The organism is Anaerococcus lactolyticus S7-1-13 (assembly GCF_000758765.1).
GTDB lineage: Bacteria > Bacillota > Clostridia > Tissierellales > Peptoniphilaceae > Anaerococcus > Anaerococcus lactolyticus.
Map to the genome: position 1 here is coordinate 57,672 of NZ_JRMW01000038.1, position 88,281 is coordinate 145,952.

Sequence of the window (88,281 nt, forward strand, 5' to 3'; positions counted from 1 at the left end):
CCAGTTCCAACTGCACCTGTTAATATAAGACCTATATTTTCTTTTTCCATATTCTCAAAATGCTTCACATAATTTAACCCTGCCTGTTTATGTTCCAAACTCCCATCTTCCCTCTCAAAAGTTTGTTTATACAAGAGATTATCATCAAATGCCATACTTTTAAGTCTGCCTATACGCATACTACGTTCAAATTCTGCCATTTCTTTTCTTTCTTGTTCTATCTCTTTACTTCTACAATCACAATTTTTAGGGATTTTTCTTGAAACACCACCAATATTTACCATCTGTTGCTTGGCTGTATGGCATTTTCCACAATAGACAAGTCCATCTTCACTATTTACATAATCTCCATTTTCCTCATTTAGCATATTCTTTTCCATATTTTCAAACACCTTATCAAATACTTCACTTGTCGTTTCCATCTGTGAACCTCTCTTTCAATCAATTTTATTTTTTAAAACTCTTTACTCATTGACCTTTTAAAAATTCTTTCCACAATTTTTCATCATCAGCATAATTCTCAAAATTTCTTACATCCTTTGATTGCTTATTGTAATAAATAATGTTTATAGGAGCATTGTAGATTATAGATAACAGATATGCTCTAAAATGGGTAATTTTAGATGTATTTTCTCTTAAAACGGATAAGATATATTCTATGTGTTCTTTTTTGATACTTAAGAATTTTTCCTTAATCTTTTCATAGCTTATCCATGTCTGATTGATTTTTAAATCTCTTTTACTTTCAACTGCATCCACCATAATTTCTACTATAAAATCTATATTTTCTTTTGTAGGACTATCCCTATCCATAAAATCGAAATATGAAATATTTTGCTTTATTATTTTTTCTACTTGACCTCCTTCTCCTTTTTTTGATTTTCTCTTACATCCTGTTTTATCTATGGAGGTGGTCTTACTAATATCAGTATCACTCTTTTTAGTTTTATTTATATTAGTCTTATTACAGTTTGTTTTTGAAACTTCTTGAGGTTTGTTTTTTAAATTTCTTGAAGTTTGTTTTTCAAACTTCTGTAAGTTTGCTTTTGAAACTTCTTGAAATTTGTCATTTAAACTTCTATCTCCATTTTTTTCTTCTTCCATTTTTCCGTTTTCTTCTATGGTTTCTACAAGAAAACTTTTTACATAGATTATGTTCGGTTTTCCAAGCCCTCTTCTCTTCTTTTCTATCAGTCCAAAGTCTTGTATTTCTTTCATAATGTTGATTGCCTTATTTCTGCCTATATTCATAGTTTCTTCTATTTCATCTATGGTAAATATGATGAATACTTTGTTTTCTTCATCTAACCACCCATTTTTCATAGATAAGCTCATTCTATCGAGCAAAATAGAATACAGAACTTTTGCATCGCTACTTAATGTTTTAAAAATGCTGTCTGTATATAAAATCTTCGGTATTTTAAAGAAGGAGTATTGATCTGCTTCTTTTCCGTAGTAATAGCTAAATTTAATATTCATAACTTTCTCCTTCCTGTATTTTTATTTGTTTTAGCAACAAAAAAAGAGATAACTCTTTTGCTATCTCTTTGAAAATATCTTAATTTTAGTTGTTATCTTTACTCTTTTTATCTTCAGAACTTGTATTTTCTATTATAGTCTCTTTGACCACATCTTCTATAAGTTTTGACATATCTACTGCATTTTTAGGACTGATTACAGGTTTACCGGTTCTTTCTTCTATTTCTTTTCTGGCATTACCTGCTATACCGCCTCCCTCTTTAGCAACTTTCCTATTTTCTTCTAATCCTTTAGGATTGGTTGTTTTAGTAAGTTCCGTTGTTGTGGCTTCTGCAAGCATATTAAGGACTATTTCAAGGGTAGTCATATTGTCCCTTAAATTCTCCTTTTTCAGTCCTTTTAGATTTTTGTATCCTCTTGTTGTCATTCCGGACCATGCTTTAGTGATTTCATCGGTAAGGATTGCGTATTCTTTGCCTTTTTCTATGCCATGATCCTCCCAAGCATCCGTAAGTTCCTTTCTTACTTGAATAGCTTGTAATCTTTGATTTATCCACTCTCTTGAATAGCCCTTCTTCAAATATGTTTCTAAGGCTCTGTCAATAGTAAGTTCCGGATCAATGATTTCATCAATTCGCTCTTTTCCTACTTCCGCAAGCCATAATTTGAAAGGCTCTGCCTTTGGGGATGGAATGGACTGAATAATACGGAAAATATCTTTCATATTTCCCGCCAATATTTTTCTTTTTTTGCCACTTGATGATTTCATTTCTACCTGGGGACAATTTGTCCCTATGTAGAAAGCTAACTGTTCATCACGTTTTCTCATCTTCTTGAGATAATCTGTTGGATTTTTACTTTCTGACAAGACTCCAACTACATCGACTACTGAAAAATACCATTCTTCTTTTTCTTCGTCCCAAACAGAACGTATTTCTTTGTTCTCATACAATTTTATTTCGTCCATTGTGCCACCTTCTTTTTTACATATTATTCTATCAAACAGTTATCTGAATTTATTTTGTACCTATATTATACTTCAAACTTCCTATTTCGTAATTTACTTGCTTATATATTCTTAAAATAATTTTCCAATGCCTTTTCTATAATATTTTCTACATTTTCCTTTGTTTCACCTTGAAAAAATTTTTGAAAAATATTTTGCGATAACCTTATATTCTGATATGCTTTCATCTTTGGTTGTTGTAGGTTCAATAAATATGCTCTAACCATCTCTTGATTTAAATGTTCTTCATTATTCATCATATGAAGTACTTTAGCATCGCTTGGCTTTAAGGTTAGTTTCAGTTCTTTACTCTGCTGATATAGATATTCTTGTATCTCTTTTGAAAGATAAGATAAATCCACTGCCATTGTTAGTCCTATTTTTTCATTATCAACATCTTGTTTCCAAAAATCAGATAATTTATTTAATCTAAGATACCTTGCAATGGATGCTCCTGAAAGATTGTATTCTTTTCCAAGTGTTTTTCTACTGTCTGCTTTACCAATCTTATCTTCCTTCTCTATAATACCCTTATCTAACAGTTCTATTTCATTTTTTAAATCATTTCTCTTGCCCTGACTTGCTATTTTTTCATATCTTATTTTAAGAACAAGGGCTTTTTCTGTCGGTAATAAATCTGAGAATGAACGTTGCATTAGATTTGTTTCTATCACATAGGTATAGGCTTGTTTATCTGTTAGATTTTCTTTTACAATACAAGGAATGCTCTTTATATCGGCAAGCCTTGCTGCATTTACTCTATTATGCCCGGAGAGTATTTCATATCTATTATCGCCTTTTTTTAAGACAATTATTGGATTTAATATGCCATTTTCTTTAACACTTTCCACCATATCATTAAGTCTTTTCCCTTTATAAAGAGTAAATGGATGGTCATGATAATTTTCAAGTATATCAAGTTCTAGCTGCTTAATATCACCTTGCTCCACAGATTCTATATCATCAAGCAAAAAATCTACTACATCTGTTATTTCTCTTTTCTGTAGTTTTTTACTCATGGCAGATCTCCTTTGCAAGATTATCATATGCAACATCTACACTACTTCCTTTTGCATATTTTTTAATGCTTTGACCACTGTATATGGCTTCTCCAACTTTTACTGTTTTGGGGATTTTTGTTTGAAATACCGCTAGCTTTCCATGATACATTTCTTCCACCTGTTCAGTAAGTAGTTTTGAAAGATTGGTTCTATACTCACACATCGTTAGCAAAATCCCCTTCACTTCCAGTTTAGGATTAACTCTCTTTTTGATTTTTTGAATGGTTTTTAAAAGTTCACTAATTCCTACAATAGCAAAAATTTGAGTATCTGCTACAATAAGTACACTATCTGCTGTACAAAGGGCGTTTATAGTTAAGATATTAAGTGATGGCGAAGTGTCTACAAGAATATAGTCATATTGCTCTTGTAAAAGTTCAGTGATGTCCGATAATATCCTTTCACTTCCAGTTTCCATTCTCATTTGTGCCTCAGCAACTGACAAATAAATGCTAGAGGGGATAATATTTATATCATCATACACTGTAATATATTCTTTTAGTAAATATCTCTCTTCTTCCAATTCCGCCATTAATAAATGTCCAATTGTTTTTATATTATCATCAGCATTTTCTAATCCAAAGCATCTTGTAAGATTGGCTTGCGGATCAAGGTCAATCACCAATACTTTTTTTCCCAGTTCTTTTAGTGAATAGGCAAGGTTTAGAGTTGTAGTTGTTTTTCCAACACCGCCTTTTCGATTGGCTATGGTTATAATTTCTGCCATAAAGTCCCTCCTTCTTCTCTATACAGAGATTTCATTTTATGCTATACTTTTAGATAATTTTGAGTATAAAAAAAGATGATAGTCTCAATCCATCATCAAGTTTAAAAGTTTTGTGGAAGCCTTTAACCATTGATTTTACTTGGATTTATTGTACTATCATCATTATAGCATTATCCCCAATTCCATTTTCTCCAACAATCCCAATAATATTTCCATAGCAAAATGTAAGATCCTTGATGGACAAAATTGTTCTGGTATTTCTTTTAAATATCAGATTTTTCAATTCTAATAAAGCCCCTTTATTTGAAGTTTCAAAATCTTCAAATCCTTCAATAGCTTTATAATCAGAATGCCTAAGTCCAGTTCTCATTCGTTCATCCTCACTTAGATTTTCAATTTCATCCATATTATATTCTCTGATGATTTTCCCATCCTCTAAATGTATTGCTCTATCAACAATGTCTTTTAAATACCACAGCCTATGTTCTGCAATAATAATAGTTTTTCCTAAAGATTTAAGCTTTTTCATTGTAAGTGATAGCTCTTTCATTGACTTTATGTCTAAGCTTGAAGACGGTTCATCAAGAATAAATATCTCAGGGTTTAATGCGTAAATACTTGCTATAGCAATCTTCTGCTTTTCTCCTCCGGAAAGATTGAATATATTTTTATTCATCAAGTTTTCAAGATGAAGCTCTTTTTCGACCTCTTTAATTCTTTTGTTAATTACTTCTCTTTCTATTCCGTAATTTTCTAAACCAAAAGCAATTTCATCTGTAGTGTTTGTTGTATAAAATTGTGTTTTAGGATTTTGAAAAACTGATCCTACATCCTTAGATAATTTATAAATTGGTGTAGTAAATGTATTCATACCATTGACCATAACCCTTCCGGAAATGTCCCCATCATAAAACTCAGGTATTATACCGTTCATAAGCTTTAATAGGGTCGACTTTCCGCAACCGCTCCTGCCACATAGAAGAATACATTCCCCTTTTTTGATTTTCAAGTTTATATCTTTTAATGAGTAATCAGATCCTCCCTTGTACTTAAAACTTAATTCTCTAATTTCAATCATAAGTCCCACCCTAACACTTTCATAAATATTACTATTGATAAAATTAAAATCATAAGAATTAGAACACCAATATCATTTTTTCTAAACTTAATTAGGTGTCTACTTGTTTTGTTAACAGGAGCATCAAGACCCCTTATAATGGCTGATTGGGATAGCTCATCCCCGATTTCTATTACGCTTACGAATAATGGTACAAAAAAGTATTCCATTGTCGCAGCAGGTCTATGAAATAAATTATAAAGGCTAACGCTAATCCCTCTTGTTTTCATTGCCATATTTATATGACTCCACTCATCTTTAATCGTAGGTAAACATCTAAATATTACAGAAATCATTATGAGTGTGTCTTTTGAAAGTTTTAATTTTTGTAAAGTTGCTACTGCACTGGAAACAGATGTGGAATTTAAAATCCATTTACCCACAATAATACATGGCAAAAATTTTCTCCCAATTGCAAAGAGGAATAAAATTAAATTCAAAAGAAAATTTATATTGAAATAGGCTAAAGTTTTTTCTAATACAACACTTATTACAAAGAATAAAATATACCTTATAGCGGATTTCTTATAGCCATCACTAATAATGATGGCAAGAAAAAATAAGCTAATAAGGCTTTGATATATCAAACCAAACCCTAAAAAAATTAAAATATTCGCACCTATAAGCAAGATAAGTTTTGTTCGGAGGTCATATTTTGACCCCAGAACAAACTTTGAATTTTCCATTATAAAACTCCTGCGGATTCCAACTTTTTATTTAATATTTTTTTTGTAAAATAAGAACCAATCAAAGAGAATATAAATGTTCCTATAATCATAACTGGTAACATCCATATCGGTGTCCATGCCCTTACTGTGTTACAAAAGCTTTGATCTAAGCCACCTTTTATTACACTTTCAAAATATGATTCTCTCATAACCCAAATTGGTAAAAATCCTCCAAATAAGTTTAGAGAAAAAAACATATGACTAATTGTATTTTTCTTAAAGTCTGTATAATTCCCACCTTTTGCTATGAACATAGCAATTATTCCGGCAGGCACTGCCACTAATGGTGCAATTGGAATATGTCCAGTTGCAACTAATAAAATACTTGGTAAGATAGCTGCGATTACAATAGCAGTAGCTGACTTTGTCTTTGCAAGCAGCATATGATAGGTTGGTGCAGCAAGTAGTGCTACAAGCATAGGCATTAGTAAAAATAAAACAGGGACAGGCATTGATATTGCCCCAATTACTAAATATGTTACAAAGTAAAGTGCAATTAAAACACCGGCTGTAACTGCATTTTTTGATGATTTCTTTTGTGTTTTCATAAATTTCCTCCTTTAAAATTGATTGTTACTGTACAATCTTCCATTCTTTAGACTTTTCTTGATAATTCCATAAGTCTTTATATAGTCCTTCATTTTTAATAAGCTCTTCATGCTTCCCAACTTCCTCTACCTTTCCTTTGTCTAAAACAACAATTTTATCAACTCCCATTACGCTTCTTAATTTATGTGCTACAACCACAACTGTTTTATTTTTAATTAAATTTGATATGGCTTCCTGTATAATAAGTTCATTTTCAGGATCAAGCGAAGATGTTGCTTCATCAAGTAGTATTATTGGGGCATTTTTTAATATTGCTCTCGCTATTGATATTCTTTGTTTCTCACCTCCAGACAGAGTCGCTCCTCCTTGTCCAATCATAGTGTCAAATCCATCATCTTTTTTGACTATAAAGTCATAAGCTCCTGCCATTTTTGCAGCATTCATGATTTCATATTTACTTGCATATTCATTTCCAAATTTTATGTTGTTATAAATTGTGTCTTTGAAAAGATACACATCTTGAAAAACAACAGAAAATTTATCCATTAATTTATCAGGGTCGGCTGTTAGCAAATCTACTCCACCAATTTTAATTGTCCCTTCATTAGGATCATAAAATCTGGAAATTAATTTAATTAGTGTAGATTTTCCAGAGCCAGAGTAACCAACAAAAGCAGTTAATTCATTTTCATTAATGTCTAATGAAACATTATTGATAACCTTAGATTCCTTGTAAGAAAATGAAACATCGTGGATTTCAATTTTGTTGCTTTCGTTTACATCGGAATTTCCTGACATAGGTTTAGCGTTAAGTAAGTTAATGATTCTCTCTCCTGAAACTGATGCCATTTGTAGACCTGTATAATTTACAAGTGCAAGCTCCAAGGGATCAAAAATCCTTGTGCCTACAAATAAGAACATTAAAAATGTATCAATTTCCAAAGATCCATTTATAAATAAATAGGAACCAACTAAACTCATCAAAGGAAGTCCTATTCTTAAAATCATACTAGCTATAGTAGTTAATGAACCAACCCCTTTCTCACTCTTAATATTTGCATTTCTTGAGTTATCTATATCTTCTTCAAGCTTTATTAATGTATCATCTAAGCTGTTATAAGCTTTTAGAGTCTTAATAGCATCCAAATATTCGTTTATATCTTCTTCCTCTTTTATCTTAATTTTCTTTGTTTTCAAATAAATTTTTTTCTGAAAGTTTTGCATTAGTGTAAGAAGTAGAACAGAAATAGGTAGTCCAATAAGAGTTGCTATTCCCATTTTTACATTAATTATCAAAAATAATATTGAGCAAAGAACCGCTACGCATATGCCACTGAAAAATTGAGGTAATTGATGCGTTACTGCCGTTTCAACTTTGAAAAAATCATTCATTAATGTATCTAAGATCTCTGCTGAACTTTTCCCAGAAATGTAACCTATCGGCAGTTTTCTTATGTGGTCTGCAAGCTCTATTCTTCCATCTGCACTTGCCTTGTATCCAAGTTCATAGGTATATTTTGTGGCCAAATTTTCCAATAAGAATGTTACAAAGAAAAATATTGCCATTATCCCAAAATACTTCCATAAAAGGCTCGTATCTATACTATCTGCTCCTCTATTCAAAAATAGTGTTTCTACAATTTTCGCCAAAGCAATAAATGGTATAAGGTTGGAAATAGATGCCAAAACATTTAAGATAATGGATTTTCTTATATTATTCATCTTTCCTAAAGTAATATTTCTTATCATTCATTCTCACTCCCTTCTATATCCATTTGCCAAAAATTTGTCTTCTTATAAATATCAAAAAGTCGCTTATATATTCCATCTGCGACGATTAAATCTTCATGCTTACCTTTTTCTGCAATTTTTCCATCAGATATTACTAAGATTTGATTTGCATGCTCTATGGTGTTTAACCTATGCGCAATCATGATGACTGTCTTATCTTTAACCAATTCAGATAAAGCTTCCTGCATAAGATATTCATTTTCAGAGTCTGCAAAACTTGTTGCCTCGTCTAATACTAATATTGGTGCATTCTTTAAAATCGCTCTTGCTACAGCAATACGTTGTTTCTCTCCTCCAGATAAATAAGTCCCTTTACCCAAAACAGTATTGTATCCATTAGGGAGTTTTTCAATAAAATCATGACATCTTGCTTTTTCACATGCTTTTATGACATCTTCTTTTGTAGAGCCTGTCTTTGCCATAGCAACATTATTGAAGACTGTATCTGTGATAAGATCACTGTCTTGAAAAACGAATGCTATCTTGTCCATTAGGGCACTCATCGGAATGTTTTTTATGTTAACTCCACCAATTTTAATAGAGCCTTCTGAAGGATCGTAAAATCTGGGTATTAGCGTTCCAATGGTAGATTTGCCTGCTCCCGAATAACCAACTAATGCTGTAACTTCTCCTTGTTTAGCACAGAAGCTTATATTCTTTAAAACCTCTTCATCTCCATAAGAAAAGCTTACATTCTCAAATTCAAGATCATGACCTTTTATCTCTTCCTCGCTATTTTCAATTGCCAATTCTTTTTGATCTATAATTTCGTAGATTCTCAAAACAACTTCATTTAGTAAATTCATTCCTTCTGCAAAATCTCTAAGTTTTAATGCAGGTACGCTAATGGCAGGTGCAAGAATTACATAGAAAATAAAAACTGTAGCAAAATCCAAGTTATTATTTCGTGACATTAAAAGTATTCCTACTGGAACTATGAATGTAGCAACAGATAAAATAAACATTCTAAATGAAACAAATCCCGGTCTTATCATTGATGTCATCGAACTTGTAAAATCTCTATATTCTCCTACTGACTTTGAAAAAGTTTTAAATGATTTTGCTCCTGTTCCAAATATTTTCACTTCCGGCGTACCTTTAACGTATTCAGTAGTTGCTGAATTAATTTGATCCAAAATCGCAAAGTTCTTCTCAAGTCCACCCGACTTTATAATCTTTGCCATGATTGCAATCTGAATTCCTAAACCAACAAATATAATTAACAAAGTCGTAAGACCTAATATTAAATTTATCTTCAACATAACAATTATCATTGCTAAAATTAGTGCTAAAGTTGAAATTAAATTTGGTAATTGATGAGAAAAATATCCCTCAATTTGATTCATGTCCGATCCTAATACTTGCCTTATTTTTGACTTGTTGTCTCCAGTATAAAAACCTAAAGGAAGATTCCCAATATGAAATAATATCTTCTTTTTTAAGTTAGCTATTAAAACATATGAAAACTTATGGCATAAAATACCGCCAAAGTAAGTTAAACAATATGATAATACCACTGCTGCAAGTCCATAGGTGCAGAACTGTATTGTACTTTGTTCTAATTTTCCATATAAAAATAGAGATTTTATGACTTTGTATATCACCAAAATTGGACAAATACTTAATAGCATCCCAAGACTAACAAATAATATTCCTCCTACAAGTTGTCCTTTTTTTATTTTCACTGTAGGAAATAATATCTTTGATTGATTTCTTCTTTTTCATCTAAAACATACCTCCTTACCGAACGAGTTCGTTCATTTACCTTAAAACTAATACAAGGAAAACACCATTGATGTTTCCCTTGTAAAATACTTATATTTTATTTTTCTCTAATGAGGTCTTTGAAATAGTTCGCTTATTATTCCAAAGGCTTCACTTGAATTTGTTTTGTTTTCTCCCTTAATAATATAGTCATTATATATTGTTCCAACAGCTCCGTATAAAATAAAAGCTGCAAAACTTCTCACATTTTCCCTGTTTATTCCCATATTATTTTCTATTTTTTTATTTTCAATTCCTTCAATTATAAACTCTGAATAGACATCTATAAATTTTCCAATGTAATGAATCAATTCCCATATCCTGTACGAGTTATCTGTAATTGAATTCTCTTTTGAAAAATTATATCTTGTTGTGAATTGACTGATATCTTTTACTATGAGTTCTCTTAGAATTTTTATTCTTTCTTCGTAATCTATTTCCTTATTTTGAAGTATATCTAACTTATTTTTTAGTTTTTCTTCAAAATATGTTTCCATGCACGCCAAGAAAATATCTTCTTTTGATTTGAAATAATAATAAAACATTCCCGGCGCTCCATTAACTTCTGCGAGAATATCTCTAACAGAAACTTTCTCATACCCATATTTCTCAAAAAGTCTGGATGCTATGTTTATAAGCTCCTGTTTTCTTTCTTCTGGATCTTTTACATTTCTCTTTACCAAAACCTCACCACCTATTGACCGACACTCGTTCTATTAATATAGATTATCATTTTCTTTCACTTTTGTCAATAGTGCCCTGAATTTACATTCTAAGTATGGTATAATCTTATTTACTATAAATAACACGCTTAGCGCTTATAACTTTAATAGCAAGCACAGTAAGTGAGTACCCACTTACGAAAAATTGATGAAGCAGAACCTTTATGGACTGCTTCTTTTTTTATCAATTTTACCTTGTAGGGAGAACCCTAAAACCCCAATATTTTATGATAAGGAGATATACTATGGATAATAGAAAAAGAAATAATCAACTAAAAATATATTTAACTGATGAAGAAAAAGAAATTTTTGAAAAGAAAATGAAACTTGCAAACTACAAAACCATGTCCCACTTTCTTAGAAAATGTGTATTAGAAAAAGAGATTTATGTTGTAGATTTAGAACCATTTAGAAACCTACAATGGTTACTTTCAAATACAACAAACAATATAAATCAGATTGCAAAGGCAACTAATACAACTGGTGTTATTTACAAAAATGAAATCGAATCAATGAATAAACAGATAGAAAAGTTATCAAAAGAAATATGGCAGATCCATTCCCTACTTCTTAACAAATCAAAATAAATCATGCAATATAAAATCAAGATTCAAGTGTTATGGATCTCCAAATCATACAAAATCTAATTCCTATATAAGTCATTAAATATCAGATGAGCAATACTAAAAACTAGGTACATCAAATATAGCATTTTTAATGAGTATAATTATATTTTTATTTTTCAAATCAATCTATCAGATTAAAAAATAACCTTCCAAACTTACATATAATATTCTAAGTAAATACAATAAAAAAAGAATACTCTAATGCTAGAATATCCTTTAAATAAATAACTTAGATAATACTTTTATATAAATAAATGCTTAAAATTTTTGTTGAATTAAACAAAAAAGTCATCTATATAACTTTATATCTTTCAGAAAAATTTCTATAGCTCTGTCTATCTTGCTGGTATACAAATACTTCCGCTATGTTACCTCTATCTGCTAACTTTAGCGACTGCTCAACAATTTCATAATTGTGTTGTGCGTGTGTTGTAGCAAAAATATTAATTAATACTCCTTTAGGTAACGCCCTAATTTCTTTTACTACAAACTCTACAAATTTCGGATTATACTTTCTAACTCCTTCACTTTTTGTCTTGGAATTTATAACTTTAATTGTTGGTAATTGTTTCTTTTCTGGCGGGATTTGAAAATCATTTATTGAATAAGTATCTTCTAAAATTAAATTATATTCTAAAGAATCCTTATTATCGCAATTGATATATATAATTTTAGAAGATGTTTTTTCTTCGGAGATATTGTTTGTTACTATAAACTCACTGAATACATCATTAATAACTAGTTTAAATTGCATATAAATAGGAACTAATACTAAGTTACACTTTTCATATCCTAAAATTTTAGAGCATAACAAAAACCATAAATAACTATGATCATGATATATATTTCCATTGTTTAAAGTTTTATTCTTATTCATTTTTCTTATAGTCAAAATAACTATTCCTGCAAAGAAAATACCTATTCCTAGATTTCCCAATTTTGACAAAAAATAATATATTATATCAATTATATTAAATGAAATATTCTTTGGTTCTGTATTTATAACACTCTTAATATTCGATATTATAGGTAAAAATAATGCTAAAACTATAAAGAGAAGCTGACATAATTGAGTTTTACAGTCTTTAAATTTTCTAATTATTTCTTTCATATCTATCTCCCCAATAAATAGTTTCTAACAGCTCAATCATACCCGTTTTTTCATATTTCCAAATTCTATATGCTTCATATCCTACTATAATATGGAAATATAAACTTATTTCATCAGAACCTTTTGCTATTTTTTTCCAGTTTTTTAAGTCTATATCTGAATATTGGGGAATAGCCTCAGGATGAGTGTGCCACTCCCCTACATACCTATAAATTTTACCACTTCTTAAATATATTGAGTTACAGGTCTCTACATGTTTAGTATCTAACCTCTTAAATCTATTCCTTTTTCTCTTGTCATTTTTATATGGTTCTGTTGCATAACCTATAGTATAATAATTATTTTGTAAGTTTTCTTTACCTATAATTATTCCACCAGATTCTAAACCATTTTGTTTATATTGTATATATTTCTTAAATAAATCAATAACTGAATCCTTAATTTTAACCCTTTGAATATTTTCGCTTATTGTCATAATTCACCACAAATACTACAAGTTTTATTATAAATATTATCAAATTTTATAATTTCAGAATCAGATTTTTGTGATCTAAAACGTTTTGAAAAATTTAATCCTGCTAATTTGAAATAATACTCGTCGCCTTTTGAAGAAAATATAAGATTACTTTGTATACTGTTAAGTGCATGCTTCTTTAATAAATCCATAAACATTAGACTTGTTTTTATAGATATTAACGAACCATAAGAAATAAAAGAACCCTGACATCCAGAGTTGGATTTAGCAATAACTTGTCCTTTTTGCGTATAAGCAAATGAATTATATAAAATCCCACCATTGTCTCTTTTAAATATACATTCATAACACCCTTTATAATTTATATCAAAAAACGCAACATGTGACCCAATATCTAATGGCTCATTCCATAAATAAAAAACAGGTGTCTGTATTTTATTAGTAACAATATATTTATTTAACCAACGGTTAAGAATTTCATTTCCAGTTGCTGATATTATATAATCATAATCTTCAAATTCTATAGAACAATCTTCAATTGCATCCTCAATTTTGTCATCAACAGTTTTTATATTTAAATTTTGTAAATTTTTCTCTCCATATATTCTCAAGGCTTCTGCCTTATAGTTGTTTAGATATTCAATGCCAAGTAAATGTCTATATATATTTTCAGCATTTAGATGGTCTGAATCAACAAGAGTAATGTCTTCTACTCCCGATTTAATCAGATTACTAAATGTATATCCCCCTATAGAACCACATCCTATTAAAAGATATTTTTTATTAGCAAGTATGTTTTTATCGAATGATGTTCTATTCATTAGATAACTCTTATCTAATCTATCTACACAGATAGGAATGATTCTTTTAGCATTGCTAATTTTAAGCTTATCAAGCTCAATATCATACTTTCCATTTTCAATTAAAAATCCTATTACATTATTAATTTTTTCAGGTTGTTTAATTTCAAATATAAAAAGCATATCTTTTGTTTTTAAATATCTCTTATCTTTATTGTTAAAAGAGCAATAGCTCAAAATATTATTTAAATATGATAAATCTACAGATTTTCTGAAATCAGGAGGATATATTGCTTTATTTGGAGCTAAAAAGAAATATAAACCATTGAATTGTGTTCTATTCCTATATCCCCATAAATCAAAATCTGATGATAAGGTACTTGCAAAATAAGATGTTATAGTAGTTCTCTTTAGATATTCAGCATCCGTCTCATTTTTCTTTCTTACTTTAGATATCTTATTTTTTGTACAATAACTAATCTTTTGGTTTTTCTTTTCTTTGGGAATAGCAACATCAATATTTTTATAATCATCTCTGTTGTATATATACGAATTAAATTCTTCCAACAAACCTCTCTTGTTTTTACCATTTATGCCATCATCTAAAATTTTAATAGCTTTGTCTATGCATTGATTAAAAACTCCCTCAAAATTCCAATCTATCAAAGCTCCTTCTAAATCAAATAAACATAGTTTCCCATTCTTTTCAACATGTGGGATAAAAGGGAGCTTATCTATCTCACAGTATATATCTATTAAACTTAGTTCCCAATTTAATGGTAATCCAATTTTAACTGGAATTAACTTACTATTTGTTGATAAAGAACAACTGATTAAAAATTTATATTCTGTCTTTTTAAAGCTTGCATTCTCTTCAATCATAACGTCTGAGATATATTTATTATCTAATAAGATATCTCTTAATTGATTTGAGTCCAATTAATATATCTCCCATCCAGATGAACTTGATGAGGGAATATAGTTAACTTGATTTTTGGCTGTGTTTTTCTCTTCAGGAATTTCGAAATCATCTCCAAAAATCTTATTCAATTTTTTATATTGGGCATACTCATCAATTTCATTTCTAGCTTCTTTCAAATCGTTAGAAAACTTTGTAATCTTATCTTTAAAATCTGTCATTTGATTATCTGTCATTTTTTCAAAGACATCATTTGGAAAATCAAATGAAAGTTCATATGGTAAAGATAACTCTATTCTATAAAGATCTCTACCATTTTCTGTTTTTCTATAATGAAATTTATTCTTTATATAATTAACGACATCTATTAATACTGTCAAATCATCATCAGAATAATAAGAAAAGTTGTCAATAGCCATTAATGTTAATCCTATACTTGCTGGAGAAATATGCCCAAAGTTACTAAATCGCCTGTTCCTCCATTTTTTTATATAACGTATGATTCTTCTAAATTGATCTCTTTGTTCTCCTTTAACAATTGTATTATTAATATAATCTACGAGGCCTTTTGGATCAGCTTTTTCCCATTTAATAGAATCCTGATTGCTTGAAATTCCTTTAGCAATATACAATTGACTTTCTTTATTCTCATTATCCTCATAAGCATAAACTACTAAATCAACATGAAACGCAGCTTTATTATTTTTTTTATAAGTTACTGTTACACAAGGCTTTTTTATCTTAGCACCATAGTCTGTATGATTCTCTAGTATAGAACAAATTTTTTCCTTTAAATCCAACGGTTTGTAATCATCTTTATTTACATTAAATATTAATCCAACGTCTATATCATATTCTTGATCATCTTCAGGTTTTATTCCTGTTTTTAGAATGTAGCTGCCTTGATTTATAACCTCAAACGATGGCAAGTCATCAGAATTTCTTAAAATGTTGACTAATACTTCACGTTTCTCTTTTAATTCATGATTCGTATCAAAGTCTACTCTTATATTATCATTGAATTTTTCAAATTGTTTTTGAACAGTCATTAGTTGTGCTCTCCTTTTCTATTAAATTGAATTACTTTTATACATAGATATAACATCATTAAAGTCTACATCTAACTCTTTACAAATTCTATATAAAACTTGCATACTAACAAATTCTCCCTTTGTCATTTTTGCCACTGTTGCAGTTGATATACCTACTCTATCCATCAAGTCTTTTTTGTTCATATTTTTATCAATTAATACTTTCCAGAGTCCATTGTAATTAATCTTCATAATTATCATCCTTATTCTGTTTTTTATTATGCAAATAAAACTTGTGTATTTGCAAACTTTTACTTTACTATATTATACTTTATATTCGTTGTAATTTCAAAACTTTGCATTAATAGAATTATTAGTAGAAAATTATAGGCATTTGAGATATCATCGATATTTATATATTAGTACATTTGTTATATCATATCTCATTGTTATAAATATTTGTTTTACAAGTCCAAAGATTTTGATAGAATTTCCTATCTTTAAGTTCTCTAAATCTTTTGCCTTATATATTAGGATAAGCAATTGGCATAAAATTTTTCAATTTTAATCCTTTAAACTTTAAGTAAAAAAGAAGTAGATTAATTCCACTTCTCTTTTACTTAATATTTTCTTGTCTATGATTGCAAGACAGTGTCTGTTAAATTACATCTCATTAATTCTATTTGAAATAATTGTCACTACATCAATAACCTTATCAAAGGTCAAATCTCCAATATACTTATTTTCACTGAGATATACTTCCCACAAGGATCTTAGGTATGAATCTTCTTTTATGTCCTCGATTATTTCCTCATAGTCTTGCATTATCTCCCAGCTTTCTCTTTTGTTTAAGGTTCTCTCTACTGCTTCTTTTAAAATTTCATAGTTTATCTCATCTTTTTTCAATTTGTAGAGAGTGTATATGTCGTAAAAGTCTCTCATTCGTGTTGTTGTTATATTTCTTCTGATTATGGTTTCATATTTTTCAGCTAAAATTGTTTCTAATGGATATGCCATTATTTTTATATCTTCTTTGGTAAATATACATGGATAGGTATATTCTATTTCCCTTGGTGTTATTGCATCTCCTGTTGTTAGGTCTAGTTTCATCGGGTTTTTGGTCTTTCCAACATTTGCTATTAGTGATATTCTAAAGTTCTCGTACTCGTCCTCTTCCCTAATATAACTAATGTCTTTTATTTCAAATTTTATTCCATCTTCTACATTGATATTTATAATTTCATCTACGACTTCTTTTATTTTCTCTTCTTTTAGGGCTATGCCTTTTATGGTTGTATCCATGTCCATAGTTGTTCTATTTTCAATACCAATTAGAGATGATATCAGGAATCCTCCTTTTATTACAAAATTATTTTTGTAATTTGATTTGGATAGCCTTTCTAAAAATCTTTCGAAGAAATATATTTGTAGAACTTCTTGTGACTTTAGATTTTTCTTCTCTGCCATGCTTCTTATCTTTCCCTTTATACTCTCGATATTAATCACGATAACACCTCCATATATTTCCTAATTTCATTTTCTATTTTAAATAGTCTACTGTATTTTATGAGTCGTCTTAGATTTTTATTTTGTGATTTAAAGTATCTTTTTATGGCTTCTGTAAAAATCTGCTTATCTATTTTTTCTCTGTCGATTATGATGTCGCAAATTGTTCGATCTATATCGTAAACTGGGATAAGTTTACCTTGTGGTGATTTTATTTCTGTCTCTCCTAGTTCGTATAAGTCTTTTTTTACATAGTGAACTTGTAGATCCTCATATCTTTTTTTGATATGGCTTGCATTATATCCTTGGGGTACAGATATATGAAATACATTTGGAGTCCTGTCGGATAGGTCGTGGAGGTATAGGGCTGTTTGATGGGAAAATATAATTCGATTACTATTTGATGATATTAAAACAAAATCGTCTATTACTTTTCCTTTTAGTTGATATAGTCCTGGTCTTAATCTTTCTAATTGTCCGATTTTTGTTAATTCTGATAAATTATGCCTAGTATATCCAAGTTCTTCTGCTTCTTTGTTGGTGATTACTAAATTTTCTTGTATATATTCTTTAAGTATATTCATAGTCCGCCTCCTCTCGTTTACGCTTTTATTATATGTTATAAAAGCGAATATGTAAAGTTGCTTATGAGTTTTCCATTTTTTGAAAAAGGATGTAACGAAATATTACTCCCTTTAATAAAAAAGAGCAGCCTTTTAAGCTACTCTTGTAGAAAGTACAAAATGGGTTAATTATATTTTTTGTGTTTCCTCATACTAGTCTCAAAACTACTCTTACATCCATATAGTTTTTTTGAGTCTTTTTGACGTATCCTTCTTCATCTTTATCAAAGACAAAATGCTTATAAAACTGCTTAAAATGCAGGATTTCTAAATTTACATCTTTTGCATCAACGCTACACTCTCCACATGCATGGTTTGTGGGAACATGTCTACGGCTTTGATTTTTTCTAGTTTGTAGCCTTCTTCTTCAAATCTATTTATATCTCTTGCTAGGGTTTGGGGGTTGCAGGAGATGTAGATTATTTCTTTTAGGCCGGATTTACCTATGGATTTTATTAGGTCTTTGTCGAGGCCTGCTCTTGGTGGGTCTACAATTAGGCTATCGATTTTTTCTTTTTTTATAAATTTTTCGTCGATGTATTTGGCGTTTTTAGCTATGAATTTAAAGTCTTTTAGGTCGTTTATTTCTGCATTTATTTTAGCATCTTGGATGGCATTTTTGTTTATTTCTACACCTACTAGCCTATCACCATTTATAGCTATAGAAGAGGTGGCTGAGCCGCAGTAGAGGTCTAGGACTTTTTTGCCAGATCCTAAAAGTTTTTTTGCTTGGCCGTAAAGATTTTCTATTTGAAAGTCATTTACTTGATAGAAATCATTGCCACTTATCCTGAAGGTTTTGTCACATATCTTGTATTCTAAAAAATCTTTACCAGAAATATTTATATTTTCCTTGCCTATTATATTTATAAAAAATTTGCTACTTGAGTATTTTTCTTTGATATAGGCGATGGGTTCATTATTGTTATCAAGATCAAGATTTAACATGATGTCTGTGCCGTTGGTTCTTACGGTGATTTCTTTTATTGCACCCTTAAATTTTTCAGATATATCCTTGGTTATTTCTTCTATTTTTCCTACATTTTCGCCAATATTTTCCCTAACAAGCAGGCAATCTTTTATGTAAACTAAGTCGTTTGAATAGGATTTGTTATAGGCAAGTCTGCCGTCTTTTTCTACTTGGAGCCTTATTTTATTCCTATATCTCAACTCCTTTGATGGGATAATTTCAATATCTTCTAGCTTATAGGATGTTGATTTAGCTAGGGCAGATAGAATTAGATTCTTTTTTATTTGTATTTGATTTTCATATTTTATATCCATAATAGTACAAGCTCCACATTCATAAAAATATGGACATGGAGCTTGTGTTTGTACTGGGCTTTCTTTGATTGTTTTTATCTTTTTTGCATTGTAGAAATTTTTCTTTTCTTCTATTATTTCTATTTCGCAGACTTCACCATAGACTGCGTCTTCGATAAAAGCAACCTTGTCAGGAGTTTCGCCAACTCCTCTCCCATCTATTAGGATATCTCTTATATAGATATCATTGTATTTCATTAGATTACTTTTGTTTCTCCGTTGTAGATTACTCCGCCTATTGGGTCTACTGTAATGATTTGACCATCTTCTACAAGGCTTTGAGCGCTTACTGCACCAACTACTGCAGGAATGCCGAAGTGAACAGCTGCTACTGCTGTATGGCTTGTTAATCCACCGGTTTCTGTGACTATAGCTGATGCTTTTTCTATAAATTCTGTAATATCTGAGTCAGTAAATTTGGCTACTATGATGTCGCCTTCTTCAAATTTACTTTCAAGTTCTTTCTTTGTTGATCCAATTACAACCTTACCAGATACAGATTTAGCACCTATACCTGTACCAGATGTGATGATATCACCAATCACATGAACTTTAATTAGGTTTGAAGATCCGCTTACACCAAGTGGAACACCAGCAGTTACTATAGTTAGGTCGCCTTCTTCTAGGTAGCCTTCTGATAATCCCCCAACTATAGCTCTTTCGATAAGTTCGTCTGTTTCGTGAGCTTCTTTAATTACAAGTGGATAAACACCCCAAACAATTGATAATTGACGAGCAACGCTATCTGTAGTTGTTGCAGCTACGATTGTTGTTCTTGGTCTAAATTTAGAAATTACCCTTGAAGTATTACCTGATGATGTACAAGAAATAATAGCTTTTGCGTCTAGTTCTCTTGCGATTTGGCAAGTAGATCTTGCTATTGAGTTTGTAGTATTTCTTCTAGATACTACTTTTGTATTGTAAACTTTTTCTATGAAGTCATCTGATAATTCTGTTGTAATACAGATATCTCTCATGGTCTTAACAGCTTGAACTGGATATTTACCACCAGCTGTTTCACCTGAAAGCATAACGCAGTCAGTACCATCTATAATAGCATTGGCAACGTCTGTTGTCTCAGCTCTTGTTGGTCTTGGGTTTCTAATCATAGAATCAAGCATTTGAGTAGCTGTAATAACTGGTTTTGCAGCAGCATTACATCTTCTTATGATATCTTTTTGTACTCCTGGTATTAATTCTGTTTTTATTTCTATACCAAGGTCTCCTCTGGCAACCATGATTCCGTCAGATGCTTCGATGATTTCTTCGATATTATCAACACCTTCTTGAGATTCAATCTTAGAAATGATTTTTATATTCTCTCCACCGTGGTCTTCAAGAACTTTTCTTATATCATAAACGTCTTCTTTTTTACGAACGAAAGAGGCTGCGATAAGGTCGATTCCATTTTCTATACCAAATTTTATGTCATCTACATCCTTTGGAGTGATTGCTGGTAGGTTTGTTTTAGAACCTGGAAGGTTAACTCCCTTGTGGTTTGAAAGTACACCGTTGTTTTGTACCCTACAAACTACATCTGTTCCATCTTTAATTTCTATTACTTCAAGTTGAACTAGGCCATCATCTATGTAGATTTCGCTGCCAACCTTAACATCTTGAGGTAAGCCCTTATGACTTACAGATACTATGTCTTGGGTTCCCATTACATCTCTAGTTGTAAGAGTAAAAATGTCATCTGGTTTAAGGTAGATTTCCTTTACATTGTAATTACCAGTTCTGATTTCTGGACCCTTAGTATCTAGCATGATAGCTATTGGTTTATTTAGTTTCCTTCTTAGTCTTTTAATTGTTTTAATTTTTTCTAAATGTTCTTCATGAGTTCCGTGTGAAAAGTTAAGTCTTGCTACGTTCATTCCATTGTGAATGAGTTGTTCAAGCACTTCTGGTTTTTCACTAGCTGGTCCTATAGTACAAACAATTTTGGTTTTCTTTAAAATTTCTGGTTGCATTTTTACTCCTATCTTGATAAGCTATTTGCTAAATCATAAAGATTTTCATCGAAAACTGACTTAACAGATGTAGCTTCTTCTATACTTACTTCTATAATTTTTCCGTTTACATAACCTATAGCAAGGCCTGTTTTTTCTTCTGCCAATAAGTCAACAGCCCTAGAGCCCATTGCAGATCCTAGAAGTCTATCAACAGCTGATGGTGAACCGCCCCTTTGAACGTGACCTAAAACTGTTACCTTTGTCTCGATACCAGTTTTTTCTTCAAGTTCATTTGCTAGAGCATATGGGTCACCAACACCTTCTGCTAGAGTTATCAAATGATGAAGTTTTCCTCTTTTTCTACCATGTTCCATCTTGGCAATTATTTCATTAATCGAAAAATTATGCTCAGGAACGATAATGGATTCGGCTCCTCCTGCAAGACCTGAATACAAAGCTAAGTCCCCACAGTTACGGCCCATTACCTCTATAACAACAGCCCTACCGTGAGAGCTAGATGTATCTCTTAATTTACCAATGGCATCAGATACTGTTTCTATGGCAGTAAAAAATCCTATAGTATAATCAGTATAGCCCATATCATTGTCTATAGTTCCAGGAATACCGATTGTTTTAATTCCTAAATCAGATAGGGCCTTGGCACCCTTAAATGATCCGTCACCACCAATTACGATCAAGCCTTCGATACCATAGTCAGCAAGGATTTGAGCTCCTCTTTTTTGACCTTCTGGGGTTTGAAATTCAAGGCTTCTTGCAGTACCTAAGATAGTACCACCCTTGTGGATGATGTCTGCTACAGATGAGATATTCATTTCATAGATATCTCCCTTCATTAAGCCATCGTAACCGTTTCTGACACCCTTAATCCTCATGGATTTATTTAACGCAGTTCTAACAGCTCCCCTGATAGCAGAGTTCATACCTGGAGCGTCGCCACCGCTAGTAAGTATACCTATTGTCTTCATTATTTCTCCTTATTTTACCTTAACATTTTCTTTTCCGAGCCTATCTTCAAGTAGCTTTATAGCTTGGTCATTAATATTAAACCACAATCTTGAATCAAGACCCACTAACTTTTTCTTATCCTCAAAATATATTTTTACTGGGTTCTTGCCTAAATTTTCCATAAGCAAGCCTTTGATATTATTATACTCTCTATATTTTATTTTTAGATACAAAGTTTTAAGATTTGCATTGTCTAGGTCAATAAATTCTGACGCTAATAATTTTACGTCAGTTTCATCAGTTTGCAATCTTCCTTTGACAATCACAACGTTATCATCATCAATTAATTTTCTATACTCGCTATAAGTCTTGGGAAATATCACCATTTCAATGTTTCCATACATATCTTCAAGCGATGCAAAGGCCATTAAATCTCGTTTTTTTGTAGTAAGTTCTTTTTTGTTATTGATAATACCAGCCATAGTAACAAATTTGCCGTCAAGACTAGCCAGCCTATTTTCACCAAGTTCTTCCCTATAATTTGTTGTAAAATTAACAATATTTGAAAGAGCTAGGCTTCTTTCTGACAAGGGATGTTCAGAAATATAAAAACCAAGAACCTCTTTTTCTAATTTTAACTTAACCTTTTTTGGATACTCATCAATATTTGGCATATCTATGTCCGTATCTTCTTTAGCACTAGCCATATCCAAAAGATTAATCTGACCTGTCACATTAATTTTATTATTATCGTGGACAGTATTTATGGCCTTTTCAAAAATCGCCATGAGTGACGACCTGGTATAGCCCAGACTATCAAAGGCTCCCGCCTTAATTAGAGATTCTATTCCCTTTTTATTAAGGGCCCTTGGGTCGTAATCTTCAACTCTCTCAAGGAAATTTTTAAAATTAGTAAAGGCTCCGCCTTCATCTCTTGCTTTAACGATAGAGTCTATAAGATTTAGTCCAACATTTTTTATCCCCGATAGGCCAAAGATAATTTTTTTGTCTGCCACCTTAAAAGACCCGTAAGACTTATTTATATCTGGTGCAAGAACTTCTATTCCAAGCCTTTTTGTCTCAGATACATAAGAATAAAGCTTGCCCGACTGATCCATGACAGATGAAATCAAATTTGCCATATATTCTTCTGGGTAATAGTGCTTGAGATATGCCGTTTGAACTGCCACAAGCGAATAGGCTGCAGAGTGAGATTTATTGAAGGCGTATTTAGCAAAGGAAATCATTTCATCATAAATTGTATTTGCCACCTGTCTATCAACACCATTTCTCACCGCTCCTGGTATTATGACTTTCCCATCCTCGCTGACCTTACCATTTATAAAAATATCCCTATTTTCTTCCATAACTGCCATTTTTTTCTTAGACATGGCACGCCTTAGGTTGTCAGCTTCACCTAGTGAATAGCCTGCAAGCTGCTGAACTATCTGCATTACCTGTTCCTGGTAGACAATTATCCCATAAGTCACACCTAGGATAGGTTTTAATTTTTCATCAAGGAAAGTGACGTCAGCCGGGTTATTTTTGTTGTGGATATATTTGGGAATCTCATCCATTGGCCCAGGTCTAAATAAAGAATTCGCCGCAATAAGGTCATCGAAAACTGTCGGCTTTAAATTTTTAAGAAAGGCCCTCATGCCAGCTGACTCAAACTGAAAAAGTCCTATGGTCTTAGCCTGGTTAAATTGCTTGATCACATTTACATCATTTACATCGATTTTTCTTATATCAAGGTCTACACCGTAATTTTTCTTAACATCCTTTATGGTGTCTTTGATAACTGTGAGGTTTCTAAGGCCCAAAAAATCCATTTTTAAAAGTCCCAGCTCTTCTATCTCTGTCATATCAAATTGGCTTACAACTTGGTCGTTTGACAAAGCGAGTGGAATAATATCTGTAAGTGGGTCTTTAGAAATAACTACACCTGCAGCGTGGATAGATGTATGGCGAGGAAGAGCCTCGAGCTTTTTGGCTGTGTCAATTAGTCTTTTTCCCTCAGCATCTTTTTCGTAGGAGGCCCTAAAGGCATCAGATTCTGCTAGGGCCTTATCAATGGTCATACCAATTGTTGCTGGAATTTGCTTGGCAATGGTATCGACCTTGCCATAGGCTATATCCAAAGCCCTGCCAACATCCCTTATGGCATTTCTAGCCTGCATCCTACCAAAAGTTACAATCTGCGAAACGTGATCCCTGCCATAAAGGTCATTTACATATTCAACTACCTTATCCCTTAATACATAGTCAAAATCTATATCTATATCAGGCATTGATACCCTCTCAGGATTTAAGAACCTCTCAAAAATCAAATTGTATTTCAAGGGGTCAATCTGAGTTATATCAAGGGCGTATGAAACAAGAGAACCTGCTGCAGAACCCCTACCAGGTCCAACTGCTATGTCATTTTTTCTTGCATAATTTACAAAGTCCCACACAATTAGGAAATAATCAACATAACCCATTGAGTTTATAACGTCGATTTCCATCTTTGCCCTCTTTACAATCTCGTCTGTAACTTGATCATATTTTTGAGCTAGGCCTTCATTTACTAATAATTTCAAATAATCTAGATTTGTAAGGTCTTCTGGAACTTTGGTGTAGTATGGCAAATGTGGTTGGTGAAATTTAATTTCAACTTGGCAACGGTCTGCAATTTTTCTTGTATTTTCGATTGCTCTTTCATAATCTTTGAAGATTGTCGCCATAGTATCAGCGTCTTTTAGGTAAAATTCCCTAGTTGGCATCCTCATCCTATTTTCATCCTTGATTAGGGCGCCTGTTTGGATGCACAATAGCACATCTTGATAGTAAGAATCTTCCTTGTTGATATAGTGAACATCGTTAGTAGCAACCATTTCTATACCGAGTTTTTTGTGGAGGTATTTTATGCCTTGGTTTACTTTTTTTTGCTCAGCCATACCATGGTCTTGGACTTCTAAGAAGAAAGATCCCTTGCCAAAAGCTTTTTCATACTTTAAGGCAGTTTCTTCTGCGGCCTTCATATCTCCTTCCAAGATTCTTTGGTTAACCTCTCCATTTAAGCAGGCAGAAAGGGCAATAAGACCTTCTGTATGATTTTTTATAAAGTCAAATGACACCCTTGGTTTGTAATAAAAACCATTGACATAAGCTTCTGAAACAATTTTCACAAGGTTCTTATAGCCAGTATTATTTTCTGCAAGCAAAATTAGGTGGTAGTACCTCCTATTGGTTGGATCCTTTATCTTATGATCTCTTTCAGATACATAAACCTCGCAACCAATAATTGGCTTTATACCACGTTTTTGTGCTTGTTTATAAAATTCTATGACCCCATACATCTGACCATGGTCTGTGATCGCAACAGAATCCATGCCAAGTTCTTTACACCTATCTAGAAGTTCATCTATTCTTGTAAAACCATCAAGCAGAGAATATTCCGTATGGAGGTGGAGGTGGGTAAATTTTGTAGTCATAGGTGCTCCTTTAAAAAAAGACTTGCTCTCACAAATCTTTTGCTAGCTTGATAAACTTTTGCAGTCTATAGTTTACCTTGGCTTTTGTAAGCGGTGGATTTAGTTTTTCTCCAAGTTCATCAAGGGATAAGTAGGGATTATCTAGCCTTAGCTTAGCAATTTTTTGACTAAGCTCGTCAAATTCATCAAATGCATTCTTTTCTATAACCTTATTTATAGCGTCAACTTGGACAATAGAAGCCTTAACAGTCCTGTCAATGTTGGCATTATCAAAATTATTTATCCTATTTATATCATTTCTAATTGATTTCATTGCCCTTACATTCTCTAGTTCAAAAAGAGATTGCATGGCGCCTATAACAGCCAAGAAATCAGAAATCTTATCAGAATCCTTTAGGTAAATAATATTATTATCAAGCCTTTGACTTAGCTTGGCATTCAAATTAAAGGTATCCATTGAATCTTTAATAAGCCCAGCTTCATTTTTGTTCTTTCCTACAATCTCTAAATTGTAGCCCCTTTGAGGATCATTTACCGAGCCCCTAAAGATAAAGGCAATCTTCAAAAATCCCTTTATAGTTTCAAGCTTCACATCTTCAATATTTTTGTAATTTTCTATGAAACCTTCGTTCATAAGAGCGATTAACTTATCAGATACATCTGCATCTTCAATTATTACAACATAATCTCTCTTTGTTTTCTTATCCGGGTTATCCTGAATCTCAAAGGTCGGAGAATAACCATATAAGTCAGCAATTAGTTTGTAGATATATCTAGCTTCTTGGTTGGCATCTGTTTTAAAAATCACATTAAAACCAGATGCAGAAATCCTTATTGACCCAATAAAATGAGCTAGGGAAATTAATTCGCCTTCTAAATCTAAGGGTTCTTTTCGCAATAGCTCCTTCTTGCATCTTTGGGAAAAACTCATACTAGTCCCTTATCCTGCTCCTTAACATATCTATATCTTTTTGCTCACACTTGGCATAGAGTAGATATGCTTCAAAGCTACCGTATTTCCTTATAACATAGTCATAAGCTTCCTTCATATAATATGGGTCTGTGATTCTGAAAACTGAGAAAGGTTCGTCCTCATCGTACCTTTCTATATAGCCAAGATGGGCAGAAGATATTTCATAATCAGCAATAATATCGCCTCTCGCCACATCAGCAAGGCCCATTATTATCATAGAAACTATACCAGTCCTATCTTTACCTTCCTGGCAATGATAAAGAACTGAGCCCTCTGCCCTTGCGAGCACTTCTACAATTTCCTTAACAGCCACATAATGGTCTATTAAATTTCTATAAGATTGGCCAACAGAGATTTTCCCCGAAATAATCTTTTCAATTTCTTCCTTCCTAAATTCTCTGTCTGGAGCAAGGGAAATGTGGTGGTAGTCAAAATTTTCCTTAATTTTTTTATGACTTTCAGATTCAAAATCTATTTCATTTATCCTTCTTAAATCAATTATTGTTGAGATATTTAATTTTTTTAATTGCTCCATATCAGCCTCATTTATATCATCAAGGCTTGCTGTCCTAAAAAATTCATGCCATTTTGTCGACCTATGATCGAGAGTTGGTACCCCTCCTAAATCCCTAGCATTTTTTATATTATCAATGTCTAATCTTTTTAAATATCTCATCTTACCACTTATCCTTTTCTCTATGTCTCTTAATTAGTATATAATCATCATTTTTCATCTTTTCATACATCTTCTCTACCATATAGACCGACCTATGTTGGCCACCAGTGCATCCAAAGGCAATGGTAATAATATTCTTCCCCTCTTTTTCATAGGAAGGAAGGAGGGAATTTATGAGGCCATAAACCCTATCTTCAAAGTCCTTAATAATATCAAATTGGTCTAGATAATTAGCAAGTTTTTTGTTAGTGCCATTTAACTTTTTAAGTTCTTCTACATAAAATGGATTTGGTATAAATCTCACATCAAAAACAAAGTCAAAATCAGCACTCACCCCATACTTATAACCAAAGGATATAAGATTTATAATCATATTATTTTTCTTATCCCCACTGGATTCTATCACTTGCCTTAGCTCTGCAATTTTATAGTTAGTTGTATCTATTAGCTTGTCAGATATATCCTTAAGAGGCTTTAACAAGTTCTTTTCTTTCTCAAGCCCGTCCGATACATTTCCATACTCTCCAAGAGGATGAGGTCTTCTCAATTCATTGTATCTTTTTTTAATGATTTCATCGTTACAGTAAATAAAGATAATTTCTGTATCCTTATTGGCTTCTTTGAGGCTTTTTATAGATTTAAAAATATCATTATCTAAGGAAAATGACCTAAAATCTATAACAACAGCCATCTTTTCTATTGGTTTTTCTTGGTATTTATTAAGCTCTATGAATTTTTCCACCAAATATGCTGGCGCGTTATCCATTGCATAATAGCCTAAATCTTCATAGGCCCTTAGGGCTGTTGTTTTACCTGAGCCAGAAAGGCCTGTAATTATCTTTAATTTCATCTATAAGTCTCCGACTAATTTTACCTCTCGTTCTAAGACGAACCCAGTTTTTTCCTTAACGATACTTGATACATGGTTAATAAAATCAAGCATCTGTTTGCAAGTCGCCTTATCCCTATTGATAATGAACCCACAATGCTTTTCGCTAACCTGGCAATCACCTTCTCTAAATCCTCTCAAACCACACTCATCAATTAATTTTGATGCATAGGAGCCTTCTGGCCTTTTGAAAGTAGAACCAGCAGATTTTTTATCAAGAGGTTGCTTGGTTTGGCGTCTATTTGTATAGTCCAAATATTTTTCGGTAATTATATGCTTATCGCCTTTTTCCAATTTAAACTTAGCACTAACAACAATTAAATTATCATCAAAAATCCTTGAATGCCTGTAAGAAAAATTCATCTCTTCATTTTTAAAAGTGTGAAGCTTTCCTTCAAAATCAAAAGCCTTAATTTCTACAGCAATATCCTTGATTTCTCCACCATAAGCACCAGCATTCATCGCTACAGCACCCCCAACTGAACCTGGTATGCCAGATATTTCTTCCATGCCAGCAAGTCCCTCATCTATAGCAGCAAGGCTTGCCTTATTTAAAGCAGTGCCAGAAAGCGCAGTCAGATAATCGCCTTCGATTTTTACATCGTCAAAATTATCAGCAAGAACAATTACGCAACCCCTGATGCCCTTATCAGATACCAAAAGATTTGAACCCTTGCCCATAACAAAAGTTTTTATATTATTTTCGTGATTAAATTTTAAAAGCTCTTCTAATTCTTCTACGCTGGTAGGTTTAGCCAAGACATCTGCAGGGCCCCCTATGCCAAAAGTAGTATAAGTATTAAGGTCTTTATCAAAGTCTATATTAGTAAAATTTTTATTATTATAAAGAGATTTGTAATCCATAATTTCCCCTTTTATCTTTTTTCTTATATACTATACCATTATGACACAGAATCTCTCTTAAAAATATCAGCTAAAAATTTGTAATTTTCATAAAACTTTGGTAGAATAATAAAGATGAATAAGAAGGAGGTGTAATTATGTCAAGAGCATGCGATATATGTGGCAAAGGTACAGCTAGTGGAAAGACTGTAACATTCTCACATAGACAAATCAACAGAACTTTTAAAGCAAACGTGCACAAGATTAAAGCTATTGTTGATGGCACTCCAAAAACTATTAACGCTTGTACAAAATGTATTAAAAGTGGAAAAGTAGAAAAAGCATAAGCTTTTTTAGTTTAGTACTAAATTAAAAATTTTTAAACTGGCCAAAAGGTCAGTTTTTTAATTTGCTCACAAAAATAGCTGGTAAATGATAATATCATAAACCAGCTTTTTATTTTATTCGTATTCTTTAAAAATCTCGTGGTAGGTTAAAATTTGAGATTTTATATCCTTGGCAAAAATATCTGAGCCTGATACAATCTCATCAACTCCGAGGTCCAAAACTTCTCTGACATTTGTAGTTTTGATGCCCCCATCGACTTGCATTTTTACCTTCAAATTATTTTCGTCAATATATTTTCTGTAGAAATCCATGGTCGCCTTGGTTTCTTCCATAAACTTTTGTCCGCCAAAACCAGGTCTTACACTCATTACCAAAATCAAATCGATTTGGTCAAAATATTCTAAAAGTAATTTGGGATCTGTTTCTGGTTTAGCTGTAAGACCCACTTCTATACCAGCATCTCTTATAGCTTTTAGGGTTGCTTTTAAATCTTTACAAGCCTCGTAATGAACTGTTATTCTATCAGATCCTGCCTTTTTAAATTCGTCTATATACCTAATAGGCTCTTCAATCATTAGGTGGGTATCAAAGAAATAATCATTCTTATCCCTAATATCAGAAATGACCTTAAAGGCAAAGGAAATATTTGGCACAAATATCCCATCCATGACATCGATGTGAATCATTTTAAGACCACATCCCTTGGTTTGGTCTAAATCTCCTTGAAGATTTGCAAAATTTGCTGATAGTATCGATGGTGATAGTCTTACCATTTGTTAAGTCTCCTTTGTTTTAATTCTTCAAATAACTGGATATAATTTTTATAGCGTGAAGCAGAAATTTTTCCTTTTTCTAAATCTTCCTTAACCCTGCAAGATGGTTCATTGATGTGGTTGCAATCCTTAAACTTGCAATCCCTATCCCTTAATTCGACAAAGTTGTTTTTAAGATCATTTTCATCTTCTAAAAAGTCTAGGTCAAAGGAATCGAAGCCTGGGGTATCAAAAATAAAAGTATCCTTAGCAAGTTTAAAAATTTCTGTGTGTCGAGTGGTATTCTTGCCTCTTTTTGATTTCTGGCTAATGTCGCCAATTTCAATTTCTGCATCAATTAAGTTTGACAAGAAAGTAGATTTGCCCACACCCGATGCACCTGATACTGCAGAAGTCTTCCCCTTTAGGATTTCCCTAATTTTTTCTTGAGGAAAATCCTTGTAATTATCAATTAATATCACTTCATAACCGATATTTTTATAGATTCCAGAAATTTCTTCAACCTTCTCGCAAGGTGCAAGGTCTATTTTTGTAAGCATTATAGTTACAGAAATGTTTAAATACTCACACATAGCCAAGTACTTGTCAAGGTTGTAGAGGTTAAGGGGTGGATCATTTATCGTTATAAAAACCAAAAGCTGGTCAATATTTGCTATATTAGGTCTTTTGATTTCATTTTTACGGGCAAGTAGCTTTGTGATGTAGGCCTTGTCATCTTCCAATATTTCTATTTCTACATTGTCTCCTACCAGGGGTTTTTTATCTTTAACCCTAAAGTTTCCCCTTGCCTTGGCCTTATAAACCATATCATTGGTGTCTACATAATATAATTCTTTTTGACTTTTAATTATTTTTCCAATCATTAGTTAACTTGATATACTCCGTAGGATTCATCATCAACTAGGACTTCCACACTTGTCTGTGACATTGCCATAAACTTAAGGACTAGGACTCCATTAGAATTCAAATCACTTGATGTGTGGTAATCATTATATAAAAGATCGCCCCTATCGCCATTGCTGTCTACCTTATAAATTTTGACATTGAAATTGTCCTTGTTGCTAGCGACATTAAGTCTAATTTCAACTTCCCTATTTGGACTCTTGGCTTTTTCTTCTTCGCCAAGGCTAATTACAAAATCAATTGCAGAATTTTCTGCTACTTCTGTCTCAGCACCTATGGACTGGCTCATTACCAATCCCTTTTGAACATTTGATGAATGTTGGTAATCGACATTTCTAACTCTAAGATGATTTTTTCTTGCAGCTGCAATTGCATCTTGCTCCGCCATGCCAATGTAGTTGCCTACCTTGATATTTTCTGTTGTATCTTCCTTGCCAACAGATATTACAAGGTTTACTTCAGTTCCAGATTGTACAGCTGAGCCAGCTACTGGTTCTTGCCTAATAACTAAATCTTTATCAACTGTATTTGAATAGTCAGTAGATGTTGTTCCGACTTTAAGTCCTAGGTCTTTTAAGGTTTCCTCGGCCTGGCTTAGGTTCATATTTTTAAGCTCAGGTACTTTTATTTCCCTACCTGATGAGATTACAAGGTTGACTATAGTGCCCTTCTTAGCCCTTATAGATGCCTCTGGGTCTTGGCTCATGACCTTGCCCTTTTCGTATTCATCACTTTCTGCATACCTTGAAATATTTGCCCTAAAACCACGTTTTTCGAGTTGGTTAACTGCCTGTTCTTCTGTAAGATTTACTACTGTTGGTACTTCTAGATCTTCCTTATTCATTCTTGAACTAAAGAAATATACAGCTACCACTAGAATAAAGGCAAGAAGAGCTAGAGGCCAAATCTTAATAGGATTTCTCTTTTTCTTTTTCTTGCTCTTTTCTTCTCCAGTTGACACATAAACAGCTTCTCTTTCTTCCTCAATCGGATCAGGATAAGTTTCCTTTTTTGGAACCACAATAGGAATCCTTGCTGTATCTTCATAACTATCCTCGCCCTTAACAAGAGATTCATCATCAAGAGCTTCTATTAACTCACTTGCATTTTGAAATCTCTCTGTTGGGTCCTTCTTTAGGAGTTTCATAATTATGTAATTTAAGTGTCTGGAAAGATTTGGATTTATTTCCCTAGGTGGGATTGGATCATCCTGGATATGCATAACTGCAATTCCCACAGAATTATCCGCATCAAAAGGCACCCTACCAGTAGCCATTTCATACATGACAGCTCCCAAAGAATAAAGGTCAGATTTCAAATCTACAATCTTGCCCTTGGCTTGCTCAGGAGAAATATAATGAACTGTCCCTAAAATCGAACTGGTATAGGTAATAGTAGCATTTGAAGAAACTCTCGCTATACCAAAGTCTGTCACCTTACACAAACCATACTTGTCGATTAAAATATTTTGTGGCTTGATATCCCTATGGACAATACCTGAATCATGGGCGCTCTTTAGGGCTTGGGCAATTTGAGTTGAATAATCAATAATATCATGATTTTCAAGAACCTTTTCTCGATTAATTAAATCTTTGAGAGTCTCACCCTCCACATATTCCATTACAATATATTGAATAAGCTTGCCATTTAGCATATCCTTACCTATATCATAGACATTTACAATATTGATATGGGAAAGTCTTGCGGCCGATTGGGCCTCGTTATTAAATTTCTTTGAAAATTCTTCGTCTTCTGCGTATTGCTCTTTTAAAATTTTTATGGCAACAAACCTACCAAGAAGTTTATCTTTGGCCTTGTAAACCTTGGCCATGCCTCCTACGCCTATTTCTTTTATAATTTCATATCTACCATCTAATATTATTTTATCCATAATAGCCTCTTATAGTAAGATTGTTGTAACAGTAATATTATCCCTACCACCATGGTCTATAGCTTCTTCTATAAGCTTAGATGAGATCTGGTATGGATCCTTATTAGCTTTTACTATCTGTCTTATCTTTTCATCTGTCAGTTCATTTGTAAGCCCATCAGTCACCATTAGTATAATGTCACCATCTTCCATTGGAAGGGATTTACTATCAGCAACAACTTTTTCTTCAGTGCCTACAGCTCTAGTTATGGCAGACTTATTAATAAAATTTGCTGCCTCATCTTCTGTAAGAGACCCACTATCCAACAAATCATTCACTAAGGAGTGGTCCCTAGTAAGTTGACTTAAGGTCTCGTTTCTATAAATATAAGCTCTAGAGTCTCCAAGGTGGCTTAGGTAGTAGGTTTTATTTTTGTAGTCTATGCAAAGGCAGACTACAGTTGTACCCATCCTAATATTTCCATCCTCTAGCGATAATTTATATATTTCTTCGTTGGCATAGAATATTGCTTCTTCCAAAAGTTTTATATAAGAATTGTAGCTAGCAATGTCAGCTTCTTTTATATATTTTATAAAAAGCTTGGCAGCAAGCTTACTAGCAAGTTCGCCCTTGCTGTGCCCGCCCATGCCATCAGCTACAATGAAAAAATCCAAGTCTCCTAGGCTGATATTAGAAAATGAATCTTCATTTTCATTCCTAATCTTGCCTATATTTGTAATCGTACTAAATTTCATGCTTACCTCGCATAATTATTTCTTAATTGGCCACATGAGGCATCTATATCTATTCCCATGGACCTTCTGATGGTTGCATTTAGTCCTCTTTTTATAAGTCTTTGCTTAAAGTCTTCAAGAACTCTCGCTCCTGGTTTTTTATGATCAAATTCCTCTATTGGATTAAGAGGAATCAGATTTATGTGGACATTTTTACCAAAAAGCAGGTCGTGGAGGTTTTCCACATCTTCAGTAAGGTTATTAACCCCATCTATCACAACATATTCAAAAGAAACCCTACGCCCAGTCTTGTCAAAATAATAGTCTGTAGCATCGATCAAATCCTTAATCGAATATTTTTTGGCAACCGGCATATAGACAGCTCTTTTTTTATCGTCTGCATAGTGAAGACTCAAGGCCAAATTAACGTCAAGACCTGTATCTGCCAAGTCTTTAATCCTTGGCGATAGACCCGATGTTGAAAGGGTTATAGACCTGTGGGATAAATTTCTACCACTGGGGTCTGTTATTATTTCGATAAATTTTTTTATATGAGCAAAATTATCTAGTGGCTCACCGATACCCATAATAACGATATTTGAAATCGGGCCATTAAGTCTTTCTAAGAGATATACTTCCTCAATCAATTCTGAAGTAGTCATATTTCTTACGAGTCCATTTTTGGTTGATGCACAAAAACTACAGCCCATCCTGCACCCAACCTGGCTTGAAATGCAAATTGTGGACCTATCCTTATAATCCATATATACAGCTTCAACTATATTTTTATCTGGAAGCTCCAAAAGATATTTCTTGGTTGAATCTATTTTTGATTCAAAAGTCTTAAGAACGTTTATCCTCTCAAACTTAAAATCAGCCTTTAGGTCTTCTCGCATCTTAAGTGGCAGGTCTGTCATTTCATCAAAATCATTTAGCCTATTGACATGGATAGCCCTAAAAACTTGTTTGGCCCTAAATTTTTGGTAGGACCTTTCCTTAAATAAGTTTTCAATTTCATAAATTGTCTTATCGTTTATATTAATCATTTATTTTCCTAAATTTACTGATGAAAAACCCATCAGTGTTGGCTTCAAAACTCTTGTATTCTATAAAATCTTGGCCATCAATTTGAATTAATTCCAAATCCTTGTTATCCATTAAAAATTTAAAATTATTTCTATTTTCCAAAGGACCAAGGGTGCAAGTAGAATACACAAGATATCCACCTTTTTTTACGTACTTTATAGCATTTACTAGAATATCTTTTTGAAGGTCTGCAAGCCTTACAATCGTTTCCTTATTTCTATTATATCGTATTTCTGGTTTTCTTCCCACTACTCCGAGCCCAGAACAAGGTGCATCGACCAAACAAAAGTCAAATTCATTTTCGAAAGCACTGACAAATGTTGATGCATCATAGTTTGTAAGACTTATATTTTCAAGAGCAAGTCTTTGGATGTTTTCTAAAATCAGCTTATTTTTTGCTTTAGAAATATCATTGGCAATTATTTTGCCTGTATTTTTGGTAAATTCTGCCAGGTAAGTTGTCTTTGTCCCTGGTGCAGCACAAAGATCTAGGATTTTAGAATTTTCCTTAGGAGCTAAGACCTCAACAGCCTTCATGGAAGCTTCTTGTTGGATGGTAAAAAGTCCATCCTTAAAAGCCTCATAGCTTGCAAGGCCAGCTGGATTTTTTACTAGCAAACTATTTGGGGAAATCTTTCCGTCTTCTATTTCAAATCCGGCATTAAGTAGTACTTTTCTTAGATCTTCTCTACTTATCTTTAGTGTATTTACCCTAATAGCTAAATCCCTTATCCTACCTGCATCCCTCAGATATGCCTTGGTATAATCCATTCCATAGAAATCATGGATATATCTGGTAATTTCTTCTGGGAAGGAATACCTAATTGAGAGGCTCTTTATGTCATCAGTTTCGTAAATTTTTGCTATTTCCTTCTCATCTCTGATAAAACTCCTAAGGATTGCATTTACAAAACCTGTTGTCCTCTTATTTTTTTCCTTAGTAAGGTCGACTAATTTGTCAACTGTGGCATAGTCCTTGGTTTCCAAAAAATGGATATTATAGATTCCGATTTCAAGAATCAAAAGAACGTGTTTGTGAATTTTTTTAAGCCTAACATCAGATAACTTCCTAATCATGTAGTCAATATAAATTTTATTTTCCAAAACTCCATAGACTGTTCTGGTTATCAAAGATAGGTTGTTTGCCTTTGCTGCATAAGAATTTATCATGTCAGAAGACTTTTCATCTTCATAGATAACTCTTCTTAGGATATTAAAAATTATAGCAAGATCATTCATTTTCTAAAACAAATCCTACTTCTACATCATTTCCCAAAAGGAAGGATGTGGTGTCCATAGCTTTTTTGCCTGGAAATTGGATCTTTTCAATCCTTATTGATCCATCAGATGTCCCAATAATAAGTTTATCCTTTTTGTTGGCTGCTAATATTTCTCCGGCTTTACCCTTTTTATCAGCCAGACTTGCCTTGTGAACCTTAACATTTTCGCCTTTATAATCAAAATATGCTACAGGAAAACCTACTAGGGCTCTTATCTGATCTAGAATTTCCCTGCTTGATTTATTCCAATCAATTTTTCCCATTTCTTTGTCGATTTTTGTACAGTAAGTTGCCTTTTCGTCATCCTGATCTAGCCTATTTTCATAAACTTCGTCAAAATTTAAAATGGCATCTCTAATGGCTTCAGCTCCGATTTTTCCAAGTTTGTCTTCTAGGTCAAAATAATCATCGCTTGGGTCAACATCCATTTCTCTTTGAATTAAGATGTCGCCAGAGTCCATACCTTTTTCTATTAACATAACAGTTGCAGCTGTTTTTTCATCCCCATTTAGGAGGGTAAATTGCATAGGACTTGCTCCCCTGTAGAGTGGAAGTAGGGATGGATGTAAGTTTATTATCCTATCCTTAAACCCATCTAGGAGGATCTTCTTGATGAGTTGACCAAAGGCTACTACAACTATATAGTCGATTTCTAAGTCTTTAAGAAGGTCTAGAAATTCCTCAGTGTTTACGGAATCTGGAGTTTCTACCCTAATCCCATTTTCTTCTGCATATTTTTTTACAGGGGTTGGGCTAAATTTATTTCTTGACCTTTTCTTGTCTTTGCCTGATACAACTAACTTTAAATTTATATTTTCATCTCTATAAAGAATATCCAAAGTCTGCAAAGCAAACTTTGGATTACCCATAAAACATATATTAATCATTGTTTTCTACCATTTCTTCTGGTTTGTACTCTTCGATATACTTATCCTTAAATAAAATACCGTTGAGGTGGTCTATTTCATGGCACAAAATGACTGCTGGAAAACCATGGGCATCCCAGATTTTTTCTTCCCCATTTTCATCCAAATATTTGACCTTAACATGCTCAGGCCTTTTGACTGTCGCATTAAAGTCAGGTATAGATAAACAACCTTCGACACCTATTTGCTCTCCGTCCATTTCTAAAATTTCTGGATTTACAAGCTTAACTAGGCTATCTTCCCCATCTCTAGGGTCCACAACTATAACCCTTCTAAGGTTTCCTACTTGTGGGGCAGCAAGACCAACACCATCAGCGGCATACATAGTCTCTGCCATATCATCTAAAAGGATTCTAATCCTGTCTGTAACTTCTTCTACTGGTCTGGAAATCTTTCTTAAAATCGGATCTCCATCTATTCTTATATTTCTAATTGCCATACTTCCTCCTTTGGGCAAGATGCCGAGAATTTTTCTGCAATTTAATTTATCTTTTGTAAATATTTTACTAGTTTTAGGCTTTTATTCAATTCTCAACAAAGCCAATGGAATATAGTTTCGACATACCTTCGTCGTCTATAGTTACACCATGAATTTTTTCTGCTAGTTGCATAGTAGTTTGCCTGTGAGTAATCATGATAAATTGAGTATTATCAGATAGCCCCTTTAGGTATTCTATATATCTTTTGATGTTTGCTTCATCAAGGGCAGCATCTATCTCATCTAAGATTGAAAATGGTGCAGGGTTTTGCTCAAAAATCGCAAAGAGAAGAGCCACAGCTGTAAGGGCCTTTTCCCCACCGGATAAAAGTGAGATTGACTTTAAGGACTTGCTTGGTGGCTTTGCTTCGATTTCAACACCTGCAGTGAGGAAGTCTTCGCTATCAAGGATTAGCCTTGCGTCCCCACCCATAAAGAGAATTTTGAAAATTTTGGTGAAATTCTTATTAATTACAGCAAAATTTTTAGAAAACTCGTCCTTCATTTCTTTTTCAAGCCTTACTATCATCTTTTCTATATCTGCTTTTGAATTTTTAAGATCAGAAACTTGTTCTTTTATAAAATTGACTTCCTTATCTACTGTATCAAAGTCTTCAACAGCTGTTTCTGTGAAAAATCCAACTTCATTTATCTTTTTCTGGATATTAATCAAGTCAGATTTTGTAGGACTTATTTTTTCTTCTTCCTTGAATTTTTCTTTTAAATCGTCAAGGCTCATAGTTATATATGGCCCTACTTCATCTTCGAGATTTTTATAAGTTTCGTTGGCGTTATCAAGTTTATAAGATAGTTTTACCCTCTCAATGTCAAGATTTTTAAGCTCATCTTCAAACTTCTGATTTTCCTCAATGAGTTTTATATTTTCTCCTTCTCTTTTTTTAAGACTTTCCTTAAGTTCATCAATAACCAACCTTAAATTTTGAGTTTCTTCTTGGTACAAGGCTATTGATTTATTTAGCTCTTCTGCCTTTTGCTTGGATAGGTCAAGGTCGTTTTCAAGATTTGCCAAAAGTTTTTCTTGGATTTTTTTATTAGACCTTATATCTTCCAAAGAATTTTTGATATTAGCCAAGCTATTTTCCTCGAGGCTCTTATCTCTCAAGGATATTTCCATTTTATTTGTAAGGGTTATTAGCTCTTCTTTCAAAAAATTAAAGGCTTCGGTTTTTTCATCTAAGTCTTTATTTTTTTTGCCTAGAATTTTTATAAGTTCCTCTTCTTCTGCCTTTAGCTTATTAATATCAACACTACTTTCCCTATCTTCATAGTCGACATCCCCACCATTTAAATCAATTCTCTGCTGGCTTAGGGATTCAATTTTTAACTTAAGTCTTTCCAGACTATTAACAAGGTCTTTCTTGACTTCTGATTTTTTTTCGTAAGTATCTCTCAAAGCTATGAGTGAAGCTTTCTTTTTTTCTAAGTCAAGATTTACTTCTGAAATTTTTACTTCAAAAGAACCTTGTTTTTGATTTAGGTTTTTAATTGAATTTTCAAGGTCAATTAATTTTTTCTTCCTATTAAGGAGGTTGGTTGTAGAGCGTTTATTTTTATTGGTTCCTGCAACCATAGACCCCCAAGTATTAATAATATCAAGGTTTAAGCTTATAATCCTATAACCCTTTATTTTTTTTGATAGGGAAATGGCTGCATCTATATCCTTAACAACTACAGTTGATCCTAGGAAGTGACCAACAATACCCTTAAGCTTCTCATCATAAGATACAAGTTCATAGGCCATGGCTATAACTTCCGGCTCACTTGGTTTTTCCTTCACAGCCGAATTTATAGAATCAATCGGTAGGAATGTTAACCTGCCAAGTTTTTCCCTATTGACAAAATTTATTAATTCCCTAGTGTCTTCCTTGCTCCTTGTGACTATGTTTTGTAGACCAGCTCCGATTAGGTTATCAATTATTTCCTCATAGCCAATCCTTACCGAAATCAAGTTGGCTAGGGTGTCTAAATAAAACCCAGCAAGCCCATTTATCTTGGTTTTTTTTAGGAAATCCTGGACTGGATAAAAATAGCCCTGGTTATTTTCCAAGAGATTTTTTTCAATTTTATAATCTGAAAGCAAGGACTTAAGGTCAAGTTTTAAATTATTAAGACTCGCTGCCAACTTGTTGATTTCTTCAGTATCTAAATTTATAGCACCAGCAAGCTTTCTTATATTGTCCTCTTCTTCTAAAATCTCAGTAGATAAGGCCTCTTCGCTTGCCTTTGACTTTTCAAACTCAGTATTTAATTCTTTTATTTCTGCATCAAGCCTTGCTATTTTTAATCTTTTCTCTTCTAGATCTTTTTTCCTTTTTTCATCAATAATAGCCTTGGACTTTTCAAAGACTTGGTAGTCTAAAATTTGAGTTTTTATTGCCTCGTAAGCATTTTCTTGCTGAGATATTTCTTCATTTAAAATCTTGATCTCTTCTTCAAGCCTTATCCTCGCCTCTTTTTTAACTGCTAATTCTTTTTCAATTTCAGAAATTGTTTGTCCTAAGCTAAGGAGGTTATTTTGCTTTTCTTCTAAATCATTTCCAGCTTTTATAAAATTACTTTCAAGATTTTCAAGGATTTCACTAATCCTTTCCCTATCTTTTTGGTCATAGTCTAGCTTTTGATCATTTAATTTTAAACTTGAAATAGCTTTTTCTATATTTTTTTCGTAGGAAGAAAGGCTAGCAAGTAATTTTTCTAGTCTTTCCTTATCTAAGTCGTAGTCTTTTCTAAAAGGACTGAGCTTTTCTTTTATTACTGTGTTTTGGGACTCCAAGCTAGTAATTTTTTCGTCTAGGTCCCCAAGCTCAATCTTTAGATTATCTCTTTTTTTAATTAAATCATAGGACTTATTTTTAAGGTAGAAAAAAGCCTTCCTATTTATTTCATTAGTTAAGTCCTTATGCTTTAGATAATTTTCTTTGTAGGTTTTTAAGAGCTTGTAGTCTTTTTCCTTATATTCTAATTCCTTTTCAATTAGGTCAAGGTCATTGTTTACAGATTCTAGCTTTTTTCCTGCCTCATCACGCCTATACTTGTGCTTGGATATACCAGAAGCTTCTTCAAAAATCGCCCTCCTATCCTTAGGAGAAGATAGGATTATCTCATCAATCCTACCCTGGCCAATTATTGAATAGCCTTCCTTGCCAACTCCTGTATCTAAAAATAATTCCCTAACATCCTTAAGCCTAACTCTTTTATCATTAATCTTGTATTCATTTTCGCCAGACCTATAAATCCTACGGGTAATAGCTACCTTATCGTAAGGAATATCAAGTTTCTTATCTTCGTTAGAAAAATTAAGGCTAACTTCAGCTATATTCATCGCGCTCTTGGCACCAGTAAAGATAACATCCTTCATATTGGCACCACGCAAGCTCTTTATTGATTGCTCGCCGAGAACCCATCTTACGGCATCAGAAATATTAGACTTACCTGATCCATTAGGCCCAACAACGGCAGTTATCTGGCTGTCAAATTTTATTTTTGTCTTTTCTGCAAAGGATTTGAAACCCTTTAACTCTATACTTTCTAGTCTAATTTAAATCACCACCGTACTTTTTTTCAACATAGGCCTTTATAAACCCCTTTAAGTCTAAAGTTATTTTTCTATTATCGCTTTCAAGATAAAAATCTTCATCGCCTACAAAGGCAATTTTTATCCTAGCCTTATCATAAAAATATTTTTTGTTAGATTTTTTATTACCTGCTATAAGAGAAATATCCTTGGCTTTAGCATGAATAAGAACATCCCCACTTACGTTTTCTTTTTTGATTACTTCCTCAAGATAAAGCCTATAAATATAAGACTCCACGAGCTGTCTCATGGCAGCATGGAAGGGACCTGCAACCACATCCCTACCTTCATTGATATTTTCTGTAGGCTGAAGGCCTATTCTTATGACATTTATGTCTTTATAAGCAAAAATCATTAGGATTTCTGCAGATATCTCAACAGCTTCTTCAAGACTTAAGGGTTGATAGAGTCCGTCCTTATAGAGTTTTTCTAGCTTAGTATCCTTAATAACAAGGGTTGGATAAATCCTTGCGATGTCAGGTTTGATTTTGGCAGACTCGAGGGCAGTTTTTATAATTTTCTCCATCTTATCCTTATACAAGCCCGGCATAATTTGATGGCCCAATTTAAAGCCATAGTATTTGATAAGTTTACTTGCTCTTTTTGAATCAAGAGCAGAGTGGCCCCTCTCATTTGCTGCTAAGACCTCATCATCAAAGGACTGGATGCCAAGTTCAATTGTATCCACTTCATAAGCCTTTAAAGTATCCAGAATGAAATTATTTATATAATCAGGCCTTGTTGAAAGTCTGATTCTATCAATAATCCCCTTCTTTTTATAAATACCCGCTATCTTTAGATAAGAAACCATTGTTTCATAAGGTAGGCCTGTGAAAGATCCACCATAAAATGCGATTTCTTTGGCTGTTTTTTTATCCTTAAAATATGTCAAATAGTCTTCAATTTGTTTTATTATTGAATTTTCATCTGCCATATCTTTGTAATTTGTAATTTTTACTTGGTTACAAAAGGCACAGTCATGAGGGCAACCCAAAAATGGAATAAAAATTGGTATGATTTGCCTAGTCATTTTTGATTATCTCATAGGCAGCCTTAGCAGCCATCTGTTCTGCAGTTTTTTTGTTTTTTCCTTCGCCTTGGGCAAGGGCTCTATTGCCAAGCCTTACTTCCATGGTAAAAGTTTTGTCATGTTCTGGACCAACTTCCTTGATTAATTCATAAGAAAGGTTCTTCTTGCTATGGGCATTGTAATATTCCTGAAGCCTTGTTTTGTAATCTAAAAATAAAGAATCGTCATTAATGATTTGCAAAACTTCTTCGCTATAGTTTGACTTTAAAAATTCAAAAAGTCTTTGGTAAGATGAATCCAAATATATTGCAGCACAAAATGCCTCGAAAGTGTCAGCCTTTACGTGTTTTTTGAGCTTGCCACCTTGTTTTTTTTCGCCCATACCAAATCTTAAATACTTTGTTAGGTCAAACTTCTCGCAAGCCTTGGCAAAGGAATCCGTACAAACAATCCTAGACCTGGTTCTTGTTAGCCAGCCTTCTGGTTTTTCCTTGTAATTTTTGAAAAGATATTCGCTTACTACCATATCAAGAATGGTATCTCCCAAAAATTCAAGTCTTTCATTTGATTTTGTCTTAATTCTTGCTTCGTTGGTAAAGGAAGAATGAGTAAAGGCTACATCTATCAATGTCTTGTCATTGAAGGTGTAGCCTATGCTTTTTTCAAATTCTTCGATTTTTTCAAGTCTATCTTTTGACAAAGACATTAATTTTTACTTTCTATTAAACTTACTATATCTGAAAGAGTTTCGATTTCGTCTAGCTCTTCATCAGTAAATTCTATATCAAATTCTTCTTCGATAACCATGATAAAATCAACTAGGTCAATAGAATCAATATCCATATCGCTGATTTTACTTTCAAAATCTAGATTTGAAGTATCAATATCAAGATTTTCTTCTGCAAGTTTTAATAATTGTTCTCTAATCATTCAATTCTCCTTGTATTTTGTTTATAACATCCATATTAATATATTCAATAAGTCCTAGGATGGCGTTTGAAATTGCTATGGCGTTTGAATTTCCATGTGCCTTATATACATAGGACTTTACCCCTAGTAGTGGGACTCCACCAATGTTTTGAGAGCTAAATTTACCCATTTGTTTGGCCAGGTCATCCTTTATAGCTAGGGCAGCAAGCTTATTCTTAAGAGACTTATAAAAAACTTCCTTCATTTGTGCCTTAAATAGACTTATAACTCCCTCTGCAGACTTGATAGCAATATTGCCTGCAAAACCATCGGCAACTATGACATTAACCTTGCCTGTAAAGAGATCTCTCGCTTCAACATTACCTACAAAATTAAGTTTTGAGTTACTTAAAAGCTCATAAGCCTCTTTAGTGAGTTTATTTCCCTTATGACTTTCTACCCCAACATTTAGAAGACCTATGCTAGGATTTTTTATATGGATAACATTTTCCAAAAATACCTTACCCATGATAGCAAATTCTGCAAGGTAGGCTGGTTTACAATCCATATTTGCTCCTGTATCCATTAGCATTGTGTAAGCACCAATACTTGGAAGGGGAGCTGCTAGGGATGGTCTATCTATGCCGTCAATTCTTTTGGAAATAAATATCCCCCCAGCAAGAAGGCCACCAGTTGATCCTGCTGATAGGAGTCCATCATAACCTTCTTCATTTAGCTTGTTATAGGCCAAGACTAGGGATGAATTTTTCTTGCGTCTAATTGCCCTTACTGGGTCCTCGTCGTTTGAAATATATTCATCAGTGTGGATTATTTCATAGTCTTTGATTTTTCCATCTATTAGTTTTTCTAATTCGCTTTCATTTCCTACAAACACTGGGATGAAGTCTTTTTGTTTTAAGGCAAGAATTGCGCCATCAACAAGAACTTTGCTTCCCTCATCTGCACCAAATGTATCTATTAATATTTTCATAAATCCCTCTTCTAATTTAATATATTATACTGCAAGAAGTTAAATTTCCATAAAAAAAGAGCCTGTTGCTAGGCAACAAACTCCCTTTTAATAACTATTGTTCATCAATTACTGCTACGCCTTTGTATTCCCCACAGGATGGGCAAACTCTGTGTGGTAATTTCATTTCGTGGCAATTTGGACACTCAACATAGTTTGATCTGTTCAAAGTATAAGCTGAGGCTCTTCTTTTATTTTTTCTTGTTTTTGATGTTCTTCTTTTTGGTACTGCCATCTATGACACCTCCTCTTATCAGTTTTAGCAATCTTTAATATTATATAAGCTATCTAGATTATTGTCAAGCTTCTACAAGAGATTTTGTATCTCTAGCTATCATTAATTCTTCGTTTGTAGCTATAACCATTACTTTTACTTTTGAATCATCGGTAGAAACAACATGGCAACCACCACGAACATTGTTCTTTTCTGGGTCAATTTTAATACCAAATTGCTCAAAACCAGCCATGATGTCTTCTCTAATTTTTATTGAGTTTTCACCGATACCGCCTGTAAATACTATAGCATCACATGAACCAATTTCTGCCATATAGCCTGCTATATATCTCTTTACTCTGGTTACAAACATATCTAGGGCTGCTTGGGCTCTGTCGTTTCCTTCCTTAGCTGCACTTTCTAGGTCTCTAAAGTCGCTAGAAACGCCAGATACACCGAACACACCAGATTTTTTATTTAGAACATTTTCCATTTCTTCTGGAGATAAGTTATCTTTTCTCATTATATAAGTTACAGCTGAAGGGTCTATATCACCGCTTCTTGTACCCATTACAAGGCCTTCAAGTGGAGTAAGTCCCATTGATGTGTCGTATGATTTGCCATTCTTAACTGCACAAATAGATGAGCCATTGCCAAGGTGTGCAGATATAATATTTAAATCCTTAACATCCTTGCCAAGCGCTTCTGCTGTTTTATTAGTAATAAAGTTGTGGCTTGTACCGTGGAAACCGTATTTTCTAATAGCGTCTTCTTCGTAATATTTATAGTCTATACCATATAGGAAAGTTCTTTTTGGCATAGTTTGGTGGAAGGCTGTATCAAATACTGCCACGTTTTTAACATTTGGAAGTAATTTTTCACAAGCTTCTAGACCCATAAGGTTGGCTGGATTGTGAAGTGGGGCAAATTTTTGATATTCTACTATAGCAGCCCTAACTTCTTTATCGATAAGAGCTGATTTTGTAATTTTTTCTCCACCATGGACAACCCTATGACCTACTGCATCTATTTCACTAAGGTCAGCTATAACTCCATGATCCTTATCTACTAAGGCATCAAAAACATGAGAAACTGCTTCTGTATGGTCTTTCATGTTTTCTTCGATTATATATTTATCATCGCCTTTTTCTTGGATAAGTTTGGAACCTTCTATTCCGATTCTTTCTACAAGACCCTTTACCATTACTTCTTCATTATCCATATCAAATAATTGATATTTAAGTGATGATGAACCACAGTTAATTACTAATACTTTCATTTTTCCTCCAATTTTATATCTCTTTTTCTATACTCATTATACCTTAATTGATTTTTTGGCAATATTAATAGATCTTCTTATAGATGATTTTTATCTTATTTGCTTCATCAAGCTTATAGGCTATAGTTGCCTTGGCAGTGACGTTTTTATATAATGATGTTACGATTAATACTTTTGCCCCCTTGGCTTCCTTAACTAAATTTTTAGCCTCTTCTATCCTCACCCTGATTTCAGATTTTGGTTTTAGACTTTCTAGTAAATCATCAATATTTAGTTTATCATCCAAGGTTTTTTCTTCTATAATTATATTTAGGAAGGACTCTGCCTCATACATAGCCTCTTTTTTGGCGTACATACTTTTTGCCACATCATAATTAGTTTCATTTTCCTTATAGATAAAGCCAATTGTTAAACCACATACTAAAAGAATTAATAGCACATATATACTTATGAATGCTTTTTTCATTGCTTATCCCCCACATAGATTGCAGTTTCAAATTTATAAGTACCTTTTCTACTTGTAAGCTTAACTTTTATTATCTTACTTGTTGGGTCATAGTCTAAATCTATTATTCCACATTCGCAGATACGGATAGGCTTACCAGGTGAACTGACTAGGGCATTAGCCCTATTGATATATAAAAATCCATCACTGGTATAAAAATAATAACTAGAAACAGGATTACCATAGCCAATAATATAACCTGTAAAATTACTATTAAAATGTCGTTTGGCTTCTATCTTGTGGCTCATCCTTATTGTTTTGTCTATATAGGCCATGGCAGTGTAGGCTTCTTTATATTCATTTTCGTCTTTATAAGACTTATTTAAAATATTTATATTAAAGGAAAAAAAGTTTGACAATACCAAGACCAAAAAAGAAATGATGGCAAGGCTAATTATAAGCTCAATTAAGCTAAATCCCTTCTTCATTTATCAGCCTCTATCAATTCGAAAAACTTTCCCCCATAGCTTGCCCTAATCTTTTTGTAAGTGGATTTAAGTGAAGGGTCTTGGAAATTTTTTACACTTATTTCTACGTTTTTTCCGTTAATTTCTTCAGTATAGGTGCCAATAGACTTATCCCTACTAAGTTCTATTGCTTCTTGAAGGATAAAAGTAGTATCCGCTAAGTCCTTTATTTGATGAGACTGGCTAAGGTTTGTCATAGTCGCCGGACCTAAAAATAAGGCTATCATACTCAAAAGTACGATAGCAAAGATGACTTCTATTAAGCTAAAGGCTGGTCTAGTCTTTTTCACTTAGGTAACCTCCTACTGCTTCAATGGTGAAATGCCACTTGATATTAGGATCTTTTTTTGAAATAAAAACCAGGTTATGGTCTTCTTTGGTTTTCTCAAGATTAACATAGCCATTTGAACGAAACTCTATCTTACTTACATTTAAAGATTCTATATATTTAAGATCCCTATCTTTCTTTTTATTAAAATCAATCTCGTAGCCATCACTTGTAAATCTGATACAATGCCTGCTACCTGTAGATAGGGCCAGAGCCCTCAAATAAGAATAGTCATCAACAAAAGTCCTAATCTCATTTCTTGCTCCTATCTTATCTACTATAGAAAATTTTAAGATAGAAACTCCAAAGCCTATTGATATTATAGCTAGGACGATAATTAATTCTATTAGAGTAAAACCATTTCTTTTCATAAATAATCCCTAAATACTAAAATTAAAAAAAATGCCAAGGAAATAGCTGGGCATAAGGCAATAGTACCTTTAAGAGACCTGAGTCTTATTGCCTTTGCTATGGCAAAAGCTGCACCAATCCATATAGAAAATAGGACTAGGAGGGGAATTTGAGAATTTTCCAAAAAGAAGATCAAGCCCAAGTAAAAAAATAAGTCGCCATCACCCAGGCCTCCTTTGGAAATAACCATAAGTAGCTTAAATCCTATAACAAAAATTAGGCAGGATAAAATGAACTTAAGGTCTATACCATAAACCAAAAACCTATAAATAAATCCCAAGCCTATAAGGACCTTTAAGTCGGTATCATAAATTTCCAAAAATTTATAATCAGTAACAGATATTAAAAGACAAAGCAAAAGGACAGCTGACAAGTAGGTCCCTTCAATAAGCCCGTAGGTTTTGAATGTAAAAACAAAGACAAGGCCCCCTATGATTTCCACAAGGACCTTGTCTATTGAAATTATTTGCCCACAGCACCTGGTTTTGCCTCTTAAAAACAGGAAAGAAAATACAGGTACTAGGTCTCTTTTGAGGATTTTTTTGCCACAATAATCGCAAAAACTTGGTGGGCTTATGATTGATATTCCTTTTTCTCGCCTATAAACCAAGGCTGATATGAACGATCCAAAGCAAGAGCCTAACATAAATATTAAAAAATATATTATATAAATGTCCAAACTAATTATCCTTATTAATTACAAAATCTTAATTACCCTTGACTTTTTCATCTGGAGTAATTGTAAGCTTATTACCCTCTTTTACATAAACTACTTTATATTCCTTGTATTCTTTACCATCCTTGTCTTTTAGCACTAAACCATTTGGAATGTCAGGCCATTTTTCAATATAAGTCTCTCCATCATGACTATCCTTAGTCCAGGTAAAACCATCATCCTTTTCCAAAATCTTCATCCTAGCAGCTGACTTTAACATCTCCACATTTGCCTTGTGAGCTGTTTCTGCAGCTTGTAATCTCGATTTATTATATTTAGGAATAGCTATAGCTGCCAAAATCCCCAATATGGCTATTACTATTATTAACTCAATTAGGGTAAAGCCCTTCCTTTTCTTTTTCATGTCAACCTCCTCTCAATCCATTTATAGAATCAAACATCGGTATAGATACCGAAAACACAACAAAAGCTACTAATAAACCCATAATTATAATCAATACAGGTTCGGCTAGTCCTGCAAGCTTTTTTATTTTAAAAATATACTCATTGGCAAAATATTCATTCGCCTTTTTCATACTTTCATCAAGACTTGATGTTTCAGTGCCAATATCTACCATCGAAATTAATAGAGGCGAAAATATTTCTGCTTTTCTGAAGGCTGAACTTAAACTTTCTCCCTTATTCACCATGTACTTGATACCTTTAAGAGTTTCCTTGACATAGGTATTTTTGAAAGATTCTGCTAAAATATCAAATGAATTAATTGTATCTATGTCGCCTCTTCTTAAGATATAGTAAATTGATGTAAGCTGGTATTCAACCCTCAACCTGTTTAGGTCTCTTAGGGGCCATAATCTAAAAATGTACCTATCTATCTCAACTCTTTTCTTATAGTCTGTCCTAAGAAATAAATATATTAAGGCTAGTAAAAAAATAAAAAGCAAAATCAATATGTAATTTTCAGAAAAAAATGATGACACAAATAACAAAATCCTTGTCGGAAGTGGCAGGATCATCTCTGACTCATCAAAAATTTCAATAAAACTTGGCATGACAAATTTGATAAGAGCAATTATCACGAGGATACTTACAACTAAAACTAAGATTGGATAGGTCATAGCCTGTTTTACTGTTGATTTGTTCTTACTTTCTTCAAATATAAAATCGGATAGGTCTCTTAAAATTTTGCCCAGGTAGCCTGTCTTTGTTCCTGTTTTGATAAATGCTAGGACTAGGGGCGAAAAATACTCGTTTGCCAAACAAAAAGATTCATAAGGATCAAGTCCCTTTTTTAGGCCTGCGATTACTAGGCTTATCGCTTTTATAACTTTCTTATCAGTTCCTTGTTGATTTATTATATTTAAACTATCGTATAAACTTATGCCTGAATTTAAAAGCAAGGATAGTTGCTTTAGAAATAAGGACATAGTCCTAGAATCTATCTTCTTAGGTCCTATGTCCTTTTTCAAAATACTAACTATCCTATTGTAATAATCCCTATTCAATTATACATTCATTAATTCTTTGTTCTTTTTCTCTGTCATTTCTTCTATAGTCTTTATAAACTTATCGGTAACCTTTTGGATTTCATCTTCAAGTTTATACCTATCGTCTTCAGTTATATCTCCAGATTTTTCTGATTTTTTAACCTCATCCATAGAATCACGTCTGACATTTCTTACAACTATCTTAGCATCTTCGGCATAAGTATTTACTTCTTTTGTGTATTCTTTTCTTCTATCTTCTGTAAGAGCAGGAAATGGAAGTCTTATGATTTCACCATCGTTTCCTGGTGTAATACCTATATTTGATTTAAGGATGGCTTTTTCTATAGGTCCAATATTGTTCTTATCCCATGGTTTTATTACAAGGAGTCTGGCTTCAGGAATTGAAACTGTTGCAGCTTGGTTGATTGGTGTTTCTGTACCATAGTATGAGAAGGTAATACCATCAAGTATAGCCTCTGTAGCCCTGCCTGCTTTGATTGTAGCTATTCTTTTTTCAAAAGAATCTACAGTTTTTTGCATCCCAACTTCTGTTTCTTTTTTTATTTGTTCATATAACATATTAAAAACTCTCCTTTACTCTTGTTCCAAGATTTTCTTTTTCAAATACTCTGACCATATTTGCTGGATCGTCTATTCCAAAAACAATCAATGGCATATCATTGTCCATACAAAGGGATGTGGCTGTTGTATCCATTATCTTTAATTCCTTTTGAAGGATTTCTTTGTAGGTTAGTTTGTCAAATTTTTTGGCATCGTCAAATAAATTTGGGTCCTTATCGTAAATTCCGTCTGTACCTGTCTTGCCAAGTAAGATTACGTCAGCACCAATTTCTAATGCCCTAAGGCTTGCTGTTGTATCAGTTGAGAAATATGGAAGGCCAGTTCCTGCTGAAAAGATAACAACCCTGCCCTTTTCAAGATGCCTTATAGCCCTTCTTCTGATATATGGCTCAGCAACTTCCTTCATAGAAATTGCAGTCATAAGCCTTGTGTCAAGTCCAATTTCTTCAAGAGTTCCTTGGACCCTAAGACCATTCATGACAGTGCCAAGCATGCCAATATTATCTGAACTTGCCCTATCTATATTTGTGCCTGACCTTCCTCTCCAGAAATTGCCCCCACCAACTACTATGGCGACTTCAATGCCTTTTTCTGTAAGAATTTTGATATTCTGACAAATTTTATCTATCATTTCATCATCAAATCCAAATCCTGTCTTGCCAGAAAGGGCTTCACCACTAAGTTTTAATATAATTCTTTTAATATCCTGCAAAACATTCCTCCTATTAATACTAATTATAACCTAAAAATGATAACATTTGCAAGTCTTTATCTTTTTATATATTTTTATAAATAAATTTAAAATGATCCACGTATCCAATTTCCTCTTAGGTAAATAATGTGGGCTATTATGCTTATCATTACATTGGAAACTGCCATAGCAATCCAAATACCAGTTGCCCCTAGGTTGGTGAAATACTTAAAGAAGAATAATAAAGGAATCCTTATTACCCAAAGCCTTAAGACATCTATAAACATCGAATATTTTGAATTGCCAGAGCCTTGAAATAATCCCTGGTAAATAAAGAACATATCTAACATTAGTAGAGTGATTAAGGTGTAGTACATATAAGAATTAGCTTCTACCATAAGCTTTGAATCTAGGGGTGCATCTATGAAAAATTGAAGAATCTCGTACCTATAGATAAAGCTTACTATGGCAATTAAAATTGACATTACTATTACTACAAAAGAGGCTTTTTTGAAAGTCTCCTTGGCTCTTTCCACATTTCCACTCCCAATGTTTTGACCGATGATACTGGTTATAGCAGAGCCTACTCCAGCTGGTGGGATATTTAACAGACCTGTAATCCTGTTAACCATACCATAAGCGGCAACTGTATCTGTGCCGTAGGACTGGATGAAAGAATTTAAGATAATAAAACCTGTTGCTGTTCCCATTTGTCCAATTACTGCTGGTGTTGCTATGGTATATATTTTCTTTACTATGTGCTTATCCCATCTTATGTAAAAAAGTGATTCATAATTTAATTTTATTAGATCCTTGTTAACCCTTAGGTGGGTAAAGCCTAAGAAGCACATCAAAGCCTGAGTCAAAACCGTTGCAATAGCAGCTCCCTTGACACCAAGACCTAGGCCAGTAAAGCCAAAAATCGGCACTGTGTCAAAAATAAAAAATGGATTTAAAACCATGTTTAAGATTACACAAGTAGTGCTTATTATGGTTGGGATTGTGTTTTTGCCCTGGGCTTGAAAAACTGCAGCATAAATAAAATACAAAAATATAAAAGGGATTCCAAAGTAGGAATATTTTAAGTAGTCAACAGAATATATGTACAAGTCGCCACTTGCTCCCATCATGCCTACAATAAGCTCAGCTGTGAAATATCCCACAATCATAAAAACTAGGGAAAATAAGAGCGACATGTTTATGATTGTGTCATTGTATTTTTGTGCAAGGTCAATATTATCCATACCAATCAGCTGTGAAATCAAAGAAATTCCCGCGATTGATAGCCCTATACCTATAGAATTAAACAAAAAAATAACTGGCCAAGTAAAGGAAGTTGCCGCAAATTCTGCAGTACCTAACTTACCTAACCAAAAAGCATCGGCTAAGGAATATAGTTGTTGGATAAAGGTATTTAATATTATAGGAATGGAAATTATTGCTATAGCCCTATAGATATTTCCATTTAAAATCAATTCTCTTCGGTCGGTTTTCATAATAGCTCCTTCGCTAAATCTTATAGATATTCTACCATAATTGCAAAAAAAATAATAGTTAGGACTAACTTATTAAAGATTGAATATAAATATTTTTAGCGATAGAAAAAGCCGGAAAATCTCCTTAATCGAGGATGCTTTTCCGACTTAAGTAAATTATTTAAGAATTTTATAATTGTGCATGAGTGGACCAGAGCCCTTTCCCAAGTCTAGACCCGCACTTAAAGCTCCTGTGAGGTAGTCTTTGGCATTTGCTATTGCCTCATCAAGGTCATTTCCCTTAGCAAGATTTGCTGCAATGGCACTTGAAAGAGTGCAACCTGTACCATGGGTATTAGGATTGTTTATTCTTTCAGTCCTATACCACTTAAATTTCCCATCCTTATATAAAAGGTCGTTGGCATCGTTAATTGAATGGCCTCCCTTAAGAAGGACTGCACATGCATATTTTTCACCAATCACCTCTGCTGCCTTAAGCATTTCATCTTCATTTTTAATTTCCATCCCCGAAAGAATTTCACCTTCTGGGATATTTGGTGTGATCACATCTGCAAGAGGAATTAGCCTGTTAATTAAGCTATCCATAGCTTCTTCTTTTAAAAGCTTGGCACCAGAGGTGGCAACCATTACTGGATCAAGAACAATATTTTTTGCATCATATTTTTCTAATGAACGTGCAATAGCTTCAACAATTTCTGGCGAAGAAACCATGCCTATTTTTATGGCGTCTGGGTAAATATCTGTGAAAACGGCATCCATTTGATCTCTTATAAATTCTGGAGTCACATCGACAATACCAGTCACCCCTTGAGTATTTTGTGCAGTTAGGGCAGTAATAACACTCATAGCATAAACCCCATTTACTGTCATAGTCTTAAGGTCAGCCTGGATTCCTGCTCCACCAGATGAATCTGATCCTGCGATTGTTAAACAAGTTTTCATATCATTCATAATTCTCCTCCGTAATAAATTATCCAGAAAAGCAAATAAAAAATGCTAACCCAAGGTTAGCAAAAATAAAAAGACTCCTTACGCCGGCATTATCCGTATCAAGTAAAGGGTCGAAGTCAAACTTCCTCTCAGCCTATTAGCTCCCCTGTTATTTCTATTCTATGGTAAATAGAAGATAGTGTCAACTCTTAATAAATCTTATTGGTAAACTAGGTCTTATTCCTAACATAAAATAGGTTTTCTATTAGATTTATATATAAAAATAGTTGTCGATAAGGCACTTACAAAAGTATTAATAAACAATCAACTTATATTTACCTTATCATAAGATTCATTTCTCTTCTAACTAGCATATATAAAAAAAACAAAACCTAAAAACCCAGCCTTAAAAATAAAAAAATAAAGAATAAATGTTTCCCAAGTAAAGATGCAAGTATAATACAATTGATAATAAATATCAATTACCAAGCCGCAATGCTTAGTATAAAATTTATAGGAGGATACAATGAAAAAAGTACTAATAGTACTCTTGACTGCAGAAATTTTAACTGCGTGTGGTGGAAAGTCAACAACAACAGATAATAAAGTAAAAACTCCTGCTATCGAAGAAAAGGCAGAAAAAACAGAAGAAAAAGCTGTTAAACCTGAAAAAAAAGATAAAGATAAGCTAAAGGAAGAAGCTAAATCTAAGATTGAATTAACAGACCTAGTCGTAAATGATTCTGACATCACACCATATATAACAGGTCTTATAAAAAACAAGACTGATAAAGAAATTGAATTTGTAGAATTAGAATTTGCAGTAAAAGATAAGGCTGGCAACAAAATTGACTCAGCTATAAACACAACCGCCTACCTAAAACCAGGCGAAACAAGAGAATTTGAAGCAATAAGCCTCAGCTTTGAGAAAGAGCAATTCATTGATCTAGAAGATTATGAAGTAGATATTAAATAATTTTTTTCACACTAGGCTTATACCTAGGGTGAAAAATTAGCACAAAAAAGAGCGTTGGTTTCCAACACTCTTTTTTACTTATTGGTGCGGGATAAAGGAGTCGAACCTTCACGAGAAATTCCCACTAGATCCTAAGTCTAGCGCGTCTGCCAATTCCGCCAATCCCGCATGGGGTGAGTAGTGAGATTCGAACTCACGCTCTCCTGGGCCACAACCAGGTGTCGTAACCAACTGGACTATACCCACCACGTGTTGTATCTTCACTATTCATACTGACTATAATAGTATACAACCTATATTTATTTTTGTCAAATCATTTAATGTATAAACCAAGAATTTCTTAAAGAATTCATCTTTAATCTTTCTACTGACAAATAATATAATACCATGATTTTAAAATTAATGCAAATATTCATAGAATTTTCTTTTTTCTCCTTTTATAGTAAAATAAGAAAAGAGGTGAATTATGAAAACAACAAGAAAATTAATATTAAAAATATTTGCTATAGTTATTTCAATAGCCATGGTCGCTCCACTTATATATAATGCAATCTTGTCCATGAAATGATAATCGAAAATATAGAATACTCTGACAAGTACAATTTGATTAGGCTAACCATATCCAAGGAAAGATTTTATGTAGACTATGATCTTTATTACGAAAATGGTTTTGAGCTTGAAAAAGAGATAGATTTTCCGATCTATAAGAAAATCCTTGCCAATGATGAGTTTAATAGGGCTAAAAATTTCGCCCTCAATAAAATTTCTTTTTCACAAAAATCAACCTATGAAATTAGGCAAAAACTTAAGGACCAAAAATTTTCTGCAGATGTTATAGAAAAGATCATTTCCTACCTTGATTCCTATGGATTTTTAGATGATGAAGCCTATGTCAAAGCCTACATAAGGGATAAGGATGAGATTTCTTCTTGGTCTAGGGGTAAGATTAAGTATATGCTTAAACAAAAACATATCGATGAGAACCTCATAGAGGACAACCTCTGCCTTATAAGTAACGAAAGAGAGGCTGAAAAGGCCGGATTTTTTGCAGATAAGAAAATTAAAAATGACTATTCTTATGAAAATAGGGCCAAGGTCTTTAGGCACCTTGCTGGCAAGGGTTTTGATATAGACATCATAAACCTAGTCCTAAACGAAAGATTTTCCTAATGCACTTTGTTTATATTGTAAGGTGTGAAGACGGCAGTCTTTATACTGGCTATACAACCGATGTGAAAGAAAGACTTATAACCCATAATTCAGGTAAGGGCGCTAAATACACAAGGTCAAGGCTACCTGTAAGTCTTGTTTATTATAAAAGAGTTGACAGCAAGTCTATGGGCCTTAGGCTTGAAGCAAGGATAAAAAAACTAACAAAAAAAGAAAAAGAGGATTTAGTAAAAGCATTTAACTTAGAAAAGTAAATTTCTTTTCTCAAGTTTTGCTTTTAAACTATCGCCTCTTCTTTTTATAGAAATTTCAAAAAGACCCATCTGACTAAAGCCAAAGACCTCAGCTTCTAACTTATACCTACTCGCCGCATCATTAAAGGCTTCCCTTAGCTCTTCCTTTCCATCTGATCTTAGAAAATCTATAACGACCATCCCGCCAATATTTCTTAGTTTCAAATTATAAACAATAAAATCAATTAGCTCTAAATTTACATTTAGGAGAAAATCTTTTTTATTTAATTTTGACTTCCTCTTGGCTGTATTGACATCAATCACAGTTAGAGTTTTTAGTTCATCAATTATAATAGAAAGATCCTTATAGCCTAGCTCCGATTTTTTTAATTCTTCCTTAAGATTTGAAAACTCTCTAGAATTTCTAACATCAAAATCCCTTATTTCATAATCCCTATAGGAAGCTAGATAAAAATCTCTGCTTGAATTTTCCACTAGGAGTTTTGGGCTTGGAAAAAATTTCTCTTCATTAATGAGTCTTTCTTTTTCTGCTAAGATTTCCTTATATAGGGTCTCATCTTTTGCCTTGCCTTTTTTAAGTCTAGGTCTTTTTTTAAGCGGATACCTTGTTAGGGTGTAAGCTTCGTTTTCTAGGCTAAAATTCTCACTAGCAAGCCCCAGTTTGCCATTAGCAGGCTCTCTCACATATTGAATAATGACGTTATCGCCAATATTATAAGCTAGAGTTGATTTTAAGAACAATGATTCATTTTCAGAAATTTTAACAAAATAAGCCTTAAGACTATCAATCTTATTTTCAATCTTGCCCCTATAGATATTATGAAGAAGAGAGTCATAGAAAATAACTTCCATGACTCTCTCGTTTTCTACTCTCATAAGGATTTTTTCTTTTTTATCATCAAAAATTATTTTCACTTTTTGAAAACCCTCATTATTTTTTCAACAAGACCTAAATCCCCTATCGGCTCAGCTTGACCTTTTAATAGGTTATCTATGACTTTTTTAAAATATTCATTCTCCTTTACAAATCCAAGATAAGTTGCTCCCTTGCCAAGAAGTTTTTCTTTGAAAAATCTTGGATCAAAGTCAGCATCGCATCGGTTTATAAAATAATAATCTGCATGAATATCCTTGTCTATATCAGCCTTATCAATTATCTCAATTTTTATAGCATCCTTAATAGTTAAATCAAGGTTGTCTATGATTAAAACATCTGCATCTGCTTCATCAATTAGGCTATAAACGTCATCAATCATGAAATCATACTTGCCTTCAAGGAGAGGCGCTATGATAAAGCCAAGGTTAGCATTCTCATTAACCACAACCCTCTCCAGGTCACAAAGACCTAGGAAGTGATCAGATATATCGTAGCTAACCATACCATCTTTTTTGTAATAATCTTCTATATTTAATTTTTCGCTTCTGAAAAACGATGTAAGCAAAACTTTCTTATCTTCAGAAAGTCTTTCTGCTAAATTTACAGCAAAATCAGTTTTGCCTATATTGTTTTTCCCATTTATTAGATATATTTGCATAATTTCCTCTTACTAACGTCCATGGTTCTGAGTATTACCATTTGTAGATTCGCCTAAATTTTGAATGTCTTTGGCAGTTGCCTCTGCATTAATCATCTCAACATTCAAATCAAAATACCTAGCAATGATATCTCTCATAATCGGAGATGCATTGTAAGATGTATCACCCTGCGTTAATACAATAGAAATAGCTATTTCTGGATTATCATAAGGTGCAAAACCTACCATCCAAGCGTAGGTATCATAGTCTGTTCCATCAGAGTTTTTACCTTCTACTTCCGCAGTACCGGTTTTAATACCAATATCTATAGGTAATTGCTTTAGCATAGCATTATTCTTAGCTACAAGTAATGTACCATACTTAATATCTTCTAGGTATTTTTTATCCTTAATATCTATTCTCTTTTTTTCTGGCACATTTTCAAATAAAACTTCACCAGAGTCGTGGTTTTTGATCTTATTTATTAGGGTGAACTTATTTAAGTAACCACCATTGGTTATGGTTGCTATGGCCCTATTCATCTGGATTGGTGTATAGGAGTTTTGTCCCTGACCAATTACGATATTAAGCATATCGGTTATATCCCAAACTGCCTGGTTAAGATAGGTGTACTTAATTGTATCAGCAAGTCCTGCCCTTTGGCCTTCAGGAATCATAAGCGAATCGTAGCCTCTTTCATCAAAGAAATCAACTATAGCCTTCCTTGACCACTCATTTGGATTGTCTGTAAATTTAACTATATCTGCTATATCTTGCTCGTATTCTGTCCTAGTTTTCTTAACGCCTTCTTTTATAAAGAGGGTAAGATTTTTTTCTAGGTATTCTTTAAGCATGAGTTTTGTAACTTCAACTTTTTTGCCAATTGATGGAACATTTCCCCTGGCTTCTTTTGGAATATTTATCTCTATTCCTGTTTCTTCATCTAGACCCAACATCTCACAAGCAAGTCTAATATCATTTAGCTCAAGCTTTGTTGAAAGAGTATCGCCATCTTCTGGGTTTTCTCCGAGAGCTAGGGTGTAGAAATAATAGTTACATGAATCTCTTATAGCTCCATAGAGGTTTTCTTCTCCATGGGTCATACCACTTTCTGTGTAAACCAAGCAAGAAAATCTCCTGTTTCCTATTTCCATGAAACCATGACAGTAGTTAACTGCTAGAGGGTCTAGGCCTTTTTCAAGAGCTGCTAGGGCTGTGACTAATTTGAAGGTAGAACCAGGCATTACTGCTGTTTGAGTAGCTATATTTAGCATTGGCCTTGGAGCAAGTGGTCCTTCACTTTCTTCAACCTGGAGTGCTTCCCAATCGGAAGTAGAGATTCCTGTAGAAAATAAGTTTGGATCATAGTTAGGATAAGATGCGAGGGCTAATACTTCGCCTGTCTTAACATCAGATACTACTACCGCCCCACTTTCAGCGTGAGGTGCCATTTTAAATGGTCTAAATGTGCCGTACTCTGACTCATAGTAGCCTGTTTCCCTAAGAGCTTCCAGAACACCCTTAAGCGAATCTTCTGCTTGTTTTTGTAGTTTGGCATCAATTGATAGGTAGACATCATCACCTGGCTCTGACTTGGTTTGGGAGATGGTCTCTCTCCTATTTCCAGCTGAGTCAACAGTAACTAAAGACCTACCATTTTTGCCTTTGAGGTTGTCTTGGTAGGATTCTTCTATACCAGTCTTACCAATTATTTCATCCCTCAAATAAGCTCTTTCCTTAACGTATTTATCAACTTCTTCTGGTGTTGCGATTGGTCCCATGTAACCAAGAACATGGCTTGCCAGATTCCTATTCGGATAAGACCTAATAGGTATAGTTTCAACAACAACTCCTGAAGTAGTGTCAATTTTTTCTTCAATTTTTAAAACTGTAGATTCATCTAGGTTGTAGACAATATTTATTGGCCTATAACCAAAAGAACCCTGCCTATTTAGAGTATTGTCAATAGTAAGGATGCCTACAGCTTCAACATCATTATAGGAATCAAGATTGCTTACTTTTTTAAGATATTCTAAAATTTTCTTCCCATCTTTTTCATTCATCAGGATTTCGACAGTTGCCTTAGTAGAATTTGCCCTATCCTTATTCGCATAGTGGGTATAAAAATCTTTTTTATCAATAGTGAAGGTGTATTTCCAATCCTCAGGATCATCTTGAGTAATGTCTATATTAGGATAAATATTATTTCTAGTGTTGGCATTTTGTGCCATATATTTTACATATTCTGATAAGATTAAAGGCTTTATTAATCCATGTTCTTCAGCTAGTCGTGCTAGTTCATCTACAGCCGAACCTGCTTGAGGATTTTTAAACCTTACATCAACCGAATACTGGTTTTTATCATCCTTGCTTTCTGTAATAACTTCAGTTTCAAAGTTAGCATATATGCCCTTGTTTTCAAGTTCTTCTATTAACATATTGGCAGGAATAATGTAGGCTCCCTTATCATCAACCATGGCAGATGTTAAGACATCTTTGATTGTCGCATTTTTTACTATCTCATAAAAATCATCGCTTGCCTTTGAATCAAGAGTAATTTTTTTAAAGACCTTGTGGAGTTTGGCCTTTTTTTCTATTAGGTCCTGGTCACTTTTTATAGAATAAGCATCCATGGCAAGGTCACCCAATAGTTTATTGGCGTCCAAAATCTTATAGGCGAGAATCCTTGCATGTGAATTTTGCAAAATTGATAAGAGTACAGACCTGTCTTCACCGACTGATTCTAGGATTACGTCTATTGGATCGTCGTCCTTTTTGTGACCAATAGAGGCAAGTTTTTTCTCATAATTTTTTTTATATTCTACCTTGAGTTTACCATCCTGTTGGCTTATATGAACTGGCACAACTATCCCCCTTTTCTTTAGAGCAAGGATGGCTGTGTTTAGTGTTTCATATTTGATTCCATCTTCTGAATAGCAAGATAGCAAAAACTCTTCAATCAAATCATTGTCAATTAGCTTATCAACAACTTCTTCGATTGGCATTTGTTTTTTCTTAAAATAATCTTCTTTATTCTTATATTTAAATGTATTTAATTTTATATTGAAATCTTCAGTATAGTTAACCCCATCTTCTTCAAGGATATCTACAAGATCTGCAATTAAATCAATTCTTTTTTCATCCTTCAAGGCCATCAATTCGTCTTTATAGAGTTTGATAGCAAATGATGGGATTGATGTGGCTAGGATTTTGCCATTTCTATCATAGATATTGCCCCTACTGGCAAGCTCGTCAACTTCCTTAACCTTTCTATTATCAGATAGGTCCCTATAATAATCTCCCTTGGAAATCATTACATTAAAAAGTCTAAAGGCTATGACAAGGATGGCGGCTACCACAATTACCTGGATGAAAATTAGTCTATTCTCTTTACTATTTTTCATAAACCCCTCTAAATCCTATAGGTTGGTACATACATTGTTTTTTTGATTAGTTCATAATAGCCTAAGTAGACTACCGAATTAAAGATAGCTTCAACTATAATTTCTAAACCCAAGTAGCCTGTTATAGAATTGAGGCTCTTGCCAAAAACATAATAAATACCATTGACCAATACAAAGTTAAAAAAAGTTGCAAGGATGCACACAATAATACCTGCCTGCTTATCCTTAGAAACTTTTATAAATTCCCCTGAGGATACCACCCCTATTAGGTAGTAAGATAAGGCTCTTACACCGATTAAGCTTGTAAATAGGAGGTCCTCAAATAGACCTACAATAAGGCCCCCAACTCTTCCTGTCTTATTTGGCAGTATTTGTGAAAAGGCAATGGTCACTGGGATTATTATATTTATATTCGCTCCCAGGATATCAATTTTAGAAAAGATTGAGGTTTGTAAAATAAAACTTATAAATAAAATCAAAAAACTCTTAAATTTATTCATAGATTTCTCCCTCCTTTTGCTTTTTCTCCTTTGTTACTGGTCTATCATCTATGGTATAGGTTGAGTCGTGTTTTAATACCAAGACCCTATATAGGTGTGAAAAATCAACTGGTGATTTTATAGTTATATTTTTCCTTAATGAATCCTCGCTCATTGTTACTGTGGATACCCTGCCTATGTAGATACCGTAAGGATAAATTCCTCCCAAGCCACTTGTAAGAAGGATGTCTTTTTCATTAATCTTACTTTCTAGGTCAATCATGTAACCTTGGATGGTGTTTTTATTAAAAATATCTATTACTCCGTAATCGCCTGAGTTTGCATTTACAAAGGATACGTCATTTTTATTTGAATTTATTGTTTCAACCCTGGCTGTTGTTTGGTAAACTTCTGTGACCTTGCCTACAAGGCCTGTATAAAATTTGCTATCTCCAACAGCTTGAAGGATAATATCGTTCTTTTCAATCCCATCAACTGCACCCTTGTCTATATTAAAATGAGTGGTCATGGAATTAACATCTGTATTTATAAGTTTAGCCTTTATATACTTATTGTCGGTTCCCTTAGTTGCCTGGGCTTCTTCTTTTAGAAATTCTTCCCTATTTATAGTAGCAAGAAGTCTTGCATTTTCCATTACAAGAGACCTGTTGTCAGCCTCTAATTTTAGTACTTGTTCTCGGGTTTCCTTAGAACCAATTGTTCTTTCTATCTGCTCAATTATTGCTGATGAGATAGAATATGTCACCCCTTCTATTGGTTTAAAAATAGAATTTGCGAGGTTTGACCCGGTTTTTGATAGGCCTTCTGTTTGACTAGAAATAATTATAAGTAAACTTAGACCTACAACTGTCAAAATGAAAGGCTTTTTATCTTTTTTAACTCTCTTATATGCCATAGTCACCTACTTACGATATTGTAAAAACTTATCCGGATCCTCTAAAATTTGTCCAGCTCCTAAAATAGCATCTTTTGAAGGATCTTCAGAACGATAAGATTTAAGACCGATTTTCTTTTCTATATATTCTGCCAGGCCTGAAAGCTGTGATAGGGATCCGGATAGAGCAAACCCATTTTTCTTTATATCTGAAGAAATTTCTGGTGGGGTCTTTTCTAAGGTTGCCAATACCATTTCGCAAACCTCATCAGCAAAAGGTAGGATACATGAAACTAATTCACTAGATAAGACCTTTACAGTATTAGGCCTTGAATCATTCAAATCCTTGCCATTTACTTCCATCTCGTTATTGCCGTCTTTTACCTTAAGGCTAGCCAGCTTAATCTTTACTTCTTCAGCTGTGTTTTTACCAATTTCTAGGCTCTTCTCTTCCCTAAAATAATCAACAATCTTTTCATCAAGGTAATCTCCACCCTTATTGATTGTAGATGATACTACAATTCCATTTAGGGAAATAACAGCTACCTGACTTGTGCCAGCTCCCATATTTATTAGTAAAATTCCCTTAGGTTCGTTAGGTGCCAAGTTCATACCATAAGCGCAAGCTAAAGACTCATCAACTAAGATTATATCCCTGCTTCCTGCATGGAGGGCTGCATCTTCTACAGCTCTTTTTTGTATGTCTGTGATGCCTGATGGTATAACTATGACAACTCTTGGTTGGATTAGGCTAAAGCCGACATTTACCTTATCAAAAAAGTAATTTAACATGGCCTCTGTAAGGTTAAAGTCAGTTATAACGCCATTTTTAATTGGTTTTACAACTTGAATATCCTCGTGAGTTTTGCCTAGCATGTCCTTGGCTTGTTGACCCACAGCGATAACCTTGGTGTGATTTTCGTCGAGAACCAGGCTTGATGGTTCATTTATTATAAGGCCCTCGCCTTTTTTATATACTAAAATATTGCTAGTGCCAAGGTCTATGGCAAAATCTGTAGCAATCATCTTAAATTTCATCCTAAACTCCTATATATAATTATCTTTTTTCAAACTTACGTATGTTCCATGACCAATTATTAAATGGTCAAGAACAGTGATATCAAGGATTTTACCCGCATCTATCAACCTATGGGTAATGAGCAAATCTGCCTTTGATGGGCTAGGATTACCCGAAGGGTGGTTGTGGGCAAGTATCATAGACTTGGCTGATTTTTTTATAGCTGGCTTAAAGACTTCCCTAGGATTAACTATAGATGATGATAGGTCGCCAATTGAAATCAGCTCTTTTGAAATAACTTCATTCTTGTTATTGAGTAAAATCGTATAAAAATATTCCCTATCCTTTAGACTAATAGTATCCTTAATAAATTCATAGGCTTCTTCATTTGAATTTATTTGATATTTTTTCTTATTCAGAATTTTTTCCTTAATCCTCTTGCCAAATTGAAGGCTGGCTACAATCTTTGAGGCCTTGGCTTCTTTGATTCCATTAATTTTAGTCAACTCCTCCACTTCTATTTCAAGAAGAGCCTCTTCACTAAAGGTGGCTAGGATTTCTTCTGCAAGTTCAATCGCATTTTTCTTATCTGTGCCAGTTGATATTATAATCGCTAGAAGCTCCTTTTCACTTAGGCTGGCGTGGCCAAACTTGATAAGTTTTTCCCTTGGCCTATCTGTAAGCTTCATATCCTTGATAGTTTGTTTCATTAAACATTTTCTCCGATGTTTATTTTTTTCATATGCTTTATAATAAAGTTTGAGGAGAGCCCAACAAAAAAACCACTAAAGGTCCCAACTATAACTAGGGCTGGAAAATAAGTAAACATCTTAATATTTTCCATTATAATAGCAGAGACTATTATTTGTCCCAAATTGTGAGCAAAGGCTCCTATCTCACTAACTCCAATGAATGAAAATAACCTGTCGTGATATTTTAATCCAATCGCCATAGCGATTGATGAAAGAATAGCACCTGCTGCTGAGTAGAAAAACGAAGTCACCGCTCCGGTTATCAACACCAGCATAAAACTTTTTAATAGGGCTATGGTAAGACTTGCCTTAAATCCATAAAAATAAAGACTTACTAGTATTATTATATTGGAAAGTCCGAGTTTTGCACCTGGTATAGGCACAGGAACTGGAATTTGTAATTCTATAAGTGAAATTATAAGGGCAAGGGCTACCAAAAGGGCCATATTAGTTAAATCTTTAATGTTTTTTCCCATCATTGAACCACCTTATCTATTCCATCTTCCTTATCCTTCTTATCTTTCTTATCCCCATGGCTTTCGACTTCCAAAAACAACCTATGAGGTAGGCAAATAATAGATTGCCCCTCCTTGTCTATAGGATGCATATGGGTACAAATTTGATCTTGACAATCAGCTTTTTTCATATAGGCTTTCTTATCTTTGATCACAATTGTATTATAGTGACCACCATATTCCACTTTAAATTCAGTATCCTTATCCATAGGAAGTTTCTTTATGACTTTTCCATTTTGCTCTACAACAAGCATATCTCCTTCATAGCCGGACATAGCCTTATTAATTGCAAAATTGATGCCAAAACTTAAGAGTATAAGACCTACAATTACAATTATATCTCCTTTTTTTATTTTCATATATACCTCATATCTCTATCTAAATATTTTATAATTTAATCATGGATATATTATATAGTTTTTGCCCATAAAAAAAAGACCCCGGAGGGTCTTCTTCACGTTTTATTCAAATATATTTATACATTTGTTTGGACATTTATCTGCTGCTGTCTTTAGTAATTCTAAATCAATACCATCAACATTTACAGCCTTAGATAGGAAGTTGTCCATTTCAAATGCTTCTGGATAAGTTCTAGCACAGATTGAACATCCTATACAAGAATTAGAGCACTTAGCCCTAGCGTCCTTGCCCTTATCATGTGATGAGCAAAGTACTGCTTGTTTTTGATTAAATGGTACAAGTTGGATGATATTTTTTGGACAAACGTCTACGCACTTCTTACAAGCAACACACTTATCCCTATTTACTTTGGCAACACCATTTATGATATGAATTGCATCAAATGGACAAGTTTTTTCACAAGTACCACAACCGATACAACCATAATCACAAGCCTTCTTGCCACCAAATAAGGCAATTTGTACCCTACAATCATCAAGACCTTGGTATTTATATTGGTCTTTAGCTGCTTCGCAGTTACCGTTACAATTTACGAGGGCAACCTTTCTTTCATCAGCACCAGTTGCTTCAACTCCCATAGCCTTGGCTACTGCTGCAGTAACACTTGCACCACCAATAGCACAAGCATTTACAGGAGCTTCGCCCTTGGCGATTGCTGCTGCAAGTCCGTCACAACCAGGGAAACCACAAGCACCACAGTTAGCACCTGGAAGGCATTCCCTAACTGCTGCTTCTTTAACTGATTTTTCAACGTGAAATTTTTCTGATATAAAGCCTAGGGCTATCGCAAAGATAAAACCCATTATAGCAAGGATTGCTACCGGCAATAATAAATTCTGCATTCTTTCCTCCTATGCTAAACCTGCAAAGCCCATGAAGGCTATAGCCATTAGACCTAGGGTTATAAGAGACATTGGAGCTCCCTTAAATGACTCAGGCACATTGTTGTATTCGATTTTTTCTCTTAGATAAGCAAGTAGTACGATTGCAAGCATAAAACCAATTGATGCTGCAAAGGCATAAACTGTTGACTCTACAAGGTTGTATGATAAGTCTATTGCCTTAATAGCCACACCTAATACCACGCAGTTTGTTGTGATAAGTGGTAGGTAAACACCAAGAGCACCATAAAGGGCTGGCATTGATTTTTTCATTACTGTTTCTACTGATTGTACCAAGGTCGCAATTACCAAGATAAAGACAACTGTCTGTAGGTATTGCACATTAAATGCTTCTAGTATGTAGTGTTGGATAAACCAAGTAATTATTGTCGCAAGTACTATTACAAAGATTACTGCAAAGCCCATACCTCTTGCTGTTTCTACCTTGCTGGTTACACCGAGGGTTGGACAGATACCTAAGAATTGTCCTAATACATAGTTTGATACAAATATAGTTGCTATTATAATTTTAAATAATTCTGCCATAATAACTCCTAATTATTCTTTCTGTTCATTATAGCATGGAAGGCACCAAATATAAGACCTAGGACTATAAATGATGATGCTGGTTGAACCATGAAGCCTATGGTGTATTTTTCTGGTAAGATTGCCATGCCAAAAAGTGTTCCTGATCCTAATAACTCCCTAAAGAAAGCTAGGATTGAAATAGCTATTGTATAACCAAGTCCTTGGCTGATACCATCTACGATTGATGGGATTGGGCCGTTTTGTGATGCAAAACCTTCAGCACGAGCTAGGATTATACAGTTTACAACTATAAGTGGGATAAAGATACCCAAGCTCTTATCAAGAGCAGGAGCATAAGCCTTTATTAGCATTTGAACTATAGTTACGAAACCTGCTATTACAACGATAAATGATGGGATTCTGATCTCATCTGAGATGAAATTACGAAGTAATGATATAACTAAGTTACTCATTACAAGTACGAAGGTTACAGATACTCCCATACCAACAGCATTGGTTAATGATGAAGATATAGCTAGTACTGAACACATACCAACCATCTGTACTAGGACAGGGTTGTTTTTAATAATACCATCGGTAAATATTTTGCCATAATTTACCCTTGGTTTTTTATCTGTTTGTTTTTCCATGATATCTCCTATTCTAGCTTAGTAAGTACTTCTCTAGCGGCGTTAATACCTCTAAGAATAGTTGTAGTTGAAATTGTGGCACCTGTTATGCCAACTATTTCATTTTCTCCACCTGTTTTACTTGCCTTAACTTCTTTGTCCATATTTACTCCAACCATTCCTTGTTTGAAGAAATCTTCTTCCATTTGCTTACCGAAACCGGCAGACTCTGAATGGTTTAGTGGAGCAAATCCAGTTATGTTATGGTCTTTGTCAACACCGATTAAAAATTCTATAGCGCCACCATAACCACCTGGTGATAGGATTTGGAAAACATATCCGTCCCCGTCAGCACCCTTAGCCTTGTAAACGGCTTCTATTGTATCAGGCTTTTCAACATCTAGCTGTTCGTAGCTATCTGCCTTATAAACAACTGACAAAGATTCTTCTAGTTCTTCTTGTTGACGAGCCTCTATGATTGGCTTAGTCATGTTATTTGTAAAGGCTAGAGCTAGGGCTGTAACTGAGGTAATAAGAAGTAATTTAAAACCTAATTTTAAACTATTGTTCATTTTTTCCTCCTTTTTTTGCCTTGGCCTTACCAAAAATCCTATCCCTAGTGTGTTTTTCTATAACTGGTACTAGGAGGTTCATAAGTAAGATTGAATAAGAAACACCTTCTGGGTATCCACCCCAAAGTCTAATAACTGCAGTTATTAATCCACAACCAAAGCCAAATACGATTTGTCCTTTTGGAGTTATTGGAGCTGTGGTGTAGTCTGTTGCCATGTAGAAGGCACCAAGGATTAGACCACCAGATAAAATATTTTTGAGTATATATTCTAGATTTACCTTATCGCCAAAGATTGCAAGGATTACGGTAGTTGTTAGTATGTATACTAGTGGAATTCTTATGTGAATTACTTTTCTAACTAATAAGTATAAAGCACCGATTAATAAGGCAAGCGCACTTATTTCACCCAAACAACCTGGTATGTGACCTATAAATAAGTCCATAATTGTGTAAGATTTTGGATCAGAAAGTGGTGTTGCTGCTGTTAGCATTGATACATCGCTAACTGTTTTAAGTGTTGCTACTCTTTCAGTTGGTACAAAGTTTGTCATTGTAGATGACCAAGATGCCATCAAAAATGCTCTCGCACCTAAGGCTGGGTTTACGATATTTTGACCAATACCACCATAGAGCATCTTACAAATTACAATTGCGAATACAGAACCAATTACAAGTTGCCATACTGGAAGTGTAAATGGCACGTTATAAGCTAGTAAGATACCAGTTACAACTGCTGATAGGTCTTTTACCGAATTAGGCCTTTTGGTGCATTTATTAAATATTGTCTCAGCCAATACACAAGTGATCACAGATGCTAAGATAAGAACTAGAGCCCTATAACCAAAGTAGTAAACAGAAACGGCGCCTGCTGGAATTAGTGCAATAATAACATCAAGCATGTCATTTGCAACTGTTCTTTTACTCCTAATATGTGGAGAAGCTGTTACTAATAATTGTTTATTATTTTCCATATTTCCCCCTATTTTCCTGCCTGTCTTATTTGTCTCTTAGCAAACTTTATTGCCTCAACTAATGGTCTTCTGGCTGGACAAACGAATGAGCAAGAACCACACTCAATACAATCAAGTGCTCCTTCTTCGTCTGCCTTTTCAAACCTACCATCAAGGGCATGTTTGTGGATGTAGTTTGGTAATAAGAATACCGGACATACGCTTACACACCTACCACATCTGATGCATGGTGTAGGATCTTCTATGAAGGCATCCTTGCTATCAAAAACTAAGATACAGTTTGTTGCTTTTTCTACTGGTTTATTAAGGTCAGGTTGGGCTATACCACACATTGGTCCACCGTTAATAACCTTGGCAATTTCTTCAGCACCGCCTGCTTCTTCGATGAGGTCATTAAAACTTGTACCAATTCTTACGCGCATATTTTGAGGATTTTTAACTGTCCTACCTGTCACTGTAAGGATTCTTTCATAAAGTGGTTTACCCATAAATAGGGCTTCATAAATCGCATTTACAGTTGAAATATTAGATACAACTGCTCCTACATCCATTGGAAGTCCACCTGATGGTACTTCTCTTTTTAGGATTGCATTTATAAGTCTTTTTTCATCACCCTGTGGGTATTTAGTTTCAAGGCTAACAACTTTGATTGTTCCATCAAATTTATTTGTCTTGGCAAACTCTGCTAAGGCTTCTGTCATAGATTTGTAAGCCTGTGGCTTGTTATTTTCTATAGCAATCACGCCATCTTTGGCATTTACAGCCTTAAGTACTTGGATGAGTCCTTTTATTATATGTAAAGGATAATTTTTCATTATGTAGTCATCACAAGTTATGTAAGGTTCACACTCTGCCCCGTTTACTATTACAGTATCTATTGGTTTATTTGGTGAATATTTGATGTGCGCTGGGAAAGCTGCGCCACCCATACCAACAATTCCTGCCTCTTTGACCTTAGCTACAATTTCTTCCGGGCTTAGGGTTACGTTTTCAACCTCGGTATATTCTACTTCTTGGTCGAAACCTTCTGTATCGATTACAACTGCCTTGCAATTTTTGCCTGAGGCACTTTGAATATCGATAACATCTTTTACAACTCCTGCTACTGAGGAGTGGATATTTGCTGAAAAGTTACCTACTGCAGATCCTAAAAGATCTCCTACAGCAACTTCGTCATTTTTCTTAACATTACATTTGCTTGGTGCACCTATATGTTGGGTGAGTGGAATAGTTACAAGCTTTGGTATATTTGCAGTATGAAGACTGCTATTTTCTGAAAGCTCTTTGTATTCTTCCATCTTAACACCGTGGGCAAATGTCACAGTATTAGCTGCCATAAATTTCTCCTTCTTAAAAAATTTCATTTCCCGATACCTATATTATAGATTATATCGGGAAATTTCTCAATGGTTTATCTAATATTTGCTATAATATCTTCGATAAAAACCATAAAATTATCAAAGGCCAACTGCTTTAGATTAGCCATTCTCTTTTCGCTAGGCAGACCCTTCTTGTAAAATTTTTTATACACATCATAATTTGCATCAATTTTAGTTACATACTGCCTAGTTTCTTCAAATGGAATTTTTAAAACATCAGGATTTGCTGGGTCAAGCAAACCTTCCTTTATCCATTTGTCAACATTACCTACCCCACCATTGTAAGCTGCAAGGGCAAGGTCCCTATTATTGTAATACCTATAAAGGTAATCATAATAAGCTATACCCAAGTCTAAGTTGTATTCAACATCAGATAGCTTGTCTGGAAAATATTCTTTGCCAGTCAACTCTGCTGCATGGGATGCAGTTTCATTTAGTAGTTGCATCAAACCTTGGGCTCCCTGATGGCTCTTAGCATCCTTATCAAAATCTGATTCTACTTTTATAATTGATGCTGTTAAAAGTGGGTCCACATTATACTTTTCAGAACACTTATAAATCTCATCTTGGTAGCTAATCCTTGTCCTTGAAGTTTGATAGGCTATGGTAGCATAACAAACTACAAATAAAATTAAGATTGCAAGAAAGATAAAACCTATAAGCTTGCCAAACCATTTAATTACTTTCATAAATTTTCTCCATTCTTAGGATTTTTTTTACATTTTCCCTTAGGTCTTCAAGGCTTGTGTTGTTTTTAATTACAATTTCATTTGCATACCTTGGACCCATTAGGGCTTCTTGGTTTCTTATCTTTGACTCTGCATAAAATCCACCAATATCGTCTCTTTTCGCCAGTCTTTGGGCTTGGATATTTTTATCTGCCTCAACAAATAAAACCAAGTCAGCAGGGAATCTCACTGTCATTTGATAAAATAATGGTATCTCGATAAAAATATTTTTCTCACCAATCCTATCAATTTCGTTTTCAATTTCCCTTGCAATTATGGGATGAGTCAAAGAGTTTAGCCTTTTCATAAGGTCAGGCGCCGAGAAAATCATCTTTGCCAGATGTTTCTTATCTAGGATATTGCCGTCAAAGGCCTTTCTAAAGAAGGGATCTGCCTTGATGGCTTCGTAATTTTGCCCACCTTCTTCCAAAAGTTTTTTATTAACTTCATCGGCACTTATGACTTTAAAGCCTAAATCTTTAACAATTTCACTTACAGCTGATTTGCCCGAACCGATTGTGCCTGTAATTACTATTTTATTTGGATTCATACATGCTTTCTCCAAAACCAATATCTACTAGCAAGTCTACCTTGAGATTTGCTGCACCTTCCATGCATTTCTTAAGGATATCACGTGCCTTTTCCTTATCCTTTTCGCTGGATTCTATGATTATTTCATCGTGAATCTGAAGGATAATTTTGGCATCAAGGCCTTCTTCCTTAAGCTTATTATAGGTATCTATCATTGCTATTTTAATTATGTCAGCAGCTGTGCCTTGGATTGGTGTATTTAGGGCAATCCTTTCACCAAAACTTCTGACATTAAAATTTCTCGAAGATATTTCTGGTATATACCTGCGTCTTTTAAATAAAGTTTCTATATAGCCTTGGCTTCTAGCGAGTTGTACGACGTCATCCATGTATTCCTTGATTTGTGGGTAGGATTTTTTGTACTTGTCAATATACTCCTTGGCCCTAGGTCTTGGAATATTCAAATTTTGCGATAGGCCATAGTCACTTATACCATAAATTATACCGAAATTTACTGCCTTGGCTTCAGATCTTTGAAGTTTTGTGACTTCATCTAGGGGAGTATGGAAAACTTCTGAAGCTGTTTGAGTATGGATATCAATGCCATGGTTAAAGGCATCTTGCATATTCTTATCATCTGCAAGACTTGCTAAAATTCTTAATTCAATTTGTGAATAGTCAGCATCAATTAAAATCTTGCCCTCGCCTGCCTTAAAGGCCTTCCTAATGGCCCTTCCTTCGTCGGTTTTGATTGGAAGATTTTGTAGGTTTGGCTCTTGACTTGAAAGTCTGCCTGTCGAAGCAATATTTTGCCTAAAGGTTGATCTAATCCTGCCGTCTTCATCAATAGCATTCTCAAGCCCTTCTATATAGGTTGAACGCAATTTATAAATTTCCCTGTATCTTTCGATTTTTTCAATAATTGGGTGCTTATCTCTAAGCTTTTCAAGCACCTTTGCATCTGTAGAAAATCCGGTTTTTGTTTTCTTTACAACCGGAAGGTCCAAGTCCTTAAATAAAACTTCGCCCAATTGCTTAGTTGAATTTATATTAAACTCACTACCAGCTAGGTCGTAAATTTCTGATGTTATTGCTTCGATTTGCTTATCTAAATCTGCCTTAAGACCTTCAAGGATTTTCCTGTCAGTGCCAAATCCAATTATTTCCATCGAAGCAAGCACCCTTGCCAACCTTTTTTCTATATTTTCATAAAGGTCAACCATTTCATATTCAGCCAAGTTTTTAAAGACCTTATCTCTAGAATCTTCTATGGCATTTACTTGACTAGCTAAAAGCTTCGCAAGGTCATCTTGGTCAACTTCAGCGTATTTTTTAGTCTTAGCTCCCTTGCCAATTAGACTTTCATCGCTATCAAGTTCATAGGTCAAATATGACTGACTTAAAAGTTTCAAATCGTAGGAAGACCTGGATGGGTCAATTAAATAGTGCATGAGCATCAAATCATCATAAGGACCAATTAGGTCAATGCCTAGCTTATCCAAAAGCACCATCTCTTCTTTAATATCAAAGGAAATCTTATTTATAGTTTTATCTTCAAAAATATTTTTTAGTTCAGAAATTTTCTCTGGCTCGATTATATAAGTGTCAGTATCCTTAGTCTTAATAGCTAGCCTATAGATTTCAGAATGGATATAATTTTCACCATCATAAACTGATTTAAAGAAAATTTCCTTGGTTTTCTTGCTAGAATCAATTAGGTCTTTTAAATTTCCGCCAATTTTATAGGTAAATTCCTTGCTTTCACTTTCAGATCCGTCCCCATCAAGTTCTTCTAAAAACTTATTGAAATTAAGTTTTGAAAATTTCTCCCTAAGTCCTTCTTTGTCAACTTCACCAAGTGCAAGATCGTCATATTCAAATTCTACTGGAGCGTGAGTTACAATGGTGCCGATTTTTTTAGACATATAGGCAACAGCCTCATTGTTTTCTAGACTTTCCTTGGTCTTCTTTCCAGAAATCTCATCAAGGTTGTCGTAAAGATTCTCAATTGACCCATACTTTCTAATAAATTCTAAAGCACGCTTTTCGCCAATGCCATCAACACCAGGAATATTATCCGACTTATCTCCCATCAAACCCTTCACATCAATAAGTTGCTTAGGAGTAATCCCATATTCCTCTTTGATTTTATCAACTGTGTACTCTACAGTATCCGAAACGCCTTTTTTGGTCAGATATACAAGGACATTATCGTCAACAAGCTGCAAATAATCCCTATCACCAGTGATAAGAACAGCCTCATCTCCAGCTTCCTTGGCCATCCTTGCGTAGGTGCCAACTATATCATCAGCCTCGAAACCATCAAGGTCAGTGTACTTAACCCCCATAGAATCAAGAACATCCTTCAAAATCCCAAACTGGTAGGAAAGCTCATTTGGAGTCTTATCCCTATTAGCCTTGTAATCCTTGTACTCATCATTCCTAAAGGTCTTAGAAGACCTATCGAAGGCCACAAGAACATAATCAGGCTTGTATTTATCAAAGGCGTTCCTATACATGGTCAAGAAACCATAAACGCCATTAGTCATAACCCCGTCATTGTTGGAAAGGTTTGGTAGAGCGAAAAAAGCCCTAAAGATCAAACTCGACCCATCAATCAACATAACAGTTTTCTTCATTATATCTCCTTAACTATCAAAATAGCATAAAACACTATCCTACCTTATAGTATAACTTATATTGGAAATTTTTTAAAGAAAAATGAAAGATATTCTGGATTTGTTTGGTAATTAATTTATTTAAAAAATGCAATAAGATAATATTGGAAATAATATAATGCTAGTAGTATAATAAGATTGAGTAAAAGGAAATCAGATTCATACGAATCACAAAAAAGACGAGAGGCAACTCGTCTTTTTTTGTTTTGGGTTAGTTATCACTATTAATGTATCCGTCTAACCACTTGATGACATAATGAGTAGTTACGCCAACCGCAACAGACACTAAAAAGGAAATCAGTTCTTTCATACAAATCACCTCCTAACTGCTATCAGTATAGGAGTGATAACATATTTATTATAACAGATTATAATTTTTTACAAAATTAAATTACCAAATATTAAAGCATACTTTAATGTCTGCCAAAATCTTCTTTAGTGATAATAATATAAATATGAATAATATAAAGTGAATAAGGGACCACACACAAATTATTTATAATGTTTTAGCAAAAAAGATTGAGTTTTTTTCTCAATCTTTTAATTCCTTTAGTTTTCCATTTTTTAAAATTAGAACTTGGTCAGATAAGATGTCGATATCTTCCTTGTTGTGGGATGTGATAAGCATTGTAGCTCCACTGCTTCTAATGTAAGACTTAATTATTTCCCTGAGTTCTACTACTCCTTCGTAATCCATACTATTAAAGGGTTCATCAAGGAGCAGGAGTTTTGGTTTTTCCATAAGGGCTTGGGCTATTCCTAGTCTTTGGAGCATTCCTAAAGAATATTTTTTTACCTTTACATCCTTATCTTGGTACAAGGCTACCTCTTTTAAGATCTCTTCAATATCTGCCTTGGTGATTTTATTTTTTATAGCAGCTAATTGGTCTAAGTTTTCAAATCCTGTTAGGTTTGGTAAAAATCCTGGATGTTCAATTAGTAAACCCAAGTCAGCTGGCATAGCCCCATTTTTTCCAACAACTGTTTTATTAACTATAATTTTACCAGAAGATGCTTTCATTAAGCCTGAATTCAACTTAAATAAAACACTCTTTCCACACCCGTTTGTTCCGACAATCCCATATATTTTACCTGCTTCAAAATTATAGGAAATATTATCTATTACTTTCTTATTTCCAAAAGCTTTTGATACATTTTCTAATCTTATAAGATCCATATTCTACCTCCTTACTCGTTCTGATACTCTTTACTTCCCTTTGGAAGGTTAATGTCTTTATTTTCAAATATTTTAAAATTCAATATAAGCAAAATCAAATCTATACCTGCTAGGACTAACAACCTATAAATAAACTTTATCCCACATCCATTAATTGAACTTGCTAATGAAAAAAGGGAAAAATCCTTAATCACATCCCCAAAAAATCCCAAACTCATTCCTGCCGCAATTATTAGGATGCCTGTATATATGACAAATACAAGGGATTGTGAAATCCTAAATTGTATTAAAAGAGCATGGACTAGGGAAAAGAAATATAGGAGCAAAACCTGCAAAATGACTAGCTTAAATATTTCCAAAATTATGTTATTCGTTTCAAAATTCCCTAGCAAATAAAGATTTGCAAATTCTTTTGTTGCTTGAGAAATATTAAGTCCAAAGTTTGAAGATCCTATCCCTACTATTAGGCAAAATAAACAAATACAACCTACATAGGCTAAAAGGCTTTTAATAACTTTTGTATGTTTGTTTTTATAAAATTCTTTCCTATTTGTGTACCTTGTTAGAGTGAAGAATATATTTTGTTCAACTGGACTTTGAATCATCAAAACAAAGCCTAATAAAAAAGGAAAAGTAAAATATCCAGTATAGGAGTCGTTAAACATTAGAAGAATCATTTCCCCAAAGTTAAAATTCCCATACTTATATTTAAAGCTAATAAGCTGGCTAAAACTTGCAAGTATTGAAACTGCCACTAATAGATATATAAAGATAATATAGAACGTTTTTAAATTTTTATATTTCTTCATCGTTTTCTATATCCTTTTTAAATTTCAATAAAGATAAAACATAGGATAGTAAGAGGCTTATTATCAGGTAGGAAATAACAAATACAGGCGTCATTCCTTGGACTCTTGACACATCAAATATTGCCATTGGCTCAAGCTTAGTAAGTCCAACAAACATCGCAAACAAAGATCCTATTGTGGCTATAATAAAAGGTCCTATCCATGCGACAAACTTATTTTTAATAAAATAAGATAAAGAAAGCCCCACACTGCTATAACAAGCACCTACAAATGCACAATGTAGAATTATTGCCAATATATAAAGTAGGGCAGATTTATCTATAAGCTTCTTATAGGTGGATACTCCTGTCATTCCCATATAGGCATCCATATTGAGATTCTTGGAAAAAAACACAAAGCACCCTATAAAAAATATGACCATACCAAAAGCGAAAGTTATAAAAGATGTGAGAAAATTTATTATGAAGTTAGAATTGAAATATTTTTTATAACCCATTCTTGCTACAAGATATTTCATTGTCCCACTCTTACTGTTTTCAACATGTTGGGCGGAAAAAGGAAGGGTTGCGATTAGAGGCCCTAAAATTGTAAGCAAAGACCTATCCCCGTTATATCCTTGTAAAAATGTCATAGCATAGTCGTGTTTGAAAAAGTATTCCATGCCCTCTTCAACAAAGGCGGTTAAAGAAAAAATCATAGATAATAAAATAATAAGTATAGATAAGAAAAATCTTTTGCTTCTCATCACTCTTGATACTACATTTAGCCTATAAGACATATATCCCTCCATTAATCAAACTGCGAACGTTTAAAATCTTTAAAATCAACCATTATTAATCATTAAAACTTTATTTTTCAATCTTTTTAAAGAGTACCTCTACTATAATAACGAATTAGAAATAAAAATGTTACAAAACTTCATTTAATATTTTTATAAAGATTATGATAAATTATAGGTATTGCAAAAGCTGAAATTAGTCTGGATATGATTTTTTAAAATTTAGACAGCAAAAAAGCGTTGGGAATCCAACGCTTATTGAGTGTTTGGTGCCGGTGGTGGGACTCGAACCCACACGCCCCGGAGGACAACAGATTTTGAGTCTATCTCGTCTGCCAGTTCCGACACACCGGCATAAATGCTTACCAATTCATTATATCACACTTTATTCCCGATGTAAATTATATTTTTCTTTTATTTGCCTATATTTTTGTGACTTATATATTTTTATCGACAAGATTCCTATCAATAGCCCAAATCCAATCCCTGCTAGGACATCTGTTGGGAAGTGGACGTAAAGGTAGAGCCTTGAGAAGGCGATCAATACTGCAAGAAGGTCTGTAAAAATAATTAAAGGTTTATTCTTATTTAAGATGGTGAGAATTGTGGCAAAGGTGAAGGCGTAAGATGTGTGGCCTGATGGGAAAGAATTGTCAGATAGTTTGTGGACCAAAAGGCCTGTAAACTTTGCCACTTCATAAGGTCTTGGCCTTGCTACTAGGTTTTTTACCAGTAGGTTTACTAGCAAAATATTTAAGATAAAGGCTATTATCATTATCTTGCCTTGATTCTTTAATTCTTTGGCTGCTAAAAATATTAGGATATAGGCTATCCATATTAGAGATAGGTTGCCTACAGATGAGATTGTTACCATAAACTTATCTAAGGGCGTAGATCTCAGGTTTTGTATGGCGTTTAGGATATTAAGCTCAAAATTTACCATCATTGGACTCCTGTATTTGCAATTTTTAAGGTCATGTCGTTGGCTTTTTTTATCCTCGCTCTTTGGCTTTCGTTTACTAGATCAAAATATTTTCCGCCTTCGAGAAAGTCTTCTGTTAAATGGTTTTTAACATCTATTCCATATTCATTATAATAAGAACCAACCCATATTGGGTGGAAGGTCACGTCGGCGATTTTTTTCTTGCCACTATTTAGGTCCTTTTCTAAATCAATTTCAAGGGCGAGGGACTGTTCCACCCTAATATCCTTATTGTTTTCATAATTTTGATAAGAAATGAAATTACCAAGTGCATAGGCTATTAGTCCTTCCCTGCCGTCACTTGCTTGGTAAAGTTCGACTGGTTCTACCACATGTGGATGGTTGCCTATTACGAGGTCTGCTCCCCAATCTATCATCTTCCTGCCTAGACTTGTCTGAGCCTCGTTTGGCATAGATTGGTATTCAATTCCCCAGTGAGGGTAAACTACAACAAAGTCTGCCCCCTGAGCCTTTGCCATGCTTATGTCCTTTTTTATTTCTTCTTCATTTGATAAATAGCAAAGATTTTCAACTTCTTCCCTTGGTACAATTAGATTTTCCCTGCCATTACAACCATAAGTATAAGCGAGAAAGGCAATTTTTATACCGTTTACTTCTTTTAATAAAATTCTTTCAGACTTATTTTTAAAGGATCCAACATAATCAAGACCAGCTTTTTTTACTGCATCCATTGTTGTCATGACTCCTTCAAGCTCTGTATCCATAGAATGGTTGTTGGCTGTAGTAACTATGTCAAATCCAATATCTTTGAGGTTTTTTAAATAGGATTCTGGTACATTAAATCTTGGAAAACCAGCATATGGCAAATTCGGATTCGATGTTGTTTCGAAATTTCCAATAGATATATCAGCATTTTTCACGAAATCTTTTATATAAGTGAATTGATCTGAAAAATCATATTCTCCCCCACCCTTATTGTGGGCATACTGAATCTGAGCTATATGAGCCATAATATCGCCAAAAGCCTTTAACTTAGCCTTCTTGATTACAGGTTTTTTCTTTGCTCTTTCTTCCAATTCTTTTTTGGCTTTTGCTTCTATTTCTTCTTTTTCTATTTCTTGAATAGATTTTTTTGAAGTCTTTTGTTTTTTTTCTTCTTCTGCAAGGCGTTTTTCCTCTTCCTTGACTTTCTGATAATTATCAAGCCTTGTTATAAGGTCTGTCACAGTTTTTATTGTAATTTCTTTGCTATCTTTATTATTTGAACAAGCCCCTAAGCCTAGGGCCATGATTAAACTTAGGAAAATTAATAGGTATTTCTTCTTCATAAACGCTCCTTACTCATATATTTTATACTATTTAACAAAATTATTCATCTTTTCTTGTAAAAGAATGAAAGATTTTTCAAAAATCATATAATTATACTTATCAAGGAGTTAATATGAGTTTTAATGATCAGTTTGATATAGAAATCAGAGAAATAGACGAAAATAATTTGATTTTAAGGTGTAAGATGGAAGAAAATTTTCTAAATGAAATAAATGCTGTGCATGGTGGAGTCCTCATGACCATGGCTGATAACGCTTCAGGTTTCATTGCCTCTGCCAAAAAGTACACAGCCCCTACCCTTTCTATGACAACCAACTTCTTAAGACCCCTCATGGCAACAGAATATATCTACGCCAAGGCCAAGGTGATCAAAAGAGGGTCTAGGATAATCACTGTAGATTGCGAAGTTTACGGCGATGATGAAAAAATTTGTGCTGTAACCAGGGCTGAGTTTGCCATTTTAGGCAAAAAAATAAATCCCTCTGCTTCTGCTGAATTAGCCTACACAAAGGGAAAGTATAGAAAATTCTAGTCCACAAGACATACTTGGACTATAAGTAAAGGATAAATGGGATTAACTATGAGAAAAATTTTATTTATTATTAACTCAAAGGCTGGTAAGACAGAATTTGACATAAGAAAAGAAGATATAGAAGAGACTTTTAGAAAGGCAGGAAGGCTTGATGAGATTGAAGTGGTAGACACCAGGTATAAAAATCACACCAAGTTTTTGATAGATGCCTTTGACTCCCTAGCTTATGACGAAAAAATAGTTATAATCTGTGGTGGTGATGGGTCTTTAAACGAGCTTGTTAATGTCGCCTATGGGAAAAATATGACCCTCGGTCTCATTCCAACAGGCACAGGCAATGATTTTGCAAAAAACTTTTCCTACGAGTCTTTTTCCTTAGATTCACTTTTGAATTTTAAGACAAAAAAAATTGACCTGATAAAGATTAACGACTTTTACTCTATAAACGTGACAAGCATCGGTTTTGACACCCAAGTCTTAAAAAGAGCCTATGACTATTTGGAAAAAAATCCAAAGCTCGGCAAGTCCGCCTACACCAAGGCCACAATTAGGAGTCTCACAAATTTAACCTATGAAAATTTAAATTTCGACCTCAAATTAATTGATGGATCAAGTTTTCAAATCAAGGGAGAATACTTAATATCAGCACTTTGTAACGGAGCCTTTTATGGATCGGGCTTCAATCCTGCCCCAGAAGCAAAGATTGATGATGGTGTACTAAACCTAATCTTGGCTGACAAAATCCCCCTAATCAAACTACCATCCATGATTATAAAATACAAAAAAGGTCTCCACCAATCAAGCAAATACCTTAGGGAAATAAAGGTAACATCAGGGACTATCAAGTCTAATACTGAATTTCTTGCCAATGCTGATGGTGAAATCTTTAAAACAAATGAAATAAAATTCGAAGTCTTGCCAAAGGCCCTTAATTGGGTCATCTTTAGCAAATAAGTTTCGTGGCACTTATTAAGTTATAACAAAAAACTGACCTCTTTTCATAAGAAAATTGAGGTCAGTTCCTTTTTTATTTAATTTTTAAAAAACTTACAGCATAGACACTTGGTCCTGAATGAGTTCCTAAAACAGCTGTAACTGGACCTTCCAAATAAAGATTAGCACCCTCTATGAGGTCTGATAATTTCTCCTTAATGCCAGCTATATCCTCTTTATCCTTGCCATAGGCAATAGCCAAATAATATTTCTCAGCCTTTTGTAAGGCTTTTTTTGTCTCGTCAACTATGAAATTCAAGGCCCTTTTCTTACCCATTACCGACTTACAGTTTTTAATAGTTCCTTTTTCATCAAGACCAAGGACTGGATTTATCCTAAGAGTTCCTCCAATCAATCCCTCAACAGTACTCAACCTCCCGCCCCTAATTAGGTATTTTAAATCACTAACAGTCGCAATAAGACGGGTATCTTTGATTTTCTCCCCAATCTTTTTTGCTAATTGATCAAGGTCATCCACCTTGTCTATAAGACTTTTTGCATACATTACCAAAAGTCCCTCAGACATTGTAATATTCAAACTATCAATGAGGACATATTCCATATCCTGACTCTCAAGAGCAAGCCTCATAGCATTATAGGAGCCTGACAAGGCGTGGGAAACGGCAATAGCAAGGATTTTACTATAGCCAGCCTCCCAAATCATCTTAATCTTTTCCCTAAAATCCTCTATAGAAGGAGCGGATGTATATGGCTTTTCTTCATCAATCCTCGCAAAAAGTTCACTTGGACTTATTTCAAGCAAATCCTTTTTTGATTCATTTTCAAAATTCACATACAAGGGCACCACAAAAATCCCCTCGCTAATATTTTCTTTAACATTACTAGCAGAATCTGTCAAAATCGCAATCTTTTCCATTTATATTTCCTTTATATTCTTTTCACTTAGTCTTATATACCTAAATATTGTATCTAGTTTTAATAACTAGATGTCATTATTCTATCTTTAAAGATTTCTTTGTCAAGGAAATAATCTAAAACTAAATTTTCAACGAATTTTCTAAAGGATCCTAGACCCAGTAGTATTTTAGTGACTTATATAAAATATCTAATTTAGATTTCTCTGGTCATATCTTTTTTGTTTGGTTTTACTTTTTCTTTTACTTTTTTTAACTTTTTCTTTTGTCTTATCCTTGTTATTGGATAAGTCTTTGTATTTCTTTATTTTTTAGGATACTTTCTTTTTCTTTTTTATTTTCCTTGGCTATGACTTGTTTAAAGGCATATTCCATTACTTTTATGTCTTTGGCTTGGAAAAATACTTCATAGTTTTGGGTTTCTTTGTTTTTCATTACTGAGAAACTTACTCCAAGCTTGTTTAGTTCTTTTTTTAAGTCTTTGAGGTCGCTTTGATCTATGGAACTGTCAAGATAAGTAGAGTCTTCAAACTCACTAAATTGTTTATGGTTCCTATGCTGCCAGAAGTTGAACCTCCAGCAACTGCATATACATAACCGGCGGAAGTCCATCCGGGTTTGATGTATATATCCGTTTTTGATTGTAATATATAAATACATACCTGAAGATCATTGTTTTTACTTCTTCTCTTTTCATGCGATAGGTTGGAATCCTGTAAAGAAGTTCCTTCTTGAGCGTCGCGAAGAAGCTCTCCATCCTAGAGTTATCAAAGCAATGATTGACTCCGCTTAAACTTTGACTAACTCCTGCATTAGCAAGAACCTGTTTAAAGGCTTCGCTAGTGTACTGACTTCCTCTGTCAGAATGCACAATAGCACCGTTCAGATTGTATTTTTGAGTTACAGCTTTAAAAGTATCAATGCACAATGCTTTCTTCATGTTATCTTTCATTAGAATGGATAGTATCTCTCCATTACAACAATCCATAATAGGTGAAATATAAAGCTTTCCATCTTGACATTGTATCTGAGATATATCAGTTAGAAGCTTTTTATATGGCAAAGTTGATGAAAAATCCTGCTTTATTAGATTTTCCTGTTCCTGTATTTCAGTTGTTGCATGTGTTAATCCTTTCGGCTTTCGATGAGGAATATGAAGCCATACATGCTCTCTCATAATACGTGTTATTCTGCGAATGCCTGCTTTGATTCCTTTATGTTTTAAAGCAATTTGCATTCTTGGTGTTCCATAATTATCGTTGTATGGAGATTCATTCAGTATCAATTGAATTGCTGCCGAAAGAATATTATCTTTACCGGGTTTATTAAGATTGTTTTTATACTTGTAATAACCTGAAATGCTTACATGAAGAGTTTCGCACATAATCTTTAAAGTCCAAAGTTCATTGTGCTTGTCATAAATGAACTGATAACGGTAATGAGCCTTTATTTCTTCCGGCTTACGGCGAAAAAACCGAGAGCCTCTTTACGAATGTCATTAGACCGTTGAAGTTCTAAAACCTCTTTTTCAAGCTCGCATATCTTTTGATCCTTGGCATCATTAGATAAACGTTTGTTACCGCTTCCAACATATGCGGTTTCCTGATATTTTTTACGTTTATTACGCCAGCCCGAAAGGGTGTAATAAGGAATACCGAGTTGATTAGCAGCGGCATTAAGACCAATTTCATCGGATAGCTTAACAGCCTCTTCTTTAAAGGTTTTGTCGTATTGCATTTTGACCACCTCTGTGTTTTTAATAATACCATAGATTTGGTGAGTTTACCAACTCTAATTAAATGCTACCACTCCAAAGCATAGTTACTGGGTTTACAGTAGGTCTTCTTCCAAGTGATGAGTAGACTTTTTTTAATTCTGATAGATTCATCCTTTCTATTATATTTTTTACAAGCCTTAGTTTTATGTCATCTTGGATATATATTTCTGTATTAAAGTTTAATCTTAGTTGAATTGTATCATTAACTAGTGTATAGTTAGTTAATGATGATGTATTTTAACGGTTTTCATAAATACATTGTATCAAAAAAGACGAGGATTTTTATATTACCTCGTCTTTTTCTATGATGGGACTTTTGCAACAGCCCCTTTTTCTTTTATAGAACTTTTGCGTCATATACTTCTTCGGGCTTGGCGGCTAATAGTCTTGCTGCCATATCTTTTTTCATCTGAACCAAAGTAGCCTCTTCTTCTTCACTTCTATCTTCTTTTCTTGCTAATTCAACAAATTCTTTTAGTACAAAACCTGGCTTTATAGTTATAACAACTGTTTTATCTCTATACTTGAATTTAAAATAATATCTTCCATGGGGACTTTCTAAGACGTCTTCAGCTTCTTTTAAGTTAATATCAACGGAAATCCTACCATCTGTTACGCATCTTGTTACCATTTCAAAAGCATCTAGCCCTCCTGGCCCCGGAAATGCTGTAGTAAGATATATCTCTCTTCTTTCTAATAATTTCCCATCATCTAAAAGTGGAAAGGCTCTACTCATGACTTGAAATGCATGAGCTACTCCCCCGGGATAACCTACACCATGATAATTTAGTAAATTATCAAAGCTATATTCTAATTCTTGTCCTTTTTCTAATACTTTTATTTTATCCATGTTTCTTCCTTTTTTCTTAAAACTACTTCCTCAATATTGTAGCAACTTCATCATCTGATAATTTGTAATTATATACATATTCAAAGAAATTCTTTAACTCTACTTCCATGTCCATATCTGAAAATAATTGTGGATGCTGTATTTTTGCAGCCCATTTAACTGTAAGTGGAGTTTCAACCCCAGGAGGATCCCATCTATAAACACCTATAGGAATTTTGTATACTTGTTTGTTAGCTACAGCTTTAATTGTTGACCAGTCTCTTCCTTCCTGCTTATTTTCAATAAAGTCTTCCGGCATTAAGTCTGAATGATTTCCTAAATAAATGATATCAGGGTTCCATACAATCATCTGCTCCATGTCCACATCAGCTAATTTACCCTTAAGCTCGTGGGCCGGATTATTGGCTCCACTTGGGTTCATCCAATGGTCGTATGCTTTTACAGCTACTTTCATGTCACTATAAAACTCTATAACTTTTGGTTTATCTTCATCTTTTATTTCAGCTAACTTTGATGTTACTTCATTAATTTCTTTGTCCATATATTCAACTAATAAGTCGCCACGTTCTTTCTTTTGAAGTACTTCAGATATTATTTTTATATTTTCTTTTATACTGTCAAATTCTGCCCTCTTTAAAGCTACTACCTTAAGTCCTGCAGCTTCCATTTTTTTAATTTCTTTTTCACCATTCGAATAAATAAACACTACATCCGGTTTTAGCTTCAATAACTCTTCCACGTTAACAACTGAGTCTTTTGAACACCATTTAGTATTCGCATTAGCTAGTTGTGGATACATATTTTTTAAAACACTTTCTTCAAAAGCTTTAATAGAAGATGGGTTGCATCCTACAATTTTATCTGTCTTTCCATCAATTGCATATATTATAGACGGAAAAGGCTTGTCCACCGTTGCAATTCTTTCCGGTGTTTTTTCAAATTTAATCGTTTTTCCTCTAACATCAGTAACCGAGTATTCGCTTTCTTTTACCTCTTTAACTTCTTGCACTTGACTAGCTTCTTTTTCCTTGTTTTCACTGATTTCATTTTTATTACTTTGAGAGCTGCCAGCACAAGCATTTAAAATTAAGGCTAGTACTAAAAATAATAATAAACTAATCCTTCTTTTCATTTTTCCTCCTTTGAAAATTATACACTTAGTGGATAAACTCCAAACAAATCTGCAACTTCTTCTCTTAATATATGAGGTCTTTGTCTAAGAGCTTTACCAACTTCTATCTTTCTTTCTAAATCAACTTGATTAATTCTTTCTTTTAATTTTCCTTCTTGTTCACTCCTTTCTTTAGCTGAGTAAGGTTCTTGATATAGGGTTTTAATAGCTTCATTAATTTCATTTTTTGAATTAAAGGTTCCCAGTACAGAATCTATAAAAGGAAATGACAGAATATACGCATATGCCGCCTGAACCAAAGTTTGGTCTTCTTTTATACGAATAGCGTTAAATATATCTTCATAAAGCAACAAGTCTCCTGTTGCCAGTGGATTCATAGCTATTGTCCCTATATCTTTTTCATGAGTCTTCATTATTCCTTTTAATCTGTATTTGGAATTAATTATATTAAAGCCCTGTAAACTATAATCAAATTTATACTCCCCAATCATCTCAATTAGTTCTTTATTTTGTAAGTGTGAAGAAAAAGTAATATGCTTAATAAGTCCTTCTTCTCTTGCTTTTTCCATCTCTCTTATAGCTCCATAGTTTTTAGCTCCTCTCCATTCTTCAAAAGATTTTATACCCCAAAGACAAGTAAAGGAGTCAATACAACTTATTCCTAAATTCTTCAAAGTATTTTCAAGATTTTTTCGAAATGTTTTAGAATCTCCGGCATGTGTCTTTGACATAATATAAAATGGTTTTTTTTGCTTCTTCATTTCTTTTATGGCTGCACCTAATATAAGTTCTGAACAATTGTTCCCATAAGTATCGCTGGTTTCAAAGAAATTTATTCCTTGTTTATATGCATAAAAGAAATTTTCTGCATGTTTATCTATATCTTGGGGATTCTTTAAGTGATGACTTCCCATAGATATTCTTGAAATTTGTATGCCTGTAGAGCCTAATTTTCTATATTCCATTCATCAACCTCCTTTTAACAATTCTATATGGTTTTATATGGTGCTATTGTTTTGTATTCAACTTCTTCTGCTTGAAAGTTTAAAATTTTAGCTTTGATCTGAAAATACTTTTGTAAGTTATCTTCAGTAATGGCTTTCGAACTTTCATCAAAGGTTGTTTTGTAGTCATTACCGATAAACAATGTTTTGTCAGATATTTGCAATGCATGACTAGGAAAATGAGTGTTTATTATGCAAGCAGATTTTTTATTTACATTTATATGTTTAATTGCCTCTATGATTCTAATTTGATTCTTCATATCCAAGTTTGACTCCGGTTCATCTAAAATAAGAAGTTTTGGATTAGAAACAAGAGCTCTTGCAATCATAACCATTTGAAGCTCTCCTCCGGATAGCTCATCACAGTACCTATTTGATAGCTTTTCAACTCCTAATTCTTTTAAAGTTTCATAAGCTTTATCATAATCTTCCTTCGTAGGGATATGGAAAAAACTGTTTTCCTTGTCTAAACCCATCACAACCATTTCTAAAACCCCATAACTAAACACACTTTTCTTAACTTGAGGGACGTAACTTAAGTTTTCCCATAATTCTTTTTCTGCATATTCATTTATATCTTTGCCGAACAATAAGGCTTTTCCCGTGTCCCATTTTAAAAACCCCATAAGACACCTTAACAAAGTAGTTTTACCCACCCCATTGGGTCCAAGAATGGACATTACTTCTTCTTCTTTTAAATCAAATGAAATATCTTTTAAAATTTTTCTCTTACCATATGAAAAAGTACCTTTTTTAACTTGGAGTATCATCTTCTTTCTCCTGAATTTTTTCTAAGCATAGTTATGAATAATGGCGCACCTATAATAGCTGTTAATATCGAAATAGGAATTTCATTGCTTGTAGCTGCTCTTGCAAGGGTATCTATCAGTAATAAATAAATTGATCCCATAACACAACAAGTTGGAATAAGGTACCTATTATCATTTCCGATAACCATTCTCGCCAAATGGGGAATTATTAAACCTATCCATCCTATAATTCCACATACAGAAACTGTAGTTGCAGTTATCAATGTTGATAATAAGATAACCCCAATACGTAATTTTTTTACATTAATTCCTAAAGACCTAGCCTCATCAGAATCTAAAGATAAAAGATTCAATTTCCACCTTAATAGAAAGAAGCCGATAATACAAGGTATTATTATTATTGAACAAATAACAAGGTCTCTATAGGATACACTTGCTAAACTTCCCATCAACCACATAGTGATAGTTGGAAGCTTATCTTCCGGATCTGCTACATATTTAATAAATGATATTAAAGCATCAAATAGTGACTTTACAATTACTCCAGATAAAACTAATACATACAAATCTGTTCGTTTTTTTACTCTAGATAGGTTTAAAACTATATAGACTGCTAAAAGCCCCAAAAACAAAGAAACCTGCTGGGTTACTATCATGTCTTGAGATAATAATATAGATAAAGCTGCCCCAAAACCTGCTCCTGAAGACACCCCTAGTAAGTCCGGGCTAACTAAAGGGTTTGAAAAAACATTTTGATATGCTACTCCTGCCAGTGATAGCCCTGCACCAACTAAAACTCCCATAAGTATTCTAGGTAGTCTTATGTCAATTACTACACTAGCTTCATGTACATCTAAGCCGCTAATATCTCCGGTTATTGTTTTGTATATAATCATAAATGCTTTATAGGGGCTAACCGGATATCTTCCTAAACAAATAAAAGTTAGTATTAAAAGCAATAGCGATACAGAGAGAACCAATATGCATAATTTTTTATTCTTAAATAAACCTTTCCCCATTTATCCAACCCTTCTAATTAATAGTAAATATCTTTTGATATCATAAAACCTTTTAACACCAAAATAAAGTTAAGAACTGATCTACTTTAAATTTGAATGTGATAATCAATGTCAATTATATTTCCTATGCCCTGTATTGTCAATCCAAATTTCACTCAGCTCAGGACGTACGCATGAAATGTTATATTCCCCTTTTGACAAAAATAGTCTTTTTTAAAAATCCAGTACTTGCTCTAAAAATTCTGAAGGATTCATACTAATAACAAATCTTTTCTTTTTCATTGATAATTTAGGACGGAATATCTCCACCATTTTTAATATGCTTAGACACCACTTCCTAATAATATTCAGGTTCTCAGCTGCCCTCTTATCCAGTGTTCTGTTTGCATCTTCTTTAAATGTTACATCTAGATACCAATGCATACTTTCTACGCTCCAATGGCCTCTCACTGCCCTTGAAAATAAATCTATATCTTCTTTCAAACTGCTTATATAGTATCTATATTCTTTCTTCTTCTCTCCTTCCTTTAGTATAGTTTTTTCCTCCATTCCAACGCTTTTTAATCCTTTCCATTCGTTTTTACAAGCTATCCATTTTATTTCTTCAGTATGATAATACTCTCGTATCTCTATTTGACCATGTGACTTTTCACTTGTTTTCTTATACAAACCCTTTTGTTTCAGCTTTTTCTTCTCCTCCTCATCATTTAGAAACAGACTTACCTCTTCATGTAATACTTTTTATTGGATAGGTCTTTGTATTTCTTTATTTGTTTTAGGATACTTTCTTTTTCTTTTTTATTTTCTTTGGCTATGACTTGTTTAAAGGCATAT

Annotated in this window: 90 protein-coding genes, 3 tRNA genes, 3 pseudogenes and 1 riboswitch (1 of these 97 cut by a window edge); of the genes and pseudogenes, 7 read left to right on the forward strand and 89 right to left on the reverse strand. The window is 33.6% G+C overall.

The features are described from left to right. The 11 genes from HMPREF1630_RS06590 to HMPREF1630_RS06640 form a co-directional block, all read right to left on the reverse strand. A protein-coding gene (locus HMPREF1630_RS06590; protein ID WP_037328253.1) for an ATP-binding protein crosses the window boundary here: on the reverse strand, positions 1–422 show its start. 433 nt of this gene lie to the left of the window's left edge; the window shows 422 of its 855 coding nt (coding positions 1–422); its start codon is at positions 420–422; the stop codon falls past the left edge of the window. A gap of 46 nt (positions 423–468) precedes the next feature. Then, entirely contained in the window at positions 469–1,479 is a 1,011-nt protein-coding gene (locus HMPREF1630_RS06595) for a replication initiator protein A (RefSeq protein WP_037328254.1), read from the reverse strand. 85 nt (positions 1,480–1,564) lie between these two features. After that, positions 1,565–2,446, reverse strand: a complete 882-nt coding sequence (locus HMPREF1630_RS06600; RefSeq protein ID WP_037328255.1) for a BRO-N domain-containing protein — start codon at positions 2,444–2,446, stop codon at positions 1,565–1,567. A 101-nt stretch (positions 2,447–2,547) separates the two neighbouring features. After that, a complete protein-coding gene (locus HMPREF1630_RS06605) occupies positions 2,548–3,504 on the reverse strand; it encodes a ParB N-terminal domain-containing protein (protein ID WP_037328256.1) in 957 nt (318 codons plus the stop codon). After that, positions 3,497–4,273, reverse strand: coding sequence for a ParA family protein (locus tag HMPREF1630_RS06610; RefSeq protein WP_037328257.1), 777 nt, complete (start codon positions 4,271–4,273; stop codon positions 3,497–3,499). Before HMPREF1630_RS06610 ends, HMPREF1630_RS06605 begins: the two co-directional genes overlap by 8 nt. Positions 4,274–4,418: 145 nt before the next feature. Then, positions 4,419–5,351: an ABC transporter ATP-binding protein gene (locus HMPREF1630_RS06615; protein WP_231549525.1), complete on the reverse strand. Its 933-nt coding sequence runs from the start codon at positions 5,349–5,351 to the stop codon at positions 4,419–4,421. Next, positions 5,348–6,076, reverse strand: coding sequence for an energy-coupling factor transporter transmembrane component T (locus tag HMPREF1630_RS06620; protein ID WP_037328258.1), 729 nt, complete (start codon positions 6,074–6,076; stop codon positions 5,348–5,350). Before HMPREF1630_RS06620 ends, HMPREF1630_RS06615 begins: the two co-directional genes overlap by 4 nt. Continuing rightward, on the reverse strand, positions 6,076–6,666 hold the full coding sequence (locus HMPREF1630_RS06625) for an MptD family putative ECF transporter S component (protein ID WP_037328259.1): 591 nt from the start codon (positions 6,664–6,666) through the stop codon (positions 6,076–6,078). The genes HMPREF1630_RS06620 and HMPREF1630_RS06625 overlap by 1 nt, the downstream gene beginning before the upstream one ends. Before the next feature lie 25 nt (positions 6,667–6,691). After that, positions 6,692–8,416 carry an ABC transporter ATP-binding protein gene (locus HMPREF1630_RS06630; protein WP_037328260.1) on the reverse strand — a complete coding sequence of 575 codons (1,725 nt, stop codon included), beginning with the start codon at positions 8,414–8,416 and terminating at the stop codon, positions 6,692–6,694. Next, positions 8,413–10,143, reverse strand: a complete 1,731-nt coding sequence (locus tag HMPREF1630_RS06635) for an ABC transporter ATP-binding protein (protein ID WP_231549526.1) — start codon at positions 10,141–10,143, stop codon at positions 8,413–8,415. Before HMPREF1630_RS06635 ends, HMPREF1630_RS06630 begins: the two co-directional genes overlap by 4 nt. Before the next feature lie 147 nt (positions 10,144–10,290). Beyond that, positions 10,291–10,905, reverse strand: a complete 615-nt coding sequence (locus HMPREF1630_RS06640; protein ID WP_037328262.1) for a TetR/AcrR family transcriptional regulator — start codon at positions 10,903–10,905, stop codon at positions 10,291–10,293. Between the two features lie 284 nt (positions 10,906–11,189). Between HMPREF1630_RS06640 and HMPREF1630_RS06645 the strand changes: the two genes are divergently transcribed. Next, complete coding sequence (locus tag HMPREF1630_RS06645; RefSeq protein ID WP_037328264.1) at positions 11,190–11,531, forward strand: plasmid mobilization protein; 342 nt, start codon at positions 11,190–11,192, stop codon at positions 11,529–11,531. A gap of 331 nt (positions 11,532–11,862) precedes the next feature. Here HMPREF1630_RS06645 and HMPREF1630_RS06650 read toward each other — a convergent pair whose 3' ends face one another. From HMPREF1630_RS06650 to murB, 15 genes are all read right to left on the reverse strand, one after another. Continuing rightward, a complete protein-coding gene (locus tag HMPREF1630_RS06650) occupies positions 11,863–12,681 on the reverse strand; it encodes a hypothetical protein (protein ID WP_052039399.1) in 819 nt (272 codons plus the stop codon). After that, entirely contained in the window at positions 12,665–13,156 is a 492-nt protein-coding gene (locus tag HMPREF1630_RS06655) for a Mov34/MPN/PAD-1 family protein (RefSeq protein ID WP_037328266.1), read from the reverse strand. The genes HMPREF1630_RS06650 and HMPREF1630_RS06655 overlap by 17 nt, the downstream gene beginning before the upstream one ends. Next, positions 13,153–14,838 (reverse strand): ThiF family adenylyltransferase, encoded by a 1,686-nt coding sequence (locus HMPREF1630_RS06660; RefSeq protein ID WP_156095814.1) that lies wholly within the window; start codon positions 14,836–14,838, stop codon positions 13,153–13,155. Before HMPREF1630_RS06660 ends, HMPREF1630_RS06655 begins: the two co-directional genes overlap by 4 nt. Before the next feature lie 57 nt (positions 14,839–14,895). Next, positions 14,896–15,924 (reverse strand): nucleotidyltransferase domain-containing protein, encoded by a 1,029-nt coding sequence (locus HMPREF1630_RS06665; RefSeq protein ID WP_037328268.1) that lies wholly within the window; start codon positions 15,922–15,924, stop codon positions 14,896–14,898. Between the two features lie 21 nt (positions 15,925–15,945). Then, a complete protein-coding gene (locus HMPREF1630_RS06670; protein WP_004835177.1) occupies positions 15,946–16,158 on the reverse strand; it encodes a helix-turn-helix domain-containing protein in 213 nt (70 codons plus the stop codon). Between the two features lie 411 nt (positions 16,159–16,569). Further along, on the reverse strand, positions 16,570–17,412 hold the full coding sequence (locus HMPREF1630_RS06675) for a nucleotidyl transferase AbiEii/AbiGii toxin family protein (RefSeq protein ID WP_037328270.1): 843 nt from the start codon (positions 17,410–17,412) through the stop codon (positions 16,570–16,572). After that, a complete protein-coding gene (locus HMPREF1630_RS06680) occupies positions 17,409–17,996 on the reverse strand; it encodes a type IV toxin-antitoxin system AbiEi family antitoxin domain-containing protein (RefSeq protein WP_037328272.1) in 588 nt (195 codons plus the stop codon). The genes HMPREF1630_RS06675 and HMPREF1630_RS06680 overlap by 4 nt, the downstream gene beginning before the upstream one ends. A gap of 312 nt (positions 17,997–18,308) precedes the next feature. Further along, complete coding sequence (gene rlmD / locus HMPREF1630_RS06685; protein WP_037328273.1) at positions 18,309–19,556, reverse strand: 23S rRNA (uracil(1939)-C(5))-methyltransferase RlmD; 1,248 nt, start codon at positions 19,554–19,556, stop codon at positions 18,309–18,311. After that, entirely contained in the window at positions 19,556–21,328 is a 1,773-nt protein-coding gene (gene pyk, locus HMPREF1630_RS06690) for a pyruvate kinase (RefSeq protein ID WP_037328274.1), read from the reverse strand. Before pyk ends, rlmD begins: the two co-directional genes overlap by 1 nt. A gap of 8 nt (positions 21,329–21,336) precedes the next feature. After that, positions 21,337–22,296, reverse strand: a complete 960-nt coding sequence (pfkA, locus tag HMPREF1630_RS06695) for a 6-phosphofructokinase (protein WP_037328276.1) — start codon at positions 22,294–22,296, stop codon at positions 21,337–21,339. A gap of 9 nt (positions 22,297–22,305) precedes the next feature. After that, the gene (locus HMPREF1630_RS06700; protein WP_037328277.1) at positions 22,306–25,752 is read right to left on the reverse strand and encodes a DNA polymerase III subunit alpha; all 3,447 of its coding nucleotides are present in this window, start codon (positions 25,750–25,752) and stop codon (positions 22,306–22,308) included. A 28-nt stretch (positions 25,753–25,780) separates the two neighbouring features. After that, a complete protein-coding gene (whiA, locus tag HMPREF1630_RS06705; protein ID WP_037328279.1) occupies positions 25,781–26,683 on the reverse strand; it encodes a DNA-binding protein WhiA in 903 nt (300 codons plus the stop codon). 1 nt (position 26,684) lies between these two features. Next, on the reverse strand, positions 26,685–27,401 hold the full coding sequence (locus HMPREF1630_RS06710; protein ID WP_037328281.1) for a tyrosine-protein phosphatase: 717 nt from the start codon (positions 27,399–27,401) through the stop codon (positions 26,685–26,687). A gap of 1 nt (position 27,402) precedes the next feature. Next, positions 27,403–28,251, reverse strand: coding sequence for an RNase adapter RapZ (rapZ, locus tag HMPREF1630_RS06715; RefSeq protein ID WP_037328282.1), 849 nt, complete (start codon positions 28,249–28,251; stop codon positions 27,403–27,405). Beyond that, positions 28,252–29,154, reverse strand: coding sequence for a UDP-N-acetylmuramate dehydrogenase (gene murB, locus HMPREF1630_RS06720; RefSeq protein WP_037328283.1), 903 nt, complete (start codon positions 29,152–29,154; stop codon positions 28,252–28,254). Positions 29,155–29,291: 137 nt separating this feature from the next. Here murB and rpmB point away from each other — a divergent pair, with 137 nt between their 5' ends. After that, complete coding sequence (gene rpmB / locus HMPREF1630_RS06725) at positions 29,292–29,480, forward strand: 50S ribosomal protein L28 (protein WP_004830049.1); 189 nt, start codon at positions 29,292–29,294, stop codon at positions 29,478–29,480. Positions 29,481–29,594: 114 nt separating this feature from the next. Here the strand turns inward: rpmB and rpe are convergent, their stop codons facing one another. The 26 genes from rpe to thiD form a co-directional block, all read right to left on the reverse strand. After that, positions 29,595–30,254 (reverse strand): ribulose-phosphate 3-epimerase, encoded by a 660-nt coding sequence (gene rpe / locus HMPREF1630_RS06730; RefSeq protein WP_037328285.1) that lies wholly within the window; start codon positions 30,252–30,254, stop codon positions 29,595–29,597. Beyond that, on the reverse strand, positions 30,248–31,117 hold the full coding sequence (rsgA, locus tag HMPREF1630_RS06735) for a ribosome small subunit-dependent GTPase A (RefSeq protein ID WP_004830046.1): 870 nt from the start codon (positions 31,115–31,117) through the stop codon (positions 30,248–30,250). The genes rpe and rsgA overlap by 7 nt, the downstream gene beginning before the upstream one ends. Then, positions 31,117–33,048: a Stk1 family PASTA domain-containing Ser/Thr kinase gene (gene pknB / locus HMPREF1630_RS06740; protein ID WP_037328286.1), complete on the reverse strand. Its 1,932-nt coding sequence runs from the start codon at positions 33,046–33,048 to the stop codon at positions 31,117–31,119. The genes rsgA and pknB overlap by 1 nt, the downstream gene beginning before the upstream one ends. 9 nt (positions 33,049–33,057) lie before the next feature. Further along, positions 33,058–33,783: a Stp1/IreP family PP2C-type Ser/Thr phosphatase gene (locus HMPREF1630_RS06745; RefSeq protein ID WP_004830036.1), complete on the reverse strand. Its 726-nt coding sequence runs from the start codon at positions 33,781–33,783 to the stop codon at positions 33,058–33,060. A 2-nt stretch (positions 33,784–33,785) separates the two neighbouring features. Next, the gene (gene rlmN / locus HMPREF1630_RS06750; RefSeq protein ID WP_037328287.1) at positions 33,786–34,808 is read right to left on the reverse strand and encodes a 23S rRNA (adenine(2503)-C(2))-methyltransferase RlmN; all 1,023 of its coding nucleotides are present in this window, start codon (positions 34,806–34,808) and stop codon (positions 33,786–33,788) included. Further along, positions 34,801–36,087: a 16S rRNA (cytosine(967)-C(5))-methyltransferase RsmB gene (gene rsmB / locus HMPREF1630_RS06755; RefSeq protein ID WP_037328288.1), complete on the reverse strand. Its 1,287-nt coding sequence runs from the start codon at positions 36,085–36,087 to the stop codon at positions 34,801–34,803. Before rsmB ends, rlmN begins: the two co-directional genes overlap by 8 nt. Continuing rightward, a complete protein-coding gene (gene fmt / locus HMPREF1630_RS06760) occupies positions 36,080–37,015 on the reverse strand; it encodes a methionyl-tRNA formyltransferase (RefSeq protein WP_037328289.1) in 936 nt (311 codons plus the stop codon). Before fmt ends, rsmB begins: the two co-directional genes overlap by 8 nt. Then, positions 37,008–37,493 carry a peptide deformylase gene (gene def, locus HMPREF1630_RS06765; RefSeq protein WP_037328291.1) on the reverse strand — a complete coding sequence of 162 codons (486 nt, stop codon included), beginning with the start codon at positions 37,491–37,493 and terminating at the stop codon, positions 37,008–37,010. The genes fmt and def overlap by 8 nt, the downstream gene beginning before the upstream one ends. 85 nt (positions 37,494–37,578) lie before the next feature. Then, a complete protein-coding gene (smc, locus tag HMPREF1630_RS06770) occupies positions 37,579–41,091 on the reverse strand; it encodes a chromosome segregation protein SMC (RefSeq protein WP_037328293.1) in 3,513 nt (1,170 codons plus the stop codon). Then, positions 41,087–42,157 (reverse strand): elongator complex protein 3, encoded by a 1,071-nt coding sequence (locus HMPREF1630_RS06775; RefSeq protein ID WP_037328294.1) that lies wholly within the window; start codon positions 42,155–42,157, stop codon positions 41,087–41,089. Before HMPREF1630_RS06775 ends, smc begins: the two co-directional genes overlap by 5 nt. After that, positions 42,150–42,863 carry a ribonuclease III gene (gene rnc / locus HMPREF1630_RS06780; RefSeq protein ID WP_004830026.1) on the reverse strand — a complete coding sequence of 238 codons (714 nt, stop codon included), beginning with the start codon at positions 42,861–42,863 and terminating at the stop codon, positions 42,150–42,152. The genes HMPREF1630_RS06775 and rnc overlap by 8 nt, the downstream gene beginning before the upstream one ends. Next, positions 42,863–43,087 (reverse strand): acyl carrier protein, encoded by a 225-nt coding sequence (locus HMPREF1630_RS06785; RefSeq protein ID WP_004830023.1) that lies wholly within the window; start codon positions 43,085–43,087, stop codon positions 42,863–42,865. The genes rnc and HMPREF1630_RS06785 overlap by 1 nt, the downstream gene beginning before the upstream one ends. Further along, positions 43,080–44,057: a phosphate acyltransferase PlsX gene (gene plsX, locus HMPREF1630_RS06790; protein WP_004830022.1), complete on the reverse strand. Its 978-nt coding sequence runs from the start codon at positions 44,055–44,057 to the stop codon at positions 43,080–43,082. Before plsX ends, HMPREF1630_RS06785 begins: the two co-directional genes overlap by 8 nt. Before the next feature lie 94 nt (positions 44,058–44,151). Further along, positions 44,152–44,331 (reverse strand): 50S ribosomal protein L32, encoded by a 180-nt coding sequence (gene rpmF / locus HMPREF1630_RS06795; RefSeq protein ID WP_004830014.1) that lies wholly within the window; start codon positions 44,329–44,331, stop codon positions 44,152–44,154. 64 nt (positions 44,332–44,395) lie between these two features. Further along, on the reverse strand, positions 44,396–45,589 hold the full coding sequence (locus HMPREF1630_RS06800; RefSeq protein WP_037328296.1) for an acetate/propionate family kinase: 1,194 nt from the start codon (positions 45,587–45,589) through the stop codon (positions 44,396–44,398). A 64-nt stretch (positions 45,590–45,653) separates the two neighbouring features. Beyond that, on the reverse strand, positions 45,654–46,055 hold the full coding sequence (locus HMPREF1630_RS06805; protein WP_037328298.1) for a hypothetical protein: 402 nt from the start codon (positions 46,053–46,055) through the stop codon (positions 45,654–45,656). Beyond that, positions 46,052–46,522, reverse strand: a complete 471-nt coding sequence (locus HMPREF1630_RS06810; RefSeq protein WP_037328300.1) for a PilW family protein — start codon at positions 46,520–46,522, stop codon at positions 46,052–46,054. Before HMPREF1630_RS06810 ends, HMPREF1630_RS06805 begins: the two co-directional genes overlap by 4 nt. Then, positions 46,519–46,851 carry a type II secretion system protein gene (locus HMPREF1630_RS06815; protein WP_037328302.1) on the reverse strand — a complete coding sequence of 111 codons (333 nt, stop codon included), beginning with the start codon at positions 46,849–46,851 and terminating at the stop codon, positions 46,519–46,521. The genes HMPREF1630_RS06810 and HMPREF1630_RS06815 overlap by 4 nt, the downstream gene beginning before the upstream one ends. Next, positions 46,838–47,260 carry a prepilin-type N-terminal cleavage/methylation domain-containing protein gene (locus tag HMPREF1630_RS06820; protein WP_037328304.1) on the reverse strand — a complete coding sequence of 141 codons (423 nt, stop codon included), beginning with the start codon at positions 47,258–47,260 and terminating at the stop codon, positions 46,838–46,840. The genes HMPREF1630_RS06815 and HMPREF1630_RS06820 overlap by 14 nt, the downstream gene beginning before the upstream one ends. Continuing rightward, positions 47,257–47,946, reverse strand: coding sequence for a prepilin peptidase (locus HMPREF1630_RS06825; protein ID WP_156095815.1), 690 nt, complete (start codon positions 47,944–47,946; stop codon positions 47,257–47,259). The genes HMPREF1630_RS06820 and HMPREF1630_RS06825 overlap by 4 nt, the downstream gene beginning before the upstream one ends. Positions 47,947–48,007: 61 nt before the next feature. Further along, complete coding sequence (locus HMPREF1630_RS09725) at positions 48,008–48,379, reverse strand: pilin (protein WP_037328306.1); 372 nt, start codon at positions 48,377–48,379, stop codon at positions 48,008–48,010. Position 48,380: 1 nt separating this feature from the next. Then, on the reverse strand, positions 48,381–49,445 hold the full coding sequence (locus HMPREF1630_RS06835; RefSeq protein WP_052039402.1) for a type II secretion system F family protein: 1,065 nt from the start codon (positions 49,443–49,445) through the stop codon (positions 48,381–48,383). 36 nt (positions 49,446–49,481) lie between these two features. Continuing rightward, positions 49,482–50,042 (reverse strand): ribosome recycling factor, encoded by a 561-nt coding sequence (gene frr / locus HMPREF1630_RS06840; protein WP_004829999.1) that lies wholly within the window; start codon positions 50,040–50,042, stop codon positions 49,482–49,484. Position 50,043: 1 nt separating this feature from the next. Next, entirely contained in the window at positions 50,044–50,757 is a 714-nt protein-coding gene (gene pyrH, locus HMPREF1630_RS06845; RefSeq protein ID WP_037328310.1) for a UMP kinase, read from the reverse strand. Positions 50,758–50,843: 86 nt separating this feature from the next. Continuing rightward, on the reverse strand, positions 50,844–52,232 hold the full coding sequence (locus tag HMPREF1630_RS06850; RefSeq protein WP_037328312.1) for an MATE family efflux transporter: 1,389 nt from the start codon (positions 52,230–52,232) through the stop codon (positions 50,844–50,846). A gap of 156 nt (positions 52,233–52,388) precedes the next feature. Continuing rightward, the gene (gene thiD, locus HMPREF1630_RS06855) at positions 52,389–53,174 is read right to left on the reverse strand and encodes a bifunctional hydroxymethylpyrimidine kinase/phosphomethylpyrimidine kinase (protein WP_037328374.1); all 786 of its coding nucleotides are present in this window, start codon (positions 53,172–53,174) and stop codon (positions 52,389–52,391) included. 67 nt (positions 53,175–53,241) lie between these two features. Then, positions 53,242–53,340: riboswitch (TPP riboswitch) on the reverse strand. A gap of 348 nt (positions 53,341–53,688) precedes the next feature. Between thiD and HMPREF1630_RS06860 the strand changes: the two genes are divergently transcribed. Next, positions 53,689–54,138: an FxLYD domain-containing protein gene (locus HMPREF1630_RS06860; protein WP_037328314.1), complete on the forward strand. Its 450-nt coding sequence runs from the start codon at positions 53,689–53,691 to the stop codon at positions 54,136–54,138. A gap of 82 nt (positions 54,139–54,220) precedes the next feature. Here the strand turns inward: HMPREF1630_RS06860 and HMPREF1630_RS06865 are convergent. After that, positions 54,221–54,306, reverse strand: a tRNA-Leu gene (locus HMPREF1630_RS06865). Between the two features lies 1 nt (position 54,307). Continuing rightward, positions 54,308–54,384: transfer RNA gene (locus HMPREF1630_RS06870), tRNA-His, on the reverse strand. 318 nt (positions 54,385–54,702) lie between these two features. On the opposite strand from HMPREF1630_RS06870, the gene HMPREF1630_RS06875 reads away from it, so the two are divergent. Both HMPREF1630_RS06875 and HMPREF1630_RS06880 read left to right on the forward strand, forming a co-directional pair. Further along, a complete protein-coding gene (locus tag HMPREF1630_RS06875) occupies positions 54,703–55,308 on the forward strand; it encodes a regulatory protein RecX (RefSeq protein ID WP_037328316.1) in 606 nt (201 codons plus the stop codon). After that, the gene (locus HMPREF1630_RS06880; RefSeq protein ID WP_037328318.1) at positions 55,308–55,562 is read left to right on the forward strand and encodes a GIY-YIG nuclease family protein; all 255 of its coding nucleotides are present in this window, start codon (positions 55,308–55,310) and stop codon (positions 55,560–55,562) included. The genes HMPREF1630_RS06875 and HMPREF1630_RS06880 overlap by 1 nt, the downstream gene beginning before the upstream one ends. On the opposite strand, the gene HMPREF1630_RS06885 is transcribed toward HMPREF1630_RS06880, so the two are convergent. From HMPREF1630_RS06885 to HMPREF1630_RS07005, 24 genes are all read right to left on the reverse strand, one after another. After that, positions 55,551–56,477, reverse strand: a complete 927-nt coding sequence (locus HMPREF1630_RS06885) for a ribonuclease E/G (RefSeq protein WP_037328320.1) — start codon at positions 56,475–56,477, stop codon at positions 55,551–55,553. The two genes, HMPREF1630_RS06880 and HMPREF1630_RS06885, sit on opposite strands and share 12 nt — an antisense overlap. Then, positions 56,474–57,097, reverse strand: a complete 624-nt coding sequence (locus HMPREF1630_RS06890; protein ID WP_004829975.1) for a P-loop NTPase family protein — start codon at positions 57,095–57,097, stop codon at positions 56,474–56,476. The genes HMPREF1630_RS06885 and HMPREF1630_RS06890 overlap by 4 nt, the downstream gene beginning before the upstream one ends. Before the next feature lie 12 nt (positions 57,098–57,109). Then, positions 57,110–60,481 carry a penicillin-binding transpeptidase domain-containing protein gene (locus HMPREF1630_RS06895; RefSeq protein ID WP_037328322.1) on the reverse strand — a complete coding sequence of 1,124 codons (3,372 nt, stop codon included), beginning with the start codon at positions 60,479–60,481 and terminating at the stop codon, positions 57,110–57,112. Between the two features lie 8 nt (positions 60,482–60,489). Beyond that, entirely contained in the window at positions 60,490–60,981 is a 492-nt protein-coding gene (gene mreD / locus HMPREF1630_RS06900) for a rod shape-determining protein MreD (RefSeq protein WP_037328324.1), read from the reverse strand. Further along, the gene (gene mreC, locus HMPREF1630_RS06905; RefSeq protein WP_037328326.1) at positions 60,974–61,876 is read right to left on the reverse strand and encodes a rod shape-determining protein MreC; all 903 of its coding nucleotides are present in this window, start codon (positions 61,874–61,876) and stop codon (positions 60,974–60,976) included. The genes mreD and mreC overlap by 8 nt, the downstream gene beginning before the upstream one ends. Before the next feature lie 6 nt (positions 61,877–61,882). Beyond that, positions 61,883–62,893 (reverse strand): rod shape-determining protein, encoded by a 1,011-nt coding sequence (gene mreB, locus HMPREF1630_RS06910; RefSeq protein WP_037328328.1) that lies wholly within the window; start codon positions 62,891–62,893, stop codon positions 61,883–61,885. A gap of 9 nt (positions 62,894–62,902) precedes the next feature. After that, positions 62,903–63,583: a RadC family protein gene (gene radC, locus HMPREF1630_RS06915; protein ID WP_037328329.1), complete on the reverse strand. Its 681-nt coding sequence runs from the start codon at positions 63,581–63,583 to the stop codon at positions 62,903–62,905. Next, a complete protein-coding gene (locus HMPREF1630_RS06920) occupies positions 63,583–64,104 on the reverse strand; it encodes a Gx transporter family protein (protein WP_037328331.1) in 522 nt (173 codons plus the stop codon). The genes radC and HMPREF1630_RS06920 overlap by 1 nt, the downstream gene beginning before the upstream one ends. Further along, positions 64,101–64,499 carry a NusG domain II-containing protein gene (locus HMPREF1630_RS06925; protein ID WP_004829963.1) on the reverse strand — a complete coding sequence of 133 codons (399 nt, stop codon included), beginning with the start codon at positions 64,497–64,499 and terminating at the stop codon, positions 64,101–64,103. The genes HMPREF1630_RS06920 and HMPREF1630_RS06925 overlap by 4 nt, the downstream gene beginning before the upstream one ends. A gap of 102 nt (positions 64,500–64,601) precedes the next feature. After that, a complete protein-coding gene (locus tag HMPREF1630_RS06930) occupies positions 64,602–65,402 on the reverse strand; it encodes an RnfABCDGE type electron transport complex subunit B (protein WP_004829959.1) in 801 nt (266 codons plus the stop codon). Positions 65,403–65,411: 9 nt separating this feature from the next. Further along, on the reverse strand, positions 65,412–65,987 hold the full coding sequence (locus HMPREF1630_RS06935; protein WP_004829958.1) for an electron transport complex protein RnfA: 576 nt from the start codon (positions 65,985–65,987) through the stop codon (positions 65,412–65,414). 8 nt (positions 65,988–65,995) lie between these two features. Continuing rightward, entirely contained in the window at positions 65,996–66,619 is a 624-nt protein-coding gene (rsxE, locus tag HMPREF1630_RS06940) for an electron transport complex subunit RsxE (RefSeq protein ID WP_052039403.1), read from the reverse strand. 8 nt (positions 66,620–66,627) lie between these two features. After that, the gene (locus HMPREF1630_RS06945) at positions 66,628–67,170 is read right to left on the reverse strand and encodes an FMN-binding protein (protein ID WP_004829953.1); all 543 of its coding nucleotides are present in this window, start codon (positions 67,168–67,170) and stop codon (positions 66,628–66,630) included. Next, entirely contained in the window at positions 67,160–68,143 is a 984-nt protein-coding gene (locus HMPREF1630_RS06950) for an RnfABCDGE type electron transport complex subunit D (protein ID WP_004829950.1), read from the reverse strand. Before HMPREF1630_RS06950 ends, HMPREF1630_RS06945 begins: the two co-directional genes overlap by 11 nt. Before the next feature lie 8 nt (positions 68,144–68,151). After that, positions 68,152–69,480, reverse strand: coding sequence for an electron transport complex subunit RsxC (rsxC, locus tag HMPREF1630_RS06955; protein ID WP_037328333.1), 1,329 nt, complete (start codon positions 69,478–69,480; stop codon positions 68,152–68,154). A gap of 74 nt (positions 69,481–69,554) precedes the next feature. After that, positions 69,555–70,211 (reverse strand): lytic transglycosylase domain-containing protein, encoded by a 657-nt coding sequence (locus HMPREF1630_RS06960; protein ID WP_004829947.1) that lies wholly within the window; start codon positions 70,209–70,211, stop codon positions 69,555–69,557. After that, a complete protein-coding gene (coaE, locus tag HMPREF1630_RS06965; RefSeq protein WP_037328335.1) occupies positions 70,198–70,800 on the reverse strand; it encodes a dephospho-CoA kinase in 603 nt (200 codons plus the stop codon). The genes HMPREF1630_RS06960 and coaE overlap by 14 nt, the downstream gene beginning before the upstream one ends. Beyond that, positions 70,787–73,420, reverse strand: a complete 2,634-nt coding sequence (gene polA / locus HMPREF1630_RS06970) for a DNA polymerase I (protein WP_037328337.1) — start codon at positions 73,418–73,420, stop codon at positions 70,787–70,789. Before polA ends, coaE begins: the two co-directional genes overlap by 14 nt. 571 nt (positions 73,421–73,991) lie before the next feature. Next, a complete protein-coding gene (locus HMPREF1630_RS06980; protein ID WP_037328341.1) occupies positions 73,992–74,636 on the reverse strand; it encodes an ABC transporter ATP-binding protein in 645 nt (214 codons plus the stop codon). Between the two features lie 11 nt (positions 74,637–74,647). Next, positions 74,648–75,391, reverse strand: a complete 744-nt coding sequence (locus HMPREF1630_RS06985) for a hypothetical protein (RefSeq protein ID WP_231549527.1) — start codon at positions 75,389–75,391, stop codon at positions 74,648–74,650. 40 nt (positions 75,392–75,431) lie between these two features. Further along, positions 75,432–76,223, reverse strand: a complete 792-nt coding sequence (locus HMPREF1630_RS06990; protein ID WP_037328344.1) for a membrane protein — start codon at positions 76,221–76,223, stop codon at positions 75,432–75,434. 267 nt (positions 76,224–76,490) lie between these two features. Continuing rightward, positions 76,491–76,577: transfer RNA gene (locus HMPREF1630_RS06995), tRNA-Leu, on the reverse strand. 31 nt (positions 76,578–76,608) lie between these two features. After that, positions 76,609–77,169 carry a phosphatase PAP2 family protein gene (locus HMPREF1630_RS07000; protein ID WP_037328345.1) on the reverse strand — a complete coding sequence of 187 codons (561 nt, stop codon included), beginning with the start codon at positions 77,167–77,169 and terminating at the stop codon, positions 76,609–76,611. Then, a complete protein-coding gene (locus HMPREF1630_RS07005) occupies positions 77,166–78,494 on the reverse strand; it encodes a CapA family protein (RefSeq protein ID WP_037328346.1) in 1,329 nt (442 codons plus the stop codon). The genes HMPREF1630_RS07000 and HMPREF1630_RS07005 overlap by 4 nt, the downstream gene beginning before the upstream one ends. A gap of 113 nt (positions 78,495–78,607) precedes the next feature. Here HMPREF1630_RS07005 and HMPREF1630_RS07010 point away from each other — a divergent pair, with 113 nt between their 5' ends. After that, the gene (locus HMPREF1630_RS07010) at positions 78,608–79,027 is read left to right on the forward strand and encodes a PaaI family thioesterase (protein WP_004829928.1); all 420 of its coding nucleotides are present in this window, start codon (positions 78,608–78,610) and stop codon (positions 79,025–79,027) included. 48 nt (positions 79,028–79,075) lie between these two features. Next, on the forward strand, positions 79,076–79,981 hold the full coding sequence (locus HMPREF1630_RS07015) for a diacylglycerol/lipid kinase family protein (RefSeq protein ID WP_037328347.1): 906 nt from the start codon (positions 79,076–79,078) through the stop codon (positions 79,979–79,981). Between the two features lie 73 nt (positions 79,982–80,054). Here HMPREF1630_RS07015 and HMPREF1630_RS07020 read toward each other — a convergent pair whose 3' ends face one another. The 11 genes and pseudogenes from HMPREF1630_RS07020 to HMPREF1630_RS09565 all read right to left on the reverse strand — a co-directional run. Beyond that, positions 80,055–80,897, reverse strand: a complete 843-nt coding sequence (locus HMPREF1630_RS07020; protein WP_037328348.1) for a DegV family protein — start codon at positions 80,895–80,897, stop codon at positions 80,055–80,057. Positions 80,898–81,091: 194 nt separating this feature from the next. Further along, positions 81,092–81,399, reverse strand: a pseudogene (locus tag HMPREF1630_RS07025) (DUF3801 domain-containing protein); the annotation flags it as partial. A gap of 49 nt (positions 81,400–81,448) precedes the next feature. Beyond that, positions 81,449–82,345, reverse strand: coding sequence for an IS3 family transposase (locus HMPREF1630_RS07030; protein WP_156095816.1), 897 nt, complete (start codon positions 82,343–82,345; stop codon positions 81,449–81,451). Further along, on the reverse strand, positions 82,342–82,632 hold the full coding sequence (locus tag HMPREF1630_RS07035) for a transposase (RefSeq protein ID WP_037328350.1): 291 nt from the start codon (positions 82,630–82,632) through the stop codon (positions 82,342–82,344). Before HMPREF1630_RS07035 ends, HMPREF1630_RS07030 begins: the two co-directional genes overlap by 4 nt. A gap of 377 nt (positions 82,633–83,009) precedes the next feature. Then, complete coding sequence (locus HMPREF1630_RS07040) at positions 83,010–83,522, reverse strand: hypothetical protein (RefSeq protein ID WP_037328351.1); 513 nt, start codon at positions 83,520–83,522, stop codon at positions 83,010–83,012. A gap of 22 nt (positions 83,523–83,544) precedes the next feature. After that, positions 83,545–84,654 (reverse strand): ABC transporter substrate-binding protein, encoded by a 1,110-nt coding sequence (locus tag HMPREF1630_RS07045; RefSeq protein ID WP_037328352.1) that lies wholly within the window; start codon positions 84,652–84,654, stop codon positions 83,545–83,547. 17 nt (positions 84,655–84,671) lie between these two features. Then, a complete protein-coding gene (locus HMPREF1630_RS07050; RefSeq protein ID WP_037328353.1) occupies positions 84,672–85,619 on the reverse strand; it encodes an aldo/keto reductase in 948 nt (315 codons plus the stop codon). A gap of 23 nt (positions 85,620–85,642) precedes the next feature. Continuing rightward, a complete protein-coding gene (locus HMPREF1630_RS07055) occupies positions 85,643–86,428 on the reverse strand; it encodes an ABC transporter ATP-binding protein (protein WP_037328354.1) in 786 nt (261 codons plus the stop codon). Beyond that, positions 86,425–87,447: a FecCD family ABC transporter permease gene (locus tag HMPREF1630_RS07060; RefSeq protein WP_037328355.1), complete on the reverse strand. Its 1,023-nt coding sequence runs from the start codon at positions 87,445–87,447 to the stop codon at positions 86,425–86,427. Before HMPREF1630_RS07060 ends, HMPREF1630_RS07055 begins: the two co-directional genes overlap by 4 nt. A 213-nt stretch (positions 87,448–87,660) precedes the next feature. Continuing rightward, positions 87,661–88,170 (reverse strand): annotated as a pseudogene (locus HMPREF1630_RS07065) (ISAs1 family transposase); the annotation flags it as partial. 14 nt (positions 88,171–88,184) lie between these two features. After that, positions 88,185–88,281: pseudogene (locus tag HMPREF1630_RS09565) on the reverse strand (PcfB family protein); the annotation flags it as partial.

Excerpts from the sequence above, each read along its gene's own strand:
- HMPREF1630_RS06595 (WP_037328254.1), bottom strand. The coding sequence starts at position 1,479 with ATGAATATTAAATTTAGCTATTACTACGGAAAAGAAGCAGATCAATAC.
- HMPREF1630_RS06600 (WP_037328255.1), bottom strand. The coding sequence starts at position 2,446 with ATGGACGAAATAAAATTGTATGAGAACAAAGAAATACGTTCTGTTTGG.
- HMPREF1630_RS06605 (WP_037328256.1), bottom strand. The coding sequence starts at position 3,504 with ATGAGTAAAAAACTACAGAAAAGAGAAATAACAGATGTAGTAGATTTT.
- HMPREF1630_RS06610 (WP_037328257.1), bottom strand. The coding sequence starts at position 4,273 with ATGGCAGAAATTATAACCATAGCCAATCGAAAAGGCGGTGTTGGAAAA.
- HMPREF1630_RS06615 (WP_231549525.1), bottom strand. The coding sequence starts at position 5,351 with ATGATTGAAATTAGAGAATTAAGTTTTAAGTACAAGGGAGGATCTGAT.
- HMPREF1630_RS06620 (WP_037328258.1), bottom strand. The coding sequence starts at position 6,076 with ATGGAAAATTCAAAGTTTGTTCTGGGGTCAAAATATGACCTCCGAACA.
- HMPREF1630_RS06625 (WP_037328259.1), bottom strand. The coding sequence starts at position 6,666 with ATGAAAACACAAAAGAAATCATCAAAAAATGCAGTTACAGCCGGTGTT.
- HMPREF1630_RS06630 (WP_037328260.1), bottom strand. The coding sequence starts at position 8,416 with ATGATAAGAAATATTACTTTAGGAAAGATGAATAATATAAGAAAATCC.
- HMPREF1630_RS06645 (WP_037328264.1), top strand. The coding sequence starts at position 11,190 with ATGGATAATAGAAAAAGAAATAATCAACTAAAAATATATTTAACTGAT.
- HMPREF1630_RS06650 (WP_052039399.1), bottom strand. The coding sequence starts at position 12,681 with ATGAAAGAAATAATTAGAAAATTTAAAGACTGTAAAACTCAATTATGT.
- HMPREF1630_RS06655 (WP_037328266.1), bottom strand. The coding sequence starts at position 13,156 with ATGACAATAAGCGAAAATATTCAAAGGGTTAAAATTAAGGATTCAGTT.
- HMPREF1630_RS06660 (WP_156095814.1), bottom strand. The coding sequence starts at position 14,838 with ATGATTGAAGAGAATGCAAGCTTTAAAAAGACAGAATATAAATTTTTA.
- HMPREF1630_RS06665 (WP_037328268.1), bottom strand. The coding sequence starts at position 15,924 with ATGACTGTTCAAAAACAATTTGAAAAATTCAATGATAATATAAGAGTA.
- HMPREF1630_RS06670 (WP_004835177.1), bottom strand. The coding sequence starts at position 16,158 with ATGAAGATTAATTACAATGGACTCTGGAAAGTATTAATTGATAAAAAT.
- HMPREF1630_RS06680 (WP_037328272.1), bottom strand. The coding sequence starts at position 17,996 with ATGAATATACTTAAAGAATATATACAAGAAAATTTAGTAATCACCAAC.
- rlmD (WP_037328273.1), bottom strand. The coding sequence starts at position 19,556 with ATGAAATACAATGATATCTATATAAGAGATATCCTAATAGATGGGAGA.
- pyk (WP_037328274.1), bottom strand. The coding sequence starts at position 21,328 with ATGCAACCAGAAATTTTAAAGAAAACCAAAATTGTTTGTACTATAGGA.
- pfkA (WP_037328276.1), bottom strand. The coding sequence starts at position 22,296 with ATGAAGACAATAGGTATACTTACTAGCGGTGGCGACGCTCCAGGTATG.
- HMPREF1630_RS06700 (WP_037328277.1), bottom strand. The coding sequence starts at position 25,752 with ATGACTACAAAATTTACCCACCTCCACCTCCATACGGAATATTCTCTG.
- whiA (WP_037328279.1), bottom strand. The coding sequence starts at position 26,683 with ATGAGTTTTTCCCAAAGATGCAAGAAGGAGCTATTGCGAAAAGAACCC.
- HMPREF1630_RS06710 (WP_037328281.1), bottom strand. The coding sequence starts at position 27,401 with ATGAGATATTTAAAAAGATTAGACATTGATAATATAAAAAATGCTAGG.
- rapZ (WP_037328282.1), bottom strand. The coding sequence starts at position 28,251 with ATGAAATTAAAGATAATTACAGGCCTTTCTGGCTCAGGTAAAACAACA.
- murB (WP_037328283.1), bottom strand. The coding sequence starts at position 29,154 with ATGGATTACAAATCTCTTTATAATAATAAAAATTTTACTAATATAGAC.
- rpmB (WP_004830049.1), top strand. The coding sequence starts at position 29,292 with ATGTCAAGAGCATGCGATATATGTGGCAAAGGTACAGCTAGTGGAAAG.
- rpe (WP_037328285.1), bottom strand. The coding sequence starts at position 30,254 with ATGGTAAGACTATCACCATCGATACTATCAGCAAATTTTGCAAATCTT.
- rsgA (WP_004830046.1), bottom strand. The coding sequence starts at position 31,117 with ATGATTGGAAAAATAATTAAAAGTCAAAAAGAATTATATTATGTAGAC.
- pknB (WP_037328286.1), bottom strand. The coding sequence starts at position 33,048 with ATGGATAAAATAATATTAGATGGTAGATATGAAATTATAAAAGAAATA.
- HMPREF1630_RS06745 (WP_004830036.1), bottom strand. The coding sequence starts at position 33,783 with ATGAAATTTAGTACGATTACAAATATAGGCAAGATTAGGAATGAAAAT.
- rlmN (WP_037328287.1), bottom strand. The coding sequence starts at position 34,808 with ATGATTAATATAAACGATAAGACAATTTATGAAATTGAAAACTTATTT.
- rsmB (WP_037328288.1), bottom strand. The coding sequence starts at position 36,087 with ATGAATGATCTTGCTATAATTTTTAATATCCTAAGAAGAGTTATCTAT.
- fmt (WP_037328289.1), bottom strand. The coding sequence starts at position 37,015 with ATGATTAATATATGTTTTATGGGTAATCCAAAGTTTGCTTTGCAGACT.
- def (WP_037328291.1), bottom strand. The coding sequence starts at position 37,493 with ATGGCAATTAGAAATATAAGAATAGATGGAGATCCGATTTTAAGAAAG.
- HMPREF1630_RS06775 (WP_037328294.1), bottom strand. The coding sequence starts at position 42,157 with ATGACTAGGCAAATCATACCAATTTTTATTCCATTTTTGGGTTGCCCT.
- rnc (WP_004830026.1), bottom strand. The coding sequence starts at position 42,863 with ATGTCTTTGTCAAAAGATAGACTTGAAAAAATCGAAGAATTTGAAAAA.
- HMPREF1630_RS06785 (WP_004830023.1), bottom strand. The coding sequence starts at position 43,087 with ATGATTAGAGAACAATTATTAAAACTTGCAGAAGAAAATCTTGATATT.
- plsX (WP_004830022.1), bottom strand. The coding sequence starts at position 44,057 with ATGAAAATATTAATAGATACATTTGGTGCAGATGAGGGAAGCAAAGTT.
- rpmF (WP_004830014.1), bottom strand. The coding sequence starts at position 44,331 with ATGGCAGTACCAAAAAGAAGAACATCAAAAACAAGAAAAAATAAAAGA.
- HMPREF1630_RS06800 (WP_037328296.1), bottom strand. The coding sequence starts at position 45,589 with ATGAAAGTATTAGTAATTAACTGTGGTTCATCATCACTTAAATATCAA.
- HMPREF1630_RS06805 (WP_037328298.1), bottom strand. The coding sequence starts at position 46,055 with ATGAAAAAAGCATTCATAAGTATATATGTGCTATTAATTCTTTTAGTA.
- HMPREF1630_RS06810 (WP_037328300.1), bottom strand. The coding sequence starts at position 46,522 with ATGAAGAAGGGATTTAGCTTAATTGAGCTTATAATTAGCCTTGCCATC.
- HMPREF1630_RS06820 (WP_037328304.1), bottom strand. The coding sequence starts at position 47,260 with ATGAAAAGAAATGGTTTTACTCTAATAGAATTAATTATCGTCCTAGCT.
- HMPREF1630_RS06825 (WP_156095815.1), bottom strand. The coding sequence starts at position 47,946 with ATGTTAGGCTCTTGCTTTGGATCGTTCATATCAGCCTTGGTTTATAGG.
- HMPREF1630_RS09725 (WP_037328306.1), bottom strand. The coding sequence starts at position 48,379 with ATGAAAAAGAAAAGGAAGGGCTTTACCCTAATTGAGTTAATAATAGTA.
- frr (WP_004829999.1), bottom strand. The coding sequence starts at position 50,042 with ATGTTATATGAACAAATAAAAAAAGAAACAGAAGTTGGGATGCAAAAA.
- HMPREF1630_RS06850 (WP_037328312.1), bottom strand. The coding sequence starts at position 52,232 with ATGAAAACCGACCGAAGAGAATTGATTTTAAATGGAAATATCTATAGG.
- thiD (WP_037328374.1), bottom strand. The coding sequence starts at position 53,174 with ATGAAAACTTGTTTAACAATCGCAGGATCAGATTCATCTGGTGGAGCA.
- HMPREF1630_RS06860 (WP_037328314.1), top strand. The coding sequence starts at position 53,689 with ATGAAAAAAGTACTAATAGTACTCTTGACTGCAGAAATTTTAACTGCG.
- HMPREF1630_RS06875 (WP_037328316.1), top strand. The coding sequence starts at position 54,703 with ATGATAATCGAAAATATAGAATACTCTGACAAGTACAATTTGATTAGG.
- HMPREF1630_RS06880 (WP_037328318.1), top strand. The coding sequence starts at position 55,308 with ATGCACTTTGTTTATATTGTAAGGTGTGAAGACGGCAGTCTTTATACT.
- HMPREF1630_RS06890 (WP_004829975.1), bottom strand. The coding sequence starts at position 57,097 with ATGCAAATATATCTAATAAATGGGAAAAACAATATAGGCAAAACTGAT.
- HMPREF1630_RS06895 (WP_037328322.1), bottom strand. The coding sequence starts at position 60,481 with ATGAAAAATAGTAAAGAGAATAGACTAATTTTCATCCAGGTAATTGTG.
- mreD (WP_037328324.1), bottom strand. The coding sequence starts at position 60,981 with ATGAATAAATTTAAGAGTTTTTTGATTTTATTTATAAGTTTTATTTTA.
- mreC (WP_037328326.1), bottom strand. The coding sequence starts at position 61,876 with ATGGCATATAAGAGAGTTAAAAAAGATAAAAAGCCTTTCATTTTGACA.
- mreB (WP_037328328.1), bottom strand. The coding sequence starts at position 62,893 with ATGAAATTTAAGATGATTGCTACAGATTTTGCCATAGACCTTGGCACT.
- radC (WP_037328329.1), bottom strand. The coding sequence starts at position 63,583 with ATGAAACAAACTATCAAGGATATGAAGCTTACAGATAGGCCAAGGGAA.
- HMPREF1630_RS06920 (WP_037328331.1), bottom strand. The coding sequence starts at position 64,104 with ATGATGGGAAAAAACATTAAAGATTTAACTAATATGGCCCTTTTGGTA.
- HMPREF1630_RS06925 (WP_004829963.1), bottom strand. The coding sequence starts at position 64,499 with ATGAAAATAAAAAAAGGAGATATAATTGTAATTGTAGGTCTTATACTC.
- HMPREF1630_RS06930 (WP_004829959.1), bottom strand. The coding sequence starts at position 65,402 with ATGCAGAATTTATTATTGCCGGTAGCAATCCTTGCTATAATGGGTTTT.
- HMPREF1630_RS06935 (WP_004829958.1), bottom strand. The coding sequence starts at position 65,987 with ATGGCAGAATTATTTAAAATTATAATAGCAACTATATTTGTATCAAAC.
- rsxE (WP_052039403.1), bottom strand. The coding sequence starts at position 66,619 with ATGGAAAAACAAACAGATAAAAAACCAAGGGTAAATTATGGCAAAATA.
- HMPREF1630_RS06945 (WP_004829953.1), bottom strand. The coding sequence starts at position 67,170 with ATGAACAATAGTTTAAAATTAGGTTTTAAATTACTTCTTATTACCTCA.
- HMPREF1630_RS06950 (WP_004829950.1), bottom strand. The coding sequence starts at position 68,143 with ATGGAAAATAATAAACAATTATTAGTAACAGCTTCTCCACATATTAGG.
- rsxC (WP_037328333.1), bottom strand. The coding sequence starts at position 69,480 with ATGGCAGCTAATACTGTGACATTTGCCCACGGTGTTAAGATGGAAGAA.
- HMPREF1630_RS06960 (WP_004829947.1), bottom strand. The coding sequence starts at position 70,211 with ATGAAAGTAATTAAATGGTTTGGCAAGCTTATAGGTTTTATCTTTCTT.
- coaE (WP_037328335.1), bottom strand. The coding sequence starts at position 70,800 with ATGAATCCAAATAAAATAGTAATTACAGGCACAATCGGTTCGGGCAAA.
- polA (WP_037328337.1), bottom strand. The coding sequence starts at position 73,420 with ATGAAGAAAACTGTTATGTTGATTGATGGGTCGAGTTTGATCTTTAGG.
- HMPREF1630_RS06980 (WP_037328341.1), bottom strand. The coding sequence starts at position 74,636 with ATGGATCTTATAAGATTAGAAAATGTATCAAAAGCTTTTGGAAATAAG.
- HMPREF1630_RS06990 (WP_037328344.1), bottom strand. The coding sequence starts at position 76,223 with ATGTCTTATAGGCTAAATGTAGTATCAAGAGTGATGAGAAGCAAAAGA.
- HMPREF1630_RS07000 (WP_037328345.1), bottom strand. The coding sequence starts at position 77,169 with ATGATGGTAAATTTTGAGCTTAATATCCTAAACGCCATACAAAACCTG.
- HMPREF1630_RS07005 (WP_037328346.1), bottom strand. The coding sequence starts at position 78,494 with ATGAAGAAGAAATACCTATTAATTTTCCTAAGTTTAATCATGGCCCTA.
- HMPREF1630_RS07010 (WP_004829928.1), top strand. The coding sequence starts at position 78,608 with ATGAGTTTTAATGATCAGTTTGATATAGAAATCAGAGAAATAGACGAA.
- HMPREF1630_RS07015 (WP_037328347.1), top strand. The coding sequence starts at position 79,076 with ATGAGAAAAATTTTATTTATTATTAACTCAAAGGCTGGTAAGACAGAA.
- HMPREF1630_RS07020 (WP_037328348.1), bottom strand. The coding sequence starts at position 80,897 with ATGGAAAAGATTGCGATTTTGACAGATTCTGCTAGTAATGTTAAAGAA.
- HMPREF1630_RS07035 (WP_037328350.1), bottom strand. The coding sequence starts at position 82,632 with ATGCAATACGACAAAACCTTTAAAGAAGAGGCTGTTAAGCTATCCGAT.
- HMPREF1630_RS07040 (WP_037328351.1), bottom strand. The coding sequence starts at position 83,522 with ATGGATAAAATAAAAGTATTAGAAAAAGGACAAGAATTAGAATATAGC.
- HMPREF1630_RS07045 (WP_037328352.1), bottom strand. The coding sequence starts at position 84,654 with ATGAAAAGAAGGATTAGTTTATTATTATTTTTAGTACTAGCCTTAATT.
- HMPREF1630_RS07050 (WP_037328353.1), bottom strand. The coding sequence starts at position 85,619 with ATGGAATATAGAAAATTAGGCTCTACAGGCATACAAATTTCAAGAATA.
- HMPREF1630_RS07055 (WP_037328354.1), bottom strand. The coding sequence starts at position 86,428 with ATGATACTCCAAGTTAAAAAAGGTACTTTTTCATATGGTAAGAGAAAA.
- HMPREF1630_RS07060 (WP_037328355.1), bottom strand. The coding sequence starts at position 87,447 with ATGGGGAAAGGTTTATTTAAGAATAAAAAATTATGCATATTGGTTCTC.